Annotated in this window: 89 protein-coding genes, 2 tRNA genes and 3 rRNA genes (2 of these 94 cut by a window edge); 42 read left to right on the forward strand and 52 right to left on the reverse strand. The window is 64.0% G+C overall.

Annotated features, from left to right (window positions below; translation table 11 throughout):
- The 6 genes in view from AC24R4_RS27505 to rfbA are tightly spaced (at most 19 nt apart) and all read left to right on the forward strand, a layout consistent with a single transcriptional unit that may run on beyond the window.
- Positions 1 to 527, forward strand: partial view of a glycosyltransferase family 2 protein gene (locus AC24R4_RS27505; RefSeq protein ID WP_487524040.1) — the 3' portion only. The gene continues 505 nt to the left of window position 1, outside the view; the window shows 527 of its 1,032 coding nt (coding positions 506-1,032); its start codon lies off the left edge, out of view; the stop codon is at positions 525 to 527.
- 11 nt (positions 528 to 538) lie between these two features.
- Positions 539 to 1,648, forward strand: a complete 1,110-nt coding sequence (locus tag AC24R4_RS27510; protein ID WP_487524041.1) for a glycosyltransferase family 4 protein — start codon at positions 539 to 541, stop codon at positions 1,646 to 1,648.
- Positions 1,630 to 2,883, forward strand: a complete 1,254-nt coding sequence (locus AC24R4_RS27515; protein WP_487524042.1) for a glycosyltransferase family 4 protein — start codon at positions 1,630 to 1,632, stop codon at positions 2,881 to 2,883. Before AC24R4_RS27510 ends, AC24R4_RS27515 begins: the two co-directional genes overlap by 19 nt.
- Positions 2,884 to 2,898: 15 nt before the next feature.
- A complete protein-coding gene (locus tag AC24R4_RS27520) occupies positions 2,899 to 4,194 on the forward strand; it encodes an oligosaccharide repeat unit polymerase (protein WP_487524123.1) in 1,296 nt (431 codons plus the stop codon).
- Positions 4,195 to 4,213: 19 nt separating this feature from the next.
- Positions 4,214 to 5,506 carry an oligosaccharide flippase family protein gene (locus tag AC24R4_RS27525; protein ID WP_487524043.1) on the forward strand — a complete coding sequence of 431 codons (1,293 nt, stop codon included), beginning with the start codon at positions 4,214 to 4,216 and terminating at the stop codon, positions 5,504 to 5,506.
- Positions 5,503 to 6,390: a glucose-1-phosphate thymidylyltransferase RfbA gene (gene rfbA / locus AC24R4_RS27530; protein ID WP_487524044.1), complete on the forward strand. Its 888-nt coding sequence runs from the start codon at positions 5,503 to 5,505 to the stop codon at positions 6,388 to 6,390. The genes AC24R4_RS27525 and rfbA overlap by 4 nt, the downstream gene beginning before the upstream one ends.
- Positions 6,391 to 6,454: 64 nt before the next feature.
- On the opposite strand, the gene AC24R4_RS27535 is transcribed toward rfbA, so the two are convergent.
- The 4 genes from AC24R4_RS27535 to AC24R4_RS27550 all read right to left on the reverse strand — a co-directional run bounded on the left by AC24R4_RS27535 (position 6,455) and on the right by AC24R4_RS27550 (position 15,504).
- Positions 6,455 to 7,615, reverse strand: a complete 1,161-nt coding sequence (locus AC24R4_RS27535; protein ID WP_487524045.1) for a right-handed parallel beta-helix repeat-containing protein — start codon at positions 7,613 to 7,615, stop codon at positions 6,455 to 6,457.
- Positions 7,616 to 8,036: 421 nt separating this feature from the next.
- Positions 8,037 to 11,927, reverse strand: a complete 3,891-nt coding sequence (locus AC24R4_RS27540; RefSeq protein ID WP_487524046.1) for a chemotaxis protein CheB — start codon at positions 11,925 to 11,927, stop codon at positions 8,037 to 8,039.
- 323 nt (positions 11,928 to 12,250) lie between these two features.
- Positions 12,251 to 12,622, reverse strand: coding sequence for a single-stranded DNA-binding protein (locus AC24R4_RS27545; RefSeq protein WP_487524047.1), 372 nt, complete (start codon positions 12,620 to 12,622; stop codon positions 12,251 to 12,253).
- 236 nt (positions 12,623 to 12,858) lie between these two features.
- Positions 12,859 to 15,504 carry a bifunctional diguanylate cyclase/phosphodiesterase gene (locus tag AC24R4_RS27550; protein WP_487524048.1) on the reverse strand — a complete coding sequence of 882 codons (2,646 nt, stop codon included), beginning with the start codon at positions 15,502 to 15,504 and terminating at the stop codon, positions 12,859 to 12,861.
- Between the two features lie 435 nt (positions 15,505 to 15,939).
- Between AC24R4_RS27550 and AC24R4_RS27555 the strand changes: the two genes are divergently transcribed.
- Together AC24R4_RS27555 and AC24R4_RS27560 are read left to right on the forward strand one after the other, a co-directional pair.
- On the forward strand, positions 15,940 to 17,184 hold the full coding sequence (locus tag AC24R4_RS27555; RefSeq protein ID WP_487524124.1) for an MFS transporter: 1,245 nt from the start codon (positions 15,940 to 15,942) through the stop codon (positions 17,182 to 17,184).
- 253 nt (positions 17,185 to 17,437) lie between these two features.
- Positions 17,438 to 17,701 carry a hypothetical protein gene (locus AC24R4_RS27560; RefSeq protein ID WP_487524049.1) on the forward strand — a complete coding sequence of 88 codons (264 nt, stop codon included), beginning with the start codon at positions 17,438 to 17,440 and terminating at the stop codon, positions 17,699 to 17,701.
- A gap of 152 nt (positions 17,702 to 17,853) precedes the next feature.
- On the opposite strand, the gene AC24R4_RS27565 is transcribed toward AC24R4_RS27560, so the two are convergent.
- The gene (locus tag AC24R4_RS27565) at positions 17,854 to 18,834 is read right to left on the reverse strand and encodes a Bug family tripartite tricarboxylate transporter substrate binding protein (protein WP_487524050.1); all 981 of its coding nucleotides are present in this window, start codon (positions 18,832 to 18,834) and stop codon (positions 17,854 to 17,856) included.
- Between the two features lie 280 nt (positions 18,835 to 19,114).
- Positions 19,115 to 21,163: an elongation factor G gene (gene fusA / locus AC24R4_RS27570; RefSeq protein ID WP_487524051.1), complete on the reverse strand. Its 2,049-nt coding sequence runs from the start codon at positions 21,161 to 21,163 to the stop codon at positions 19,115 to 19,117.
- Positions 21,164 to 21,769: 606 nt separating this feature from the next.
- On the opposite strand from fusA, the gene AC24R4_RS27575 reads away from it, so the two are divergent.
- The 7 genes from AC24R4_RS27575 to AC24R4_RS27605 all read left to right on the forward strand — a co-directional run bounded on the left by AC24R4_RS27575 (position 21,770) and on the right by AC24R4_RS27605 (position 28,053).
- A 16S ribosomal RNA gene (locus AC24R4_RS27575) occupies positions 21,770 to 23,301 on the forward strand.
- 63 nt (positions 23,302 to 23,364) lie between these two features.
- Positions 23,365 to 23,441 (forward strand) — tRNA-Ile (locus tag AC24R4_RS27580).
- 12 nt (positions 23,442 to 23,453) lie between these two features.
- Positions 23,454 to 23,529: transfer RNA gene (locus AC24R4_RS27585), tRNA-Ala, on the forward strand.
- 311 nt (positions 23,530 to 23,840) lie between these two features.
- Positions 23,841 to 26,721: ribosomal RNA gene (locus AC24R4_RS27590) — 23S ribosomal RNA — on the forward strand.
- A 122-nt stretch (positions 26,722 to 26,843) separates the two neighbouring features.
- A 5S ribosomal RNA gene (gene rrf / locus AC24R4_RS27595) occupies positions 26,844 to 26,957 on the forward strand.
- Together the 16S, 23S and 5S rRNA genes with 2 tRNA genes alongside form the textbook arrangement of a ribosomal RNA operon.
- 173 nt (positions 26,958 to 27,130) lie before the next feature.
- Complete coding sequence (locus AC24R4_RS27600; protein WP_487524052.1) at positions 27,131 to 27,586, forward strand: antitoxin Xre/MbcA/ParS toxin-binding domain-containing protein; 456 nt, start codon at positions 27,131 to 27,133, stop codon at positions 27,584 to 27,586.
- A complete protein-coding gene (locus tag AC24R4_RS27605; protein WP_487524125.1) occupies positions 27,583 to 28,053 on the forward strand; it encodes an RES family NAD+ phosphorylase in 471 nt (156 codons plus the stop codon). The genes AC24R4_RS27600 and AC24R4_RS27605 overlap by 4 nt, the downstream gene beginning before the upstream one ends.
- Before the next feature lie 18 nt (positions 28,054 to 28,071).
- On the opposite strand, the gene AC24R4_RS27610 is transcribed toward AC24R4_RS27605, so the two are convergent.
- Together AC24R4_RS27610 and rpoD are read right to left on the reverse strand one after the other, a co-directional pair.
- Positions 28,072 to 28,476, reverse strand: coding sequence for a hypothetical protein (locus AC24R4_RS27610; RefSeq protein WP_487524053.1), 405 nt, complete (start codon positions 28,474 to 28,476; stop codon positions 28,072 to 28,074).
- 147 nt (positions 28,477 to 28,623) lie between these two features.
- Positions 28,624 to 30,636, reverse strand: a complete 2,013-nt coding sequence (gene rpoD / locus AC24R4_RS27615; RefSeq protein WP_487524054.1) for an RNA polymerase sigma factor RpoD — start codon at positions 30,634 to 30,636, stop codon at positions 28,624 to 28,626.
- Positions 30,637 to 31,079: 443 nt separating this feature from the next.
- Here rpoD and AC24R4_RS27620 point away from each other — a divergent pair, with 443 nt between their 5' ends.
- The 4 genes from AC24R4_RS27620 to AC24R4_RS27635 all read left to right on the forward strand — a co-directional run bounded on the left by AC24R4_RS27620 (position 31,080) and on the right by AC24R4_RS27635 (position 35,095).
- Positions 31,080 to 31,925 carry a TauD/TfdA dioxygenase family protein gene (locus AC24R4_RS27620; protein WP_487524055.1) on the forward strand — a complete coding sequence of 282 codons (846 nt, stop codon included), beginning with the start codon at positions 31,080 to 31,082 and terminating at the stop codon, positions 31,923 to 31,925.
- A gap of 67 nt (positions 31,926 to 31,992) precedes the next feature.
- Positions 31,993 to 33,051, forward strand: coding sequence for a beta-keto acid cleavage family enzyme (locus AC24R4_RS27625; RefSeq protein WP_487524056.1), 1,059 nt, complete (start codon positions 31,993 to 31,995; stop codon positions 33,049 to 33,051).
- Between the two features lie 57 nt (positions 33,052 to 33,108).
- Positions 33,109 to 34,104 carry a tripartite tricarboxylate transporter substrate binding protein gene (locus tag AC24R4_RS27630; protein ID WP_487524057.1) on the forward strand — a complete coding sequence of 332 codons (996 nt, stop codon included), beginning with the start codon at positions 33,109 to 33,111 and terminating at the stop codon, positions 34,102 to 34,104.
- Positions 34,105 to 34,120: 16 nt separating this feature from the next.
- Complete coding sequence (locus AC24R4_RS27635; protein ID WP_487524058.1) at positions 34,121 to 35,095, forward strand: quinone oxidoreductase family protein; 975 nt, start codon at positions 34,121 to 34,123, stop codon at positions 35,093 to 35,095.
- On the opposite strand, the gene AC24R4_RS27640 is transcribed toward AC24R4_RS27635, so the two are convergent.
- From AC24R4_RS27640 to AC24R4_RS27655, 4 genes are all read right to left on the reverse strand, one after another.
- On the reverse strand, positions 35,082 to 36,158 hold the full coding sequence (locus AC24R4_RS27640; RefSeq protein WP_487524059.1) for an AraC family transcriptional regulator: 1,077 nt from the start codon (positions 36,156 to 36,158) through the stop codon (positions 35,082 to 35,084). The genes AC24R4_RS27635 and AC24R4_RS27640 overlap by 14 nt on opposite strands.
- A gap of 135 nt (positions 36,159 to 36,293) precedes the next feature.
- Positions 36,294 to 37,586, reverse strand: coding sequence for a phospholipase D-like domain-containing protein (locus AC24R4_RS27645; RefSeq protein ID WP_487524060.1), 1,293 nt, complete (start codon positions 37,584 to 37,586; stop codon positions 36,294 to 36,296).
- Between the two features lie 341 nt (positions 37,587 to 37,927).
- Positions 37,928 to 38,491, reverse strand: coding sequence for a histone H1 (locus AC24R4_RS27650; RefSeq protein ID WP_487524061.1), 564 nt, complete (start codon positions 38,489 to 38,491; stop codon positions 37,928 to 37,930).
- Positions 38,492 to 38,696: 205 nt separating this feature from the next.
- Positions 38,697 to 40,157 (reverse strand): PQQ-dependent sugar dehydrogenase, encoded by a 1,461-nt coding sequence (locus AC24R4_RS27655; RefSeq protein ID WP_487524062.1) that lies wholly within the window; start codon positions 40,155 to 40,157, stop codon positions 38,697 to 38,699.
- Positions 40,158 to 40,750: 593 nt separating this feature from the next.
- Here AC24R4_RS27655 and AC24R4_RS27660 point away from each other — a divergent pair.
- Complete coding sequence (locus tag AC24R4_RS27660) at positions 40,751 to 41,008, forward strand: hypothetical protein (RefSeq protein WP_487524063.1); 258 nt, start codon at positions 40,751 to 40,753, stop codon at positions 41,006 to 41,008.
- 248 nt (positions 41,009 to 41,256) lie between these two features.
- On the opposite strand, the gene AC24R4_RS27665 is transcribed toward AC24R4_RS27660, so the two are convergent.
- Entirely contained in the window at positions 41,257 to 41,538 is a 282-nt protein-coding gene (locus tag AC24R4_RS27665; protein ID WP_487524064.1) for a hypothetical protein, read from the reverse strand.
- A 553-nt stretch (positions 41,539 to 42,091) separates the two neighbouring features.
- Here AC24R4_RS27665 and AC24R4_RS27670 point away from each other — a divergent pair.
- The 3 genes from AC24R4_RS27670 to AC24R4_RS27680 are packed head-to-tail and all read left to right on the forward strand — an operon-like array spanning position 42,092 to position 42,879.
- Positions 42,092 to 42,355: an isochorismatase gene (locus tag AC24R4_RS27670; protein WP_487524065.1), complete on the forward strand. Its 264-nt coding sequence runs from the start codon at positions 42,092 to 42,094 to the stop codon at positions 42,353 to 42,355.
- Between the two features lie 27 nt (positions 42,356 to 42,382).
- Positions 42,383 to 42,604, forward strand: a complete 222-nt coding sequence (gene infA / locus AC24R4_RS27675) for a translation initiation factor IF-1 (protein ID WP_474226665.1) — start codon at positions 42,383 to 42,385, stop codon at positions 42,602 to 42,604.
- A gap of 20 nt (positions 42,605 to 42,624) precedes the next feature.
- Positions 42,625 to 42,879 (forward strand): translation initiation factor 1, encoded by a 255-nt coding sequence (locus AC24R4_RS27680; RefSeq protein ID WP_487524066.1) that lies wholly within the window; start codon positions 42,625 to 42,627, stop codon positions 42,877 to 42,879.
- A gap of 44 nt (positions 42,880 to 42,923) precedes the next feature.
- On the opposite strand, the gene AC24R4_RS27685 is transcribed toward AC24R4_RS27680, so the two are convergent.
- The 4 genes from AC24R4_RS27685 to AC24R4_RS27700 all read right to left on the reverse strand — a co-directional run bounded on the left by AC24R4_RS27685 (position 42,924) and on the right by AC24R4_RS27700 (position 46,216).
- Positions 42,924 to 43,208, reverse strand: coding sequence for a hypothetical protein (locus tag AC24R4_RS27685; RefSeq protein WP_487524067.1), 285 nt, complete (start codon positions 43,206 to 43,208; stop codon positions 42,924 to 42,926).
- Between the two features lie 191 nt (positions 43,209 to 43,399).
- Positions 43,400 to 44,188, reverse strand: coding sequence for an ABC transporter ATP-binding protein (locus tag AC24R4_RS27690; protein WP_487524068.1), 789 nt, complete (start codon positions 44,186 to 44,188; stop codon positions 43,400 to 43,402).
- Between the two features lies 1 nt (position 44,189).
- On the reverse strand, positions 44,190 to 44,966 hold the full coding sequence (locus AC24R4_RS27695; RefSeq protein WP_487524069.1) for an ABC transporter permease: 777 nt from the start codon (positions 44,964 to 44,966) through the stop codon (positions 44,190 to 44,192).
- Positions 44,967 to 44,968: 2 nt separating this feature from the next.
- A complete protein-coding gene (locus AC24R4_RS27700; RefSeq protein WP_487524070.1) occupies positions 44,969 to 46,216 on the reverse strand; it encodes a taurine ABC transporter substrate-binding protein in 1,248 nt (415 codons plus the stop codon).
- 138 nt (positions 46,217 to 46,354) lie between these two features.
- On the opposite strand from AC24R4_RS27700, the gene AC24R4_RS27705 reads away from it, so the two are divergent.
- The 3 genes from AC24R4_RS27705 (at position 46,355) to AC24R4_RS27715 (ending at position 50,309) form a co-directional block, all read left to right on the forward strand.
- Positions 46,355 to 47,725, forward strand: coding sequence for an LLM class flavin-dependent oxidoreductase (locus tag AC24R4_RS27705; RefSeq protein ID WP_487524071.1), 1,371 nt, complete (start codon positions 46,355 to 46,357; stop codon positions 47,723 to 47,725).
- A 292-nt stretch (positions 47,726 to 48,017) separates the two neighbouring features.
- Positions 48,018 to 49,016 (forward strand): Bug family tripartite tricarboxylate transporter substrate binding protein, encoded by a 999-nt coding sequence (locus tag AC24R4_RS27710; protein ID WP_487524072.1) that lies wholly within the window; start codon positions 48,018 to 48,020, stop codon positions 49,014 to 49,016.
- Positions 49,017 to 49,028: 12 nt separating this feature from the next.
- Entirely contained in the window at positions 49,029 to 50,309 is a 1,281-nt protein-coding gene (locus AC24R4_RS27715) for an LLM class flavin-dependent oxidoreductase (RefSeq protein WP_487524073.1), read from the forward strand.
- Positions 50,310 to 50,490: 181 nt separating this feature from the next.
- Here the strand turns inward: AC24R4_RS27715 and AC24R4_RS27720 are convergent, their stop codons facing one another.
- Positions 50,491 to 52,029: an efflux transporter outer membrane subunit gene (locus AC24R4_RS27720; RefSeq protein WP_487524074.1), complete on the reverse strand. Its 1,539-nt coding sequence runs from the start codon at positions 52,027 to 52,029 to the stop codon at positions 50,491 to 50,493.
- 53 nt (positions 52,030 to 52,082) lie between these two features.
- Here AC24R4_RS27720 and AC24R4_RS27725 point away from each other — a divergent pair, with 53 nt between their 5' ends.
- From AC24R4_RS27725 to AC24R4_RS27735, 3 genes are all read left to right on the forward strand, one after another.
- Positions 52,083 to 52,712, forward strand: a complete 630-nt coding sequence (locus tag AC24R4_RS27725; RefSeq protein WP_153949636.1) for a TetR/AcrR family transcriptional regulator — start codon at positions 52,083 to 52,085, stop codon at positions 52,710 to 52,712.
- 103 nt (positions 52,713 to 52,815) lie between these two features.
- Positions 52,816 to 54,015 (forward strand): efflux RND transporter periplasmic adaptor subunit, encoded by a 1,200-nt coding sequence (locus AC24R4_RS27730; RefSeq protein ID WP_487524126.1) that lies wholly within the window; start codon positions 52,816 to 52,818, stop codon positions 54,013 to 54,015.
- Positions 54,015 to 57,116 (forward strand): efflux RND transporter permease subunit, encoded by a 3,102-nt coding sequence (locus AC24R4_RS27735; RefSeq protein ID WP_487524075.1) that lies wholly within the window; start codon positions 54,015 to 54,017, stop codon positions 57,114 to 57,116. The genes AC24R4_RS27730 and AC24R4_RS27735 overlap by 1 nt, the downstream gene beginning before the upstream one ends.
- Before the next feature lie 141 nt (positions 57,117 to 57,257).
- Here the strand turns inward: AC24R4_RS27735 and AC24R4_RS27740 are convergent, their stop codons facing one another.
- Both AC24R4_RS27740 and AC24R4_RS27745 read right to left on the reverse strand, forming a co-directional pair.
- Positions 57,258 to 57,656 carry a cupin domain-containing protein gene (locus AC24R4_RS27740; RefSeq protein WP_487524076.1) on the reverse strand — a complete coding sequence of 133 codons (399 nt, stop codon included), beginning with the start codon at positions 57,654 to 57,656 and terminating at the stop codon, positions 57,258 to 57,260.
- Between the two features lie 319 nt (positions 57,657 to 57,975).
- On the reverse strand, positions 57,976 to 58,878 hold the full coding sequence (locus AC24R4_RS27745; protein WP_400395665.1) for a LysR family transcriptional regulator: 903 nt from the start codon (positions 58,876 to 58,878) through the stop codon (positions 57,976 to 57,978).
- 246 nt (positions 58,879 to 59,124) lie between these two features.
- Between AC24R4_RS27745 and AC24R4_RS27750 the strand changes: the two genes are divergently transcribed.
- The 4 genes from AC24R4_RS27750 to AC24R4_RS27765 are packed head-to-tail and all read left to right on the forward strand — an operon-like array spanning position 59,125 to position 63,126.
- Entirely contained in the window at positions 59,125 to 60,267 is a 1,143-nt protein-coding gene (locus AC24R4_RS27750) for an alpha-hydroxy acid oxidase (protein ID WP_400395667.1), read from the forward strand.
- 58 nt (positions 60,268 to 60,325) lie between these two features.
- Positions 60,326 to 61,003: an RraA family protein gene (locus tag AC24R4_RS27755; RefSeq protein WP_400395663.1), complete on the forward strand. Its 678-nt coding sequence runs from the start codon at positions 60,326 to 60,328 to the stop codon at positions 61,001 to 61,003.
- Positions 61,000 to 62,058, forward strand: coding sequence for a hydroxyacid dehydrogenase (locus AC24R4_RS27760; RefSeq protein ID WP_487524077.1), 1,059 nt, complete (start codon positions 61,000 to 61,002; stop codon positions 62,056 to 62,058). Before AC24R4_RS27755 ends, AC24R4_RS27760 begins: the two co-directional genes overlap by 4 nt.
- Positions 62,059 to 62,118: 60 nt before the next feature.
- Positions 62,119 to 63,126 carry a tripartite tricarboxylate transporter substrate binding protein gene (locus AC24R4_RS27765; RefSeq protein ID WP_400396212.1) on the forward strand — a complete coding sequence of 336 codons (1,008 nt, stop codon included), beginning with the start codon at positions 62,119 to 62,121 and terminating at the stop codon, positions 63,124 to 63,126.
- A gap of 59 nt (positions 63,127 to 63,185) precedes the next feature.
- Here the strand turns inward: AC24R4_RS27765 and pcp are convergent, their stop codons facing one another.
- On the reverse strand, positions 63,186 to 63,833 hold the full coding sequence (pcp, locus tag AC24R4_RS27770) for a pyroglutamyl-peptidase I (protein WP_400396213.1): 648 nt from the start codon (positions 63,831 to 63,833) through the stop codon (positions 63,186 to 63,188).
- A gap of 104 nt (positions 63,834 to 63,937) precedes the next feature.
- Here pcp and AC24R4_RS27775 point away from each other — a divergent pair, with 104 nt between their 5' ends.
- Complete coding sequence (locus AC24R4_RS27775) at positions 63,938 to 64,873, forward strand: LysR family transcriptional regulator (RefSeq protein WP_400396215.1); 936 nt, start codon at positions 63,938 to 63,940, stop codon at positions 64,871 to 64,873.
- Between the two features lie 40 nt (positions 64,874 to 64,913).
- Here the strand turns inward: AC24R4_RS27775 and AC24R4_RS27780 are convergent, their stop codons facing one another.
- The 7 genes from AC24R4_RS27780 to AC24R4_RS27810 form a co-directional block, all read right to left on the reverse strand.
- Positions 64,914 to 65,861 (reverse strand): ABC transporter ATP-binding protein, encoded by a 948-nt coding sequence (locus tag AC24R4_RS27780; protein WP_487524078.1) that lies wholly within the window; start codon positions 65,859 to 65,861, stop codon positions 64,914 to 64,916.
- Positions 65,858 to 66,862, reverse strand: a complete 1,005-nt coding sequence (locus AC24R4_RS27785; RefSeq protein WP_487524079.1) for an ABC transporter ATP-binding protein — start codon at positions 66,860 to 66,862, stop codon at positions 65,858 to 65,860. Before AC24R4_RS27785 ends, AC24R4_RS27780 begins: the two co-directional genes overlap by 4 nt.
- A gap of 3 nt (positions 66,863 to 66,865) precedes the next feature.
- The gene (locus tag AC24R4_RS27790) at positions 66,866 to 67,756 is read right to left on the reverse strand and encodes an ABC transporter permease (RefSeq protein ID WP_487524080.1); all 891 of its coding nucleotides are present in this window, start codon (positions 67,754 to 67,756) and stop codon (positions 66,866 to 66,868) included.
- The gene (locus tag AC24R4_RS27795) at positions 67,753 to 68,754 is read right to left on the reverse strand and encodes an ABC transporter permease (RefSeq protein ID WP_487524081.1); all 1,002 of its coding nucleotides are present in this window, start codon (positions 68,752 to 68,754) and stop codon (positions 67,753 to 67,755) included. Before AC24R4_RS27795 ends, AC24R4_RS27790 begins: the two co-directional genes overlap by 4 nt.
- Positions 68,755 to 68,757: 3 nt before the next feature.
- On the reverse strand, positions 68,758 to 70,374 hold the full coding sequence (locus tag AC24R4_RS27800; protein WP_487524082.1) for an ABC transporter substrate-binding protein: 1,617 nt from the start codon (positions 70,372 to 70,374) through the stop codon (positions 68,758 to 68,760).
- A gap of 139 nt (positions 70,375 to 70,513) precedes the next feature.
- Positions 70,514 to 72,547 carry a lactonase family protein gene (locus AC24R4_RS27805; protein WP_487524083.1) on the reverse strand — a complete coding sequence of 678 codons (2,034 nt, stop codon included), beginning with the start codon at positions 72,545 to 72,547 and terminating at the stop codon, positions 70,514 to 70,516.
- A gap of 323 nt (positions 72,548 to 72,870) precedes the next feature.
- Entirely contained in the window at positions 72,871 to 73,791 is a 921-nt protein-coding gene (locus AC24R4_RS27810) for a LysR family transcriptional regulator (protein WP_487524084.1), read from the reverse strand.
- 136 nt (positions 73,792 to 73,927) lie between these two features.
- Between AC24R4_RS27810 and gtdA the strand changes: the two genes are divergently transcribed.
- The 5 genes from gtdA (at position 73,928) to AC24R4_RS27835 (ending at position 79,112) form a co-directional block, all read left to right on the forward strand.
- The gene (gtdA, locus tag AC24R4_RS27815) at positions 73,928 to 74,974 is read left to right on the forward strand and encodes a gentisate 1,2-dioxygenase (RefSeq protein WP_487524085.1); all 1,047 of its coding nucleotides are present in this window, start codon (positions 73,928 to 73,930) and stop codon (positions 74,972 to 74,974) included.
- Positions 74,975 to 75,060: 86 nt separating this feature from the next.
- Entirely contained in the window at positions 75,061 to 75,759 is a 699-nt protein-coding gene (locus tag AC24R4_RS27820; protein WP_487524086.1) for a fumarylacetoacetate hydrolase family protein, read from the forward strand.
- A 17-nt stretch (positions 75,760 to 75,776) separates the two neighbouring features.
- On the forward strand, positions 75,777 to 76,418 hold the full coding sequence (maiA, locus tag AC24R4_RS27825) for a maleylacetoacetate isomerase (protein ID WP_487524087.1): 642 nt from the start codon (positions 75,777 to 75,779) through the stop codon (positions 76,416 to 76,418).
- A gap of 32 nt (positions 76,419 to 76,450) precedes the next feature.
- The gene (locus tag AC24R4_RS27830; RefSeq protein WP_487524088.1) at positions 76,451 to 77,677 is read left to right on the forward strand and encodes a 3-hydroxybenzoate 6-monooxygenase; all 1,227 of its coding nucleotides are present in this window, start codon (positions 76,451 to 76,453) and stop codon (positions 77,675 to 77,677) included.
- Between the two features lie 88 nt (positions 77,678 to 77,765).
- Positions 77,766 to 79,112 carry an aromatic acid/H+ symport family MFS transporter gene (locus AC24R4_RS27835; RefSeq protein WP_487524089.1) on the forward strand — a complete coding sequence of 449 codons (1,347 nt, stop codon included), beginning with the start codon at positions 77,766 to 77,768 and terminating at the stop codon, positions 79,110 to 79,112.
- A 1,323-nt stretch (positions 79,113 to 80,435) separates the two neighbouring features.
- Here the strand turns inward: AC24R4_RS27835 and AC24R4_RS27840 are convergent.
- Complete coding sequence (locus AC24R4_RS27840; protein ID WP_487524090.1) at positions 80,436 to 80,675, reverse strand: type II toxin-antitoxin system RelE/ParE family toxin; 240 nt, start codon at positions 80,673 to 80,675, stop codon at positions 80,436 to 80,438.
- A 3-nt stretch (positions 80,676 to 80,678) separates the two neighbouring features.
- The gene (locus AC24R4_RS27845; protein ID WP_487524091.1) at positions 80,679 to 80,879 is read right to left on the reverse strand and encodes a hypothetical protein; all 201 of its coding nucleotides are present in this window, start codon (positions 80,877 to 80,879) and stop codon (positions 80,679 to 80,681) included.
- Positions 80,880 to 81,401: 522 nt separating this feature from the next.
- Between AC24R4_RS27845 and AC24R4_RS27850 the strand changes: the two genes are divergently transcribed.
- Positions 81,402 to 81,650, forward strand: coding sequence for a hypothetical protein (locus AC24R4_RS27850; RefSeq protein ID WP_487524092.1), 249 nt, complete (start codon positions 81,402 to 81,404; stop codon positions 81,648 to 81,650).
- A 74-nt stretch (positions 81,651 to 81,724) separates the two neighbouring features.
- Here AC24R4_RS27850 and AC24R4_RS27855 read toward each other — a convergent pair whose 3' ends face one another.
- From AC24R4_RS27855 to AC24R4_RS27880, 6 genes are all read right to left on the reverse strand, one after another.
- Positions 81,725 to 82,057 (reverse strand): DUF6572 domain-containing protein, encoded by a 333-nt coding sequence (locus tag AC24R4_RS27855; RefSeq protein WP_487524093.1) that lies wholly within the window; start codon positions 82,055 to 82,057, stop codon positions 81,725 to 81,727.
- Between the two features lie 2 nt (positions 82,058 to 82,059).
- On the reverse strand, positions 82,060 to 96,867 hold the full coding sequence (locus tag AC24R4_RS27860; protein ID WP_487524094.1) for a LysM peptidoglycan-binding domain-containing protein: 14,808 nt from the start codon (positions 96,865 to 96,867) through the stop codon (positions 82,060 to 82,062).
- Positions 96,868 to 97,209: 342 nt separating this feature from the next.
- Entirely contained in the window at positions 97,210 to 97,797 is a 588-nt protein-coding gene (locus AC24R4_RS27865; protein ID WP_487524095.1) for a 2OG-Fe(II) oxygenase, read from the reverse strand.
- A 72-nt stretch (positions 97,798 to 97,869) separates the two neighbouring features.
- Positions 97,870 to 98,058 carry a hypothetical protein gene (locus AC24R4_RS27870; protein WP_487524096.1) on the reverse strand — a complete coding sequence of 63 codons (189 nt, stop codon included), beginning with the start codon at positions 98,056 to 98,058 and terminating at the stop codon, positions 97,870 to 97,872.
- A gap of 23 nt (positions 98,059 to 98,081) precedes the next feature.
- Complete coding sequence (locus AC24R4_RS27875) at positions 98,082 to 100,400, reverse strand: YcaO-like family protein (RefSeq protein WP_487524097.1); 2,319 nt, start codon at positions 100,398 to 100,400, stop codon at positions 98,082 to 98,084.
- A complete protein-coding gene (locus AC24R4_RS27880; protein ID WP_487524098.1) occupies positions 100,397 to 101,518 on the reverse strand; it encodes a hypothetical protein in 1,122 nt (373 codons plus the stop codon). Before AC24R4_RS27880 ends, AC24R4_RS27875 begins: the two co-directional genes overlap by 4 nt.
- Before the next feature lie 304 nt (positions 101,519 to 101,822).
- On the opposite strand from AC24R4_RS27880, the gene AC24R4_RS27885 reads away from it, so the two are divergent.
- Complete coding sequence (locus tag AC24R4_RS27885; RefSeq protein WP_487524099.1) at positions 101,823 to 102,428, forward strand: tetratricopeptide repeat protein; 606 nt, start codon at positions 101,823 to 101,825, stop codon at positions 102,426 to 102,428.
- Between the two features lie 55 nt (positions 102,429 to 102,483).
- Positions 102,484 to 102,885 carry a hypothetical protein gene (locus tag AC24R4_RS27890; protein WP_487524100.1) on the forward strand — a complete coding sequence of 134 codons (402 nt, stop codon included), beginning with the start codon at positions 102,484 to 102,486 and terminating at the stop codon, positions 102,883 to 102,885.
- A gap of 45 nt (positions 102,886 to 102,930) precedes the next feature.
- Here AC24R4_RS27890 and AC24R4_RS27895 read toward each other — a convergent pair whose 3' ends face one another.
- The 16 genes in view from AC24R4_RS27895 to flgC are tightly spaced (at most 48 nt apart) and all read right to left on the reverse strand, a layout consistent with a single transcriptional unit that may run on beyond the window.
- Positions 102,931 to 104,118, reverse strand: coding sequence for a tetratricopeptide repeat protein (locus AC24R4_RS27895; protein ID WP_487524101.1), 1,188 nt, complete (start codon positions 104,116 to 104,118; stop codon positions 102,931 to 102,933).
- Positions 104,119 to 104,147: 29 nt separating this feature from the next.
- Complete coding sequence (locus AC24R4_RS27900) at positions 104,148 to 104,963, reverse strand: sigma-70 family RNA polymerase sigma factor (RefSeq protein ID WP_487524102.1); 816 nt, start codon at positions 104,961 to 104,963, stop codon at positions 104,148 to 104,150.
- Between the two features lie 8 nt (positions 104,964 to 104,971).
- On the reverse strand, positions 104,972 to 106,000 hold the full coding sequence (gene fliP / locus AC24R4_RS27905) for a flagellar type III secretion system pore protein FliP (RefSeq protein ID WP_487524103.1): 1,029 nt from the start codon (positions 105,998 to 106,000) through the stop codon (positions 104,972 to 104,974).
- Complete coding sequence (locus AC24R4_RS27910) at positions 105,997 to 106,425, reverse strand: hypothetical protein (RefSeq protein WP_487524104.1); 429 nt, start codon at positions 106,423 to 106,425, stop codon at positions 105,997 to 105,999. The genes fliP and AC24R4_RS27910 overlap by 4 nt, the downstream gene beginning before the upstream one ends.
- A 1-nt stretch (position 106,426) precedes the next feature.
- A complete protein-coding gene (locus tag AC24R4_RS27915) occupies positions 106,427 to 106,792 on the reverse strand; it encodes a FliM/FliN family flagellar motor switch protein (protein WP_487524105.1) in 366 nt (121 codons plus the stop codon).
- Between the two features lie 5 nt (positions 106,793 to 106,797).
- Entirely contained in the window at positions 106,798 to 107,700 is a 903-nt protein-coding gene (locus AC24R4_RS27920; RefSeq protein ID WP_487524106.1) for a FliM/FliN family flagellar motor switch protein, read from the reverse strand.
- Positions 107,697 to 108,890 carry a flagellar hook protein FlgE gene (locus AC24R4_RS27925; protein WP_487524107.1) on the reverse strand — a complete coding sequence of 398 codons (1,194 nt, stop codon included), beginning with the start codon at positions 108,888 to 108,890 and terminating at the stop codon, positions 107,697 to 107,699. Before AC24R4_RS27925 ends, AC24R4_RS27920 begins: the two co-directional genes overlap by 4 nt.
- Before the next feature lie 22 nt (positions 108,891 to 108,912).
- The gene (locus AC24R4_RS27930) at positions 108,913 to 109,308 is read right to left on the reverse strand and encodes a flagellar hook assembly protein FlgD (RefSeq protein WP_487524108.1); all 396 of its coding nucleotides are present in this window, start codon (positions 109,306 to 109,308) and stop codon (positions 108,913 to 108,915) included.
- Positions 109,292 to 110,053: a hypothetical protein gene (locus AC24R4_RS27935; RefSeq protein ID WP_487524109.1), complete on the reverse strand. Its 762-nt coding sequence runs from the start codon at positions 110,051 to 110,053 to the stop codon at positions 109,292 to 109,294. The genes AC24R4_RS27930 and AC24R4_RS27935 overlap by 17 nt, the downstream gene beginning before the upstream one ends.
- A complete protein-coding gene (locus AC24R4_RS27940; RefSeq protein ID WP_487524110.1) occupies positions 110,050 to 110,529 on the reverse strand; it encodes a hypothetical protein in 480 nt (159 codons plus the stop codon). Before AC24R4_RS27940 ends, AC24R4_RS27935 begins: the two co-directional genes overlap by 4 nt.
- Entirely contained in the window at positions 110,522 to 111,862 is a 1,341-nt protein-coding gene (locus AC24R4_RS27945; RefSeq protein WP_487524111.1) for a FliI/YscN family ATPase, read from the reverse strand. Before AC24R4_RS27945 ends, AC24R4_RS27940 begins: the two co-directional genes overlap by 8 nt.
- The gene (locus AC24R4_RS27950; protein ID WP_487524112.1) at positions 111,859 to 112,638 is read right to left on the reverse strand and encodes a FliH/SctL family protein; all 780 of its coding nucleotides are present in this window, start codon (positions 112,636 to 112,638) and stop codon (positions 111,859 to 111,861) included. The genes AC24R4_RS27945 and AC24R4_RS27950 overlap by 4 nt, the downstream gene beginning before the upstream one ends.
- Complete coding sequence (locus AC24R4_RS27955) at positions 112,635 to 113,255, reverse strand: hypothetical protein (protein WP_487524113.1); 621 nt, start codon at positions 113,253 to 113,255, stop codon at positions 112,635 to 112,637. The genes AC24R4_RS27950 and AC24R4_RS27955 overlap by 4 nt, the downstream gene beginning before the upstream one ends.
- Positions 113,245 to 114,702: a flagellar basal-body MS-ring/collar protein FliF gene (gene fliF / locus AC24R4_RS27960; protein WP_487524114.1), complete on the reverse strand. Its 1,458-nt coding sequence runs from the start codon at positions 114,700 to 114,702 to the stop codon at positions 113,245 to 113,247. The genes AC24R4_RS27955 and fliF overlap by 11 nt, the downstream gene beginning before the upstream one ends.
- A 48-nt stretch (positions 114,703 to 114,750) precedes the next feature.
- On the reverse strand, positions 114,751 to 115,086 hold the full coding sequence (gene fliE, locus AC24R4_RS27965; RefSeq protein WP_487524115.1) for a flagellar hook-basal body complex protein FliE: 336 nt from the start codon (positions 115,084 to 115,086) through the stop codon (positions 114,751 to 114,753).
- Positions 115,083 to 115,343 carry the 3' portion of a flagellar basal body rod protein FlgC gene (flgC, locus tag AC24R4_RS27970; protein WP_487524116.1) on the reverse strand. 195 nt of this gene lie beyond the right edge of the window, so the window shows 261 of its 456 coding nt (coding positions 196-456); the start codon falls outside the window, past its right edge; the stop codon is at positions 115,083 to 115,085. The genes fliE and flgC overlap by 4 nt, the downstream gene beginning before the upstream one ends.

The following is a 115,343-nucleotide window of genomic DNA, read 5'->3' on the forward strand; positions in this document are numbered from 1 at the left end:
GTCGCATCTTTCCGGTGCCGGTGGGTGCAGACAATATGCATGGCGCGGATTTCTACGCCATCTACGGCGTGGCGCTGCTTGGCGACGTTGCCGCGGTGGAGGCGGCGCTGGGCGGCTACCGCGTGCATCGCAACACGTGCGGCGACGCCCACGGCAGCGAACTGTCGCTCGCCAACGCCGAGGACGCGATGGCCGGTGCCCGGCAGTCGGCGCGGCGCTGGCAGATCCTGCGCGGCCTTGCCAAGGACCGCCTCGGCATCGATCTGCCGCCGGGCGTGCTCGATTTCTCGCTGGAGAAGGCCCGCTTCGCGCAGCATGTGTATGGCGCGACGCTGGCGCGCCGGTGGCACTGGTTCCAGCATGAATCGGGGCGGTATTTCCACACCATCGCCGCCAATCCGTTCTGGAGCCTGCGCAAGAAGGTGGCGGTGGGATGCCTGACGACGCTTTGCCTGTTGCCGGTGGCGTCGTTCAGCAACCGTGTGGTGCGATACATCGCCAACCCGCTCGCGCGGGCCGGCCACTAGGAGCGCACGCGATGCCAAAGACCATCGCCATCAACGGGCGCTTCCTGGGGCGGCGCGCCACCGGTGTCGACCGCTTTGCGCATGAGGTAGTGCGCGCGATTGACCGATTGGTGGCCGACAACGATCGCACTACGGCCGGCCTGTCGTTCGAACTGCTCGTGCCGCCAGGCGTGGAAGTCGATCCGGGCGAGTTCCCGCACCTGCGGGTGCGTACGGTGGGGCCTGCCATCGGGCGCCGTAGTGGCCAGCTTTGGGAGCAGGTCAGCCTGCCGCTGGCGGCGCGCGGGGCGCTGCTGCTCAATCTGTGCAATGCGGCGCCGTTGCTGTACCGGAACCAGGTGACGGTCATGCACGATGCGGCGCCGGTGCGTGTGCCGCAGGCGTATTCGCGGGCGTTCCGCTCGTGGTATCGGATCATGGCGCCCTGGGTCGGGCGTGTGGCGCGCAGGGTGCTGACCGTATCCGAGTTCTCGCGGCGGGAAATTGCGGACGCCTATCGCATCCCGGGCCGGAAGATCGGCGTGCTGCCGCTCAGTGGCGACCATATGCTGCGCTTGCCGGAGGTGAGCGGCATCCGGCGCAAGTATGGGCTGTCGGATCGGCCGTATGTGCTGGCGGTCAGCAGCGCCAGCTATCACAAGAACTTTCGGCTGGTCGTGGAGGCCGTGAGCATGCTGCACGGGGCCGATTACGACGTGGTGATCGTGGGTGGCTCGGCAAGCGTGTTCCGGCCGCAGAACGACGAGGACGCGGCGCCGGTCACGCGGCTTGGCTATGTTGACGATGCCGACCTGAAGGCACTGTTCCGCGACGCTGCCTGTTTCGTGTTTCCGTCGTTGTATGAAGGCTATGGCCTGCCGCCTGTGGAGGCCATGACGCTGGGCTGCCCGGTGCTGGCGTCGAACCTGCCCTCGGTGCGCGAGGCGTGTGGCACGGCTGCGCTCTATTTCCGGCCGACCAGCCCGGCCGAGTTCGGCGAGCTGCTTACGTACGTGATGCAGGACGGCACGTTGCGTGACGCAATGCGGCAGCGCGGCTACGCGCATGTGCAGCGGTATTCCTGGCGCGACACCGCCGCGCGGCTACTTGGCGAGATATCTCCATGCCTTCCACAACGATGACCCCACGACACGACACCGATGATGCCGCCTTCGGCAAGGTCGCGGTCGTCCACGAATGGCTTGCCACGTATGCCGGCTCAGAACGGGTACTGGAGCAGATCCTGAAGATATGGCCCCAGGCCGACCTGTTCAGCGTGGTGGATTTCTTTCCCGATGCACAGCGTGGGGCGCTGCAGGGCAAGCATGCGACGACGACCTTCATCCAGAAGCTGCCCCGCGCCCGCAAGTCGTTCCGGGCGTACCTGCCGCTGATGCCGCTGGCCGTGGAGCAACTGGACCTGTCCGCCTACGACCTCGTGATCTCGTCGAGCCACGCTGTTGCCAAAGGGGTGATCACCGGGCCGGGGCAGTTGCATGTCAGCTATGTCCATTCCCCGATCCGCTACGCGTGGGACCTTCAGCATCAATACCTGAGCGAGTCAAAGCTGACGCACGGCCTGAAAAGCTGGGTGGCCCGGGCCATCCTGCACTACATGCGGATGTGGGATCATCGCACCGCGCATGGCGTGGATGTATTTGTCGCCAACTCGGCCTATGTGGCGCGGCGTATCCGCAAGGTCTATGGGCGCGATGCGGCGGTGGTCTATCCGCCTGTCGATATCGATCAGTTCAGCCTCTGCGAGCAGCGCGAGGACTTCTTCCTGACCGCATCGCGGCTGGTGCCCTACAAGCGGGTGAGCCTGATCGTCGAGGCGTTCGCGGCGATGCCGGACAAGCAACTGGTGGTGATCGGCGATGGCCCGGACCTGGACCGCATCCGCGAGATGGCGACCCCTAATGTGCGCATTCTAGGATACCAGCCTGCCGACGTGCTGGTGGCGCACATGCAGCGCGCCAAGGCCTTTGTGTTTGCGGCGGAGGAGGATTTCGGGATCGTCGCCGTGGAGGCCCAGGCCTGCGGGACGCCCGTGATTGCGCTGGGGCAGGGCGGAGCGCGCGAGACGGTGATCGACAGCCGCGATCGCGATCTGCGCACCGGCGTGTTCTTTCCGCGCCAGACCGTCGAGGATATCGTTCGCGCGGTTTGCCGGTTCGAGGAAAGCGGACCTTTCCAGCCGGCGGCGTGCCGCCGCAATGCGCTGCAATTCTCGCCCGAGCGGTTTCGGCGGGAATTCCGGGCGCTGGTGCATGCGGCCATGATGCGGGATGCGGTAGCCGCGTCGCCTGCGGTAGCTTCGCCATCTTCGGTACCGGGCCTGCCGGTGGCCGAACCGATGGTGGTGGCGTCGAACTGAATCGCGACGATGACGATGCCTGGCGCCTGGAATGCGTACGACGGCTACTGGTGGGACGATCCTGCACGGCTGCTCCTGTGTTTCATCCTGCCGCTGTATGGGCTTGTGTCGCTGGAACTGCTGGGCGACCAGAAGTCCATCGACCATATCTACTTCAGCGGCACCTATGCGATGGCCGGTGCGCTGTTCCTGCTTGCGGTGGCGGCGGGGGCCCTGGGAGAGCGTGTGCTGGCCCCGCGCGCGGCCGACACGCCGGTGGTGCTGTCCGTGCGGGTGCTCGATGCGCTGTTCTGGCTGGCCTGCATCGGCTACGTGGTGATGATGGGCGGCGTGATCGCCCGGCCGGCGATGCTGCTTTCCTATTTGAATGGGACCGCCAGTACCTACGACGTGCTGGAGCTGAAAGGGCGCGTGGTAGGCATCAGCACGCTGACCCAGGCGTCGGTGGCCTACGTGCCGCTTTACTTCGTCATCTTCCGCACGGCGCCGCGCGGCCTGAACCGTTACCAGGTCTACCTGGGCGTGCTGTTCGTGCTGACGTTATTGCGCAGCTTCATCTTTGCCGAGCGGCTGGCGCTGGTGGAAGTGGTGTTGCCCTGGGCGCTGATGATGGCGCGTTTCCGCCTGCGGCCGCCGCGCGGGTCGCTGCGCGCGGCGCTGCTGGCACTCGGGCCATTTGCCGCCATCCCGCCGCTGATCGGGTTCTTCATCGCAAACGAGTACAACCGGTCGTGGGAGACGTACTACGTCAACATCTACGACAACATCTTCGACTTCGCGCTGGAACGGCTGGGCCTGTACTACTCGACGGCGATCAACAACGGTTCCGGCCTGCTGACGATCATGGGATGGGGCACCGGGGCGCCGACGTTTACGTTCGACTGGCTGATCCGGTTTCCGATCGTCGGCGAGAGCTTCCGCCCGCTGGTCGGCGCGGACGATGGATACAGCCTGTTCCTCAACACCTTCGGCGATCCGGAGTTCAACAACCCCTCGGGCATTTTCGTGCATTTCTACGAGTGGGGCGGATTCGCACTGCTGGAGGCGGTGCTGATGGGATGGCTGCTGGGCCGCAGCTACGCGGGATGGCGTGCCGGCCACGGCTTCTGGTGCTGTGCCCATGCTGTACTGCTGGTGTCGCTGATGGAAATCCTGCGCGTGCCGAACCTGTTCAGCGGCCGCAACTTCGTGCCGCTGGCGCTGCTGTGGCTGGTGTTCCGGTGCCTGGGGAAGCCGGCCGCCAGCGCACCGTCTGCGGGCGTGCGCTCGCTCTACGGCCGCCCGAACCTGCCGGCCGCCGGTCCGCGCTGAACTCTGAGGCCCGCGCCCGATGCCGCCATCCATACGCTCCACCGCCACCTATCTGCTGCTGATCCAGGGCAGCAACTACCTGTTCCCGCTGGTGCTGTTGCCTTTCCTCGGTCACAAGCTCGGCGTGCGCGAGTTCGGCGTGCTGGCCTACTGCCAGGCGCTGGCGCAGTATCTGATCCTGCTGACGGACTACGGCCACAATCTGTCGGCGACACGGCTGGTATCGCTCAGGCGCGATGATCCGGCCGCGGTCGCGGCGGTGTTCTCGGCCACGATGGCGGCCAAGCTGCTGCTCACGCTGGGCGCGGCGTTGCTGCTGGCCGGCGCGTTGTGGTGGGCGCCGGACCTGCGCGAACATCGGGCCATCCTGGCCGCGGCCTTCGTGGGCGTGGTGGCCAATGCCGTGACGCCGATCTGGCTCTACCAGGGCCTGGAACGGATGAAGGTGCTGGTACTGCCGAACTTCGCGTCCAAGGCCATCAGCCTGGCATGCGTGGTGGCATGGGTGAGATCACCCGGCGACGCTGCGCTGGCCGCGCTGGGCATCAGCGTCGGCACGCTGATCCTGGCCGTCACGGCGCTGTGGGGCGTATGGCGCAGGCGACTGGCGACGCTGGTCAGGGTGCCGGCGGCAGCGGCGATGGCGTCGTTGCGCGAAGGCTTCCCGATGTTCCTGTCGCTGGTGCTGGTCAGCTTCTATGTCAACTTCAACGCGATCCTGCTGAACCATTTCCACGGTCCCGTAGCGGTGGGACAGTTTTCGATGGCCGACAAGATCCGCATTGCCGGGCAGACGATCTTTACGGTGATCGGCACGGCGTTCTATCCGCGCATCAGCCAGTACAACGTCACGGACCCGCCGGCCGCGCGTGCGCTGTTGCGTCGCGCGATGATGGTGGTCTTTGGCTGTTCGGGCGCGATGTTCGTTGCCGTGGAGCTGTTTGCCGGCGTCGGCATCCGCCTATGGCTGGGCGATCCGTTCCACGACACCATTCTGCTGCTGCGGCTGGAGGGCGTGCTGCTGCCGCTGACCAGCGTGGCATTCATCTTCGGCAATCTCGGCCTGATGGCGTCGGGGCGGCACCGCGCCGTGCGAAACATCTATGCTGCCGTGACAGTCATGCACCTGATCTACGCGGTGCCCTTCGTGATGCACATGGGCGCCCGGGGCACGGTGATATCGGTGCTGATCACCGAGGCCGCCGGCGCCATCGCCTTCTATCTCTGCTACCGGCGCGCGTCCACTTCCGGCGCGCCGGGGCCCTCGCTGGTCGCACAGGAATCCCCCACTGCCAAGGAGATGCAGGCATGACGCGCAAAGGCATCATTCTCGCCGGAGGCTCCGGCACGCGGCTCTATCCCGTCACGCACTGCGTCTCCAAGCAGCTGCTGCCGGTCTATGACAAGCCGATGATCTACTATCCGCTCTCCACGCTGATGGTGGCCGGCATCCGTGACGTGCTGGTCATCTCCACGCCGCAGGACACTTCGCGCTTTGCAGCCTTGCTCGGCGACGGCCGGCAGTGGGGGCTGAACCTGCAGTATGCGGAGCAGCCGTCGCCAGACGGCCTGGCGCAGGCGTTCCTCATCGGCCGCGACTTTGTTGGGCGCGATCCCTCGGCGCTGATCCTGGGCGACAACATCTACTATGGGCATGACCTGGCGCGCATGCTGGTCCGCTCCAGCCGTCGCGAGGACGGCGCCACCGTGTTCGCGTATCACGTGCACGACCCCGAACGCTATGGCGTGGTGGAATTCGACGAAGACTTTCGTGCGCTGTCCATCGAGGAAAAGCCGGCGCAGCCGCGATCGAACTATGCGGTGACGGGGCTTTATTTCTATGACAACCGTGTTTGCGATATTGCCGCCGACATCCGACCGTCGGCCCGTGGCGAACTGGAAATCACCGAAGTCAACGCCCGTTACCTGGAGGCCGGCAAGCTGGCCGTCGACATCATGGGGCGCGGTTTCGCGTGGTTCGATACCGGCACGCACGATTCACTGATCGATGCCGCGCAGATGGTGGCGACCCTGCAGAAGCGCCAGGGCTTGATGGTGGCGTGCCCCGAGGAAATTGCCTACCGGCGTCGCTGGATCGACGCGGAGCAGGTCGCGCGGCTGGCCGCGCCGTTGGGCAAGAGCCACTACGGCAAGTATCTGCAGCGGCTGCTCGCGGAATCGCCGCGCGTCAGGTAAGCCGGCATGGGCAGCCTGTGTCGAAACGGGGTGCGCTGCCAGGCCCGCAGGGGCCTGGCAGGAATTACCGTGCGCGCCGCAGATACGTGCGCACCTGAGGGAGGCGGTTCGCGTCCGCGCCGGCGGCCTGGATCGATACCGCGCCGGAGCATCCTGACGGTGGGGGCAGCGGTGCGCCATCGAGCGTATTGGTGCCGCAGGTGAACTGATCCGCCGTGCAATTGCGATACTGCAGCGCGATGGCCGCGCCGCCGATGGCCGCGAAGCGGTTGTTGGTGATGTCGGCCTGGCAGATATTGCCCTGCGCGCGATAGCCGTCAAAGCGCGTGCGCGTGACCTGGTTGCCCGTCACCTGCACGCGCGTCACGCTACCGCTGCCGGTATTGATGTCGATGGCGGCATGCCCCGTTGCCATGCGGTTGTTGCCGGGCGCCGTGGCGTTCTGGTCATCGGCTATCGTGTTGCTGGCGATCAGCACATTGCTGACGTCTGCGGTGCGATAGCCGTCTTCCTGTGCGACCATCACGGCAGCCGCCTTCTGCACGCCTTCGATCCAGTTGCCGGCAACGGTGACATCGGCACCCCCAACGACAGCCACACCGCGCCCCCAGGCATTGCCGGCCAGGTAGTTGCTGGTGACGTAGATGTTCCGGGTCTGCGTGTTGTCGCGCTGGTAGCTGACGATGCCCACCATGTCGTCGCCGGTGGCCGTGACGGACGAATCCTGCACGAGCACGTCCTGCGAGCCGCCGGTGATGTGGATGCCATCGGCCAGCGTGCCACTGACCTTGTCGCCAACGAGGGCGATACCCATACCGCGCGACACGAAGATGCCGGCACTGGCGCCGCCTTCGATGGTCACGTCCAGCACCTGTATGCCCGTGCCATCGACAATTACCTTGGCCGACGTGGCGGATTCGAGCCGCTGCGAGCCTGTGCCCTTGAGCGTCACGCCCACCAGCGTCGAGTTCGCGCCGGTGATCTGGATGGCCTGCTGGTCCGGATTGGACGCAACCAGCGTGGCGTCGTAGCCCGATACCGCGACCTGTTCGCGGCGTACCGCCAGCACGCGGCCCACCAGATAGCTGCCGGGGGCGAGCACCAGCCGTTGTCCCGGCTGGAGGTTGTCGAGCGCGGCCTGCAGGACATCGGCCTGGTCGACGCCGCTGGCGCCTGGCTGCACGAACACGTCGGCTGGCGCGCCAGTCGCAGGGGATACCGGCATCGACATTTGGGGCCATTGCGCCAGGAGCGCGATCCCGCCGGCGACTCCGGCAACGATTGCGGCCGCAATGCCGAGCCGGCGGCGCCTGGGGCGGCTGCCGGGCTTCATCCGCGGCCACCTGGCGTGGCCGCTACCGCATGGGTGACCGCTTCGCAATGATGTTTCATCGTTGCTACCTTTTGCGTGCCCCGGGGCGTTGTGCTGCCGGAGTTCAGCGCAGCATACCGGCCTGCCGCGGCGCGCAGGTGGTGCGACAGGCGCCCGAAGGCATGTTGTCGGAAAAGGGCGATAGGTTGGCGGAAACGCAAGGCGGCACCTGACGCGTCAGAGACGATCGCCCCTTCAGCGGATAGGGTTCGGGGGCGGGTCGATCAACGGAGCGGTGATCTGCCAGCAAATCGTCGCGGAGAAGGTGAACACATTATTCTGCGGCCGCGCCTTGCAATCGCGTGATAGCGGTGTCGCGCTCGCGTAGCTCTTCCATTGCCTGTTGTCGCTCGATCAGGTCGGCGGCTTGTCGCGCAAGGAGGTCAAGGTATCGCAGTTCGCGATCTCCGGGGCGATAGTGACGTCGCCAGTGCGTGGAGAACATGCCGATCGGACGTCCGCGTCGAGTGACCAATGGCGTGGATTGCGCGGAGAGCAACCCGCCCCGCAGGTGAATGCCGTTGGAATCGTGGATATCCGGTCCATCAGGATTATCGAAATCAAGGAAGACCCGCTTGCCCCGCGCCAACGCTATGCCGCAGGGGGTGCTGGACCCGGCCGGCACGCGCATGAAGTGGTGCGCCACCGTTTCCAGATTGCGCTGCGCGAGGATCACGAGTTCGCCTGTGCTTTCGTCCAGTATCTGGACCGTACCCGCGTCTGCCTGCATCAAGGCGATGGCCGTGTCGAGGATGTCCAGGTAAAGCGAGTGCATCTCGCTTTCGCCATCGGGTCGGCTGCTCACGCGATGCAGCAGCAGGGTATCGCGCAGGTCGGCGGCCAGGGCGGCCTCGCTGGCGGCGAGCGCAGCAGTCCGTTCGGCTACGCGACGTTCCAGCTCTTCGTTCATGGTCTGAAGTGCGCGTTCGGCGCGCTTGCGGTCAGTGACGTCGAGAAACGCGCTCACGGCTCCCATCAGCCGCCCATCGGCGTCGTGCAGTGGGCGGATGTTGACAAGGATGTCGCGTCGGCCGCTCCCATCTGGTCGGACGATAACCAGCTCCTCATCCATCACAACTTTGCCGCTTTGCAGCACTCTGGCCATCGGCGCGGCCTCTGGCTCGACAATGCTCCCGTCCGGATGCAGAACATGAGGTCCGCCGCGCAGCGCCCAATCGCGGTCCTGGATCGGGGGCTCGGCACCCCATAACTCGATAGCCCTCCGGTTGACCACCTCGAAGCGGCCGTCCTGGTCGCACGCATAGACTGCCACCGGCATCAGCGTCAGCAGTTCTCGCACGCGCTCCTCGCCATGACGACGGATGCGTGCCAACTCCAGTTGGGCGCCGACGCGTGCGACAAGCTCGCGGGATGCGAATGGCTTGGCAATATAGTCGTCGGCGCCGGCCAGCAGGCCTTCGATCGCTGCTTCTTCATGGGCGCGCGCCGTGACCAGGATCACCGGCGTGGCTTTGAGCTCGTTGTCCGCGCGCAGCAGTCGCAGCAGCCCGAAACCGTCCAGACCCGGCATCATGACGTCGGTGAGCACCAGATCCGGCCGATGACGTCGTGCAAGCGCCAATGCGGCGTCTCCGTCGTTCGTCGCCAGCACTTTCCAATGCATGCCGAGCATGCGGGTCAGGTAATCACGCATGTCGGCATTGTCATCGACCACCAGGACGCAGGAATCGGGTGCGCGTCCCGGCTGGCTGGGGCGCGCAGGTCCCAGGACGCCCTCGACGACATCTGTCGGCGCCGGCGTTATCGTCGGACCGCCTTGCGTCCACTGGTCCGCCTCGGCGGCGAGCTGTTTCGCGATACTCCGCGCGAGCGATCGGGTTCCAGACGCTTGGGGCGACTCCGGCCGATAGTGCCGATGAATCCAGAGGGTGAATGTGCTGCCTTGCCCCGGGGCGCTGCGCGCCCGTACCCGGCCATGGTGCAGGCGAACCAACTCGTAGACCATTGCCAGGCCGATGCCAGCGCCTTCGTCGGTTCTGGAGCGTACGTCACGCACCCGATGAAATCTCAGGAAGATATTGGACAGCTCTTCTTCGGGGATGCCGACCCCGGTGTCTGACACGGTGAGCTCCACGTGCTGATCGATGGCGGCCAGGCGCACCGTGATGCTGCCTTCGAAGGTATGCTTCAAGGCGTTGGACAGCAGGTTTGAAACAATCTGCTCCCACATCTGGCGATCGACAGAAACGAACGCGGGCAAGGGCGGGCAATCGACGTGAAGCGAGAGCCCTACACGTTCTGCCGCGCTGCGGAACAGGCTGGCCACATCACGGGTCAATGCCGCCAGATCGAGGAGTTCGAACTGTGCGCGTAGCCGCCCCGCTTCGATTTTCGAAAAATCGAGCAGCGTGTCCACCAGGTTCAACAGCCGCTTTGCGTTGCGCGCAGCGACTTCGAGCTCGCCTTGCAGGTCGGCTTCAACGTTCGAACGCAACTGCATGTCTTCGAGCGGGGCAAGAATCAGCGTCAGCGGCGTTCGAAACTCGTGGCTCACGTTGGAGAAGAACTCGGTTTTGGTCCGATCGAGTTCGGCAAGCTGCTCCAGCCGATCCCGTGCTGACTCCCGCAGTCGCGCATCGGTCAAGCTGGCACCCAGCTGTTGCGCCAATTGCTCTGTGAATTCCTGGTATAGGCGATCGAATTCGAGTCGTGGACTCAGACCCAATACCAGAACGGCGCCTACGGGGTCGTTTTCCAGACGTACCGGAAGCAGAAGGGCGCTTGTCGGCGGCTCGGGCCACGGGCCAGCATGGAAGGCGCGCAGGCGGGAAGCGAGATCGATCACGCTGAGGGCTTCGCAATGTCTGGCCACGTGCCCGAGTGGCCAGACTGTGGACGCCGAATGCAGCTCGACCGAGTATGGCGCAGCAGGAGATCCGGCGAGAACGCCCGCGGCAGCACAAAGACTGCATCGCTGTCGTGCTTCATCTACGCGGTAGATCAGCACGAACGGCAAGTCCTTCGCCTGTTCCGCGAGTGCCTGTTCGGCGAGCCGGCAGGCATCGGTCACGGTCGCGGCGCCCGACGTTGCCGAGGTCAATGCCCGCAACGCAACGAGTCTGCGCTCCAGCAGCACCCGCTCCGTCGTCTCGGCCGCGATGGTCATCACGCCGCGCACGATCCCGGCTTCGTCCGTGAGAGGACTACACGACCACGTGAAGTAGGCTTCCTCGGGATGGCCGTTGCGCGCCAGTTCGAGCTGCCTGTCCTGGGTAAAGCTCGTGTGAGACGTCTCGCACACCTCCCGATAGACGCTTGCCAGGCCGGGCCAGTGTTCCTGCCAGGTGACGTGCGACGGCGCCCCGGCTGCGTCCGGGTGCTTGGTGCCCAGCACGCCGATCCAGGCGTCGTTGTAGAACTGGGTAAATGATGGACCCCAGGCAATGCAGGTCGCGAACCCGCTGCCGAGCATGCTGGACAGGGCCGCCTTCAGCGCAGTGGGCCAGGCCATCACGCGCCCCATCACGCTTTCGTCCCAGTTGATACTCCGCAGGACCGCGCGCGCAGGCCCGGGTCCGGCAAAGAGAACGTCGCGCGCCTCCTGCTCATTGCGAGGGTGCGGAAACCGCCCGCCGGCCACGATGCGGGCGATTGTCGGGCCGATGTCGTACAGCGGCAGCACAAGATCCACTGCCCCGGCCTGGACGGCCGCGCGCGGCATGTCAGGATGGTCTGCGGTGTCTTCACTCTGTGCGATCACGGCGCCACCTGCGGCCCGCACTGCCGCGGCGCCGGCGGCACCGTCGTTGCCCATGCCGGTCAAGACCACTGCCATGCCCCGTTCGCCAAAACTCTCCGCAAGCGAATGCAGGAGCGCGTCTAGCGCGTGATCGAGTGGAGAGACGTTGGTGCGGCGCAGCGCACAGGTCCGATCGGGATTCACCTCGAGGGCCGTTCTTGGCGGCGCGACGTGGATACGCCCAGGCTGAAGCAGCATGCCGTCGGTCGCCCAGACCACCTGCAATGCCGTGCGCCTTGACAGGATTCGGGCGAGGTCGCTTGCACTTCCCAGATGCTGCCCCACCACAACGGCAACCGGAAAGTCGGGTGCGAGGTCGCCGACGACGGTAGAAATTGCGGGAAGGCCGCCGGCCGATGCCACGAGGCAAAGGACATCGAAGGTCGATGGGTGCTCGGCGTTCATGGGCGGTGGCTCCCTGTGACGTGACCATCTGAAATGGTGCGCCTACGCAAGCGCCGTGTCCAGATTTGCCTCTCACCAATCCGAGAAACCGGGCAATCTTCGGAGGGGACGGCGCAGCCGTGGAAGCCAGTCGGCGCGATACGGCTGAACGGCCGCGGATGCGTCCGGATCGATCAGAGCACTTCCCACGCAAAGGAATGGGGATGGCACCAGACACGAAGGACACGAGACCAGTGCTGTGCCTTACTGGGCGCTGGAAATGTGTGGTGCGATGAACGCCCTACAGCGGAAAGGCGCGGCAAGCGCGTGCCCTGAATCCTGCGCTATACAGGCCCGTCCTCCAGGCCCTCCGCGTCATTCGGTGTTGACGCCGGCTGGACAGCTTGCCGCTTTCGGTTGATGTGATAGGGCGTCAGCACTGCATGGGCCACCATGTCGAGGGCGGGGCGCGTATCGCCGTTCTTGTCGGTCCATACCTTCGGTGTCAGTGTGCCAGACAGGGCAACCGAATCGCCGTCATCCAGCGCCAGCAGTGCCGCCCGCGCATTGTCGCTAAACGCGATGACGTTGACGAACAGCGATTCGCCGTCGCCAGCGGGGGCGAGCACCTTCGTTGTGACATAGGCCTTGCCGCCATGCCCTTGGCGCTCCGCGGACTTTCCGTAGATCCTGCCGCCGATCAGACCATCAATCATTCTTCACCTCTCTATCCGGGGCGACTGCCACCCAGGCTTCCATTGAACCTTTACCACTCCCGCCAGGGCATGCGGCAGTTGTCGTCCGCCCCGCCTACCCCTGGGGGTCCTGCACCTGAATGCCGCGGCAGACTACCACGCCCAAACGATGTGGGGTCAAGCGCCATCCCGTGCAGGTCAGGCTCGCCTTCGCTCTGGAATTTCGCGGCCGGCCGGCGTTAGACGCGGTGGCCGCCTCAAGTTACGGCGCTTACGAAGGCTTCGAACGCGCTGGGGTCCACCGGCGGACAAAAATAGTAGCCTTGCCCGTAGTCACAGCCGGCAGCCAGCAGGATGTCGCGCTGCAACTCGGTCTCGACACCCTCTGCAATGACACTGATGCGCAGGGCATGCGCCATGCTGATGATGGCGCGGCACAGGGCGACGTCGTCGGGGCCCCGCGTCAGCGAGCGGATAAAGGACCGGTCGATCTTGATGTAGTCAATGTCCAGGCGCCGCAGGTACGACAAGGAGGAGTAACCAGTCCCGAAGTCATCGAGCGCGATTTCGATGCCCGCCGCCTGGAAGCGGAACAGCTGGTCTATGACGCCGGCGCTCTGTTCCATCACCGAGCCTTCGGTGATCTCGATGACCAGGCTGCCAACCGGCACGTTCATGCGTTCGATCATGCCGGACCAGGATTCCGGCCCGCTCGCGGGCGCGCAAAACTCCATGGGGGATTTGTTCACCGAAATCTGGAAACCCTTGCCCATTAGCGCCTGCCAGCGTACAAGCTGCTCCAGCGCTTCCGCGAGAACCCAGCGACCAATGTCGATGATGAGGCCGGACTCCTCCGCAACGGCAATGAAATCGGCCGGATGGATCGGTCCGCGTACCGGATGGTTCCAGCGAATCAGGGCCTCGGCCTTGCAAACCTTGCCCGTGCGCAGATCGACAATGGGCTGGTAGTGCAGCGCAAATTGCCCGGCCGCCAGCGCCGTGCGCAAGTCCTGCGTGATGCGCAAGCGCTCTCTCTCCGCTTGTAGCAGCGCCTTGGTAAAGACCTTCGAGCGATTGCGGCCCTCCTTCTTGGCGGCAAACATCGCCTGGTCGGCGCACACCAGCAGCGCCTCGGCGTTGTCCGCGTCCTTGGGGTAAATGGCCACGCCGATGCTGGCCGATACCGCCACCAGTTCCCCTGCCAGCGTGTAAGGGGCGGCAATCCGCTCCAGGATCGCCTCGGCAATGCCCGCGGCGACGCCGGTATCGCCCACCGCAGGAAGGATCACCGTGAATTCGTCGCCGGCCAGCCGTGCCACGGTATCCGAAGCGCGCACCGATGCCGCGATGCGACGCACGACCTCCAGCAGCAATAGGTCGCCCTGATCGTGGCCTAGGGTATCGTTGACCTCCTTGAATCGATCCAGATCGATGAATAACAGCGCCAGCTCATCCTGTGTGCCGCCTGCGTGCTCGATCTCCTGTCCCAGCCGGTCGAAGAAAAGCCGGCGGTTGGGCAGATCCGTGAGCGCGTCGAAATTCGCCTGGTGCCGGATGACTTCCTCCGCCTGCCGCTTCTCTGTCATGTCATGGATCAGCGCGACGCGCCGGCGCTCGCCATGCGCGTGGGCAAGGTAGGTATCCACCGTGAGGTAGGCGGGAAACTCGCTGCCGTCCTTGCGACGGATGGAGACTTCTCCGCTCCATTTGCCCGTGGCTTCCACGCTGAGCCGCAAGCGTTCGGCTACCAGCCCGGCCGTATGGTCTGTCCCACCGATGCTATAGCCGGAGCGGCCCTTGATCTCCGCGATGGTATAGCCGGTGGCGGCGGAAAAAGCCGGATTCACATCGATGATGGTGCCGTCGAGAGACGTCACCACCATCGCCTCGCTGCTGGACGAATACACCAGCGAGGCCAGCCGCATTTCTTCGATATGACGCCGTCGCTCCGCCATGGAGCGGCGCAGGCTGTAGTACAGCAAGCCCAGCAGCAGCGTGGAAGCGATGGCACTCGCCAAGGCAACGCGGCGATAACGCTGGTAGGGCACCAGCACCAGATCAACCGATTCGCCCACCACGAAGTTCAGCCCAAACTCCGGCATTCGGGAGTAGCCGAAGATCCGCTCGACGCCTTCGGAGCCCGACACCGCTCGAAAGCTGCCAGCCAGCGGCGCGTTGCCGGCGAGGTAGGGTCTGTTGGCGACGGCCCTTGCCAGCGAGCCTTCCAGCGATGGCACGCGCGCCAGGAGCTGGCCGGAATTCTTGATGACCGATGCCACTTCGCCATCGACAGACGTAAAGGTCTGCGCAAAGCTGGCGAACTGCTCCGGGCTGACCGAGACCACGATGACGCCATCGAAGTTGCCTGCGCGGAGGATAGGGCGGGTGAACTGGATTGACCATTTACCCGAGACCTTGCCCTTTACGGGATCGCTGATGAACAGCATGTCGCGACCGCCGGCGTTCTGATGGACCTGAAAATGCTCGCGCTTGCTCAGATCGACCTTCTCGCCGGCCTGGGGCGAACCGATGGACGAGTAGACGAGCAACCCATGCTTGTCGATCACCGCCACCTGGAACGACAGGTCTACCACCAGGTTCTCGCGCTCGCGTACCAGCTCGTTGAATCCCGACTGGCCGACCAGCCAGCTGGCGCGCAGGTCGAGAAGAAATTCAGACAGCCGCAGGATGCTGGATTTGGAGTACGCACCGAACGCGCGGGCCTCCGCCTGGGTGCGCTGCGCGGCGTCATGGAGCAGCCGGTCCCGCTCGGTCACGAGCTGAAACGTTGCGAACGACCATGTTGCGACCAGCCATGCTGCCGCCCCCAAGTTCAATGGGGAAAGAACTTGGCGCAAGTGCTGCAGCGCCTTGCCATATCGAATGGTCGAGCGTTCTGGCATCAAAAGAATATCGCTGCGCAGCGAGGAATCGGCATCGATAGCAGGCTAGTCGAGGTCAGCGAACCCCACAAGCAGCACGCTCCTGGGGCCTGTACTTGCCTTCGGGATTTGACGATTGATGCGCCCAATGCATCACGTTTTATTTGTCGTACGCGCTGCGCCTGGGTCAGATGCGGAATCGCGTTGCCCACAATATCGGCAATTGTGGCGGCGACTGAAGCGACCCGGGCGGGGTCGCCGAATCGGCCGTTCGCTGCGGAATGTTGGGATGACGAGAAGCGCATCGCGGGGATAGCCGACCGTCAATGCGGACAACCGGGGGGTCAGAAATCAAGCGGATGCCACTCAAAAGGCAGGCCCTGTCCGACATTCAGGTATTCTCCGCGGTGCATTTTGTTGCTTTGTGAGGAAGTTGTGTCGCGCAGCGGTTGGACGGTGGCGGTTGGGCCACTTTTAGGGTTGTTCATTGTTAGCTTGGGAAGCGGCTTCATGGCTTCCCTGACGTCTCTCCGGCTCGATGCCGCCAGTGTTTCCGCAACGATGATCGGCGCCATTTCGTCGGCGTATTTCGTTGGGCTGACGCTGGGCGCGGTGACCAGTGACCGCCTGATTTCGCGGATCGGCCACATTCGCTCGTACAGCAGCTTCGCCTCTCTGGTCGCGATTACGTATTTGCTACAGGGCTTGATTGTCGACCCCTGGTTTTGGCTCGTTCTGCGGCTGGTGAACGGCTGGGCCATGGTGGGCATCTACCTCGTCGTGGAGAGCTGGCTGTTGCTAGTGGGGGATACGAAGTCCAGGGGGCGGCTGCTGGCGATCTACATGATCGCCCTCTACGGATCGATCATGCTCGCGCAGATGAGTCTGGGCGCCCTTGGATCGGTGGCGGAGAGCGTGCCGTTCATGGTGGCCGGCGTACTGGGCTCGATGGCGGTGCTGCCCATGGCCGTGCTACCGAAGACTGCGCCAGACGTGGCGCATGCCGAACCCCTGATGCCGCAGGATCTCGTTCGCATGACGCCCGCCGGCGCGATCGGCAGCTTTGGATCTGGCGTGGGCATTGCGGCGGTCTACACGTTATTGCCAATTTATCTGCAACGAGAGGGCATGAGCGTTGCCCAGGTCGGTCAACTGATGGCCAGTGCCATTTGCGGCGCCATGGCACTGCAGTACCCGGTAGGCCGGTGGTCCGACAGGCAGGACAGGCAGACCGTACTGCTTGCGCTCAGTGCGGGATGCGCGGCCGTCTCGCTGGCCGTCCTGATCCTGCCGAGTTATCCACCGCTGCTCATGGTGCTGATGTTCCTCATCGGCGGCGGAATTTTCGCGATCTATCCGGTGGCGGTGAGTCACTCGGCCGATCGTGCAGAGGCGAGCGAACTCGTACGCGTCATCCAGGGCATGCTCCTGATCAACTCGGTAGGCGCCGCCATCAGTCCTCTGATTATCTCGCCGCTCATGAATTCGCTAGGCGCCAGCGGGCTCTTCTGGGCGTTTCTCGTCTTGCACGCGGGCCTGGCCTCCTTCTTCCTCTGGCGACGCAATCGCCATCCTTCACCGACATCGGCGGCACCATTCGCGGCGACGGCGCAGATGACCCCCATTGGGGCGGAAATCCGTGTCACCGAAGAGCTGGCGCAAGCCATCTCGGAGGCGGGAGCGGCGGAGGCGGTCTCGTGAACCTTCCGTCGGCGGCTAGTCCGCCAGGAACCTTCCGAGCCGGACGAACTCTCAGGCAACGTCACCGTTACCCCAGCCACCCGCGCCGCCTGGATTGCGGCGGGCGCGACCGGTGTCGTCCGCCTTTGATTGGGAAATATATGACCGAGTTAATGCTCACGGCCTCGGCTGCGGCCAAGGAAGTCCGAGCGTTCCACTGCCAAATGCCGAGCAACGTCACCGGGCGGTGGCAATTGACCAAGCGGTTTCCGATATGAACAGCAAGCAGCGCCGCAAGGCATACCGAAATAGCCCCTTTCAGATCGAGACGACGTGGACGTTTCGGGGGGCACCGGTGACCATCACACGCATTGCCAGCCCCACCGCCGTCATTGTCGAATTCGAAGGGGCCGGGGCGCGTACCCATGTTCCCACGCGGGCGTTGGAACCGCGGAGCTACCGCAGTGCCGCCGGTGGGTCAGCGGGCGTGTCGGTGGGCAACGTGCAATCCATCGCTGTCGAAGAGCATGCAAGCTAGCTGAGGCGACCGCCTTCGCAGGCGTGCGAGTCGCGCCGCTCTCACGCGTTGACCGCTGGAATGCGGCTTGGACTGGTTCAGCAACCAGTCCAACCCGTTTGCTCCTGCGTCCGACTGCAAGCCGCCCTCCCGATGCGACAAGCCGCGCGCGCTTACTCGAGCTTGGCGCCCGACCGCTCCACGATGGGTTTCCACGCCTTGTATTCTGACGTCACGAGATCGGAGAACTGCTGGGCGGTCATTAGCTTGGGCTCGGCGCCTTGCTCGTGGATGGCACGGATGACGTCGGGCTTGGCGAGCACCTTGTTGACCTCCGTCCCAATGCGCTCGACGACATCGGCCGGCGTTTTGGCCGGGGCAAAGATGCCGTACCAGGTGCTGACGTCCACGTTCTTGTAGCCGCTTTCCGCAACAGTCGGAACATTGGGCAGCGATGTGCTGCGGGTGGCCGACGTTACCGCCAACGCGCGCAGCTTTCCAGCCTTGACCTGGGCCAGCGCGGAGGGCACGGAGGCCACCATCAGGTCGACATTGCCTGCCATGGCGTCCATCATTGCCGCGTTGGACCCCTTGTAGGGAACATGCAGCAACTTGATGCCGGCCGCCTGGCTGAAGATCTCGGCAGCCAGATGGATGGTTGTCCCGTTGCCGGGCGATCCATACTTGATGGATTCCGGATGCGCCTTCGCTGCCGCTACCACGTCGGCCAGGGTCTTGAAGCGCGAGTTGGCCGACGTGACGATGGCGATGGGCGTGTAGGCGACGTGGCTGATCGCAATCAGGTCGCGACCCGGCACATAGGACACCGACTTGTAGAGCCACGGCGCGACCACCAGGTTGTCCTTCTGACCCATGACGAGTTCGTAGCCGGTCGGCGCGGCACGGACGATTTCGGCGATGCCCAGCGTGCCGCCAGCCCCCGGCTTGTTATCGGGGACAAAGGTCCATTTCGTATCCTGCGACACCTGGTTGGCCACCAGGCGGGCGAGGATATCGGTACCGCCGCCCGGCGGGAACGGAATCACCAGGCGGATGGGCTTGGTGGGCCATTGGGCCTGGGCGGATTGGGCGTGTACGGGCGTGGTGGTGAGACCACAGGCCACCAGCATGGCGGCCAGCATTGCCTTCAGCATTGCAAGGATCCTTGTGAAGCGAATCCTGAGCCGAACGTTCGCCGTCTTTTGGCGCGGGCTGGTGGGGGGTAGGTGATGACGCCGCTGCTCACGCGTTCATTTCGCGCTGCGGGTGGCACAGGCGCGAAGGTTCGAGACATCACTTCAGACAACAGGAATTCGGATAAATAGATGCGGCCGGAATTATACCGGCGGCGCGGCACCGGCCCCCCCCGAACGCGCAGCGGGGGGAAGGGCCGGCGGCCGAGGTGCCCGCCTGTTTGGCCTGAAATGTGTTCAATCACGGGCTGTTGTCCTCCCGTGACTGATGCTGGGCTTCCATCTGTTCCTGCTGGGCGGGCGGCACGGGCTCGTAGTGGCTGAATTGCATCGCGTAGTGGCCGTGACCGCCCGTAATGCTGTTCACACGCGACTGGTATTCGTTCAGTTCGGATAGCGGCACCTGTCCCATAACGGTGACGTTGTTGCCAGCCGCGCTTCGCGTGCCGCGAACCTGTCCGCGTTTGGTCGACAGGTCACTGATGATGTCGCCCATTGCCGCTTCTGGTGTGGTCACTTCGATATCCACGATCGGTTCGAGTACGCTGGGCCTTGCCTTGAGCACGGCGTCGATGAAGGCCTTGCGTCCCGCCACCGCAAAGGCCACTTCCTTCGAGTCGACGGAATGGCTTTTGCCGTCGAACACGGTGACGCGTACGTCCTGCATGGGAAAGCCTGCGAGCGGGCCGCTGTCGAGAACCTGGCGAATGCCTTTTTCGACCGCGGGAATGAACTGGCCCGGAATGGCGCCGCCCTTGACCGCATCGACGAATTCGAACCCCTTGCCTCGCGCCAGCGGCTCGACGCGCAGAAACACCTCGCCGAACTGCCCGGCGCCACCGGTTTGTTTCTTGTGGCGATGATGGCCCTCAGCCTTGCCGTCGATGGTTTCGCGATAGGCGATCTTCGGCGGTCGCGTCACGACATCGAGCTTGTAATGATCGGTCAGGCGCTCCAGCGCACAGCGCAGCTGGAATTCGCCCAAGCCAAGCATGACCGTTTCATTGGTGCCGGCTGGATGCTCGATGCGCAGGCACGGGTCGGCCGCCGTGAGCTTCTGCAACAGTTCCGACAGGCGCTGCTCGTTGCCCCGCCGCGCAGGCTCAATCGCCAAGCCATAGATCGGCGTCGGAAAATCAAGCGGAAGCAGATGGATGTTGCCGTCCTCGGTGGCATCATGCAGCACGGCATCGAAAGCGATCTCGTCGATCTTCGCCACGGCGCAGATGTCACCGGGCCCCGCGTGTGGCACTTCCACGCGCTCCTTGCCCTGCAGCATCAACAGATGTGCCACCTTGAACGGCTGCCGCCCATCCCCGATATAAAGCTGACTGTCGCGCGTGACCGTGCCCTGGTGGATGCGAAACACCGCCATTTTTCCGAGGTACGGGTCTATCGTGATCTTGAAGACATGCGCCAGCACGTGCTTGTGGGGCACGGGCTCGGCCTGGACCGTTACCTTGTGCTCTCCCTCCTCACGGAAAAACAGCGGGGGGTTCCCTTCGGTCGGATTGGGCAGCAACCGCAAAAACACCTCCAGCAATTCGGCGATGCCGATACCGTTGGTGGCCGAGGTGAAGCAGATCGGTACCAGGTGGCCCTCGCGGAGTGCCCGCTCGAATGGCGCGTGCAACTGCTCCGGAGCGATCTGCTGGCCTTGCTCCAGATACAGTTCCATCAGTTCCGGGTCCATCTCGACGACCTGATCGACGAGTGCCTCATGAGCCGATGCCACTGACAGGAAATCGGCGTCGCCCGCCGGGTTGAAGAAGCAATCGACGACCTGGGTGGCTCGCCCGGCCGGGAGATTGATGGGCAGGCATTCCTTGCCGAACGCTTCCTGAATGTCGATCACTAGCGCGGGAAGATCGACTTTTTCCTTATCGATGCCGTTGACAATGATCATCCGGCAAAGGTTGCGCGACTGGGCCCACGCCATCATGCGACGCGTCGTCATATCGATGCCGGTCTGCGCGTTGACGACGATGGCGGCAGTCTCGACCGCCGCCATGCCACTCATCGACAAGCCAGAGAAATCGGGATAACCGGGCGTGTCGACAAGATAGATGCGGGTGTCGCGATAATCGAGGTGGGCGATCGCGCTGGTAAGCGAATGCCGGTATTTGTGTTCGAGCGGATCGAAGTCGCAGACGGTCGTGCCGCGCTCGATGCTGCCGGGGTTGTGCAGCGCGCCGCCCTTGTGAAGCAGCGATTCGATTAGCGAGGTTTTGCCGCCTCCCGCGTGCCCCAACAGGGCGATCGTACGAATAGCGTCGGGACCATATAGCATGGGCGCCCCCGTGTGGCCGTCGGTGTTCCCCCATTATTGGCGAGATGGGTCGCAAACACCATGTGCGGCTCGACTTGCGCAATCCCTCTTCGCCGGCTGACGTTCGACTGCAGGTGGACTGTCAGGCACAGTTTCTCGTCCGCCGAGTGTCCCATGCGCATCTTTTCAAAATTGCTTGCAAGCGCGGCGTGGAGGCATTAATATTCGCTCCCCGCTGCTGGTGCAGGTGAAAGCCTGATGGCGGCGGGGGAGAATATCTGCAGGTTTTCTGCCAAGTAACAACCGGCGGCAGCAAAAAAGAAATTCTCCGAAACGCTTGACGAATTAGGGGAAACCCTTAATAATCTCGTTTCTCCGCTGCGACGAAAGACGCGGCGACAGCGAACGGCAAAGCCGGTCGCTCGGGTTCTTTAACAAACAAACAACCGATAAGTGTGGGCGCTTGATGGCGAACGCCACGGAGCTTCGGCTTCGTGATGCTTCAAAAGTTATCAGTGCTCGCACAGTAAAACATGTTGGTTTGCGTCGCGAGACGTGAACCAGTCAGTTTTCTGAGAGTGAGCGACCGCTCGAAAGAGCGAGGTGCTTCGGCACCACACAGAGATTGAACTGAAGAGTTTGATCCTGGCTCAGATTGAACGCTGGCGGCATGCCTTACACATGCAAGTCGAACGGCAGCGCGGACTTCGGTCTGGCGGCGAGTGGCGAACGGGTGAGTAATACATCGGAACGTACCCTGTTGTGGGGGATAACTAGTCGAAAGATTAGCTAATACCGCATACGACCTGAGGGTGAAAGCGGGGGACCGCAAGGCCTCGCGCAGCAGGAGCGGCCGATGTCTGATTAGCTAGTTGGTGGGGTAAAGGCCCACCAAGGCGACGATCAGTAGCTGGTCTGAGAGGACGATCAGCCACACTGGGACTGAGACACGGCCCAGACTCCTACGGGAGGCAGCAGTGGGGAATTTTGGACAATGGGGGCAACCCTGATCCAGCAATGCCGCGTGTGTGAAGAAGGCCTTCGGGTTGTAAAGCACTTTTGTCCGGAAAGAAAACGCTCTGGTTAATACCTGGGGCGGATGACGGTACCGGAAGAATAAGCACCGGCTAACTACGTGCCAGCAGCCGCGGTAATACGTAGGGTGCGAGCGTTAATCGGAATTACTGGGCGTAAAGCGTGCGCAGGCGGTTTTGTAAGACAGGCGTGAAATCCCCGAGCTCAACTTGGGAATTGCGCTTGTGACTGCAAGGCTAGAGTATGTCAGAGGGGGGTAGAATTCCACGTGTAGCAGTGAAATGCGTAGAGATGTGGAGGAATACCGATGGCGAAGGCAGCCCCCTGGGACGTCACTGACGCTCATGCACGAAAGCGTGGGGAGCAAACAGGATTAGATACCCTGGTAGTCCACGCCCTAAACGATGTCAACTAGTTGTTGGGGATTCATTTCTTCAGTAACGTAGCTAACGCGTGAAGTTGACCGCCTGGGGAGTACGGTCGCAAGATTAAAACTCAAAGGAATTGACGGGGACCCGCACAAGCGGTGGATGATGTGGATTAATTCGATGCAACGCGAAAAACCTTACCTACCCTTGACATGCCACTAACGAAGCAGAGATGCATCAGGTGCCCGAAAGGGAAAGTGGACACAGGTGCTGCATGGCTGTCGTCAGCTCGTGTCGTGAGATGTTGGGTTAAGTCCCGCAACGAGCGCAACCCTTATCTTTAGTTGCTACGCAAGGGCACTCTAGAGAGACTGCCGGTGACAAACCGGAGGAAGGTGGGGATGACGTCAAGTCCTCATGGCCCTTATGGGTAGGGCTTCACACGTCATACAATGGTGCGTACAGAGGGTTGCCAACCCGCGAGGGGGAGCTAATCCCAGAAAACGCATCGTAGTCCGGATCGTAGTCTGCAACTCGACTACGTGAAGCTGGAATCGCTAGTAATCGCGGATCAGCATGCCGCGGTGAATACGTTCCCGGGTCTTGTACACACCGCCCGTCACACCATGGGAGTGGGTTTTGCCAGAAGTAGTTAGCCTAACCGCAAGGAGGGCGATTACCACGGCAGGGTTCATGACTGGGGTGAAGTCGTAACAAGGTAGCCGTATCGGAAGGTGCGGCTGGATCACCTCCTTTCCAGAGGCTTGTGTTCACAAGTCAAGCGTTCACACTTATCGGTTTGTTTGCTGTTACAGCCAAGGGTCTGTAGCTCAGGTGGTTAGAGCACCGTCTTGATAAGGCGGGGGTCGTAGGTTCAAGTCCTACCAGACCCACCAAGTTATCTACGCGGGGGATTAGCTCAGCTGGGAGAGCACCTGCTTTGCAAGCAGGGGGTCGTCGGTTCGATCCCGTCATCCTCCACCACTTACCTTGATCGAGGATCGGGGTAACGAGACGACCTGGTTGGTAGTCAAATGAAAGCATTCAGTGCCGAGTGCTTTCATTTGGCATTGCCAAGCGACGATAAGTCGGCTGTTCTTTAACAATATGGGATGTAGTAAAGGTGTCGCGAAGCGTTGATGAGACGCTGCAGTACAAACGCGATACCGGGTTGTGATTGTATCAACCAAAATGTATTTAAGTGATCGAAAGATGACTTGGAATACGGCACAAACGCGAGAACTCAGACCTGTAGCCAGCGTGGATAGCGGAGACGTTAGACACACTCGTTATAGGGTCAAGCGAACAAGTGCATGTGGTGGATGCCTTGGCGATCACAGGCGATGAAGGACGCGGTAGCCTGCGAAAAGCTTCGGGGAGCTGGCAAACAAGCTTTGATCCGGAGATGTCCGAATGGGGAAACCCGGCCCGAATGGGTCATCCCTTGCTGAATACATAGGCAAGGGAAGCGAACGCGGCGAACTGAAACATCTAAGTAGCTGCAGGAACAGAAATCAACCGAGATTCCCAGAGTAGTGGCGAACGAAATGGGAAGAGCCTTGCACTCTTTAGCAGAACTGTTAGCAAAACGGGATGGAAAGCCCGGCCATAGCAGGTGATAGCCCTGTATGCGAAAACAGATTTGTGGAACTAGGTGTGCGACAAGTAGGGCGGGACACGTGAAATCCTGTCTGAAGATGGGGGGACCATCCTCCAAGGCTAAATACTCGTGATCGACCGATAGTGAACCAGTACCGTGAGGGAAAGGCGAAAAGAACCCCGGGAGGGGAGTGAAATAGATCCTGAAACCGCATGCATACAAACAGTCGGAGCCTGGCAACGGGTGACGGCGTACCTTTTGTATAATGGGTCAGCGACTTACATTCAGTGGCAAGCTTAACCGATTAGGGAAGGCGTAGCGAAAGCGAGTCCGAACAGGGCGTTGAGTCGCTGGGTGTAGACCCGAAACCAGATGATCTATCCATGGCCAGGTTGAAGGTGCGGTAACACGTACTGGAGGACCGAACCCACTAACGTTGAAAAGTTAGGGGATGAGCTGTGGATAGGGGTGAAAGGCTAAACAAATCTGGAAATAGCTGGTTCTCTCCGAAAACTATTTAGGTAGTGCCTCGTGTCTCACCTTCGGGGGTAGAGCACTGTCATGGTTGGGGGGTCTATTGCTGATTACCCCGCCATAGCAAACTCCGAATACCGAAGAGTGCAATCACGGGAGACAGACATCGGGTGCTAACGTCCGGTGTCAAGAGGGAAACAACCCAGACCGCCAGCTAAGGTCCCCAAATATAGCTAAGTGGGAAACGAAGTGGGAAGGCTAAAACAGTCAGGAGGTTGGCTTAGAAGCAGCCACCCTTTAAAGAAAGCGTAATAGCTCACTGATCGAGTCGTCCTGCGCGGAAGATGTAACGGGGCTAAGCTATATACCGAAGCTGCGGACGCACAGCAATGTGCGTGGTAGGAGAGCGTTCTGTAAGCCTGTGAAGGTGTCTTGTAAAGGATGCTGGAGGTATCAGAAGTGCGAATGCTGACATGAGTAGCGATAAAGGGGGTGAAAGGCCCCCTCGCCGTAAGCCCAAGGTTTCCTACGCAACGTTCATCGGCGTAGGGTGAGTCGGCCCCTAAGGCGAGGCAGAGATGCGTAGCTGATGGGAAGCAGGTTAATATTCCTGCACCGTCGTATGATGCGATGGGGGGACGGATCGCGGAAGGTTGTCCGGGTGTTGGAAGTCCCGGTCCCTGCATTGGAGAAGGCGCTTAGGCAAATCCGGGCGCGGAATTCAAGGATGTGGGGCGAGCGGCCTAGTGCTGCGAAGCAATCGGAAGTGGTTCCAAGAAAAGCCTCTAAGCTTCAGTCATACGAGACCGTACCGCAAACCGACACAGGTGGGCGAGATGAGTATTCTAAGGCGCTTGAGAGAACTCGGGAGAAGGAACTCGGCAAATTGGTACCGTAACTTCGGGATAAGGTACGCCCTGGTAGCTTGACTGGCCTGCGCCAGAAGGGTGAAGGGGTTGCAATAAAATGGTGGCTGCGACTGTTTAATAAAAACACAGCACTCTGCAAACACGAAAGTGGACGTATAGGGTGTGACGCCTGCCCGGTGCCGGAAGATTAAATGATGGGGTGCAAGCTCTTGATTGAAGTCCCGGTAAACGGCGGCCGTAACTATAACGGTCCTAAGGTAGCGAAATTCCTTGTCGGGTAAGTTCCGACCTGCACGAATGGCGTAACGATGGCCACACTGTCTCCTCCCGAGACTCAGCGAAGTTGAAGTGTTTGTGATGATGCAATCTCCCCGCGGCTAGACGGAAAGACCCCATGAACCTTTACTGTAGCTTTGCATTGGACTTTGAGCCGATCTGTGTAGGATAGGTGGGAGGCTTTGAAGCGTGGACGCCAGTTCACGTGGAGCCGTCCTTGAAATACCACCCTGGTTTGTTTGAGGTTCTAACCTTGGCCCGTGAATCCGGGTCGGGGACAGTGCATGGTAGGCAGTTTGACTGGGGCGGTCTCCTCCCAAAGTGTAACGGAGGAGTTCGAAGGTACGCTTGGTACGGTCGGACATCGTACCTAAAGTGCAATGGCAAAAGCGTGCTTAACTGCGAGACCGACAAGTCGAGCAGGTGCGAAAGCAGGACATAGTGATCCGGTGGTTCTGAATGGAAGGGCCATCGCTCAACGGATAAAAGGTACTCTGGGGATAACAGGCTGATACCGCCCAAGAGTTCATATCGACGGCGGTGTTTGGCACCTCGATGTCGGCTCATCTCATCCTGGGGCTGTAGCCGGTCCCAAGGGTATGGCTGTTCGCCATTTAAAGAGGTACGTGAGCTGGGTTTAAAACGTCGTGAGACAGTTTGGTCCCTATCTGCCGTGGGCGTTGGAATCTTGACGGGGGCTGCTCCTAGTACGAGAGGACCGGAGTGGACGTACCGCTGGTGTACCTGTTGTCTCGCCAGAGGCATCGCAGGGTAGCTATGTACGGAAGAGATAACCGCTGAAAGCATCTAAGCGGGAAACTCGCCTGAAGATGAGGATTCCCTGGAGGCTTGACCTCCTTGAAGGGTCGTTCGAGACCAGGACGTTGATAGGCTGGGTGTGGAAGCGCAGTAATGCGTTAAGCTAACCAGTACTAATTGCCCGTAAGGCTTGATCCTATAACCAGTGTGTTTGACCTGGTTGGACCAGAGTCCGCGTGTGCCACAGGCATACAACACAACCCCCTTACTACACCCCAGATTCGCTGCGCTGATGCATGTCAGCGCGGCAACCCCTCATGCCTGGTGACCATAGCGAGTTGGAACCACCCCTTCCCATCCCGAACAGGACCGTGAAACGACTTTGCGCCGATGATAGTGCGGACTACCCGTGTGAAAGTAGGTCATCGCCAGGCTCTTATACCCAGAACCCCCAAGCCCTAAAAGCTTGGGGGTTTTGCTTTTGCGCGGGCGAAACGCTAAGCGGTCCCGGAATTGCGTCGCCCGTAGATATCGCGGTCCACCCTTGCCAGGCGATTGTCCCCTTGGCAATTTGCCACTATCATGGAGGCAAATGCCGGAGCCCGCCATGCAGACCATCGCCTTCCGCCCTACGGGCGCGCAAGCGCCTTACGAGCGTTATCTCGATCGATTAAGTGTTTTTCTGAGCACAAAAGTGCGCACGGGGGCGGACCTTGCCACCTTGGCCAACGATCGGCTCCCGGTCGATATCCTGGAGCGTCTGCTGGAGGCCGGGCTGTCGTGGGAAGAGATCACGTTCATCATTCCCCGCCGGACGCTCAGTCATCGCCGTGAAAAAGGCCAATCCCTTACCGTCGAAGAATCGGACAAGGCCATTCGCCTTGCACGGATCCTGGCTCAGGCTGCCAACACCTTTGGCGACATGGAGCGCGGTCTGCGTTGGCTGCGGTCCAGGCAGCAGCGGCTCGGCGGCGTTGCGCCGTTGTCGTTGGCCGGAACCGAGCAGGGCGCCCATCTTGTCGAGGAGCAATTGGTGCAGATCGACGAGGGGTACTTTGCCTGATGATCCTTTGGCGAATCAGTAACTATGCCGATCTCAAAGGTGTTGGCGGCTTGCGGGCGGGAGGGCGCTGGCATTTCCCAGGCCAGCCCGTCGTGTACCTGGCCGAGCATCCGGCACTAGCGTTCCTCGAGGTGCTGGTTCACCACGAAGTGTCTCGGATCGAGGACCTTCCCACGAACTATCAACTCTTGAAAGTCGAGATTGATGACGCAGTGGCGGTGGCGAACATACCGGACCTGCCACAAAACTGGAAGGAAGACGCGAGTTGGTCGAAAAACGCCGGGACCGAATGGCTCTCCGTCCGATCCAGTCTGCTCCTGAAGGTACCGAGTGTCCTGGTGCCCTACGCGTCGAACTATCTCTTCAATCCGGCTCACCCGGACGTGATGAAGGCGCGGATCGTTGAAGCACAGCGGGTCGAGCATGATCCGCGCATTCTCTCGTTACTGTCGGAACCGCGGTCTTGAAGGCGGTATCGGTCCGGCTCAGTGCTCCCAGACAACCGGTACTTTTGCGGAACATGCGGTGATCTTGCCGAGCCAATTCCGACTGGTGGTCAGCTGTACGCGACTGTCGTCCACGGGCGCGAGCTTCCGGTTCCAACGATCGGCAACGCTCGTCGCCACGTTGCCAGCCGCCGCTTTGCACTCGGCCGCCGCGGTGCTGCTTAGCATCGTGAAGTGCTGGTATCGGTGGTAGACCAGCAATGTGAACCCGTCCGGCGAGTACTCGGTCGCATATTGCGTCGACATATCGTAGGTTGACAGTTGGCGACCCGTATTGGGACCTGGGTGGGACGGCGCTGTGGTCGTGCAGGCTGCCGACAGCAAGCAAGCTGTTGCCGCCGGAATCGTTAGAAATCTCACCGTCCAACCGATTTTCTTGTCCATAGTGCCGCGTGCCCGAGTATGCGTGATGGTTTTGCGGCAGGATAGTATCAAAAAGGCGGGCCCGAAATTCGGGCCCGGCTCCTGGATGCTTGTGCGGGACGTTCCGTGCTCGGGACCTCAACGGCGGAGGCGCACCGCCGCCTTCGCTCAACGGTCGAGAAATGCCCTGAGCTTGTCAGCCCGGCTGGGATGCTTGAGCTTGCGCATGGCCTTGGCTTCAATCTGACGGATGCGCTCGCGGGTCACGTCGAATTGCTTGCCGACTTCTTCCAGCGTGTGCTCCATGCTCGTGTCGAGACCAAACCGCATCCGCAGCACCTTCGCCTCGCGCGGCGACAGCTCATCGAGGGCCGAGTCGATCTGCGCGCGCAGCCCGGCCATGATGGCGGCGTCAGCCGGGGAACTCACCGCATCATCCTCGATCATGTCGCCGAGCGTCGTGTCGCCCTCTTCACCCACCGGGGTCTCAAGGGAAATGGGCTGCCGTGCAATCTTGAGCATCCCGCGTACCTTTTCCTCGGACAACTCCATACGTTCCGCGAGGACCGCCGGGTCGGGTTCCTTCCCGGTCTGCTGCAGGATCTCCCGCGAGATGCGGTTGAGTTTGTTGATGGATTCGATCATGTGGACCGGTACGCGAATCGTACGCGCCTGGTCGGCGAGCGCCCGCGTCACGGCCTGACGGACCCACCAGGTGGCGTACGTTGAGAATTTCCAGCCGCGCCGGTATTCGAACTTGTCCACCGCCTTCATCAGGCCGATGTTGCCCTCCTGAATCAAGTCCAGGAACATCATCCCCCGGTTCACGTACTTCTTGGCGATGGAAATGACGAGCCGCAGGTTGGCTTCGATCATTTCCCGCTTGGCCTGCCGCATTTTCAGCTCGGCGGCGCTCATCTGGCGGTTGATCTGCTTGAGTTGCTGCAGCGGCAGCGCGACCGTGGCTTCGATGTCGATCAATTTCTGCTGGCCAGCCTGAATGGCAGGCAGATGCCGTTCGAGCGCCGGGCCAAACTGTTGCGACGTCGCCGCGGCGCGGTGTGTCCACTCCAGGTCGGTTTCGCTGCCCGGAAAGGACTGAATAAAGGCCTCGCGCGGCATCCCGCAGCGTTCCACGGCAATATCCAGAATGCTGCGCTCGATGGTCCGCACCTCGGCCACCTTGTTGTGCACGCTGGCGCACAGGCTGTCGATCATTTTGGCCGTGAAGCGGATCGGCGCCAGTTCGCGCTGGATGTCCTCGCGCACGCGCGCAATGGCGGCGGTGCGGGCTTCGCCTGTGACGGGGCCCTCGGGGAGCTGTTCGAACAGGGCACGGACGCGTGCAAAAATGGCCAGGCTGTCGGTCGTCAGCTGTTCAAGACGGGCGGCGTTCGCTTTTTCAGAATCGCCGCCACCCGCGTCGTCGTCTTCATCGTCGGACGCCTCATCGGCGTCGTCCGAGGCGTCGGTGTCCGCATCGTCGGCAACGGCCGCGGCGTCATCGGAGATGTCGCCATCGTCCGTGGCGTCGCCCTCCGTGGGTTCGCTGATGCCGTCGACCAGTTCGTCGATGCGCAGTTCGCCGGCGATGATGCGGTCCACATCGGCCAGGATCATGGAAACGACCGACGGACACGCAGCGATGGCCTGGATCATGTCCTGCAGGCCGCTCTCGATGCGTTTGGCAACGGCGATCTCGCCGGCGCGGGTCAGCAGTTCGCTGCCACCCATCTCGCGCATATACAGCCGAACCGGATCCGTGGTGCGACCAAATTCCGAATCGACGGTCGAGAGTGTCGCTTCCGCTTCCTCATCGGCCTGGTCGTCAGGCGTCGTCGTGGCGGCGTCGTTCAACAGGAGCGTCTCGGCATCCGGCGCCTGTTCGTACACGGCTACGCCCATGTCGCTGAACGTGCTAACGATGGTGTCCATCGCCGCCGGCGTCACATTGTCCGGCAGATGGTCGTTGATATCCGCATGCGTGAGATACCCGCGTTCACGGCCGAGCGCGATCAGTGCGCGCATCTGGCCCTGACGCTCTGCGTCCTGTCGGGCGATGGACGCCTTGTCCGACAGCGGGCCCGCAGCCTGGTTCTTGCCTGCGGGCCGGCGGCGGGAGGGCTTTGCACCGGCCGGGTTCAAGCTGGACGGTTCAAGGTCGCGATCCGGATGAGTCAATACGTGCTCCTGGGCAGATGGCCGACGATTGCCGCGGCGATGACACTGGCGTTGGGCCTGCTGACCCATCGTGGAGGGCATTGCAGACCGGCAGCCGGACTGTCGAGACTAGCATGCCTCCCGCAGCCACCAGTGTGCGCAAAAAATTTGAATCGCGCATGATACTGGTCGCGGTGGTGCGGTGCAATATGTGCCGAGGTGTCGTCGCGCCGCCCAAATGCGCACGATGGGCGCTAACCGCGGAGACTTCAACACCACACGATCGGGATAGCGTTATCGCCGACAGCTGCTTTCGGCGCGCAGGAGACGCCGACTCCATGCTGTCCCAAAAAAGCAAATGAATGTCCCACTCAGGCAAGCCGGATCGCCGGGCGCTGCAGATACTGGTTGCACGGAACACGGTGAACCCACCCGCGGATTCGCGGACTGCAGGAGACAGGACAATGAAGATCAGGCAAATCACCCCGGCTATCGGCGCCGAGATTTCTGGCGTACATCTGGGCGACGCCTCGCGCGATCCGGCGCTTTTTGCGGCAATCAAGCGCGCGCTGCTCGCGCACAAGGTGCTGTTCTTTCGCCGCCAGGCGATCACCCGCGCCGAGCATGTGGCGTTCGCCGGACGCTTCGGCCAGCTGGAAGACCACCCTGTGGCGGGCAGCGACCCGCAGCATCCGGGACTCGTGCGCATCTACCGGAGCGACAACCCACACAGCTACGAGAACAATTACCACTGTGATGGCCTGTGGCGTCCCAATCCCGCCATGGGTGCGGTACTGCGCTGCATCGAATGCCCCGAAATTGGCGGCGATACCATCTGGGTCAACATGGTCAAGGCCTACGAGGAACTTTCCGAAGATATCCGGCAAAAGATCATTGGCCTGCGCGCGAGGGCGAGCATCGAGCACAGCTTCGGTGCCGTCATGACCGCCGAGGCGCGGGCGAAGCTGGTCGAAGAACATCCTTCCGTCGAACATCCGGTGGTGCGCACCCATCCCGAAACGGGCGAGAAGATCCTGTTCGTTGGAGCGGGCTTCACCACGCATTTCACCAACTACAGCACGCCGGCCAATGTGCGTCACGGCATCGACAAGGCACCGGGCGCCGCCTTGCTGCTCAACTACCTGATCAGTCGTGCCACCATTCCCGAGTACCAGGTGCGTTGGTCCTGGCAAGAAGGCGATGTCGCCGTCTGGGACAACCGCTGCACGCAGCACTACGCGCTGAACGACTACTGGCCTGCGCCGCGCAAGATGGAACGCGCCGGCATCGTGGGCGACATCCCCTATTGAACCGACGGCGCGCTCAAGTGCCCTGACGCATCCTGGCGTCCCGGATGCCATTACCTGGAGCATCGACATGCATTTTCTCGACGGTCACCTCTTTCCCGAAAACCAGCCGCCTCTGATCATTACGGCCGCACCTTACGCACCAGGCTGGCTGCCTTCGGACTTTCCCGAGGATATTCCGCTCACCATGGACGAACAGATCCAGAAAGCCGTGGATTGCTATCGGGCCGGCGCGACGGTGCTGCACTTGCACGTGCGCGAGCTCGACGGCAAGGGTAGCAAGCGGCTGTCCAAGTTCAACGAACTGATCGCCGGCGTCCGCGAGGCGGTGCCAGAGATGATTATCCAGGTGGGGGGATCCATCTCGTTCGCCCCCGAAGATGAAGGGCAAGCCGCCAAATGGCTGTCCGATGATACCCGTCACATGCTGGCGGACCTTGACCCCCGGCCAGATCAAGTCACAGTGACGGTCAACACGGCGCAGATGAACGTCACCGACCATGCCGAGGATGCCGACTTCCGCGGCACCTCGCGCGAGGACATGGCGCTGTTCAACGCGTACAAGAATATGACCGTCCCTGCCAATCCGGGGTGGGTGGAGGAGCATGTGCGGCGTCTGACGGCCGCCGGCATTCAGAGCCAGTTCCAGTGCTACAACATCAACAGCTTCGAGTCGGTCGAGCGCCTGATGCGACGGGGGTTCTACAAGGGCCCGCTCGTCCTGAATTGGGTTGCCATTGGCGGGGGCATGGACACACCCAGCATCTATAGCCTGGCGAACTTCATGCGCGCCGTGCCGGATGGCGCGGTGGTCACGGTGGAAAGCAACGTGCGGAACGTGCTGCCGGTCAACGTGATGGGTATTGCGATGGGACTGCACGTGCGCTGTGGCACCGAGGACGTCCTCTGGAACCCCCAGCGTACGGCCAAGCAAGGCACTGTCAGTCAGATCGAGCAATTGGTCCGCATTGCGCGCGAGATGGGCCGCGAGATCGCAACCGCGAGGCAGGCGCGCGAGATCTGCCAGATCGGTGTGTTCCACGATTCCGTCGAGGCGTCCCTGCGGGCCAATGGCTTCGCGCCGAACCGCAACGGGGGTAGCCAGGGCTTCCTGCGCAAAACGCAATGACTAGAACGCAATGACCGGACGCAGTTAGAAGACGAAGCCGATGATCAGGAGACCGTCATGCAACACAGAACCATCCGGGCGCGCCGCGCCCTCAGGCGGGCGGCCGCGCTTGGTGCGGCGCTGCTCGCCGCCGCAACTGCCGTCCATGCGGCCGACTGGCCAACGAAGCCGGTGCGGATTCTGGTGGGCGCGCCACCGGGCGGCACGGCAGACATCATCGCGCGCCTGCTCGCACACGCGTTGCAGCGCCCGCTCGGGCAATCGGTGATCGTTGACTACAAGTCGGGCGCCGCCGGCACCATCGCGGTCCAGTCCATGCTGTCGGCGCCGCGCGATGGTTACACCTTCCTGCTGATCCAGAAGGGCATTGCGTCGGAAGTGCCGCTGGCCATCAAGGTGTCCTACGACCCGTTTCGCGACATCGTGCCGCTGGCGCAGCTGACGCGGCAGGGACTGATACTGGTCGGCAACCCGGCGCTGCCTGCGAAAAACCTGGCGGAGCTGGTCCGCCATATCAAGGCCAACCCGGGCAAACTGGACTATGCGAACTTTGGCATCGGCCTGCGTGGCCAGACGATTGGCGTGCAGTTCAATCAACTGGCAGGTCTTGAGACCGGTGCCGTGAGCTACAAGGGGTCGCCCCCCGCGCTGCAGGACGTCATGGGCGGGCAGGTACCGCTGATGTTCGATGGCCCCGCCACGTCATTGCCGTTCATCCAGTCGGGAAAGTTGCGCGCCTACGCGGTCGCCTTTCCGAACCGGATATCGGCGCTGCCCAACGTGCCGACGTTCGCCGAACTTGGCTATCCCGATCTCAATGAGGTGGGCTGGATGGGGCTATGGTCGGCGTCCGGCGTGCCACCGGCCGTCGCCGCGAAGATGCGCGACGCGATTCACACCGCCTTGCAGTCCCCCGAACTGCGACGCAGGATCCAGGAGCTTGGCATGGAGGCTGGCTCGGCGGCCACCCCGGACGAAATGGCCGCGGATGTTCGCGCGTCTTATGAGCGTCAGGGCAAGTTACTTCGCGCCATGCATTTCACGGCGCAATGATGCGGGAGCACAGACAATGAGAGCAGCACGCGTATGGCCAGGCGCCGAGGGCGGCCGGCTGGTCATCCAGGACATCGACGTGCCCACGCCGGGCAGCCAGGAGGTGTTGATTCGCGTTCGCGCATCGGGCATCAATCTGGGCGAGATTAAGTATCTGCGTGAGCATCGGACGGGCGACCCGATGACCGCTGGCGTGGAGTTTGCCGGCGAAGTGGTGGAAGTCGGCGACACCGTCGAGGGGTGGGGGACAGGCGACAGGGTGATGGGGCATGGCCGTGGCTGCCATGCCCAGTACGTGGTGGCATCCCCCTTCGCGCTGATGCCAGTGCCCGACGACGTGTCATGGGTCGAAGCGGCGGCGTTTCCCAACGTGTTCATCACGGCCCACGATGCGCTGGTGAGTAATGGGGAGCTGAAACCGGGCGAAACCGTGTTCATCAACGGCGCGTCGGGCGGCGTCGGCATGGCGGCAACGATGACAGCGAAAGCCTTGGGTGCGGGGCGCGTCATCGTCTCGTCGCGGTCCGCGCACAAGCTGGAGCGCCTGGCGGCATTCGGTGCCGACGTGGGTATCGACGCGTCGCGCGAAGACCAGCACGAGGCCATCATGGCGGTTACGGACGGCCGGGGTGTGGATATCATCATTGACACCATCGGCGGCACGGTTTTCGAAGACAACGTCAGCTGCCTTGCCGTGAAGGGACGGCTGGTGAACCTCGCGCGGCTGGGCGGCGGACAGTTCGGGCGAACCGATATCAACCGGCTTTGGCTGAATCGACTCAAGCTGATGGGTGCCACGTTTCGCACACGCACGGAGTCCGAACGCCTTGCCTGCATCCAGGCGTGCGCGCGCGATCTGCTGTCGCATTTCCGCGCGGGGGGCCTCCGCCTGCCCATCGACAGGACGTTCTCCCTGGACGCCATCGCAGACGCCTATGCATATCTCGCACGCAGCGAGCATATGGGAAAGGTGGTCCTTACGGCCGAGTGAGGGCGGGAGCGGGGCGGCGGCGGCCAGTCGTGGCGATGGGAGATCCTGGGCCCGTGGGCTGCTGCCGCCGCCATTGCGTGACGCTGCAGCCAAACTCCGCCCGGAACCAATGGCTGAAGCTACTTTGATTCGAAAAACCCAGCAGGCTGGCGATTTCACCAATCGGCTGGTCGCTCTCGGCCAGATGCCGGATCACCAGTTCCGAACGGACCTCGTCCAGCAGGCCGGAGAACGTCGTCTGGCCATCGGCGCTCAGATACCGATGCAGCGTACGCCGATCCACGCGCAGATGGCGAGCGACCTGCTGTGCGGTGCATCGCCCGCCGGGCAGCAGCGCCATGATGAGCTCCCGGCAAGATTCGCGCGTCCCTTCGCCACGGTTCCTGAGGGCGGCTTCCAGGTAGTCTCGCGCAAGTTGTGTGGCCCCCGAATGGTCCGGCGTGCGGGGCTTCTGCAGATCGGCGCTTGCGCACACCAGACCATTGAACGGCTGATTGAACATTGGCTTGCGGCCAAAGAACGTCTGGTGCGCAGTCACGCTGGCCGGGGGACGATGGGTAAAGCAGACCTGCAGCGGACGCCACTGCGGGCCAATCAGCTCGCGCAGGATGCGAAACATCATGCCGACGGCCAATTCCATGGCCTGGCGCGTCGCGTAACCGGGACTTGGCAGCAAGTCCTCCCGAATGATCACCGTCTGGCCCACGTCTTCCACATGCGTGACGAGCGACGTGCTCAGGAGCTTCAGGTAACGGCATAGCGTGTCGAGCCCCTGCCGTGGAGAGGGCGCTTCCTTCAACACCAGGCTGATCGGCCCCAGGTTGGAGAACGTGCGGCGGGCGGCCATCTGCAACGCAAAATCTTCCCTGCCGGTGGCGTTGACGGTGGCTTCCAGCAGTTCACGCAGGGCACTGCTTGGAATGAGGGTCTCGGGATTCTTCAGGAGCCGTGCCGACAGCCCAGCCGCGCGCAGCAAGGCCACCGGATCCTGGCCAAGCGACTCCACCAGCTCGATGTAGCCGTTGAGCGTGGCACTGCGGACGAGCCGCCCTACATTGGACATGGCGTGACCTCCACGTGGTCGGACGGAAACGAGTATGCATCAACTCGCCGTCTTGCTCACACGCGCGGTGCAGCGCCATCGACCAGGCGCGGCCGGACGAAGACAAGCCTCTCGGGCCGCCGCCCAGATTCGTCGTCATAGCTGGGATCTCAGCAACGCGGTCAGGCGGTCCGAGAGCTTCTCGCGCCACGGGCGGTTTTTCCATGATTTGAATGAGACCGGACGCGAACGGGCAAGATCGTCTTCGAAAATCCTGGTCTGCTGGGCGGCAAACTCCCGGTCCAGAATATTGAGGGTTGCTTCGTCATTGAGGCGGAACGAGCGATTGTCGAAGTTTGTCGAGCCCACGGACACCAACAAGCCGTCCACGATGAGCACCTTGCAGTGATACATGGTGGGGCCGTATTCGGCGATGGTTGCGCCGGCTGCCAGAAGCGGGCCCCACATACCGCGGGACGCCGACCGGGACGTCTCGGCATCGATGTGCGCGCCCGGGACGATGATTCTCAGTCGGACGCCGCGTTTCAGGGCGGCCAGCAAGGCCTTGCGGGTCAGGTCATCGGGTACGAAATACGCCGCCGAGAGGTCGATGGTGTGGCTGGCCGCAGTGATGGCGAGCAGATACATGAGCGCCATGCTTTCACTGCCGCCAGTAGGCGAACTGCTGAACATCTGGGCGCGACCGTCACCGACCGGGGCCAGGGCCGGAAAATACCGCTCGCCATGCGGCACGTCCCCGGTCACCTTGATCCAGTTGTCCAGGAAAACGGACTGCATTTGCCCGACGACCGGTCCCTCGACGCGGAAATGCGTGTCGCGCCAATGCTGTGGGTCCTCGGCGTGCCCGGTCCACTCCGGGGCAATACCGACGCCGCCAGTAAAACCCACCATGCCATCTACGATCAGGAGCTTGCGATGGGTACGGTTGTTGAGCTTGCCGATCGTATACCAGTGGATCGGGTGATATCGCTCGACCTGGACACCGGCCCGCTTCATCTGGTCGAGGATCGTCGGGTCGATTTTCGAGCTGCCTACCCAGTCGAGCAGAACCTTTACAGCCACGCCTTGTTCAGCCCGTTCGGACAGGGCGCGGGCAAATTCCTCGCCGATCGGGCCAGACCAATAGATATACGACTCGAAGTTAATGGTCTCTTTGGCGCTGCGAATGGCAGCCAGCATCGAAGGGAAGATCTCGTCGCCATTGAGGAGAACGCGGTAACGATTGCCTTCGACAATAGGAGGGCCGAGTAGTACGCCGAGTTCGCGCGCAAAGCGCGGGTCATCGAGGGAATATTCGCGGGTGAGCCGATGCTCGATGCGTTTCTCGCTGCCAACGAAGTTATAGGCCACGACGGCGCCCAGCGCCGTGAGCAGGCAGACGACGACCGCGACCCAGGCGGTGCTACGCCTGATGCGAATGAAGGACATACCACCTCCCGGCCTCTGTTCGTGTTTTGGGAATAGCTTAGAGGGGCATGGCTCGCTCCGGCACCGGATACTGTCTAACACAAGAGGCTAGGGGGGTATCGCGTGATTGGCCCGTCTTGTTACGCCTAAAAATGCAATTAGCCGCCGTGCGAGGTGCTCCACTTCCATGTCGGCGCCCGCGATGGCTCGTTCCGCTTCGGTACGCACAGGGATCGGCCGGGCAAAAGAAAACAGCCCGATCCACATAAGCCGTTCGGGCTGTTTCGGTCAGACTCGCATCTCATCCAAGAAGCTGCAAGGCCTGATATGTTGACCTGCGTAATGCGCAGGCCATCGGACGCTCAAGCCGATGCAGGGGTAGCAACTTGTGCCGGTGCGGGCGCTGCCGACGGCTTCACGCTGGCGGCCTTGGCACGGAGGACCTTCGCAACCGGCTTCGTTGCGGGCTTGCGTGCGGCGGCCTTGGGCGCCTTCACTGCCTTGGCCGGCTTGGCCGGCTTGGCGGGCTTGGCAGCCTTTGCCGTCTTGACCGCCTTCACAGCTTGCGGCTTGGCGGCCTTCTTTGCCGGGGAAGCCTTCACTGCGGGCTTGGCCTTGGCCTTCGCTTTTGCCTTGGCGGCTGCAGCCTTTTCCTTCGTGGCGGCAAGCTTTTCCTTGGCGGCGGCCTTTTCCGCTGCGATCGCGGCGCGGGCCGATTCCTTCAGCTTCTTCAGGTCGGCGGCTGCCTGGACGATGGCCTTCTTGCCAGCCGCAAGTTGCTTGGCCAGATCTGCGCGGAACTTCGCCAGCTGCTTTTCGGCAGCCTTCACTTCGCGGGCGATGACGCTTGCCTTCTTCGCGGGCGTTGCAACAGCTTTCTTGGTTACGCGTTTCACTGCAGTTGCTGCGACTTTCTTGATGGCCATGTTGGCAAACTCCGTAAAATTGGTTTTCGACGGGGGCGGAGTGTATCAGCGAAAAGTTGCGGAGGCCATGCACGCGGCAGATTTACTCGTCAAAAGACAACAACGGTTTTCGCATCAGCAGGCGGATCGGCGAAGACGCGCGAGATGCCCGGAGGCGTGTCACGTGGGAGTCGCGCGAACGCAATTCGAGCTGAACGTCTCGCACTCATTGGCCACGCTGCACGCGCAATACCTGTCCTCCGGTGCTGGTTTCCGCCAGCACATAGAGCTCGCCCGCGGCATCCTTGCCGAACGAGTACACCGTCCCAGGCAGCGGCAAAGACCAGTCGATCGATTCATTCACGGTGCCGTCTCGATACACAAAGCTCTTCAGCCGGCCCGCGCAAAGATCCGTGTAGAAATAGCGGCCATTGATCTCCGGGACGGCATTTCCACGGTAAACAAAGCCGCCCAGGATGGCGCACCGCCCTTCGGCGTGGTCGTACTCGAACGCGGGCGGTGTCAGCCCCGTCGTGTCGCACGTTGAAGCGCCCACGCATACCGACCCTTCCACACGTGCCCAGCCGAAGTTCAGCCCGGGTGTCGTTGCCGGGACGATATTGACTTCTTCCCGAGCATCCTGTCCGACGTCAGCGATATAGATCAATCCGCTCGTGTCAAACGAAAAGCGCCACGGGTTACGCAGACCGCGCGCCCAGATTTCCGGGCGGCCACCCGATCCGGAGGCAAAGGGATTTTCCGGGGGCACGCGATAACCGCTTCCGCTCACGTCGATGCGCAGCATCTTGCCCAACAAGGAGCCCGTGTTCTGGGCATTGGCAGCGGGGTCATTGGCGCCGCCCCCGTCGCCGGCGGCCAGGTACAACATGCCATCGGGTCCGAAGGACAACTGTCCCCCATTGTGATTTGCCTGGCCCGGATGCGGAATGGAGAGGAGTACGGTCCCATTCGTGTCGGCGATATCGGCATCCGTCGTCGACACCTGATAGCGTGCCACCGTGATGGCCCCATCGCTGGCCGTGTAGTAGACGAAAAACCGGCCATTGGATCCGTAGCCGGGGTCGAAAGCCATGGAGAGCAGCCCCCGTTCGCCGTCGGTCGACGTCAGCGACGAGATGTCAAGAAACGGCGTGCCCAAAAGGACGCCGTTGCGAATCACCCGGATCCGGCCGGCACGTTCGACGACAAACAATCGCGCATCGTTTGCCGGTGCTGTCAGATAGATGGGGGCATCGAGGCCGTTCGCTACCGTGGCCAAGGACAAGCGCAGCGTTTCCGGGGCGGTGTATGTCACGTTGATTGACGAGGCCTTGTCTGCGCTGACAGTGACCAGCTGCGTGGACTGTGCAGGCTTGAAAACGGCATTGCCATTCAACACATTGCCTGCCGTGATCGTGTAGGTCCCGGCGGCGAGGTTCGCGAGGGTAGTGGCCCGGCTCACTGTCCGTCTAAAGTCCCCCGGCCCCGTGACTGACACGGCGGCGTCGGTGCCCGCGGGCAACCCCGAGACTGTCAGGGCGAGCGACGCCGTGCCACCGCCTGAACTGGCGCCCGTGCCAGATCCGCCTGGACTGCCGCTGCCCGAGCCGTCGCCGCCGCACGCCGAAAGGGCAACAAGGCACCCGGCCAGAAGAATAGACGCTACCCACTGAAATCGGTCAGCCATGACTCGCTCCCTGGATGCTCGTGGCAGCGCGCTACGCCGGCCACCCTGCCGTCGAAGCTCGCCGCGTTCGCGGCGATGGGATTGAGCAAGGAACCTGCCAGGCGCCAGGCCGGAGAGATAAGGATGGCACCTACGTCAGCCACAGGCTGGATGCCACTGTGGGAATGCTCCGTGGACCCGCGTTGGCTCGCACCGCCACCGGTCTCTGGCGCACGGCACCATCAACATGGCAAGTCGTCCGCTTAATTTAAACGGTAGCCGCTCACGGCGCCGACGATCAGACGGCGAGGCGCGCCGGCTCGGTGACTTTTACAACGGCGATCGCGCCTTCTACCATCCGCCACGTTGGCGCGTCGGGCGACCGGGTCTCATATAGAGAAAGGCGCCTCGACAATCAGCGTAGACAAGCCCCCCTCGTAGGTTGCGCGTATCGACGCCGAGCCAACCGTCTTTGCGAATCAGATTCGGTCGCGCCCAAAATCCGGTGTCGCCAATGATGCACTTTGAAAGTGGTAGTCTGTATCGACAGAACCGGCACAAGCCGTTGGGCGACGCAGCCCTGAAATAGACGAGGGCGACTCAAGGAGATGGACATGCCCAGGAAAACAGACGAACAGGTACACGCCGAGATCGAGGCCCTGAAATCGCTTCAGCCACGGCTTCCGCAGCGCGCGCAGCAGGCAGTCGCCGCGGCGCTAAAGGTCCTCGAAGAAGGGCTGTCACACGACAGCGTCTATGAAATGTTCGAAGAGGGCAGCGAGGAATTCGAAGACGCCTTTGCCGCGCGTATGTGGCGCGACGGCGTTGGGGGCAGCGAATCGCTTTCGGCGCTTTACCGAGAGCTGATCTAGCGCTCGGCTGGCACAGATCGACGACGCCGTTGGCGAGTGGGCACTGCACAGTGCTGACCCTGGCACAAACCGATAGATATGATTTAACATAATCTTTATTCTTACCAAAATTGATGTAGCGGCAAAGTTGTAATGTCCGCATATAGCCAGATTCAAATGTCCGAGTTTGGGCACGGTACGCTGTACGGCCGCAGCCTGCCAGGGAGTCGCCATGAGACCGGACACGATCACCATGACGATGCGTCAACTCAATATGTCGAACGCGAGCGCACCGACCACCCGCTCGCATTGGAGCAAGGCAGTGGCATTTCGCCGGATCGGATCAGCGCAAACAACTCACTCGACGCGGCGCCGATGGTGGTGCCGTTGACGAACTGAGGTGTCCCGCCACTTTCGATCTGGATGCCTCGGACCGCTAGTTCTGCCGGAACTTCGAGGGGGCTGCCGGACGCCGCGCCAATGGCCACGATAGTGCCGCCGTCCCGCACGGCCCGCATGGTCTCGGCTGCGGTGGCATGGGGTTTTTTCATCAAGCTAGGAACCTGATTAGACTGGCTCGATCTTCGTTGCTGCCGGACCCTTCGTACGCGGTCAATTAACGATTCTTGCCACATGTGTCCTTCCGGGTGCCATTGAGAACGGGATGGTGCGTCCAGAATTCCGCTAACGCGCTGAAAAAGGAAGCTCACATCGGAAGGCATCGACCGCCGCCGCAGCGGGTTTCGATCAAAGGTGTTACGATGTCACCGCTATCGACAAAGTTCGATAGCCGCGCGCCGAAGCGACATCATGACTAGAAGAGCGTTATCGGCCACTCCGGTGTACACCGGATTCTATGGGTAGCCTCTTGCCCTAACCTATCCGACCAGCGGCAGAGCCGCACCGCAGCCAGCGTATGTACAGAAAGCGCTGACTTGCGAAAGTACGGTCTCGATTGCGTCTTCGCCCCTCTTTGCTTCCACGAAAACGAAGCTTCGGCGGCGCCATCCGTCTTTTCACTACCAGCACCACGGCACCGGTGGCAGTCAACATGACTCGACACTTTTTAGTACACGTTCGCCGTGTTGCATAACCGAGAACAATTTGAGTTACGAATACAACCCCTTCACCGTTTCCGTCTTCCCGATTCAGCAAGAACCTGGTCTGTGGTTCGCGAACTACATGATTTCCGAGTATCGAGACGGCGCTGAACGCGTCGTCGCAAATGTTTCGATGCGCCATACGACCTATGGCTCGGAGTCAAAGGCCAAGCAGGCGGCTCGCTACGCCGGCAACCGCGCGGTCGCGCATTTGCAGCCGCAATCTTATGGGCTGCGCCGCGCGTACCTCTCTACACCACTCGCGTAAAAAAACGTAGCATTGATCGAGGCGTACATGGCTAAAGAAGAACTGGTGGAATTTGGTGGCAGGGTCTCGGAAGTGCTTCCGGACAACCGCTTTCGCGTCATACTGGAAAACGGCTTCACGGTCTGGGCCTATTCCTCGGGCCGGCTAAAAAAGAACCGCATACGCGTACTGGCAGGAGATCGGGTCACATTGGAAATGTCGCCGTATGACCTGACAAAGGGTCGCATCAACTATCGCCACAAGTCTTGATGATCAAGGGAGACACTAAGATGTCCATCAACGACGAGTGGGAAGAAATGCATCTCACGCCCGCCGGTTGGGCTACAGGCAGCTACCGCCATACGCCCTGGCCTGCCGTCGACGTGCCATTGCCTGATGTTGTCGTGATGACCGTGCGACGACATGTCAGTGCGACGTACGGAGGCCCTTCGCGAGTTGTGGAAGAGCGCAATCCACTCGCGGCGGACATATCGCAAATCGAAGCGCTACTGATCAAGTACGGCGATCCGCATTTCGGGATCTGACCGCGCGCAGCCATCGTATCCGCTTCGGCTAATGTTCGAAGAGGTCAGATACCGGCAAGCGATGCGTCAGGCACGAGGCCCGCGATGATGTCTTCGCCTCGGCGCACGGCAGCGCGCTTGGCGGCCCCCATTTCTGTCCAGTTCTCGTCGGGCACACGGAACACCCTGCTAACGAGGTCAGTCGGCTTCTCCCCTTCTCGACAAATCACTACGGAAGCGCCGTAGGCGCGATCGGGTCGACGCTGATGCCACACGCGAGGGTGCTGCACGTTGTAGACCAAGGGGTAAATGTCGAAGCCCCTACTGCTTGCCGCCGGATTGTTGTCCACTTGCTGCTCCCACGAGTTAGCTTCCCACTCTACGCTTGTTGGACACTCAATAGTCAGTTATTTGCATGCCAGTTCCACATCCCCTTTGGCAGTGGCGCTCTGTGATGCATTTCAGCAGGGAAGCGCTGCCGATTTAGGCCGCTCTGCGACGGTCAGGGTTCTTGGAGCGCCGACGGCCCCTTCTATCCCGGCTACTGGACTGCCAGATGGCGCCGCGCTTCATCCCGTACGAGATGGAGGGCGTGCGCCTTGATGTTGCGACATACCGGGTCTGAAGCCAGTACTTCGGCATCCCGGGGGCCAGCCGCGACGGGGACGTTGATTTGCTCCCGGATACGTCCGGGCCTTGCCGACATGACCACGATTCGAGTACCAAGCAGGATGGCCTCGTCAACATCGTGCGTGACGAAGACGACGGTCGTGCGCAGGCGGCGCCAGGTTTCCAACAGCAGTTCCTGCATCAGCGACCGTGTCTGCGCGTCCAGTGCCCCGAATGGTTCATCCATCAATAACACTTCCGGGCGCATGATCCACGCCCGGGCCAGCGCGACGCGCTGCTTCATGCCGCCAGAAAGTTCCCATGGACTTGCGTCGTGATGGCGCTGCAACCCCATTTGCTGTAGCAGTTCGGTCGCGCGCGGGCGCCAATCCGCTTCCGGCAGCCCATGCATGCGCGGCCCAAACGTTACGTTGTCAAAGACAGAAAGCCACGGGTACAGCAGCGGCTGCTGGAACACCATGCCGCGCGAGGGCGACGGCCCGGTCACGAGCCGATCCTGGCTCAGGATTCGTCCCTGCTGGGGCGTCTCGAAGCCAGCCATCAGGTTCAGAATCGTCGATTTTCCGCAGCCTGACGGACCCAGCAGAACCACGAATTCGCCGCGCTCCACCTGCAGACTCACGTCCTGCAACACCGGGAGCTGCGCCGTTCGAGACGAACCAAAAGCGAACGTCACGCGTTCGAGAGCAATGTCTGCCATGTCAAGTCTTGCCCGTCCAGGGAACGATGGCTCGTTGCAATGCCACCAGCGCCACGTCCAGCGCGTATCCGATAAGTCCGAGTATGACGATGCCGATCATCACGACATCGGTACGCAGGTAGGACCCCGCATTGATGATCATCCAGCCCACGCCGGACGTGGAAGCCACTAGCTCTGCGGCCACCAGTGCCGTCCATCCGATGCCTACCGACAACCGGATCGTCGTGAACAGATCCGCCGCGCAATGCGGAAATACCACGCGCCAGAAAATCTGCCGGCGGCCCAGCCCCAGTGTTTGCGCCACACGCACATAGCCCTGCGGCACCCCTTGGACCGCCGCGGCAGCCCCCACCAGTATGTTCAGAAACGTGGCGATGAAGATCAGGAAGAACTTCGAGGCCTCGTCGATGCCAAGCCAGACGATCGTCAGCGGAATCAGTGCGATCTTGGGCAGCGGGCGCAGGAACTGGACAAACGGATTCAGGGCTGCGTTGAGTCCACTATGCAGCCCCATCGCGAGGCCGAGCGGCACACCAATCATCACAGCCATCACAAACGCCGACATTGCGCGCGCCAGACTGATGCCGATATGGCGCGCCAGCGGAATCTGCCCATACCCGTGTTGCCACAGGTCAGCCAGCGTCCCGAGTAATTCGCTCGGCGGTGGAAGGAACAGCGTATCGACCCAGCCCGATCCACCTGCAATCTGCCAGAGTCCTAGCACGGCAATCACCGCCAGGGCGCTGACCGCACCCTGACGCATACGACGCGACGCCACGACTACTTCGCCGCCTTCAGTTGTTCGGCCAGCTTCAGATAGCGGGGATTGATTGACGCCGAGAAAGACGCCGGAATATCGGTGCGGCGGATCTGGTCGATGCTGCCCAGAAATTCCGCCGTCTTCCGCACGGCACCCGCCAGCACTGTCTGGTCGGTGTTGCTGCCGTCACCCAGCCACTGGGGCTTCAGTTGCTCCTCGATGGATGGATAGTTGTTACCGTTGATCGATTCCTTCACCGCCGCCGGCGTCGCGCCCAGTTCCTTGGCAATGGCTTCGGCCACGGCGTCTGGGTTGCGGCGATAGTTGGCCACCTGCTGCTCCAGCACCAGCAATAGCTTGGCCACCAGTTCCGGGTGCTTTTCGCCAAACGCCTTGCTCACTGAAATGCCGTTGAAGATCAGGTAGCCGTCCTTTTTCAGGTCCTTGGTAAAGAACACCGGCTGACCGCCATTGGCTTCCAGCGTGGAGTTGAACGGCGCCCATACGTAGCCGGCATCAATGTCGCCGCGTCGCCATGCGGCCACCAGCTCATCCGGCTTGAGCGGTACGAACCGGATTTTCGACCGATCGATCTTGTTGAGCTGGATAGCCGTATCCAGCGCATATTGCGCCGTGGAGTTTGGCGGATAGCCCACCGTGTGGCCAGCCAGGTCCTGCAAGGCGTGAATGTTCTTGGCCTTGCGGCCTACCAGGCGCTCATACGTGGCGATATCCGCAGAAATGCCGGCCAGTTCGATCGGCAGCTTGCGGACGATGGCCGAGACGGTTGGACTCGACCCGAAGTTGGCAATGTCGACGCTGTTGCTCGCGAAGAGGTTCAGCACATCGGCACCCGTACCGAATTGCACCCACTTGACCGGCGCGCCCAACGCTTTTTCCAGCGACCCATCGACCTTGGCGTTGACGATAAGCTGCGCGCCACCACTGTAGGCGATGCGCACTTCCTTTGGCAGAGGCTCTGCCGCGTTGCCAATAGACATGACCAGGGCCAGACCCGAGAACAGAAGTATTTGTAGGGATTTGCGCATCGCGGTGGAAGGGTTCCATAGACAGGACGGCCATGTTAGGCGGCAACGCCTCCTGCACAAACGAACGATTACGGATATGGAAAAGCCACCCTGACGCATATGCAATGCAGATCGCCGACCTGTGGTGCGCAATCGCGAGACCGGCCAGTACGACGACTGGCGAAGCCACAACGCATTGCAGTGCGAACCGTCGTCACACACCCGCCACTGCTGTTCCATGCAAGCTCCTGAGCCACCGATTTAGAACCGAATATCCATCAAAGGCTGACAGCGGTATCGACATGCGGTATTCGAGCTTGGTCATGCAACCGAGATTGGTTACGCTGAGAGACTCTTTCGTGCCAACCCTCTCCAGACATGTCGCAACGTACCGGTCAAATGAGCCTGGGAGCCTTCCTGTACCCCTCGGGCCATCACATCGCCGCGTGGCGGCATCCCCAGGCGCAGGCCGATGGCGGCACGGATCTTCGCTTTTATGCAGACCTTGCCCGTGCGGCGGAGGCCGCCAAGTTCGATCTGGTCTTCCTGGCCGACGGCGTCGGCACGCGCGGGGACAACGTCGAATTCCTGAGCCGGGTGGCCCACAACTATCAAGCGCAGTTCGAGCCCATCACGTTGCTGTCGGCGCTGTCGGTCGTGACCGACCGCATCGGCCTGGTAGCCACGGCGTCGACGTCGTTCAACGAGCCGTATCACGTCGCCCGTAAGTTCGCGTCGCTCGACCACTTGTCCGGCGGCCGCGCCGGCTGGAACGTGGTAACAACGGGCAACGATCACGAAGCCCGCAACTTCAACCGTGACGACAACCTGCTGCACGCCGATCGCTACGCGCGCGCTACCGAATTCGTGGACGTCGTGGCAGGGCTATGGGATAGCTGGGAAGACGACGCCTTCGTGCGCGACAAGGCCGCCGGCATCTACTTCGAACGCGACAAGCGCCACGTCCTGCACCACAAGGGCGAGCATTTCCAGGTACGGGGGCCGCTCAATGTTTCGCGGCCGCCACAGGGACACCCTGTCGTCGTCCAGGCTGGATCGTCGGAAGCCGGCAAGGACCTGGCCGCGCGCTGCGGCGAGGTCGTGTTCACCGCCCAGCAGACGCTGGACGAGGCCGTGGCGTTCTATGCCGACCTCAAGTCGCGATTGGCCCGTCACGGCCGAACGCCCGACGATCTGAAGATCATGCCGGGCGTGTTCCCGGTGGTCGCGGATTCGGAAGCCGAAGCACAGGAGAAATTCGAACAACTGCAGGCGCTGATCGATCCCGTGGTGGGATTGACGTTGGTGTCGAACCTGACCGGCGGCTTCGACCTGTCCTCATATCCACTCGACGGCCCGATTCCGGATCTCCCCGAAACCAACGGCACCAAAAGCCGCCAGCGGCTGGTGGTGGACCTCGCGCGCCGCGAAAACCTTACCATCCGCCAGCTATACCAGCGGGTGGCCGGTGCGCGCGGTCACTGGCAGCTGGTGGGCACCGCCACGCAAATCGCCGACCAGCTCGAGGAGCGGTTCCGACGATATGGCGCGGACGGATACAACATCATGGCGCCGTTTCTTCCGGGCGGCCTGTATGACTTCATCCGCCTGGTGCTGCCTGAGCTGCGCCGTCGGGGCCTGTTCCGCACCGAGTACACGGGCACCACGCTGCGCGATCACCTTGGGCTGAAGCGGCCGCCACATCCGGCGACCCTGGCTCCGACGGCGCCCCGGACGGCGGCGATCTGACCCCGTTCTCACCAGAGACGCACGATGCCTGTAGAACTGTATGGGTACCGATGCTGACGAATTCGGCCGTGCGCTGAGTCCGTTACTGCGCGACGGTGCACGGCAGATCGACGCACAGCAGCAGCACCCCGCGGCCTGACATCGTTCAGAGCCACCGGCCGCTTATCACCAGAGCGGCTAACGACATGACAAATCGGCAGTTCCGGCCCAAGGCCTATCCCCCTACGATGATCGGTCTGCTGCACGCATTCCGTCCGGCTTCCAAACCTTCCTGCGTCCCCTCCCGATCGTCATGCGTTTCCCCGCCTTCCCCGCCGCCCTGCGCGTCGCGCTGTCCGTCCTGGCGATACCCGCCGTACTCCATGTCGCCACTGTGACCGCGGCGGCCCAACAACCGTTTCCGTCGAAACCGATCAACTACGTGGTGCCCTATACGCCCGGCGGCACCAATGACAACGTCGCGCGGATCATCGCCAAGCGGCTGGCCGAAAAGGCCGGGCAACCGGTGGTGATCGAATACAAGGCCGGCGCAGGCGGCACGCTCGGTGCGGGTTACGTGGCGTCGTCGCCGGCCGACGGCTATACGCTGCTCAATACGTCCATCGGCAACCTGGCCATCGCGCCGCAGCTGATGACCGTGAAGTTCGATCCGTTCCACGATCTCGTGCCGGTAGCCTATATCGGCAACTCGCTGGCAACGGTGGCGATCAACCCTTCACTGCCGATCCGCACGCTGCCGGAGCTGATTGCCTACGCGCGCGCCAACCCGGGCAAGCTCACGTTTGCCAGCTCGGGGAACGGCACGCCGGGGCACCTGGCCGGGGAATTGCTCAAGCGGCTGGCCAGTATCGACATTCGCCACGTGCCATACAAGGGCAGTGCCCCCGCCGTGGCCGACGTGGTGGCCGGACACGTGGACATGGTCTTCGATCCGCTCAGCACGCAGTTCATCAAGCAGGGCAAGCTGCGGGCGCTGGCATATTTTGGCGGCGCACGCTCGCCGGATCTTTCCAACGTACCGAGCATCCGCGACGCCGGCGTCAAGGGCTGGGAAGACTCGCTGGCCGGGGCTTTCTTCATCACAGCGCCGCGCAACGTGCCACCGGAGGTGCTGGCGAAGCTGCGCCAGTGGATCGGCGAGATCCTGGCCGAGCCTGACACAGTGGCAGCCCTGAGCCGCGTGCAGGTGGACGTGCAGACGCTGACACCCGAGCAGACGGCGCAGCGTATCCGCCAGGTGCACGAGATTGCCGCGCGTGTCGTCAAGGACAGCACCGCACAGGGCAACTGAGCCGAAGTGATCATGAAACTTGGATTGTTCCTGCTCGCAGCGGGCCACCATGCCGCCGGCTGGCGCTACCCGGGCGCCGAATCCGGTACCGAGAACATCGATCTGGTCGTGCGCATGACGCAGGCCGCCGAGCGGGCCAGGTTCGACATGGTGTTCTTCGGCGACCGGCTGCTAACTTCCGCCGACGCTCACCCGTCGATGATTACGCGCCCCGACCCGTTGGCCATGCTTGCCGCGCTGTCGATGGTGACCACCCGCATCGGGCTGGCAGCCACGGCGTCGACCACGTACAGCGAGCCATTCAACCTGGCAAGAACGCTGGCCACGGTCGACAAGCTGTCGCGCGGCCGCGCCGCCTGGAACATCGTCACCACGTTCGCGGATGGTTCGGTGAACTTCAGCCGCAGCCGTCATCCCGATCACGCGGAACGCTATGCCATTGCCGAGGAATTCGTTTCGGTTGTGAAGGGACTCTGGCGATCGTGGGATCCCGACCCGTACATTCAGGACAAGGAACGCGGCATCTACATCGACGTCGGCAAGATGCACGCGCTGAACCATGAGGGCAGGCACTTTTCCGTCGCCGGTCCGCTCAACGTCACGAATAGCGAGCAGGGCCAGCCCGTGCTGATCCAGGCCGGCTCGTCCGGCCCCGGCCAGGCATTGGCCGCGCGCCATGCCGAGGTCGCCTTCACGGCACAGCAGGACATCGCATCCGCAATCGCGTTCGCCACTGGCCTGCGCAGGCAGGTGGTCGCAGCGGGACGCGATCCGCGGCACTGCCTGATCATGCCGGGCCTGATGCCGATCATCGGTCGCACCGAGGCCGAGGCACACGAAAAGCTGGCCCAACTGCAATCGTTCACCGACCAGTCCAATGCACTGGCCATCCTGTCCGAGCAACTGGCGACCGATGTGTCCGGCTTCGCGCTCGATGCGCCGTTGCCGCCCTTGCCCACCGACGTCGTCGTGCATAGTCGCAGTGCACTGCTGATCAGGCTGGCGCACGAGCGCGGGCTGACGCTGCGTCAGCTCTATCACCTTGTGGCCAGCGCGCGCGGGCACCAGATCGTGGTCGGCACGGCCGTCCAGGTGGCCGACCACATGATCGAATGGGTACGGGCCGGCGCTGCCGATGGCTTCAATATCATGCCCGCCTACTTTCCCGGCGGCCTCGATGACTTCACCCGCGAAGTGGTGCCGATCCTGCAAGAGCGCGGCGTGTTCCGGCGCGACTATGAAGGGTACACATTGCGGGATCACCTGGGACTGCCGTCGCCGCAGCGAAGATAACGCGGTTCGGGAGCGTTCTGACCCGCTGGCCAAGGCCCAGCCGGTAGGCGTCCAGCGCCATCGAAACGATCGCCCCTGACGAGGGTGCTGGAAAATCGATTCACCAGGGAACGTCGACCATGCATTGCCTCGCGCTATCGCACGGTACGTTGCGCTGCGGGCATGCCGCCTGGCGCATTGCCTACGATTTCGCGCCTTCCGCCGCGCCGGCCTGCCATCCCCCACCCAGCGCCTTGAAGGCAGCAATGGCGGCGCGGGCTGACTGCGTTTCGGCGCGCGCTTTCGCATCGGAAGTTCTCAGCAGGTTCTCGTCCGCGAGCAGGACCTCGATCAGGCGAACGACGCCCTTCTGGTATGCCGCGAACGACGAATTCCGGGCCTGGCGCAGCGCCAGTTCGCCGCGTTCGAGGGTATTGGTTTGTTCCTCGCGCTTGACCAGCGCCGTGAAGGCGTTCTCCACATCTTCCGATGCGCGCAGCACGGCCAGTCGATAGCCAGCCAGCGCCTCGGCCTCCTGTCCCTTGGCCTGCTGGATTTGCGCGCCGATGCGTCCGAAATCGAACAGCCGCCAGCGCAGTCCGGCCACCCCGCCGGCCTGGTTGGCGCCGGCCGAAAACAGATTGCCGCTGGCCACGGTCGTCGCGCTGCCCAACAGCCCGCTGAGTGTGACCTTCGGATAGTATTCGGCGATGGCGGCGCCGATGCGGGCATTCGATGCCGCCAGCCGGCGCTCCGCCACGATGAGGTCGGGGCGCCGCCGCAGCAAGTCGGCGGGCGTGCCCGTGGCCTCTATCCGTGGAGCGGCCGGGATCGCCTTGATGTCGGCAAGTTCGGCGCGATAGGTTCCGGGCGCACTGCCAAGCAGCACGTCCATCGCATTCAGCGCGGCATCGAGGCCGGATTCCAGTTCGGGAATGGTGGCCTCCACCTGCGCGAGCGCGCCTTCTGCCTGCTGCACTTCGAGCGCGGCGGCAAGTCCCTTGGCGTAGAGAAGCCTGACGGTCGACACAAGTTTCTGCTGTGTCTCCACCTGCTGCCGCGCGATCGACAGCCGGGTCTGAAGGCCGCGGACGGTCACGTAGGTGTCCGCCGCCTGCGCCGCCACTTCTACCCGGGTGGCCGCCAGCCCGGCCTCAGACGCCTGGTACTCCGCCTGCGAAGCCTCGCGCTCGCGCCGCAGGCCTCCGAAGATGTCGATCTCCCAACTTGCGGAAAGGTCGGCCTCGTACAGGCTGCCATGCCGGTCGAAATTCGGCGCCGCGTTCAGCACCCGGCCCAGCGGCGTCTCGACGGATTGGTACTGCTTCGCGGCCTGGGCACTCACTGCGCCCGATGGCAACAGCGCCGCCGTGGCGTAGCGCAGCCCTGCCCCCGCCTGCGTGACGCGCGCGGAGGCTGCCGCGAGATCCAGGTTCTGGTCAAGTGCCAGCCGCACCAATCGTGTCAGTTGCGGATCGCCAAAGCCTTCCCACCAGACTTCGAGATCCGCCCGGGCGGAGGCCTGGCGCTGCTCCACGTCGCGCTGGCCAAGAAAACGTTCAGCGTGGGGCACATCTGGCTTGCGATAATCCGGGCCGACGGCACAGCCGGCGAGTGCCAACAGGGCGATGGTGGTGACAACGGCCCCGTAGGGATGGCTTCGGGGACGCGAACGAAGGGACGGGGAATGCATAGGCGGGCGGAGTGGCATGGGAGGTTGTTGTGCGTGACTTGTGACCATAATACAAACTGGTCACTCTTTGTCAATGCCAATCCAGCGTGTAAGCTCATGCCATGACCGATACCCCCATCGATACCTCCGCCCTTCCCCCCCTGCCCCGTGGTCCTGCGGATCACAGCGTGCGCAACCAGATCGTTGACGCCGCCACGGAGCATTTCAGCCTTTACGGATACGAAAAGACCACGGTGTCCGATCTGGCGAAGGCCATCGGATTCTCGAAGGCCTACGTCTATAAGTTCTTCGATTCCAAGCAGGCTATCGGCGAAGTGATTTGCGGCAACTGCCTGGCCCAGATGCGCCAGGCAGTGGACGAAGCCGTGGCCGGCGCGGATTCCGCCACCGAGCGGCTGCGACGCCTCTTTGCCACGCTGGCCGAGGCCGGCAGCCGACTCTTTTTCCAAGACCGCAAGCTTTATGCGATTGCGGTCGTGGCCTGCGAGGAACAGTGGGGCTCCGCCCGCGCCTATGACGCCCACATGCAGCAGCTGATCCTTCAGATCGTGCGAGAAGGGCGCGAAGCGGGCGAATTCGAGCGCAAGACACCGCTCGACGAAACCGCTCACGCCATCTACCTGGTGATGAAGCCTTACCTCGACCCGCTACAACTCCAGTACAACCTCGACTTCGTCGAAGTGGCGCCGGCGCAGCTCAGCAACCTGATCTTGCGGAGCTTGGCGCCCTGACCCGTTGGATATCGGCAAACGCCCCGCTCAAAAAACGACGCAGTGACCATTGACTATGTTGGTCACTGTTTATACAGTGAAGGCCATTCGTATGGAGGCCTTCATGCTTCAGCGCCGCTTTTTCGTTTCCGCCGTCACCCACGCCGCCAGCCGGGCTTCAGTCTTCGCGGCCATCTGCCTCGTGCCGTTTGTATTGGCGGCATGCGGCGGCAAACCACAGGCCGATCCCCGCGTGCTCGCGCCGCTGGTCAGAGTGGAAAGCGTCCAGGACGCTGCCGCCGTGCGGCGTGCCTTCACTGGGGTCGTCGCAGCCCGGGTACAGAGCGACCTGGGCTTTCGCGTATCGGGCAAGGTGCTGGAGCGCCTGGTCGACACCGGCCAATCCGTGAAGCGTGGCCAGCCACTGATGCGCCTCGATCCCGTCGACCTGAAGCTCGCGGCACGCGCGCGGCAGGAAGCCGTGGCCGCTGCCAAGGCGCGTGCCACGCAACTGGCGGCCGACGAGGAGCGCTACCGCGACCTGGTGGCGGCCGGAGCGGTATCGGCGTCCGCTTATGACCAGATCAAGGCCTCGGCCGACTCGGCGCGCGCACAGCTCAGGGCGGAAGAGGCGCAGGCCGATGTGGCACGAAACGCCTCCGACTATGCCGTGTTGCTGGCCGATGCCGACGGCGTCGTGGTCGAGACCGTCGCGGAACCCGGGCAGGTCGTGAATGCCGGCCAGGTGGTGGTGCGGCTGGCTCGCGCCGGCCAGCGCGAGGCGATCATCCACCTGCCCGAAACCCTGCGTCCGCCGACGGGCTCCTCGGCGCGGGCCACGCTCTACGGCAAAGACGAGGCAGTCACCGCAACCCTGCGGCAGCTTTCCGACGCCGCCGACAGGCAGACCCGCACCTATGAAGCACGTTACGTGCTTGGCGGCGCGCTGACCGATGCACCGCTGGGCGCCACCGTCACGCTGCAGGTGACCGATCCGCATGAAGCATCGCCTTCCGGCCTGCAGGTTCCCATCGGCGCCCTCCACGATCCCGGCAAAGGCGCCGGCGTCTGGGTGCTGGCAGGCAATCCGGCACACGTAACGTGGAGACCAGTAACCGTGCGCGCCATCAGCGACGATACCGCGCGCGTGGAGGGCCCGATCCACCCCGGCGACCGCGTGGTGGCGCTGGGCGCCCATCTGCTCAACGAAGGGCAGCAGGTCAGGTTGGCGTCTGACGTGAAGGTGGCGGCAACCGCGCAAGCTCCCAACACCGCCCTTCCCGGCAGTACGCCCCATACCGGAAACGGCGCAGGGGTACAGTAATGAGTGGCTTCAATCTTTCGGCACTCGCCGTGCGCGAGCGCGCCGTCACGCTCTTCCTGATCATCCTCGTCTCCATCGCAGGTGTCGTCGCCTTCTTCCAGCTAGGCCGGGCCGAGGACCCGCCCTTCACCGTCAAGTCGATGATCTTCATCACGGCCTGGCCCGGCGCGACGGCGCAGGAAATGCAGGACCAGGTCGCGGAGAAGCTGGAAAAGCGCATGCAGGAGCTTCGCTACTACGACCGCACCGAAACCTATACACGTCCCGGACTGGCTTTCACTACCGTCACGCTGCTCGACAGCACGCCGCCCAAGGAGGTTCCTGAGGAGTTCTACCAGGCCCGCAAGAAGCTTGGCGACGAGGCGCGGTCCCTGCCAGCGGGCGTCGTCGGCCCCCTTGTCAACGACGAATACTCCGACGTGACCTTCGGCCTCTTCGCGCTGAAAGCCAGGGGCGAGCCGCAGCGGCTGCTGGTGCGCGAGGCGGAAACCATCCGCCAGCGCCTGCTGCATGTGGCGGGCGTGAAGAAAGTCAACATCATCGGCGAACAGGCCGAGCGCATCTACGTGTCGTTCTCGCACGACCGGCTGGCAACCCTCGGCGTGACCCCGCAGGACATCTTCGCTGCGCTCAACAGCCAGAACGTGCTCACCCCTGCCGGCTCGATCGACACAGACGGGCCGCAGGTTTTCGTGCGGCTTGACGGCGCGTTCGACAAGCTCGAGCGCATTCGCGACACCCCCGTGGTAGCGCACGGCCGCACGCTGAAGCTGTCGGACATCGCCACCGTCGAGCGCGGCTACCAGGACCCGGCCAGCTTCGTGGTGCGCAACAAGGGCGAGCCGGCGCTGCTGCTCGGCATCGTGATGCGCGACGGCTGGAACGGCCTTGACCTCGGCAAGTCGCTCGACGCGGAAGTGGCGAACATCAGCGCCGAACTACCGCTGGGCATGGAACTGAGCAAGGTGACCGACCAGGCCGTCAACATCAGGTCGGCCGTGGACGAGTTCATGGTGAAGTTCTTTGCCGCGCTGGTCGTGGTGCTGGTGGTGAGCTTTGTCAGCATGGGATGGCGGGTGGGCGTGGTGGTCGCCGCGGCGGTGCCGCTGACGCTGGCCGCCGTCTTCGTGGTGATGGCCGCGACCGGCAAGAATTTCGACCGCATTACGTTGGGGTCCCTGATACTCGCCCTGGGCCTTCTGGTGGACGACGCCATCATCGCCATCGAAATGATGGTCGTGAAAATGGAGGAAGGGTATGGGCGCATTGCGGCGTCGGCCTACGCCTGGAGCCATACGGCCGCGCCTATGCTGTCAGGCACGCTCATCACCGCCGTTGGCTTCATGCCGAATGGCTTTGCGAAGTCTTCCGCGGGCGAATACACCGGCAACCAGTTCTGGATCGTCGGGATCGCGCTGATCGCCTCATGGATTGTCGCGGTCGCCTTCACGCCCTATCTCGGCGTGAAGCTGCTGCCCGAGATAAAGCAGGTGGAAGGTGGCCATGGCGCCATCTACGCCACGCCAAACTACCAGCGTTTTCGCGGCGTGCTGGCGCGGGTGATCCGGCGGAAATGGCTGGTAGCGGCAATCGTGATCGGTCTTTTCGCCGCGAGCATCGTCGGCATGGGCGCCGTGCGCAAGCAGTTCTTCCCCACTTCCGACCGACCCGAGGTGCTGGTGGAGGTGCAGATGCCCTACGGCACCTCCATCGAACAGACCAGCGCCGTAACCGCGAAGGTGGAGGCATGGCTGGACAAGCAGCCGGAATCGAAGATCGTGACGGCCTATATCGGCCAGGGGGCACCGCGCTTCTACCTGGCAATGTCGCCGGAACTGCCTGATCCGTCCTTCGCCAAGATCGTGGTGCGAACGGACAGCCAGGAAGAACGCGACGCACTCAAGGGCCGGCTCCGCCAGGCCGTCGCCGAGGGGCTGGCGCCGGGCGGGCGCGTGCGCGTGACGCAATTGGTGTTCGGCCCGTACTCGCCCTTCCCCGTCGCGTTTCGTGTCATGGGCCCGGACCCGGACCAGCTGCGCGCCATCGCGAAGCGGGTGGAAGATGTGATGGGCGCCAGCCCGCTGATGCGCACGGTCAACACCGACTGGGGCCCGCGCGTTCCGGCGCTGCACTTCTCGCTGCAGCAGGACCGGCTGCAGTCCGTTGGGCTGACCTCGCACGATGTGGCGCAGCAGCTCGAATTCCTGCTCGCCGGCGTACCGGTGACCGAGGTGCGCGAGGACATCCGTTCCGTGCAGGTGCTGGCGCGCGCCGGGGGCGACATCCGGCTCGATCCAGAGCGCATCGCCGGTTTCACGCTGGTCGGCGCAAGCGGCGAACGCGTACCGCTCTCGCAGGTCGGCACCGTGGACGTGCGCATGGAGGACCCCATCCTGCGCCGCCGCGACCGCACGCCAACCATCACCGTGCGGGGCGACATCGCCGACGGCCAACAGCCGCCAGACGTATCCCAAGCCATCCTGGCGCAACTGCAGCCGGTCATCCAGAAGCTGCCCTCCGGCTATCGTATCGAGATGGCAGGCTCCATCGAGGAGGCGGGCAAGGCGAACAAGGCGCTGGCACCGCTGTTCCCCATCATGCTGGCAATCACGCTGCTGATCATCATGTTCCAGGTGCGGTCGATGGCTGGCATGGTGATGGTCATCCTGACGAGTCCGCTGGGTCTGATCGGCGTGGTGCCGACGCTCCTGCTGTTCCATCAGCCATTCGGCATCAATGCACTGGTGGGGCTCGTGGCGTTGTCCGGCATCCTGATGCGCAACACGCTGATCCTGATCGGGCAGATCCAGGGCAATCTGAAGGAAGGCCTCTCGCCGTATGACGCGGTGGTGGAAGCCACCGTGCAGCGGGCCAGACCGGTGCTGCTGACGGCGGCGGCAGCCGTCTTCGCCTTCATCCCGCTGACCCACTCGGTGTTCTGGGGCACGCTGGCTTATACGCTGATCGGCGGAACGCTCGCCGGCACGCTGCTGACACTGGCGTTCCTGCCGGCGATGTATGCCATCTGGTTCAGGATCCGTCCGCCGGCGCAGCAGATGGTGCCACAAGCGCGTGCTGACGAGGTGGCACAGGTGTCGTGAAACATCGGGGCGCCGCGGGACGCCGCCTTGGCGCGCACGCCCTCGCCGGCGAGTTCCGTCGAGGGGCCGAACCGCACGCCAACGGCGCCTTCCGGTATGCGGTTCTGCGTAACGGCGTGCGCCGGATCGGCGCAGCACCGACTACTTCGCTGGCGTCACCAGCGGCGCGCCCTTCGTGACGACATAGGTCGCGAGTTCCGACGCCTGCCCGCCGCCGACATTCCGCGCCGAATGCGGCGTGCCCGCGGGGATGAAGAGCGATTCCCCGGTCTTCAGCCGAACCGGCGGCTGGTCGCCAAGTTGATATTCGAGCGTTCCCTGCAACACATGAGCGATCTCTTCGCCCGGATGCGTATGTTTCGGCGCGAAGGCGCCCGGATCGAAATCCACGCGTACCTGGATGCCGTCTTTGCCTTGGACACTGAGGTCATGGCTGACCAGGTCGGTGCGGTGGACGGTGGGGGCCTGTGCGTGGGCGGAAAGCGCTGCGGCAAGGCAGGCGGCGGTCATGGCGGCTGTCACGATGCGGTCGATTCTCATGTCGGATTCCTTTGCTTCCTTGAGTGCGGTGGGACGTGGGTGCGTAGCGCTCCATGCCCTTCCTCTTGCTGCAAGCCTCCCGGTCGAAGCGGCCGGGTGTCTGCTGCCTATGCAGCATTGAAGGTCAGCCATGTATCCCGCCTGTAGCCGGTGAAGGCGGCCAATGTATTGATCCGTATCGGCGGCGCAGGCCGCTACATTGGGATACAAAACATCGCGGCAGTGCGCGGCAGACGTGCGTCAACGCTTCCCAACTTGCGCTGCTTGGGATGGGTCACCAAGGACCCCCGGTTCCCAAAGCGGTGGGCTGTGGCCGCTCTCACACAAAGCAACGCGGCGCCTGGAAGTCGATCACGCCGCGGACGATGTCGCGCATGGCTCGAATCAGCGGTCGCGTGTCATCGCGACGCCATTGCACAGCGTAGTGCAGAGGCTCCAATGCATCGCTATCCGGCAGGATGCGCAGCGCATCCCGTTCCACTAGCGCGTCGGCCCACAGTCGAGGGACGAATCCGAAGCCCAGCCCCTCCACTACCATGCCGACAACGGCCCCCCAGCTGTTGCACATCAGGCGCCGGCTGATCATCAGTTCCCTGCGAGCCAGCCACTGGTCGAGAATCCGCGTCCCGCCGGCACCCACAGGCAGCGTGAGCAACGTCTGTTCGCCCATAAGCACCCGCGGGTCATCGGTACCGGCCATGTCGAGGAAAGACTGGCTGGCCACCCACGCGAAATCCACCTGCCCTATCCGCTCGGCCGCCAGGCTGCTGCGGGTAGAGGGTCCGGCCAGGACACCGATATCGAGCTCCCCATCATGCAGGCGCTGCTCCAGGACCTGCCCGATATCGACATGATGCTCCAGCAGCAGGCCGGGATGGCGTGACGACACCTCGCGCACCAGCTTTGGCAGCCAGGTCAGTCCACTCAGTTCGCCCAGGCCGATACGGCACCGCCCAGTCAAACCATGGCGTTGCCCCGCCGACTGCCGCAGTTCCGCGGCGGCGTGCAACATCGCATGAATCTGGGGCAGCATCTGCTCGCCTTGGGCCGTCAGCTCGGCGCTCCGCCCGCTCCGGTCGAACAGGGCCACGCCCAGCGACGCTTCCAACTCGGCAATCCGCTTGGACAACGACGACACCGACAGGTGAACACGCTCCGCCGCCACGGTGAAGTTGACGCAGGTTGCCGCCCAGTAGAAGGCCTCAAGTTGCTTGAGAGTCATGGCGAATCCAAATCGGTAAATCCCCGATAGTTTCATAAAAGCGAAATTATATCTTCGTTATTTTTCGCTTTTATCGTTGGGTTCGGATTGCTAGATTGGCTCCACATTCTGGCCAACGCACCCATGTCAGCCGCTCCCATCGACGACACCGCTCAGACCGCTGCACTGCAATCCGGTGACAAGAAGACGGAGAACGCGTCCGTTGCGGCAAAAGGCGAGAGGCAGGCGGCCTGGCTAAAACGGCGCGTGCTGTCGCTGAAAGACTTCGAGCCATTGGCACGCAAACGCCTGCCCAAGCCGCTCTACGCCTATGTGAGCGGAGCGGTCGAGGACAACATAACCTTGGCGCAGAACCGACAGTCTTTCGAAGACCTGGCACTGCGGCCCCGCGTGCTGGTTGGCGTGTCGACTCGCGACCTGCGCTTCAGTCTGTTCGGCCGGCAGTACGCTGCGCCATTTGGCCTGGCCCCGATGGGCATCTCGGCCCTGTTCGCCTATCGCGGGGACGTCGTGATGGCACAGGCAGCCAGCCAGGCGTGCGTACCGGCCATCATGAGCGGCTCGTCGCTGATTCGGCTCGAAGACGTCATGGAAGCGGCACCCGGTACCTGGTTTCAGGCCTACCTGCCCGGTGACATGCGGCAAATCGAAGGTCTGCTGGCCCGCGTCGAAGCGGCCAAGGTCGAAACGCTCGTCATCACCGTCGACACGCCCGTCGCGGGGAATCGCGAGAACAACATCCGGGCCGGATTCTCGACGCCGCTGCGCCCGAGTGCTGCCCTCGCCTGGCAAGGCATCACACATCCGCGCTGGCTGCTTGGCACCTTCATTCGCACCGTGGTACGCCACGGCATCCCGCACTTCGAGAACGCGTATGCCCACCGCGGCACGCCTATCGTCTCGCGAAATGTGGAACGCGACTTCTCGGACCGCGCGCATTTCACGTGGGATCACCTGGCCACTATCCGTCGCCGCTGGAAGGGGCAGCTCGTGGTCAAGGGCATCCTGACGGCGGAGGACGCGCGCCTGGCGCAACAGCATGGCGTAGACGGCATCGTCGTCTCGAATCACGGCGGCCGTCAGCTGGATGGCGCTATCGCCTCAATGCGCGCGCTGCCGGAGGTCGTCGAGGCCGTCCCGCAGCTGCCGGTGATGCTCGACAGTGGGGTACGCCGCGGGACCGACGTCCTCAAGGCGCTAGCCCTGGGTGCCCGCTGCGTCTTTATCGGGCGGCCGTTCGCCTACGCGGCGGCAGTGGGCGCCCGCCAGGGTGTTGCGCACGGCATCAATCTGATGCAAGCCGAGATTTCCCGAGACCTGGCCATGCTGGGTATCCCCCGCGCGACGGATGTGGATGCGCGGTGCATCTACCGCCCGCCTCCGCATTGAATCCCAACCTTCACCGCATCCCAACAGAACCCTTACGGTCGATACAGGAGACAAACCAATGACTTCGCCGCACGGCTTTCGCATTCATCCGCGTCCCGCGCACCTTGTCAGTGCGTCGCTGATGGAGCGGTATCGCAATTTCCCGGTCGCCAATGTCAGCGATGCCATGAGCCGTACGACGGGAACCAGTCAGTTGCGCGCATTCCATCGCCGCGACGGCAATCTGGTCGGACGAGCACTGACCGTTCGCACGCGTCCGGGTGACAACCTCATGGTGCACAAGGCCATCGATCTCTCCGGCCCGGGCGATGTCATCGTGGTCGATGCCGGTGGCGTTGGTCCCAATGCCATCATCGGCGAAATCATGTTGGCACTCGCCATTTCGCGCGGCGCGGCAGGCTTTGTCATCGATGGCCTGATTCGCGACAGCGACACGATTGGCAAGGAACCGCTGCCCGTCTATGCCCGTGGCGTTTCGCACCGCGGCCCCTATAAGGATGGCCCTGGAGAACTCCACGTGCCGGTCTCCATCGACGGCATGGTGGTTCGGCCCGGCGACCTGATCATTGGCGATGGTGATGGCCTGCTGGTCGTTCCCGCCGAAGAAGCCGAAGCGATTGCGGTTCGCGTGGAAGACGTCCAGCGCATGGAAGCTGGCGTGCTGGAATCGATTGCGCAAGGCCGTGCTGACCGTACCTGGGTAGACCGCTCGCTGGCTGACAAGGGGGTCCTATGAGCCAGGCCCTTCCGACAAAGCGCCAGGTCGTGCGCTTCGACCATTGGCTGGACCCCGCCTTCGATTGCATAGTGGGCGAAGCGCCAGATGTCGCGCTGCACACGTGCCAGCGCGAAGGGGCGGACGAAGAGGCATGGGCGCGCCTCTCCGAAGCCCACGTGTATCAGATTTCCGCCGCCAAGGACGAGCTGCCCCGACGTTGGTTCGTGACGGCAGAGCTTCTCGCGCGTTGTCCGAACCTTCTGGCCGTGTCATCGAGCGGCTCCGGTTGCGACACCATCGACATCGCCGCCTGCACGGCCGCGGGTGTGGCCGTGATGAACCAGGCCGGCGGGAACGCCGATTCCGTGGCTGAAATGGCGCTCGGGTTGATGCTCTCTGTGATGCGGCGCATCCCGGAGTCGGACCGCCGCATGAAGACGCATACCACCGGCAGCCGCGAAGACCTGATGGGCCACGAACTCCGTGGACGTACGCTGGGTCTGGTCGGTGTCGGACATGCCGGGAGCCGCGCTGCGGCGCTTGGCCGTGCCTTCGGCATGCGCGTGATTGGCTATGACCCGTATCTCGACAGCGCAGAGATGGCCAAGCGCGGTGCCGAGTCCGTCTCGTTCGACGAGTTGCTGCGCACCTCCGATATTGTGTCGCTACACTGCCCGCGCGATGCCAGCACACTCGGGATGATGGACGCTGCAGCCTTCGCGGCCATGCGCCAGGGCAGCATCTTCGTCAGCACGGCCCGGGGCGGCATCCACGATGAGACTGCCCTGTACGAAGCGCTGTCCGGCGGACACCTGGCGGGCGCCGGCCTGGACGTCTGGGATTACGAACCGCCTCCGCCTGGACATCCGCTTCTGACGCTCGACAACGTCGTCGCCACCTTCCACACGGCAGGCGTGACGCATGACGCCCGTCGCAGGAACGCCACATTGGCCGCGACGCAGATCCTGGCACTGCTGGCAACGGGCGATAAGCCCGAACGTTTGGTGAACACCGCCGCATGGCCCAGGGTACGCCAGCGCATGGAGGACGCCTTGCTCGTTGCCGCGCGCTGACCACAAGCCGTCATCACAAAAATACGCCGGCCACATGAGGGTCGGCGAGGAGACAACACCATGCACAGCAATCCCGACTCCCGTCGTCGGCGTCTATCCCTTTCCCTTGCCGCGTCTTCGCTCGTCGGCATGGTCGGCAGTCTGCTGCCGGCATCGGCCCAGGCGCAAGCCGCACCGTGGCCGAATCGCCCCATCGAGATGATTGTGGCGTACGCACCGGGCGGCGGCACCGACCTGGTAGCCCGCCTGCTCGCACGGCATCTGGAGAAGGAGCTGGGTGCAACCATCGTCGTTCAGAACAAGCCGGGGGCCGGCGGCGCCATTGGTTTCGCCGAACTGGCACGCGCCACGCCGGACGGCTACACCATCGGCTTCATCAACACGCCGAACTTGCTGACGATTCCAATCGAGCGCAAGACGACGTTCACCTGGAAGAGCTACGACCTCATCGGCAATCTGGTAGACGACCCGGGCGCATTCACCGTCAATCAGTCCAGCAACATCGATTCGCTGGCGACGCTCGTGAAGTATGCCAAGGCAAATCCGGGCGCTGTCGCCGTCGGCACCACGGGCGTCGGCTCGGACGACCATCTCGCGATGCTGCTGTTCGAAAAGGCGGCGGGCGTCAAGATGACACATGTGGGCTACAAGGGGGCCGGCGAAGTCCGTGGCGCGCTGGCGGGTCAGCAGATTACGATCGGCGCCATCAACGTTGGCGAAGCGCTGGCGTACCAGAAGGGCGGCACGCCGCTTAAGTTCCTGGGACAGATGGGATTGTCGCGCGCGGTACTCGCGCCCAACGTCCCGACGTTCCGCGAGCAGGGCTACAACATCGAGCTCGCCTCCTTGCGCGGCCTCGCCGCCCCGAAGGGCCTGCCTGAGCCGGTCAAGAAGAAGCTTGTCGATGCGATGGCCAAGGTTGCCGTGGACCCGCAGTTCAAGCAGCAAGCGGACGCCATGTTTGCGCCACTGCGCTACCTGGCCCCGGCCGCCTATGCCGCCGAACTCGAACGTGGCGAAGCCGGCTTCCGCCAACTGTGGAAGGAAATGCCATGGCAGGAAAAGTGAAGACATCGCGCAGCGATCCTTGCCGCCGGTAACGCCCGCTTTTGCATGCGCGTATGCGGCTAGTGCGTGGCGCCCCCGCCTTCCTTGAGATCGGCGGATACCTCGAGCGCCGTGGCGACCATGATTTCGATGGCCGCAATCAGCGTGCGGGCTTCCATGCTCGGCGCGCCGGGGTGGGCGGCGGCCATCTGCGGCAAGTACGGTACGTGAATGAAGCCGCCACGCAGGGCTGGACGCTCGGTCGCGATGCAATGCAGCAGCGAATAGAAGATGGCGTTGCAGTTGTAGGTGCCGGCGGTCTGCGAAACCGATGCCGGGATGCCCGATTCGCGCAGACGCCGGACCAGTGCCTTGATCGGCAGCGCGGAAAAGTAGGCGGCAGGGCCGCCGGCGATCACGGGTTCGTCGATGGGCTGCCGGCCGGCGTTGTCCGGGATTCGCGCATCCACCACGTTGATCGCCACCCGTTCGACCGATATGTCGCTGCGACCGCCTGCCTGCCCCAGGCACAGCACGAGAACGGGATCGACCTCGGCAATGGCGCCCAGCAGCGCCTGCCTGACGTCGGCAATCACACACGGAAGCTGGCGCGCCACCACGCGCGCGCCGCCAATCACGCGTTCATCGACGGCGCGGGCCGCTTCCCAGGAGGGGTTCAGGGTTTCGCCGTCGAATGGCTCGATGCCTGTGACAAGTACGGTCTGCATTTGGCGCTGTCCGGAGGATGATCGAAGGAAGAAGGAGACCATCCATCGTACCCACGCAATGACGATTCTTGAAATGGATATCCGATATCCGTTAAATTCACGGCATGAATCTGTCCCGGATCGATCTGAACCTGCTCGTGGCATTCGAGGCGCTGTATCAGACGCGCAGTGTCACCCTGGCCGGCAAGCGCCTGAACCGCGCCCAGCCGTCGGTGAGCAATGCGCTGACGCGGCTGCGGGCACTGTTCGGCGATGACCTGTTTGTGCGAACCCACGCGGGGATGCAGCCGACCGAACTGGCGCACACGCTGATGCCCGGGATTTCCTCCGCGCTCGATCACGTGCGCCAGGCCGTCGGCCAGTCGGTGGCTTTTGATCCGGCCATGCCCGCTGGACGCAGCTTTACCATCGCGGCCACGGACTACGCCGATATCGTCCTGCTGCCCCATTTGATCGGACGCCTCCGGCGGCAAGCGCCGGACATCGACCTGCGTATCATGGCGCTCGAGCGGGCGGCCATTTACGAGCAGCTCGATCAGGGCGTGGTCGACGTTGCCATTGGCGGCCATCTCACCGCGCCGAAACGCATGGTGCGAACCCGGCTGTACGAAGAGGACTTCGTCTGCATTGCCAGCCGCTCGCATCCGCAGTTGGCCGCGCATGGCCAGCGGAAGAGTATCGACCTGGCGACCTATCTGCAGCTGCCCCATGCGCTGTTCGCCCCCGGCGATACCGGATCACGGCGCGGGGTCATCGATGCCCGGCTCGACAAGCTGGGTCTGCAACGGCGTGTCGCGGCGACGTTTTCGCACATCGTGGCATTACCGCTGGCCGTGGCGCACAGCGACCTGGTGGCGACCGTTGCCAGGCGGGTGGCGCACCGGCTCGCCTCCCCCGACGTGCAGATCTGCGAGGTACCCGAAGCGCTTGCCGATACTGCCTTCGACATCGAGCTGATTCACAACCGGCGGACGCAAGCCGATGCAGCGGCCGTGTGGCTCAGGCAGGAGATCCGGGCAGCGGTCGTGGCCATGCGCTGATGCGCGTGCTGCGGCAAGCGGGGTGCCCCCGCAGCACTTGTCAGGCCAGGTGGCAGCGAACCCAGTGATCGGCGCCGCGCAGCCGCAAGGCAGGCTCGGACGCCCGGCACTGGTCGGTGGCGTGGGCACATCGCGTATGGAAGCGGCACCCGGACGGCGGGTCCAGCGGGCTGGGCAGTTGGCCTTCCATGACAACCCTTGGCAGGCGCCGGTTTGCCGGGTGGGCCGAAGGCGCCGCCGACATCAGCGATCGCGTGTACGGATGCAGCGCGCGATGCCAGACTGCATCGCGCGGGCCCTGTTCCACGACCTGTCCCAGGTACATCACGGCGATGCGGTCGGACATGTGCCGTACCACGGCCAGGTCGTGCGAGATGAACAGATAGGCGATGCCGAGCGTTTCGCGCAGGTCCAGCAGCAGGTTCAGTACCTGCGCGCGCACCGAGACATCGAGCGCCGACACCGCTTCGTCGCACACGATCAACGCGGGATTCAGCATCAGTGCACGGGCGATGGCCACACGCTGGCGCTGTCCGCCGGACAGTTCGTGAGGAAAGCGACCGGCCATGTCCGGATGCAGGCCCACGCTCCGAAGCACTTCCGCTACCCTGGCCTGGCGTTCGGCGGTATTGCCGCGCCGATGCACGATCAGCGGCGCCTCAAGCGCCTGGCCGATGGTCGTACGTGGGTTGAGCGATGCGGCGGGGTCCTGAAACACCATTTGCACCCGCGGCCGCACCGCGTGCAGGGCCCGGCCGCGTGCCCTGGCGATGTCTTCGCCGTCCAGCCGGACCTCGCCTTCATCGACATCCGTCAACCGCATGGCGACGCGCGCGACGGTGGATTTTCCGCAGCCGCTTTCCCCCACCAGACCCAGTGTCTCGCCAGGTGCGATGTCCAGAGAGACGCGGTCCAGCGCGCGCACCACGCCGGCCTGCGTTGGATAGTGGCGAGACACGCCCCGGAGTGACAGCAAGGGCGCGCTCATGCCACGGCCTCTTCAAGCGATACGGTTCGTCGGGTCACGGGGACCAGCGGTGCATGGCACGCTACATCGCCACTGCCTGCGTGCCGAAGCGCGGGCGTGGTTGCGCGGCAGTTGTCCTGCACGAAGGCGCAGCGCGGGGCGAAGGCGCAGCCCGGCGGCATGGCCGTCAGCGGGGGCACGGTGCCGGCAATCTCCGGCAGGCGCGCGCCCGGCGGCAGCGTTTCGATGGCCAGCGATGCCAGCAATCCGGCCGTGTACGGATGCGCGGGCCGGGTGAGCAAGGCATCGACCGGGCCCTGTTCGACGATTCGGCCGGCATACATGACCGCCGCACGATCCGCAGTCTCGGCGACCACGCCGAGATCGTGGGTAATGAGCAGCATGGCCATGCCGGTTTCGGCCTGCAGGCGCTTGAGCAGGCTCAGGATCTGGGCCTGCGTCGTGACGTCCAGGGCCGTCGTCGGTTCATCGGCAATCAGCAGGTCGGGCTCGCCGGCCAGCGCAATGGCGATCATCGCGCGTTGCCGCATGCCGCCCGACATCTGGTGAGGATAGTCGTTGGCGCGCTCGCGCGGCGATGGCATGCGTACCTGTTCGAGCAGGGCAATGGCACGCTGTGCGGCATCGGCGCGACTGGTGCGCCGATGCAGGCGGATCGTTTCTGCGATCTGGTCGCCGATCCGCATCACGGGATTCAGGGCCGACATCGGCTCCTGGAAAATCATGGCAATACGGTGGCCACGGATCCCCTGCATGGCGCGGTCGTCCAGCGCAAGCAGCTCGGTGCCGTCGAGGAACACCTGGCCGCTGATCCGCGCCAGGCGGCGCGGCAGCAGCCGCAGCAGGGCGCAGGCGGTGACCGATTTGCCGGAGCCGCTTTCGCCGACCAGCGCAAGGGTCTCGCCACGATCGATGGTCAGCGAGACATCGTGCAGCGCCGTGACCGGGCCGTCCGGCATGGCGAAGCTGGCGCGCAGGGCGCGTACATCGAGCAGCGTCATCGGTCAGCTCCGTCGTTGGCGCAGATGAGGGTTCAGCGCGTCGTTGAGGCCATCGCCGATCAGGTTGAACGCCAGCACTGTCAGGACGATGGCGAAGCCGGGCAGGCCGCAGATGTACCAGGCATCGGCTACCTGTTCGCGGCCGCCGCCGATGATGGTGCCCCAGCTCATCACGTTGGGGTCGCCCAGGCCCAGGAACGCCAGCGATGCTTCGGTCTGGATGGCCGTGGCAACCGTCAGCGTTGCCATGGCGATCACCGGTGGCAACGCGTTGGGCAGGATCTGGGTGACGATGATGCGCAGATGGCTCATGCCAATGGTTTCGGCCGCCAGCACGAATTCGCGCCCGCGCAGCGACAGGAATTCGGCGCGCACCAGGCGGGCGGTGGCCGGCCACGACACCACGCCGATGGCCACGACCACGGTGGTCACCGAGGGCTTGAAGATCGCCACCAGTACCACGGCCAGCACGAACTTCGGGACCGTCTGGAAGACCTCGGTCAGGCGCATCAGCGTCGCATCGACACGCCCGCCGAAATAGCCGCCGAGCGCGCCCACGGTGATGCCCAGCGACGCCGCCAGGGTGGTGCTGACGAGCCCGATCAGCAGCGACACGCGCGCCCCGGCCGCCATGCCGGTGGCCAGGTCGCGTCCCATGAAATCGGTGCCCAGCGGATAGGCAGCATCGTCGCCGGGCCACAGCATCGGCGGACCGGCCATGTCCCACGGGTCGCCAGGAAAGACGAAGGGCCCGACGATGGCGACGAGCGCCACCGCCAGCATCAGCAGGACGCCAAGCGCGATCGAAGGATGCGCAAACGCGGCGCGCCACAGCGCTCGCGGTGCGTTGCGCGTGGGTATCCACCGGCGCGCAAGCACGGCCGGCGCGTTCATGCCCGGCTCCTGCTGCCCGCCACCGAAACCCGGGGATCGATGGCTGCGTAAAGCAGGTCCACAAGGATGTTCACAACAGTCACCAGCAGCGAGCTCAGCAGCAGGATGCCCAGCAGCAGGTTGAAATCGCGCGCCAGTACGGACTCGAAAGCCAGCCTGCCCAGCCCAGGCCAGCTGAAGACGGACTCGACCAGCACCGCGCCGCTGAGCAGCGACGCCACCTGGTAGCCGGCCATCGTGACCAGCGGCAACAGCGCGTTGCGGAGCGCATGGACCACGGTCACGCGAACCTCGCCCGCGCCCTTGGCGCGGGCGGTGCGCACGAACTCCGCGCCATCGAGTTCAAGCATTGCGGTGCGTACCAGCCGCGTATAGACAGCCAGATAGAACGTGGCCAGCGTGCAGGCGGGCAGGATCGCGTGCAGCGCCACGTCGCGCAGCCACGCCAGGCCCGTGTAGCCAGCGCTGACATCGGTCATGCCGCCCGACGGCAGCCAATGCAGCCGGGCCGAGAACAGTACGATGGCCATCAGCCCGAGCCAGAACGTGGGCATGGCATAGGCGGCGAGCGTCAGGCACGACACCAGTCGATCCGGCCAGCGATGGACCCGTACGGCAGACAGTACGCCCAGCGCCAGACCCAGCACCAATGCAATCGCCATGGCCAGTGCCATCAGCAGCAGCGTTGCGGGTAGCCGGCTCATGATCAGGTCGAACACCGGCATGTTCTGGCGGTACGAGAAGCCGAGGTCGAGGGTGGCGATCTGCCCAAGGTAGCGCACGAGTTGCAGCGACAGCGGCTGGTCGAGGCCGAAGCTCGCGCGCAGCTGGGCCATGGTCTCGGGTGTGGCGGCACCGGCTTCGCCTGCCAGCACGTCGACCACATCGCCGGGCGCCAGCTGCAGGATGACGAAATTCATCAAGGCGATGCCCACGACCACCGGCACCACCTGCAGCAGGCGCTGGCGAAGGAAAGCCAGGGCGACACGGCGGCGCATGGCTCAGGCCCGAGGTGTGAGCCATGCATCGGCATACGATGCAAACAGGCCGTCACCCTGCGCCGCCGCCTTGCGGAAGCGCGCCGTGGACACGGTGACCCAGGTCTGTTCCACCAGATCGAGTACCGGCACGTCGTCCTGCACGATCTGCTGCCACTGCTTGATCAGGGCCTTGCGCTTGCCCTCGTCGGCCTCGCGCCCGGCGGCTTCCATGACGCGGTCGAGCTCCGGGTTCGAGTACCCCGAGCCGTTGGTCCATGGCGCGCCCTTGATGATGTTCTTCGTCCAGAACAGCCGCTGCACGCCCAGCGTGGGATCGGGCAGCCGATGCAGGCTGGAGATCATCAGGTCGTAGTCCTGGTCGGTAAATACGCGGCGCAGGTAGGTGGCGGTGTCGCCAGCGCGCAGTTCCACGTCGACGCCGACGCGCGCCAGCGATTGCTTGATGAACTCCGCCGGCCGGCTGGCGGTGACCCCGCCGCCGCCATCGTAGTCCAGCGTAATGCGCAGGCGCTTGCCATCCTTGCCCGGCCTGTAGCCAGCCTCGTCCAGCAGCGCAGCGGCCTTGCTGACGTCAAACGGATACTGGCGCGTATCGGGCGAATAGTAGTTGACGACCGAAGACGGCACGGGCCCCGTGGCAGGCTTGCCGTAGCCCAGGAACACCACCTTCAGCAGCGCGTTGCGGTCAATGGCGTAGGCCAGCGCCTGTCGAACCCGCCGATCGGCGAAGTACGGCTTGCGGACGTTGAACTGCGTCAGGAAGATCGTGGCCAGGTAGCGGCCATCATCGGTGTTGATGCGGTACCGTTGCTTGTCCTGGAAGCGGCCCAGGTTCGACAGCGGAATGCTGGACCCCAGGGCGACGTCGATCTCCCCCGCTTCCAGCGCCACCGTGCGGGCGGCGGCGTCGGGAATGAACTTGAATACGACGCCGTCCAGGTATGGCTGGTCTTTCTGCCAGTAGTTCGGGTTCCGCTCCAGCCGCACATGGCTGCCCTTGACCCACTCCTTGAACACGAACGGGCCGGTGCCCACGGGCGCATTGTTCAACGGGTTGCTCAACACGTCCTTGCCCTCGTAGAGGTGGCGCGGCAGGATCTGCGCGCCGTACGTATTGATGTAGTTGATCAGGTAGGCGGCGGGCGACGACAGGCGAATGATGACCGTGTGCGGATCGGGCGTATCCACGGCCGTGACGTTGGCAAAGGCCGCGCGGCCAAACGGATGGAGCTTCTTCCAGACTTCAAGCAGCGTGTACTGGACATCCGCCGCCGAGAAATCCTTGCCGTCATGCCACTTGACGTTCTTGCGCAACTGGAAAGTCGTGGTCAGGCCGTCGGCCGAGGTCGTCCACGACGTTGCCAGCGCAGGCACGGGACGCAGGTTCAGGTCGTAGGCCACGAGGCCTTCCAGCACCTTGCTGGATACCTGTCCGATGTTCATCGTGGTGATGAACGCGGAGGTCAGCAGCGTCGGCTCTGGCGAGACCGCCACGTTGAGCACGCCCCCGCGGACCGGCGACCCCTGCGCTGCGGCAGCGTCTGCGAGAACGTCCGCCGAGAACGGGACACCGATGGAAAACAGCGTGGAAGCAGCAAGGAAATCGCGACGGTTCATTTCGGGCGGCAGGATGGGCGGATGGTGACAGCCATCGAGTGTAGATATCGCCTGCCGGGCCGGGAACGAATGATTTCCTCTTTGCTATCGCGTTTGGTGCACCGTCGCTCCTAAGGGACGCCTCGCGCGACGCGCATTCTCAAGGCTTCGGCTCGACAATGGCGATTGCCACGTTGCCGTTGCCCGTCGCGAAGGGGCTACCGACTAGCGCCGTCAAGGCTCCAGTCGAACCATTGATCGAGAACGCGTAGAGGGAACCATTGAGTGAGGGGGTATACAAGAAGCGGCCGCTCGACTCGATTCGCAAACGCCGCCCGTTAATTCCCACCGGCACGACATCCGCTGCGGCCGTGGAGGTTCCGGTCGCCGGATCGAGTAGATGTCGCGCGATAGATCCTGCGGTTCCCAGTACATAGGCAACCTGGCCGGATGGCGTCAGCGCGATGTCTGCGGCGCCGACAACCCCGGCATAAAAAACCGTCATTGCCGAGAGTTGACCCGTCGATGGGTCGACGGCGGCCACACCCACCGAATTCGCCAAGCTGTCCGGCACGTAGAAGCGGGACCCATCTGGCGACAACACCGTTGCACTTGGACTGGGGCCACCGGCCGGGATATTGACACGCGAGTACCAATCAAAGCCCAGTCCAGCAACGAAATCAATTTTCCCAATGCCGTTTTGCAAGGTATCGCTGACATACAAGTGCGCACCGTCCGCGGAGATGGCCAATTCGGTGGTAGTGACGCCGCCTGCCAGACCCGAGGCAAAGAGCGGTATGGACTTATGGGTTATGCCGTCGATCTGGTGATTGTCGATGCCGACAACGCTGCCCGCGCGACCAATATGCAGCCATTGCCCCGACGGGTGCACCACAATAGATTGCGGTGTCCCAGGGGCGATCAGCGGTGTAGCGCCGCCCGGAATGAGGGCGAGTGCGCCGGTCGTTGGATCTAGCGTGAAGGCGATGACTGTGAGGGTATCTTCCGTGACGGCGTAGCCAAACAGACCTGACTTCTCAAAGTCCAGGGCAGTCACCTTACCGTTGAAAGCGAACGGAGAGCCAGGGACCGCTATGGGCGCCCCGCTCGAGGGGTCAATGCGGTAGGAAGAGATCGTCCGATCATCACGGTTGGCCACCACCACGAATTGCGCTTGCACGCAGGTGATTGCGATGCTCGCTACGTTGGCCGCGGCCACCGCTCCGGCGCCATTCGCCACCGTGCAGGTCTGCCCCGCCGGCTGCGCGGCCACAGTGACTGCATAGGTGGAGGCAGACTGCCGCGGCGTGGGTAGAGTGAATCCGCCATTGGCGCTGATCACCTGGGTGTCGCCATTGGTGTCCGCGAGCTGCAGGCTCTTGCCGGTGGCGAGGCCCGACACCGTGCCGCCTACCGTATAGGTTGGCGGCAGCGCGGCGTTGCGCGTCAGCGCCGCGCTCGCGCAGAGCCGGCCGCCGGACGGAGCGTCGGCGCAGGCGGTCAGTGTTGCAGCGCCGGCCGCGGTGGCTGAGTTCGGACTCGCCACCTTGGCACTGCGGCCGTCGGCGGCTGGCGTCGCCACGAAGCTCGCGTCATCGCTGGTCCACGACCAGTGGGTGAGATCCGCTACCCCGTCCACGCCGTCCGACCGGCGCACGGCCACCGTCACGGTCTGTGCCGCGCCGCCCGCGGTCACGGTAACGGTGGCAGGGCTCAGCACGAGGGTGTACGACTTGGCCGGCGCCGCCTGGACCACCAGGTGCGTGACGCTGGTGATGCGGCTGCCGTCGGCGAGCGTCGCAGTGGCCGTGATGTCGGCCGTGCCGGCGGCCAGGGTCTGGACGGTGGCGTAGGTGCCGACCGGCGCCGCGGCGGCCGCCATCACCGAGGCCGACACCGCAGCCGGCGCCTTGTCCGAGGCAGACACCACGGTAGCCACGGTTGGGTCGGAGGACGTCCACGCAAAGCTGGCGCCTTTCAGCTCGCTGCCATCGGCCGCCAGCAAGGTCGCCTTCAGGGTCAGCGTGCCGCCGGCCACCGGCGCGGCGCTTCCTGTGTTGACCACCAGGCGCGAGGTCGCCGGCGTGGCGGTCGGCGCCTGGGACGTGTCATCGGAACCGCAGGCAGCGAGCAGCGCCGCGGTGAGCAAGGCGATGCCGGCAGCGCGTGCGCCGGCAAGAGCGTGTGGAAACATGGACCCAACCCGTATCTATATAGAAAGGGCCGCTCTTCCCTTTCCGGGCTCGCGGCCAGTGGCGCCCTCGTCGGAGCGTCTTGCGCGCGACTCTACCAGCGACCGGCGCTCACCCACATCCCCCAGAGGGGGTGAACAGGCAACCCGGCGCCTTATTCGCTTTTATGCCTTTTGGAGCACTTTTTGCCGGTTCTTGATCATCTTCATATCAAGAACCGTGCACGCCAGCCAATAAGCCGTTGCCGGTCATTTGCAAAAGCCAGCGTTGCACGCAATGGTGTTTCTGTTCGAAAGCTCGCCCGATTCGCCGAAATCCCCATGTTCTAAACCACCGACCGGTTCGCTGCATGCCGCAGGCTTTCCAGCATGGCGGCCACGGCGGATCGCTTGAGACCGTCGTCGCGCCAGTACATCGACACCGACCCAAATCCGGCAAGCCGCAGCGGCACGATCCGCAGGGCGCCCAGCTCTTCCAGCCGGCGCGCCGTGCGATGGGACGCCAGCCCGATCATGTCGCTGTTGTTGAGCAGCGTGAGATTGAGCACGGTGGAGTTGCTTTCCACGGCGTCAGGCGGCAGCGGAAAGCCGGCACTCGCAAGCGCGGCCTCCAGCGCATTGCGGATCGGCGTGCCGCGCGGCCACACTACCCAGCGATGCGCCTGCAGGTCGCTCCACGCCACCTGATCGCCCAGCACCAGTGGATGGCGCGGCCGCGCCACGAAGTGGATGGGCTCCATGTACAACGATTCGGTGCGCACCTGCGCATCCTGCAGCTCCGGCGCTGAACGGCCCACCACGATATCGAGTTCGCTGCGGGCCAGCTGGCTCATCAGCCGGTCCATCGTGGTCTCCACCAATCGCACCTGGGCGCGCGGCAGCCGCTGCAGCAGGCCCAGCACGGCCAGCGGCACAGTATCGGCGGCCGACGCTCCTGAGGTCCCCACCACCACCAGCCCACTGCCACCGTCGCGCATGGCCTGCAGGTCGTCACGCGCCACATCCAGTTGCGCCTCGATCCGGCGCGCATGCTCGATCAGTGATTCGCCGTAAGGCGTCGGCCGCAGGCCGCGCGCCTGCCGTTCGAACAGCGGCAGTCCGATGTCGTCCTCGAGATCCTTGAGCCACTTGGAAAGGCCCGGCTGTGTCGTATTGAGCATGGCGGCCGACTGGCTCATATTGCCGGTCTCTGCCAGGCTCAGCAGCATCTGCAGATTGCGCAGCCGAAGGCGCTGGGTCCAGTCCATTCCGTCCACCTATATCTTTGTTGGTATAGATCCAAGCAAAACTTCATTTCAAATCTTATAGGGCGCGGCGTATAACTCCAAGCAACAAGGCAATGCCACAGCAGCCGGCATCGACAACAAGCCAACGGAGACACGCATGTCCGAGCACACCCTGGACCCCGCCCGCGCCGCCTATTACGAGCGCATCGGCCGCAGCCACATGACCCCGCTCTGGGAGTCGCTGCATGCGCTGGTGCCGCGCGAGCCCCGCCCGCAGATCGTTCCCGCCCTATGGAAGTACGAGCAGGTGCGCCCGCTGGTCATGCAGGCCGGCAGTGTGATCAGCGCCGAGGAAGCCGTGCGCCGCGTACTGGTGCTGGAAAATCCCGGCCTGCCGGGCAAGTCGAGCATCACCTCCACGCTGTACGCAGGCCTGCAACTGATCCTGCCCGGCGAAGTGGCGCCCAGCCATCGGCATACCCAATCGGCGCTGCGCTTTATCGTCGAAGGCAAGGGCGCGTGGACGGCCGTCAACGGCGAGCGCACCACGATGCATCCGGGCGATTTCATCATCACGCCGTCGTGGACGTGGCATGACCACGGCAATCCGTCCGCCGACGAAGGCGGCGAGCCCGTGGTCTGGCTCGATGGCCTCGATATCCCGCTGGTGCAGCAGTTCGACGCCGGCTTTGCCGAGAACTACCCGGAAACCCAGCAGCCGGTACTGCGCCCTGAAGGCGACAGCTTTGCGCGCTTCGGCCACAATATGGTGCCGGTGCGCCACCGCGTGACAGACCCGACTTCACCGATCTTCAGCTACCCCTACGCCCGCTCGCGTGAAGCGCTGGACCAGCTCTACCGCCATGGCGAACTCGATGCCTGGGACGGCGTGAAGCTGCGCTACGTGAACCCCGCCACCGGTGGCTGGCCGATGCCCACCATCGCCACGTTCATGCAGTACCTGCCGGCGGGCTTCCAGGGCAAGACCTACCGCAGTACCGACGCCACGGTCTACAGCGTGGTGGAAGGCAGCGGCACCGTGCGCATCGGCGACGCACAGTTCCAGTTCGAGCCGCGCGACGTGTTCGTGGCCCCGTCCTGGGCGCCGGTGCAACTGGCCGCCATCAACGACGCGGTGCTGTTCAGCTACTCCGACCGCCCGGTGTTGTCCGCCCTGAACCTGCTGCGCGAATCGCGCACCTGAACCGCTTTTCACCTCCGTATGCCATCGGCCCGCGCCCCGACGCAGGCTGCGGCCCCGCTCACCCTGCTTTCACTGGATACCAGACCATGAACTTCGTTTTCACGCCCCCCGCGACCGTCGCCGTTCCCGTTGCCGGCACCGACGATGTGTTTGCCGTGCGCCGCGTCTACTGCGTGGGCCGCAACTACGCCGCCCACGCCCGTGAGATGGGTTTCGATCCCGACCGCGAGCCGCCGTTTTTCTTCTGCAAGCCCGCCGACGCCGTGATCCCCGTGCAGGACGGCCAGACGCTGGAGCTGCCCTACCCGTCGCAGACGCAGAACTACCACTACGAGGCCGAGCTGGTGGCCGTGATTGGCAAGGGCGGCTCGGACATCCCCGTGGAAAGCGCGCTGGAACACGTGTACGGCTACGCCGTGGGCCTGGACATGACACGCCGGGACCTGCAGATGAAGATGCGCGAAATGGGCCGCCCGTGGGAGATCGGCAAGGCCTTTGACGCGTCCGCGCCGATCGGCCCGATCCACCGCGCCAGCGAGATCGGCCATCCGCAGCAGGCCGAGATCACACTGACCGTCAACGGCACGACCAAGCAGCGCAGCAACGTCACGCACCTGATCTGGTCGGTGGCCGAGACGGTGGCCTACCTGTCGCAATTCTTCCACCTGGAACCTGGCGATGTGATCTACACGGGCACACCCGAGGGCGTGGGTGCGGTCAAGGCCGGCGACCTGATGGTCACCGCCGTGGAAGGCCTCGGTGAACTGAAGGCGCGCGTGATCTGACGCTTGGGACACCCACCATGCAGCTCTATAGTTTCTTCAACAGTTCCACGTCTTACCGGGTGCGGATCGCGCTGGCCCTGAAGGGCCTGCCGTACGACTACCTGCCCGTGAACATCCGCACCGGCCAGCATCGCGAAGCCGAGTACGTGGATGGCATCAATCCGTCGGCCAGCGTCCCTGCGCTGGTGGACGGCGACTTCCAGCTGAGCCAGTCGCTAGCCATCATGGACTACCTGGACGCCCGCCATCCGGCACCGCGCCTGATCCCGCAAGACCCCGTGCAGCGCGCACGCGTGCTGGAACTGGCCAACCTGATCGGCTGCGACATCCATCCGGTCAACAACATGCGCGTGCTGCGCTATCTGGACGGCGTGCTCAAGGTCACGGCAGCACAGAAGGATGCCTGGTACCGGCACTGGATCGACGACGGCATGGCCTGCGTGGAACGGCTGCTGGCGCGCTACGGCCACGGCCGCTACTGCTTTGGCGATGACCCGACGCTGGCGGACGTGACGCTGGTGCCACAGATGGCCAATGCGCTGCGCATGGGCTGCGACCTGTCCGCATATCCGCGTGCCATGGCCGTCTACGACCACGCGTCGGCACACCCCGCCTTCCAGGCCGCCGCCCCGGCGCGCCAGCCTGACTACATCGCCTGACGCAGCACGCCAGCAGGCCAGGAGACAACATCATGACAACCCTCACGAAGACAACCGCACGCGACGACCGCAAGGTGCTGATCATCGGTGGCGGCATTGGCGGCCTGGCCGCTGCGCTCGCGCTGGCACGCCAGGGCGTGCGCATCGAGCTGCTGGAGCAGGCCGAGAAGATCGGCGAGATCGGCGCGGGCATCCAGCTGGCCGCCAATGCGTTTGCCGCGCTGGACGCGCTGGGCGTGGGCGAGGCGGCGCGCAACCGGGCGGTGTTCACCGACTACATCGAACTGCGCGATGCCATCGACTGCAGCAGCATCGCACGTGTCGACGTGGGCCAGGCCTACCGCGAACGCTTCGGCAATCCGTATGCGGTGATCCATCGCGCCGACATCCACCTGTCGATCCTGGAAGCCGTGCAGCAGCATCCCCTGATCGAGTTCCGCACCGCGACCCGCGTGGAACGGCTGGAACAGGACGAACGCGGCGTGACCGTGATCGACCAGCACGGCGAACGCCACCGTGCCGATGCGGTGGTGGGATGCGACGGCGTGAAATCGGCCGTCCGCCAGGTGCTGATCGGCGACGCGCCGCGCGTGACCGGCCATGTGGTCTACCGTGCCGTGGTGGACTTGGACAACATGCCGAAGGACCTGCAGGTCAACGCGCCCGTGGTCTGGGCCGGCCCGCACTGCCATCTGGTTCACTACCCGCTGCGTGGCGGCCAGCAGTACAACCTCGTGGTGACCTTCCACAGCCGCGAGCCCGAAACCTGGGGCGTGCGCGATGGCAGCAAGGAAGAAGTGCTGTCGTACTTCGAAGGTATCCACGCCTTGCCGCACCAGATGCTGGACCGACCCGATTCCTGGAAGCGCTGGGCCACGGCCGACCGCGACCCGGTGGACCGATGGAGCTTCGGACGCGCCACGCTGCTGGGCGACGCCGCGCACCCGATGACGCAGTACATCGCCCAGGGCGCCTGCCAGGCGCTGGAAGACGCCGTGGCACTGGGTGCCGCCGTGGATGCCGCCGATGGCGATTTCGAGGCCGCGTTCAAGCTGTACGAGCAGGCCCGCATTCCGCGGACGGCTCGCGTGCTGTACGGCGCGCGCGACATGGGCCGCGTCTATCACGCCAGGGGCGTGGACCGCTTCGTGCGCAACACGCTCTGGGTCGGACGCTCGCAAACGCAATTCTATGACGCGCTGCAATGGCTGCACGGCTGGCGCGCAGAGCGGGCACTAAGCCCCACGCCCTGGCTGTAAGCCGATCCGCTTCCTTTCTGCACGAGTAGCGGCCACAAGAGCCGCCTTGTACATCCCACCCCACCCCCGGCTTTCCGGAGGAGACAATATGTCCGCCAAATCCACGTTGAACGTGACCACGTTCATCGATCGCCAGCCGCTGTCCGCATTCCAGGTGACGATCGTCGTGCTGTGTTTTCTGATCGTTGCCATCGACGGCTTCGACACCGCCGCCATCGGCTTTATCGCCCCGGCCATCCGCGCGGAGTGGCAACTGACCCCGGCGCATCTGGCGCCACTGTTTGGCGCGGGCCTGGGCGGCCTGATGGCCGGCGCGTTCCTGTTCGGCCCGCTGGCAGACCGCTTCGGTCGCAAGACGGTGCTGGTGGTGTCGGTGCTGTGCTTCGGCGCGGCCAGCCTGGCATCGGCCTGGTCGCCGGGATTGTGGGAACTGATTGCGCTGCGCTTCGTGACCGGTCTTGGCCTGGGCGGTGCCATGCCCAACGCCATCACGCTGACGTCGGAGTTTTGCCCCGACAAGCGCCGCTCGTTCCTGGTAACCACAATGTTCTGCGGTTTCACGGTCGGCTCGGCACTGGGCGGGCTGGCGTCGGCCGCCCTGATCGAGGCCTTTGGCTGGCGATCGGTGTTGCTGATCGGCGGTGTGCTGCCACTGGTGCTGAGTGTGATGCTGATCCGCATGCTGCCGGAATCGGTGCGCTACCTGGTGGTCAAGGGCCGGGACAATAACCGCGTGCGCGCCACGCTGCGCCGCATCGCACCCGACGCGGACCTGCAGTACACGACCTTTGTGGTGACCGAAAAGGCCGGCACGCAAGTCTCGCCGGTGAGGCACCTGTTCAAGCCGGAACTGCTGCGCGGAACGCTGCTGCTGTGGCTGACGTTCTTCATGAGCCTGCTGGTGATCTACCTGCTGTCGAGCTGGCTGCCGACACTGCTACGCGGCACGGGCATGTCGCTGACCACCGCCGCGCTGGTCACCACAATGTTCCAGGTGGGCGGCACCGTGGGCGCAATCGTGCTGGGCTGGCTGATGGACCGTGTCAATCCGCACTATGTGCTGGCCATCAGCTACGCGCTGGCCGGCGTGTTCGTGGCCGCCATCGGCAGCCTGGCCGGCGCCCCGCTCGCGGCAGGCAGCGCGGTGTTCCTGGCCGGCTTCTGCATCTCCGGATCGCAGGTGGGCGCCAATGCCTTGTCAGCCAGCTACTACCCCACCGATTGCCGCGCCACCGGCGTCAGCTGGGCCAACGGCGTGGGACGCTTCGGCTCGGTAGTGGGATCGGTCGGCGGTGCGACGATGCTGTCGATGGGACTGACGATGCCGTCACTGTTCGTGCTGGTCGGCATCCCTGCCGTCGTAGCTGGCGCGACGATGCTGTCGCTCGGCCTAGTGCGGCGCGGAAGCAGAGCGCAAGAACTGGCGGTCGGCTAACCGGCCATGCTGGCGCCTCGTTAGGCCAGCATGGCGGGCGGCGGTGGACTTTGAGGGAAGCCGACCGCCTGCTTCCCTGAGGTCTCGAGTTCAAAGACGCGTACGGCAAACGTTGACTGTGGCCTGGTTTAGAACTCCGCTCAGTACAGTTTGGAATTCTGTCCCGATGCGTTTCTTGAAGCGTGCATAGGACGGTACTAACTCGTTCCGGACGCCGGGCGCCGGGCGCGGGGTAGATCGCAATTTATGTTAAGTGCGGCTCGTAGGATAGAATCCTATTCCGAAATGACAGAAGCCTATCCTCTTTAGCGGTGGCGCGTCTTGGTATCACCCACCCACCGGCGAAACGTCACCCGCGCAGCCACTGCCTTATCTTCGACCGCGCATCGCATAGCGGCCGTTGATGCGGATTCATGTAAGCAGTCCTTTATGGACGTCCTGCCGAGGTAGTCGATGAGTAGGATCATGGTATCCATCTGCATAAGTGCAGTCTTTGCTCCCGCACTAGCCAACAATGCCGATGCCTTGGCCGCTGCGATTTCAGGAACAGCGAGCGTACCCACAGCGTCCTGCATACTCATAGCTGCTTGGTACTGCAGGCTATTAACGGACGCGTCGCGACGGCCGCCGGTGTCGTCCGTCCCACGGCACCATCTGAGGACCGGTTACTGCCTGCTTCGCCCACTGCGCCTGATTTGCGGCTCGCGCGCGCCTGCATCGCTCCGCTGACAGTCCAATCCTGCCGAATACGCAGTCCGGAAGTCCCGTTTGCGGATTAGTTTGGAGAGTCGGGGCCGGCACAGCGCCGCTCGTGGCCCAGGCCGCGTCGACCCATAGCGAATACCGCTTGCACGTGCCGCAAGACCATTAGTGCGGTTCTGAAGGCGTGGCACCCACAGGGGCTCGCATCGTTTGCGGCTCACGCCACTTGGCGCTGACGAGCAAATGGTATCCACATCGCCCGCTACGCTTGATGGGAGGCGACTTTTCAGTCCGTGATACGGGCCGCAAACGTGATAGTTTTTGAGGGGAAGCCCCCGAAGTTGGCTTTTGGCGTTGCGAGGAGGGCGACCCTTTATCCACCGTGCGCAAGGCCAGTGCATACCGTTTGCACGTGCCGCGCCGGCCATCGATCAGGAGCGGGGGAAGCGCCCGCAATGCACGGGCATCGTTGGCGTTCGCTTGCGGCGTTACGGAGCTCGATTACGTGCAAATGGTATCCGCCAGTGCCCACCGGCGCCGCTCGAACTCAATGCGTAATCAAGCTCGCAATGATGTCGCGGCGCTCGTGCAAGACGCGCACGACGTCCAGCACCTCACCGCTCACGCGTAGAACACCAGGAAGGGGAAGCGATCGAGCGACCAGACGCGCAGCGATGCGTCCAGCAGGAGGTGGGCGTAGCGGCGCGAGCCAATGCTCGGATGTTCGAGCAGGAAGGTCAGCACGCTCAGCAATTCGTCGGTAAAGGCCTCGCCAAGACCTGGCGCGGCATCGTCATACCAGTCCTGGGCCGTATCGGCGTCACCGCGCGCAGCGGGACGTAGCTTCGGGCGCAACGCCACGGCTTAGCGCTTGCGGCTTTGCAGGCGGGCGCGGAACTCGGCCGCGAATTCGTCAACATGCGCGTACTCGGCCCCTTCGCCGCTGTTGAGCCCTTCCAGGATGAGCTCATACAGGCGACGCTCCGCCTCGTTCTGCGGACCAATAGCATCGGCAGCACGCGGCAGCAGGTACTTCTGCGAGTAGGGAGGGGTCGGGCGGGCCATGCCGCATTCTACCAAGGGTGCGGACAGTCTAGTCATCATCTCCCTCGATCAGCGCCTCCAGCGGCACTTTCGGGCCCGCGCTATGGCGTCACGGTCTGCCGGCTGCGCTCGCCGTTCGCGACCGGTGCGTGCCGCATGCACCTACTCCAGCTGGCGGATCTGCTCGTAATACGCAAAGCCTTGATTTCATGCGGGTTTCCGGACTCGTGTATGACGCAAACGCCCACCGGAAACGCATCGATCAACCGCAAAGCTAAGCCTGGCGCGGGTTTTAGGCTCATCGAACGATGTGCGTATGGTGTGCAGAGAGATTAGGACCCAGATTTGCGGCGGAATCGGACCAGGCGGAGGGCCTGTTACACCCCGCCAACGCCGCTAAAGAGCGTATCCCATCAGGGTTGCAGGGCCAGCCACGTCCCACAACAGTCCCATTACTGTTACCTTTAAGTTGCCTTTCAGTTCCCCACGCGCCGTCGGTGTTCCCAACAAGTTGCCGTTTTGTTGTCTTTCTGTTGCCCTGCCATGCTGCCACCCAAACCGATTCACCTGCTGTCGGACGACGAACTGGAAGCACTCTTCGCCGAGATGTTCAACGACGATGGCGAGGCCGCCCGTGAGCACCTCGCCAATGGCAACCCCATCTATGTGTCAACGCCGGATACGCCCAAGGGCACCGTCGAGAAGCGCTTCCCGGATGGCACCCGGCAGTTCGTGCGCTTCGATCTCCAGGGCGAGCACGCCGTCAGCGACATCATGCTGCCCGACGCATAGCCCGGAAACGACAACGCCCGCGCGAAGCGGGCGTTGAAGGAGTTGGTACTCCGGTAGTTTTACGGTCCGTAAGACTAATAACCTTCTGGCAGTGCCCCAAACTTCAGTTCCACCCCCATGTCCAGCAATTGCTGCTGCGCTGAAGTTAAGAAGCGCATGCCAGCCTCGCTGGGGCCATGCTGGTGCACAATCTCGATTCGTATGGAGCGGCCTTTTGAGCCAGGCAAGACTTCCTCCATCTGGCCACTCCCAATGAAGCCGAGATAGGCCCCGATTTTCTGCTCCAGCAGGCTAAAGTGGCTTGCTTCATCGTCCCAGGTGAGATGGTCGGAGATGGTAAGAACGACCTTTCCATCATCCTTCGCAATCCCCATCCCGTCTACGGCATTCGCATTCTCAACGGTCACAACTAGTATCCCTTCTGAAGGTTACTTGGTCTCACAACCTGTACTGTGGTTGGAGGAATCACAGTGCCAGCTGGATAGCTTGGATTCCCCGAATTTCCCACTACTACACCGCCATACTGCTCGATCAAAGGAAAGCCGGCCGTCTGATTACGCGTCAGTCGCGCAGCTTCGCTAGCTTTAGCTTCCATGAGATTGAACTTCGACGTATTCGGATCAGTCCCAACGCCGTCTAATCTTACGCGGAAGTTCGCAACGTCGCCAACTGCATTCGTAAAAGGACGAATAGAAACTTCCTCCAGGAAGTTGTTTAGGGTATTGCTGCCGTAAGCAGCAACTCGAGCTTGGAAGGCAGCCCCATTTTGAGAGTTAATCTGGACTTGTGTAAGTTCTGATGTACCGTTTGGCGCAATCGGCTCGAGTTGCAGTGGCACAGGATTCGAGTAAAGCGTACCCGGCGCATAGGGCGCCAACTTGATGTTCCAATCCCGGACGCCTGCACCGCGCAATGTCGCTGCGGCATCACCAATCAGCTCGCGTGTCGCCGAGATCCCACCCGATGCCCCAAAGGTCACCGCCAACTCACCCAAGGCGGCTTGCTGTTCATTCAGCCCAAATGCTCCGCGCAAGCCTTGGTTCAGGAAGCTCGATGTCGGCTGTCCCGTCACTGCCATCTGAGCGCTCGCGTACATCTGATCCAGAGCCAACGCCGTCGCTTGTGGATTAAGGCTTACTGCAGCTCCTGCAACTCCATACCCCGCTGCCACTGTACCCGCTAGCCCCAAGGCGCGCGGCCCCAGCTTGTACTCGTCGATAGCTCGCGCCGCAGGGTCCGCAATGGCGCGAGCGGGGCCAGCGTATCCAGATGCCACATCAGACGGTAGATCACTCGACAGTACGGAGAATTCCCCCCCCAGAGCAGCCGCAACAATGTTCGCAGCAGAGTTGCTGGGGACAACTGCCGCCGCCTGCAACGTGGCCTGCTGCGCTGCAAACGCCTGATTGTCAGCTTGGAAGCCGCCGAATCGATTGGCCTCCCGGTACGACTCACTAGCGGCGGCCGCCTCGGCTTGTGCCTTTGCGATTTGCTCTGCGATCTTGACCCGGTTAGCCCCCTCAGCAGCGGTCAGCTTGCGCCCAAGTTCGCTGTCACCATCGGCGGCAATGGCGCTATCCAGATACAGCTCCTGCCCGGGCCGTACAATCGGCATGCCCTTGGCATCGAACTTCAACTGCCCTGTGCGGGCAAGCTGACCGTATGCTGCGTATCGATCCGACACCCCGGCTCCATCCAGTGCCGACAGAACGCCTTGTCCCTTGCCGATGGTAATGGCGTTGGGCCCATCGGCCGGCAGCCCAGTCGGGACACCTGGTGGTGTCCATGACCCGTCTGGATTCTGTATCTCCGGAATCGCCGGCCCCATCGCGTCGGCCCCCGTAAAGATCCCACTCACCGGCGTATTGTCTAGATAGCTAATGCTCGGCGCCTTGCTGCCGTACAAGGTGCCATCCCAAGCGGTACTCGATTGGGTGGCCAAGCTCTGACCCAACGCATTGCCAAACGCATCTGTTGCAATGGTCTGGATATCAACTCGTCCGCCGCCCAGTGCTGCTGTCGTTAGCCCTGCGCCCAGCGACTTGACAAACGACCCGCCGAACGACGTTGCAGCGCCTCTCCCAAATTCAGAGTCGATCTTTCCGCCAATGGCGGAACCGACTGCGGCGCCAGCAGCTGAAGCCACCACCGATTTCCAGTTGAACTTGTCCTGGAGTCCAATGGCAACACTGATTCCTTGCGTGACCGCGCTTGTCAGCGCCCCTTGCACGGCGGCGTTCACCATCGTGCTGCTAGTGAGTGAACTCACCTCGGAAAGCGGTCCGGTGATCGCCCCACCCACTGCAGCCATTGCGACCTGCTTCCAGTCGAAGCTGTCTTGCTGACCGATTGCCATTCCGGTCAGCTGACCGGCCACCGACCCGGCGGCGGCACCTATGGCACCCGCGGCCACCATGCTGAAGCCTTCTTGGACCAGATAGTATTGACCGGTGTAGAAGGCCACCACCACGGTGACGATCAGAACGATGATGCCCCCGATCAGACCACACCCATCACCCCCACCCGCACTCGGCATCGGCAGGTTCGGCGTCGTATCCCCGACGATCTTGCTCGGGTCGTACGGCTTGAACACGCCACTGTCGTTGTGGATGCCGGTTGCCTGGTTCGGAATGTTCAGCGTCTGGCCAACGCGCAGGTCGCGGTCGGAGCTCAGGCCGTTGGCCTCGGCGATGCGGAACCACAGGGCCGAATCACCGTAGGCGCTGCGGGCGATGCTTTGCAGCGAGTCGCCGTTCTGCACGGTGTAGCTGCCCGGTGCAGCGTTCGGGTAGTTCGCCACGATCGGCTGGTAGCCGAAGTCGTAGTCAGCGCCGTACGAGAAGTTCGGATTGCCCTGCCCGTTCTTCGGCGTCACCGGGTTGATGCCCACGCCGTGCGTGCCGATCACCTCGCCGTTCACCACCAGTTGGCGGTTGATGTTGCCGCCCTGGTTGACCTGCAGCACATGGCCTGCCGCATCGTTCACGAACGTGCGGTTGTTGGCCGGCAGGGTCGCGTCGTAAACCCCGATCAGGTTGCCGTTGACGTCGTAGCTGCTGGTGGTCGAGCCCGGGTTCATCTTGTCGCTGCGGCCCGAGAGCGTGCCCTGCTTGTAGCCCTCGAAACGCAGCATGCTGTAGTTGTAGACGTTCGTGTAGCCGCCTGCGTAGTCGCGCAGCGTGTACTGCAGCACGTTGCCGGCGGCATCGTAGCTGTCGTAGTTGACGTCAGACTTCAGCGTGCCGTCGCTCTTGAGCGTGCGCTGGTGCAGCAGGCGGCCGTTCGCGTCGTAGATGTTGGCGCGCAGCTCCAGGCCGTTGGTCTGGTCCTGCGGCACCCCTTCGTTGAGCTTGTTGACGTAGTCCTGCGGCAGGTTGCGCGAACCGCTCATCGTCACGCGCCCTGCCCCGTCGTAGAAGCGGTGATCGATCTGCACGCCGTCGCGCACCACGCTGACCAGGCGGTTCTGGTAGTCGTAGCTGTAGTTCTCCGTCACCTGGCCGGCATAGCGCACGAAGGACGTGGGGTTCGTGCCATAGATGGCTTCGCCAGACTCCTCGTAGCCCACGATGATGGTCTCGCCACCGGCCGTGGTCACCTTGTTGCCGTAGTACGTGTCCGAGGTACGGTTGCCGTTCCTGTCGTACGTGATGGCGTGCCCCTGCGTGCCGATGTTGCCGTAGACATCCACGCCATCCACCACGATCTGGCGGTTCATCGAGTCGTAGCGGAAGAAGCGCGTCATGTCCGAGCGGTTGCCGCCATCTACCGAATGCTGGTCGATCATGGTGCGGTTGCCGGCTGCGTCGTACTGGAACGAGATATGTACCTGCCCGTCCGCCACGTCGCGCAGGCGGTTCAGCGCGTCGTAGGCCAGGAAGTTGTCCTGGTAGACGGCGCCGCCCTGCACGGTCTTCTCGCGCACGCGGTTGCCCGCCAGGTCATAGGCGTAGGTCGTGGTCTGACCCAGCGCGTAGTCACTGATCGTGGTCACCTGCCCTGCGGCATCGTAGTCCCAGCCCAGCGACTGGCCGCGCGTGTTGCTCTGGCGGATCAGCTGCCTGGCATTGTCATAGGCGTAGCTGTACACCGCGCCGCCGATGTCGGTGTGGCGCGTAACGCGGCCGAAATAATCGTACGTCCACGTTGCCGCCATGTTGGTCGGATCGACCTCGGCGATCTTGCGGTTCAGCGCGTCGTAGGCCGAGCGCGTGACCTGGCCCATCGGCTGCGTGGTCGAAAGCAGGTTGCCACGCAGATCGTAGGCATAGCGGGTAACGGCACCGGCCCCGTCAATCTGCAGGAGCAGTCGTCCCGCCTGGTCGTAGCGATACTCCTCCGACACGTTTTGCCAGCCGGCACTTTGCAGGTTGTAGTTGCCGTCCACATAGGTCACTTCGGTGCCGGCGTGGATCGTGCTCATCAGGCGGTTCGCCGCGTCGTACGTATAACGCGTGAGCCAGCCCATGGCGTCGAGCATCGACATCTTGTTGCCGAAGGCGTTGTAGCGATAGCTCACCACCCCGCCGTCGGCGTGCAGTTCCGTCACGACATTGCCGGCTGCATCGTAGGTCTTGCCGTTGACGTTACCGTTGGCATCGGTTACAGAAACTTCGCGGCCCAGCGCGTCGTAGGTATGGCGCGTGACCGGGCTCAGATAGGTCTGGTTGCCATCGGCATCGGGGCGGCGTTCCTCGATGATCTGGTTGTTGGTGTTGTAACGGTACGTGGTCTTCCAGTACGGCGAGCGCGGATCGCTGATTTCAAGCACATTGCCCCAGCGGTCCAGCTTCTGCTGGATGCTCGGCCGCGCCCAGAACGCGTCGCCATTGATGCCAGTGGCCTGGCCGACGGCGCCACCGGCCTGGCTGGCGCTGAGGCTGATCGCCGTGCTGGACGTGGTAGATACGCTGGCGCCGTACTGCGCCGGAATCGGGTTCACATAGTAGGCCGGCGTGTACGGCGGCGTGGTCGATTGCGTGGTCGGTGGCGGCGTGGTGCCCTCCACCCATACCTGTTGCTGCTGGGTCTGCCACTGATAGACCGTGTAAGGCACGCCAACCACTACGTTGCCCTGCCATGCGTAGTGCGCGTTCAGGATCTGGTTGCCCGATTCGTCGGTACCGACGACCACCGGGTAGCCGTAGATCGGGCGCGGCGCCACCGTCATGTAGGCATTCGGGTTCGGCGGGTAGATCGTCACCCAGTTGTAGACCGGCACGCTGCGCGAGCGCCATTCCGTCACCCACACGGTCGTGTAGATGATGTTGCCGGCTTCGTCGCGCGCAGGCACGGGGTTGCCGGATTCGTCCGTCGTCATCACCGGCGGCCCCTGCGTGGGCACCTGTACCGTGTACCACTCGGTCGTCCAGCCAGTGAGCTGGTATTCCGAGTACGGCACCGCAACCACAACGCTGCCCTGCCACGCGTAATGCGAGTTCAGGATCTGGTTGCCGGATTCGTCGGTGCCGAGGATGACCGGATACGTGTACTGCGCGGGGGTGTAGCCAGTGATGTACTGGGCGGGATCAGGCGGATACGCCGTGACCGGCACCTGCACCTGCACATTGCGGGTTTCGTAGTGTCCCGGGCCCTGTGCGTAGTAGGTCAGCGTTCCCAGCGCCTGGCCAATGCGGTTACCCGCCCAGTCCGTCACCACGAGCTGGTATTCGTAGTTGCCGGGCGGCAGGCCAGTCACGTTGACGTACTGCGTTGCCGGGTTGCCGGATTCGTCCGCCGCTTCCGAATAGACGGGCAGCTGGGTCCACGTGCCGCTGCCCTGGGCGCGATACATGAACTGCACGATGCCGTTGGGCGTCGGCCAGCGCAGCAGCTTGGCCGGCGTTGCGCCGATGATGTTGCCGGACTCGTCCTTGGCCCACGACGTATTGCCTGCCTCGTCAACCACCGGCTGTGAGCCGACCACGCCATCGGTAAGCGAGACATTGACCGGCGGATAGTTGACCTGCGGCACCCAGTATCCGGGTACCTCCGCCACCTTGACGAAGGTGCCCGTGGCATGGGCATACGGCGATGCGTCGCCGGTCTGAGTCCACAGCAATTCGAATTCGTACGTGCCGGCGCCAAGCTGAGCCGTATCCACGCCGTACAGGCCGTTGCCGCGCGGCGTTGCCGTCATCTGCTGCCAGGCGATGCCGCCCAGCGGGCGGTAGCGAACGATCTGCGTCACGCCATCGCCAGGGCTTTGCCACGACAGCACGCCGGCGCCGGACTGGCCGTAGCCGATCGGTGTGCCGATGGTCTGCAACGCCGGGGCGCTCAGGCTGACATTGCCAGTGGCCGTGATGCGCGTCACGCCGTCGCGGCCCACCGTGATGACCTGGTACTTGTAGTTGCCGGCCGGCAGGCCCGCCGCGTCGTAGCGCAGCGTTTCGCCGAAGCGCGTCAGCGGCAACGCATTGCCCCAGCCGCCGCTGCCATCGGCGGGCGCCAGTTGCAGGTACACCGTCTGCGCCGGATCGGCGGGCGCCTGCACTTCGATGGCGTTGCCACCCACGCCTGCGCCGTTCTGGTCGTGGATCAGGATCCACTCACCCTGCGCATTCTGCTTGAAGACCTGGATATGCGTGATCTTGCCTACGCCACCCACGCCCTGGTAGTTCTGGTCCGTCCACGCGAAGCTGGTGCCATAGGCGCCCTGCTCTGCCGTCAGCAGCGCCGAGCGATGCTGCGCCACGCCCGGCACTGTCACCGTGGTTTGCGATCCGCTTTCGTTGCTGCTTTCTCCGGTGCCGGGCACCGCGTACGTGTACGTCGCGGACGTGTAGTCCACTTCCACACGAACCTGCCCGGCACCCAGGTTCTGCAGGCCGGTCCACGACAGGTTGATCTGGTTGGTGCCAGACCAGGTCACAATGCCAGACTCATCGGCCGCGGCGGTGGCCGACTGGGTAGATGTGGATACCACCATCGGCTGGGCCACCACCCCACCCTGCACCTGCAGGCGTTCGGGGCCCGTTTGCGAAATCTGGCGTCCCAGCACGTCGTACTGGCTGTCGGTACGACGCACGTCGCTCAGTTGGCGGGCGATGTCGGCGCTGCCGATCGCGGCGATATTGACGTTGCCACGCCCCACCCCCGCACTACGGATGTCCGCCGTGGCGTTACCGTAGAGATCGAACAGCGTGATGCGGTCAACCCCGTCGCCATTGTTCGTGCGCCACAGGTGTCCGGCATTGTCGTACTCGTAGTACTCCTGACGCCCACCGTTGACGCCCTTGCGCACGACTTCGCCGAAGGCGTTGTATTCCTGCGCCGTGTCCGTCAGGCCGGCCTGGGCCTGGCTGATCTCGGCAATGCCGGAGCCGTTCGCCTGCCCCGGGCTGCCTTCCCACTTGCTGACCCACTGGCCGCCTTCGAACTGCCACACCCGGATATACGACAGCGACGTCAGGCCGCCATCGTTGGTGCCATTGTCCGACCATGCAATGGTGGCGCCGCTTGCCGCCGAGGCGGCGGAAAAGTCCACCGTGCGGCTGGCGGCATGGGCGGCCACGCCACCGGTACCAAGCGACTGGCCGTTCTCGTCCACGCCCAGCGAATACCGCGTGTCGGCGGTGATGTAGTCGATCTGGATGCGAACCAAATCGCCCTGGGCGTTGATCAGCGAAGACCACGACAGGTTGACCTGGTTGGTCCCCACCACGCCAAGGCGGCCGCTTTCGTCCATCACCTGCACGCCGGCACCGCTGTACGAGACGTTCAGGCCACCCTGCAGCACCGTGGTGGAGGCCGGGTCGATCGTATGCGTGAGCTGGCCGAGCTTGTCGTACTGATAAACCTCGAACTGGGTGTGCGTGACCCCGTCATTGCCGGTCACCGCCTGCCAGGTCTTGGCCACCTGGCCACGCTCGTTGAACGACGTGTAGTGATTGACGCCGGTGCTGTCGGTGCTCTGCGTCGCATGACCGTGGGCGTCGTACTGCGTGAACGTGTAGCGATCCAGTCCGGTTTCGCTGACCGTATAGCCGTTCACGCTTGCCGTCGCCGCGCCGTTCGCGCGGTCGGCCTTCAGCACGACGTTGCCGTAGGCATCGCGCCAGAATTCCGTCAGCGGCGTCAGCGTGCCGCCGCTCTCCGTGCTGGCAATCGACGGCGCGGCAATCGCGCGTATGCGGCCAAGTGCGTCATAGTATGTGTAAGTCTTGCTGCCCAGGGCGTCGGTGACGCTGGTCTGGTTGCCCACGGCGTCATAGGTGTACGACGTGGTCAGGTTGCCGCGCGTGCTGCTGCCGTTCGATGCGGTGCTGTACTCCACGTTGACGCGGGTCTCGCTGGTCTTGCGGTTGGCGCGGTCGAACGCGTACGTCGTGGTCCGGTCGTCGCCGGAGCCTGATACCGCACCGTAGCCAGACACCGACCAGGTGCCGGCGCCCAGTGCCGTGGCGTACTCGGTCTGCGCGACCATGTTGCCCGCGGCATCGAAGCTCTTCTTCGTCAGGTAGCCCAGCGCATCGACCGTGGCGATCTGGTTGCCGCGCAGGTCGAAGTAGTTGGTGGTGGTCGCCCACGAATTGGTGACGGCATTGCGCAGCAGGCTCACCTGCACCGTGTTGCCGAACGCGTCGAACGTGGTGCGCGTGGTCTTGCCAGCGGTAAAGTACTGCGCGCTGCCGGCCGCGCTGGAGTCGTACGTGAACGCCTGCGGCTCCACCAGTTCCACCACACGGCCAAGCTTGTCGTATGTGCTGACGATCTGGCGGTCGAGGCTGTGATCCACGCCCGCCGCATTGATCGCGGCTTCCAGCGTGGCCCGTGTCGGCGCGCCGGCAGCGCCGTTGAATGGCGTGTTCGAGAGGCCCGTACGCGTGGCGTAGCGCACGAGGCGCGTGACCTCGCCGTAGGCATTGCGGGTGTAGCCAGTGACATAGCCTTCGGCATCGAGCTCATACAGCACGTTGCCCAGCGCGTCGTAGACCTTGGCGCTTGTGTTGCCGGCGACGTCCTTGCCGCCAACGGCGTTGCCAAGCGTGTCGTACCAGGTCTCCGACGACAGGACCCGGACCGTTTCCACGCGGCCGGCGCCGCCGTACTGACCGTTTGACGCCACGTTGCCTAGGGACTTGCTGTAGACGGCAACGGGCGGGAAGGTCGTCTTGATCTGGCGGCTCAGTGCGTCGTACTCGTAGCGGGTGGTGCGCTCTTCGGTACGACCTGCAGCCTCGGTACGCGCCACCAGATTGCCCAGCGCGTCGTACTGGTAGCGCGTTACCACCGCGCCGTACGCATTCTGAGACACCACCAGGGTGCCGCCGGCCCCCGTCGCAGACACCCCAGTCAACAGTACTTGCGGCGAAGTTTCCTGGATCAGGCGGCCGCTGGCATCGTAGTCATAGGACCAGACGTTACCAAGCTTGTTGGTGAAGGTGAGCTTCTCGCCCAGACCGTTGTACGTGTAGCGTTCGGTCGCCCCTAACGGATCAGTACTGGCCACCAGGTTGCCAGAGGTGTCGTACACGAACGTGTTGACCTGGTCCATCGCCGCAGCCGCTACGACCGCTGCGCCAATCGCATCGGTCGTGGCCGCCACGCTGGCCGGAATCGCCAGCGCAAACTGCGTGGTCTTCACGATATGGCCGATGCCGTCGTAATCGGTCTTCTTGACGTAGCCCAAAGCATCGACCGAATAGATCAGGCGGTTGCCAGCATCGTAGCCACGACGCTCGATCCGGTCGTGCGCGGTGTCGGACACCAGCTTGCCACGCAGCGTGTCGAGCGTCGATGTGGCCGTCAGGCCGCTGGTATCAATGGCCTTGGCGTAGGTATGCACGGACACGACATTGCCCACCGCGTCGTAGACGTTTTCGGTGGCCACACCCTGCGCATTGATGGCGATGACGGCCCGGTTGGCTGCGTCATAGCCATAGCGTTCGATGCGGTCGGCGCCATTGGCTTGGATCGCGGCACGTATGGCCGCCAGCGTCGGGTTGGCAAGCGCCTGCGTGAGAGCCGTGCCCGTCAGGGCCGTGGCGTAGCGCGTGCTGACCGTGACGTTGCCGTTGGCGTCATAGCTGCGCTCGGTGACGCCGCCCAGCGCGTTCACCTGGAAAATCTGGCGATTGGCCGCGTCATAGGCATATGACGTGACCACATCCGCCGCATTCGCCACCACCGTGCTGAATGCTGCGCCCTGTGCGATCGGGGTCGCGTAGCGCACCGACCGGATCAGGTTGCCGGCCTTGTCGTAGATAAACTGCGTGACGGCGCCCACGCCGTCGACAGTCCAGAGCGGAAGGTTCGCAGCGTTGTACTCGGTGCGGACGTGTGCGTCCTTTGCAGCATTGGCCACCAGCACCACCGCAGCCTGGATTGCCGAAGCCGTCGCGGCAGTGGCAATCGGTACAGGCGTGGCGTAGGTTATCTTTTCGAGGACGTTGCCTACTGCATCCCACTTGGTGGCCGTGACGATTCCACCCGCATCGATCGTGTAGATCGGTCGGTTGATATCGTCATATACCGTGCGTACATGTAGGTCATGTGCTGAATCTGCCACCAGGGCCGGCGTGGCCTTCCCGTCCCAGTTGGCGAGGTTTATCCTGTTCGCGTAGGCAATGCGCTCGATGACATTGCCGTTGGCGTCGTACCTGTACTCCACCGCCGCGCCCGTGCCATCTACCGTGAAGCGCAGGCGACCAGTGGCATCAAACACGCTCGATGCCACGCCATCGGTGGCGGCGGCAGCCGTGATACGAGCCGTGATGTCGGCGATGCCCGGCGTGGCCGGCAGCCCGGTCAGCGCGATCGGCGTGGCATAGCTGACGCTGCGCACCACATGCCCTTCGACGTCGTATACCGACTGCGTGACCGCGCCATTCGCGTCGATCTTGAACACCAGCCGGTCGTTCGCATCGTAGACAAAGCGCGAAACATGCCCCATGGCGTCGATGCTCGACACCATGTTGCCGTTGCTATCGTACGTGTAGCGGGTTGTCAGGTTCAGACCCGCCGGGTCCACCTGCTCAAGGATGCGTCGCCCTGCGCTGTCGTAGCCGTAGGCCGTCACCACGCCGTTGGGCGTGGTGACGGTCAGGACGTGGCCGGCGGCATCGTAGGCGTAGATTGTCTGCAGGTTCAGGCCGCCAGAATCTACGGTCTGCTTCAGTACCTGGCCCTTCTGATCGTACTGGTAGCTCGTGATCGTGCCGCGCGGGTCCTTCACCGTCAGGCGGTTGCCCAACGCATCGTACGTGTAGGTCGTCGTCGCATTAACGCCCGATGGGTCCAGCTGCTGCGTAAGCACGCGGCCGGCGGCATCGTACGTATAGTTGATCGTATTGCCGCTTGCATCGAGCGTCTTGATCAGGCGGCCGGCGCGATCATACGTCTGCTTGGTCTGCGTGACGTTGGTGTCCGTCTGGATCAGGGCACCGTTGGGGTTGTACTTGTAGACCGTGTCGTTGCCGCGTGCGTCGGTGATCTTGACCGTCTGGCCGTGGCGGTTGTGCGTGGTGACGGTTACCACGTTGCCCGGCAGGGTCACCGTGACCGTGCGGTTCTTGTCCGAGTACGCGAACTTGGTGATATTGCCAAGTGCGTCGGTCTGCGTCAGCACGCGGTCGAAAGCGTCGTACGTGCTGCTGCGGACGCTGCCCAGCGGGTCTTTCGTCGATACCGTACGGCCCAGGCGGTCATACGTGACTTCGCTGACGTTGCCGTTGCGGTCGACGGAACGGATCAAGCGGCCAAAGGCGTCGTAGACGGCGCTGCCGACCTGGTTCAGACCGGTGCGGTCCAGCACGGTTTGCAGGGCCAGGCCGCGGTGATCGTAGGCGATCTCCCGGGTTACCGTGCGACCGTCGCCAAGCGCCGTGGTCCGCGAGATCTCCTCACCAAATGCGTCGTAGGTAAGACTGGTCTGGTTGCCGGTGGCGTCGGTCGTGCCCGAGGTCAGCCCGTTGGCCGTGTACGTGTAGGTAACCTTGCTGTCCTGCGACGCGTTGCGAACCGCGTCGATGGCCGCCAGCAGCACGCTATTGGCGATGCCGCCGGCATTGGCGCCAGTGAGGTTGGTTAGGCTGATGCGGGTGGCATAGCGGATCGACGCCGACAGCAGGCCTTGTGCGTTGTACTGCTGCTCCGTGACTTCGCCGAGGGCGTTGACGGTGTGCGTCAGGCGGCTGTCGGCGTCGTAGAAGTACAGCGTGCGCAAGCCGTTGGCATCTGTGCTGCTGGTACGGCGGCCCGCTGCGTCGTAGGTGTACGTGGTGGCGTACTGCGACCAGATCGCATCGATCTGCGCCTGTGTCTGTCCGGCGACCAGCTTCGATGCGCCTTCGGCCGACAGCTCGGCCGTGACACGACCCTGGATGTCGAAGCGCACGTTCAGCGTGCGCACATCCGTAGTGCCGCTAGCTAGTACCGTGGACGTCCGGTTGCCCATCACGTCATACGTGTAGGTTGTGACGGTGCCTTCGGCGTTCGTCTCGGTCAGTACCCGGTTGAACAGGTCGTACGTGCGCTGGCTGGTCTGGTCCGCGGTATTGGTGGCCGGGCGAATCGTCGCCAGGTCCGAACCGGCCGTAACGGTGCCCACTGCCTTGTTGGCATAGCGCACCGTCTTCGTTAGGTTTCCGGCGAGGTCAAATGTGCTCTCGGTCAGATAACCCTCGGCGTTCACGGTGCCGACCAGTTGGCCCTTGCCGTTGTAGAGGTATACGTCACGGGCGTCGGCCGCATTGGTGGCCGGCAACAGTTGCGCCAGCGTGCCTGCGGCACGCTGCGACGCGGCGGTGGCCGTGGCATAGGTGATGCGCTCGGCGAGCTGCGCCGCTGCGTTGTATCGGAGTTCGGACAGGTAGCCTTCGCCGTCCAGCGTGGCGCGCAGCAGACCATCGGCATCGTAGAAGTTGCGCACGACGCGGTCGGCGGCCGTGGTGGCTGGCGCAACGCTGGCGGCGTCGGCGGTCGCGCCGAGGGCCGTGGTATCGACTTTCGTCGCGTAGCGGATCACCGCCACAACGCGCGAGGCGCCGTCGAATTGGGTTTCCGTCACCGCACCGGCTGCGTCAACCGACTTCACTAGGCGGCCAACGCTGTCATAGATGCGCCAGGACCGGTTGTCGAGCGCCGACGCGGCGGGCCGAATACTGGCCAGCGCGGGATTGGTCGGCGCGCCCTGCGCGTCAACCAGTTGCGACGTCTGCACCGCGTTGGCGTAGACGATGGTCTGGGTCAGCTGGCCGGCCTTGTTGTAGACGAATTCTGTCAGCGTGCCGGTGCCGTCGATCTCGGCGCTCCTGCGGCCGGCGTCGTCATACAGCGTCCAGCGGCGCACGCCGGTCGGATCCTGAGTCATCACCAGGCGGCCGTCGGCGTCGTAGCTGTAGCTGGTCTGTCCCAGTTGCTGGGCCGCTGCATTGGCCTGCGACACACTGACCAGGCGCCCTGCCTTGTCATAGACGCTGGTGGTCACCAGCCCATTGGCCGCGAGTACCGACGTCTTGTTGCCGGCGTCGTCGTAATGCGTCGCCGTCAGCTGGTTGGACGGATCGAGCGTGGCAACCAGGCGGCCAAGGCCGTCGTAGCTGTACTGCGTGACTGCGCCCGTGCCCGAGATCGTCTTCAGCAGCCAGCCGTGCTGGTCGTACACGTACTTAACCGTCGATGCGCCTGCCGCCAGCCCGTTGCCCGATGCATCCACCGTCGCATAGGTAATGGTAGACTGCAGCTGGCCGCGGAAGTCATAGGTCATGTCCGTCTGGACGACCTTGCGCTTGTCCTGCGTGGACGCCCATGCGGCGGCCTGGGCCTCGGTTACCACCGACGCCTCCGTCAGCGACGCGACGTTGTAGGTGCCCGCTGCGTACTCGATGCTGCGCACGCGGTTGCCGGCCGCATCGTAGCGGTACTCGGTCACGCGCCCTTCGGGCGAGATCGTGAAGCGCAGCTGCCCCTTGTTGGCAGCGTCGTAGATGTAGCGCGTGGTTTGCGGCGCGCCGGGCTGGCCCGTGCCAGCCCCGTCCGGATCAGCCACCAGGTAGGCGGTCTCGCTGATCAGGCGGTTCTGCGCGTCATAGACACGGCGCACGGTATTGCCGGCGGCGTCGCGCTGCAGCGTCTGGTTGCCGTTGGCGTCGTACTCCATGTCGATCGCCCGGCCCAGGCCGTCTACCACCCGTACCACGTCGCCATTGGCGTTGTAGGCGAACGCCGTGACCTGGCGTACGCCACCGGCGCCCGGTGCGTCCACGCTGGTCAGCTGGCCGCTGGCGTCGTACTCGTAGCGCGTCACGAGTCCGAGCGGATCGGTCACCGTGGTGCGGCGGTTGGCCAGGTCGTAGGTGTAGGCGGTGGTCTTGCCCAGGCCGTCGGTGACCGTGGCAATGCGGTACTGGCCGCCGACCTGCACATACGTGAATGCCAGGCTCGTGCCGTCGCTCTGCGTGACGGTGGCGATGCGGTTGCTCGCGCCGTCGTACGTGTACGTGGTGCGGTAGACATTGCCGTCCGCCACTGACGCGTCATCGGGCGTCAGGTCAACAGTGACGGTGGAAAGCCGGTTGCTGGCATCGTAGCCGTAGCTGACGGCGCTGACCGCCTTGGGGGTGCCGCCGACCAGCACCATGCTGCGTACGCGCGTGACGTTGCCGTTTGCATCGTAGTCGAGCTGGATAGACTCGCCGTCGCTGTTCGCAATGCTGGTGACACCACGGTCGCCCCACGTATAGCTCAGGGAGTGGCCCTGGGCGTCGATGCTGCTGACGATGCGCCCCGACGTTTCATAGATCTCGTTGCGCTGCGTATCGCCATCGATCCAGGCGAAGCGGCCCGAACCGGCGTCGTAGGCGATGGCGTCGTTGGCACCGCCCCCTGCCGCGGTCACGTACAGGTTGCGTGCCGCGTCATACGTGTAGGTGGCCGCCGATCCGTCCCGGTCCGTGCGCACCACGGTGCTGCCCGCAGCGCCGGGCGTGCCGGAGATCTGGAGCTTCGTGTCCAGTCCGTTCCACCAGTTGTCGCCATTGTCGTCGTTCAGCTGCCCCTGGCTGTTGTAGGTGCGCAGGACGCTGGTGGCGCCGCCGATGCCGACGAGCCGGTCGTCGCGGTCCTGGAGCACCAGGTTGCCCGTGGCGATGTTGACGTAGGCCTGCTCGCCGTTTCGGCCCTGGGCCGCGTTGCCGAGCGCGCCGCGCTGTCCGAGCGTGGCGAGAGACGTAAGGTTCAGACCGAGGCTGTTGCCGCTGACGATCGCTACCATGGCGTTGTTCTTGACCTGTATATGGTGGGTTCACGAGCAGTCGGCTCTGGGCAACACCCAGCAACGCGACCGGTCCTCGAACCAGTACATCCGGCACTTTCCGATTCCGTTTAGCGAAAATGGGCGACGACGATCTCGATGGTCGGGAAGACGGGAAGCTGCAAGGAAAGACAAGGCAAGGCGGACGCCTCCAGGCAGGCGACGGCCGCCGCAACCGGGGGTGGTTGGCTGGAGGGGGCGTAACAGGTGGCGGGATACGCGCCTGCATCGCCGCCGGCATGCAAGGCCGGGGCGACGCGCGGCGCGGGGGGCGCGGGGGGGGGTGCGTCGGGATCGGGCGGTTCAGACCGCCCAGTATTTGAAGACCAGCACGCGGCGGTCGGTCGGGCAGATGCGTGAAACGGAGCGGCCCACGTGAGCGGGGTCTCCCTCGATGATCATCACACGGCCGGGTTTAGGCATGACGGCTGCGGCAATTTCCATCTCTTCGTCGAAGACCAGGGTTTCGCCTGCCCAGGCCACTTTCCAGTCCTTGTTGCAGTAGACCAGCGCGGTGCGATGGCGCGGACGTTCGCCGGCCTCGGCGATGTCCTGGTGCAGGCGCCCCTCGGTGCCGAACGTGTTGGCGCCAAGCATGCATTCGTACAGGCGTACTGGATAGTCATGGCTGGCCTTGATCAGGCGCCATGCTTCCAGAATGGGGTGCAGGCTGCTGTCCAGCTCTGCAAGCGTCGGCTCGATGTCGGTCGTGTAAGGCGTCTCGGAAAACGCGACCGGATAGTACCAGTGCATGTCCAGCTCATGGGACTTGAAGCGTTCCCAGCGATTCAGAAAATGCAGCGGCATCCAGGAAATGCACTCGATCAGCGACTCGCGCAACGCTTCGGGAATGAGCGTGTCCGAGACCTGAACGTTGGACCCAACTAACATGGTGTCTCCCAGGTTTGATACAGACGGCGCGAAGCGGCAGCATGACCCGGCATGCCGCTTCGCGATGTGGCATCAGCGTTCGATGCCGTCGCCGCAACCACCCGAGCCCAGCGGCAGGCCCATCTTGTGAGGCGGGCGGGCGCGGTGCCACGAACCCCAACGGCCGCTTGCGGTCTGCTGGTTTTCCTCCAGCTTCTGGTTGCGCTGGACGTTGTCCGGCGCCGGCGCAGACGTGAACTTCGATTTCTGCTGTTCATTCATGATGCGGATTCCTTTTTGGCTGTTTAAGGAAACGGATGCGGGAATTTCGATCCAGAATGGACCCGAGAAACCATTCCCAGGGGTTCTCGTTGGTAGCCGAACGAGATGGGCAGCAGCCCGGGCACGAATGCCTTCACCACATCCAGGCGCGTACGGCCCTGGTCGATGAAACACTCGGTCGGCGTAATGTCGACGATGATGGGGCTCAGACCCTTGCCGGCAAAAATCTTGGTCAGCGCCGCCAGCGTTTGAACCGGCGCCTGTTCGGGCATTGCCGCAAGGCATTCCGGCGCTTTGGGGAACAGGACGCGATCGGCGCGCCGGAAGTACTTCCTGAGGCCGTAGAGTTCGAAGTGATGCTCGGTGGAATTGACCTGCTCTGGCGTGTCGATACCTGGTGCATGGCCATGAAGCCAGGCATAGACGCGAGCCTCCAGCTCTTCGAGCGCGCTTTCCAGCGCCTTGACGAGATCGCTGCTTGCCGCGGTGCCCATGGTGGTGAAATGGCGGCCGGCGTGCTGTGCCGCCACCAGCGCCACGTGGGCAAAGTCGGACGGAAGCTGCTGCAGCGTGATGCTGCAACCGGCGGCCTCCATGGCCGTTACGCGTTGCCGCACATCCGGCGGCAGCAGGCCGGGCGGAATCGTCAGCCCCGGCTTCTGGGCCAGCCAATGGCGCATGAAGGCATCGCGCTCGATCACTTCCATCAGGGCGCGGAAGCTTGCATCGTCTTGCGAAACGCCGGCTGCGCAACCCGATGACGTGACCTGCGTATAGGGACGCACGGTCTCGAAGCCGGCCACTGCCAGGCTGGCGCGGGAAAACACCAGCTCGGCCAGGATATGTACCGGCTTGCCGTCAACCAGCTGCCTGCCCGCTGCCCACGGATACGGCCGGTCTGGCGCAAACGGCAGATACGTGAAGTCCGGCGTGTATTGATGGTCGGCATAGCGAACCACGTCACGCGGATCAACGGCGTCCGGCAGCGATTGCGCGGTAGCCATGACGATATCGCGCGGTTGCCGGAAGCCTTCGCGCTCGATGGCTTCGGCCACCGCCTTGCGCATGGCCAGCCATGGATCGGTGTCGCGGCCCCAAGTGTGCGGGCGGTCGTCGCCGGGGGTCTTCACCTTGGCCCGGGCCAGATGGAAGCCCATCGAGAACGGGCCGTTGGCTTCGTCCACCCACGCAAAATCTATCTCTGGCGCGCGCGCTACCAGTTGCTGCTGCGCCTCGGTCGCCTTCGCGCCGAATACGGCCGAGCCCAGGACCAATGCGTCGTCCGCCGCGCACATGCGCTGGATGATCGTTTCGTAGTAGCCGCCGATCGTGGCGTAGCCCATGTCGAGTGCCGTGGCGCTCAGATTGCCGTTGTGCAGTGCCGCACCGGCTTCCATGAACAGGTATTGCAGCGATCGGCTGCGGTAGCGCATGGCGCCAACAACCGGATCGGCAGTCAGAAAGACCGCGCCGGTGGCGAAATGCAGATCCCAGGGCCGACCGAACGCGCGCGGCAGCAGGCCATGGGCATCCGTCGCCCTTGTCAGCGTCAGTTGGCGCTCGCACGGATACGTCACGCGGTACACGCCGGGAGCGTGCTGCCCGACCTGATGCTGCAGCGCCACCCACACCTGCACCAGGTGCATGCCACCCGCCGATGCAATGGTGCGCTGAGGCGTGACGTATCCCACGCGCGGATGGCGGACCCGCACTACGCCGGCCAGGCTCCACAGCAGCGCATGCAACTGGTCGGCCGACACGGCCTTGTCGTCATAGGTGTAGGAAGACATCCGGCCGTCGAAGAACCGGTCTAGCGGCACCTGCCCCACCTCGATGACGTCGTCCGGCGGCATGATGGCGCCCTCTTCCTTGTTCCACAGGAAGCGGCGGCAGATCTGGTTGGAGATGGCGGAACTGGCCGCCAGACCGAACGGGCTGCCTTGCAGCGCGTAGCGGTTGGCATGCACGGCAGCCAGATTGGCATCGATCAGCGCCCCTTCCTGCAGCAGGAAGGCGATGAAGTCGTCAAAATCCTCGTGCGTTGCGATGGCGGGCAGTGCCAGGATCTCGTTGATCGTGCGCGTTCCGTCGCAACACTGGAAGACCAGCTTCAGCAGCGCAGCGGGCGCATCGATTTCGATATCCTCGAAGGCCGCACGTACCGTCAGATGATTGCCCTGGATCATCGATGCACCAGCGAGCATCGGCGACAGGCGCGCCGGATCGGCAATACTGGCGCGAACCGCGGCCGGCACGGCTTCCTGCAGCAAGCGGTTCGGCAGTGCAGTATTGGCTGCGGCGGCGTCCGGGCCGGCCGGCACGGTGTTCACAACGGCATTCATGCTGCGAGGACCTGCAGGTTAACAGACGGATCGACCTGTGCCGGTACCAAAGCTGCACCGGTGGGCGCAAGCGCGGATGTGGCAACCTCCGCCACAGCCGCAGGCATTGGCGGCGTTGCCACGGCATCATCGGGTGCCGTGCCAAACAGCGTGCCCAGCAGATGCGGATATCCGGTTGGCGGGAATGTCGGATTGGAATTCATTTCAAGCCACCAGACTTTGCCAGCGTCGTCAACGACGCCATCAAGCGAATACAGCACGGGCCCCGGAAATTCCTGGCGCAAGCGTGCCGCCACCACCTGACCGGCCGCCCTGAGCTGGGCTACCAGCGTGGTATCCATGGCCGGCAACCCGTTGTCCATGCGGTTGAAGCGGTCTTCGTTGGCGAACAGCCGGCCGTAGCGGAAATCAATGAAGACCCGTCGGTCAGCCTGCAGCACCGTTTCGCGGTCCACCTGCTGATAGGCCAGCGCCGCGTCCACGGCGGCCATCTCGGGCCAGGTATCCACCGACAGGCCGACGCTGGCAAAGCGGTCGGCAAGCAATGCCGCCACGGTTCGCGTGCCGTCGCCGCTGATCTCGGGATAGTCGTGCAGGTGGGCGTGGAACGGCGTATCGCCCCAGAACCATGCCTTGAGGTTCTTGCCCGTCACGAACGCCTCACGGAACGCTTGCCCGTTCGGCTGCCCCGGCAGGACGGAGGGCTGGTCATGGTTTGCGCGGTACGGTCCACTCAGCTCATAGCCGAATGACCCTCGCGAGGACTTCAGCACGTAATCGGCGGAAGCTGGCGCCGAGGCGTCCCAGGTGGCTGGCGTGGCAATGCCCTGGTCGCGCATGCATTGCTTGAACAGCAGCTTGTCGGTGGAGATCGCCCAGCGCAGCGGCCGGTATGGCAGCCAGCCGATGAATCCGGTCACATCGTCCGTCACGGTGGGCACATAGCAGACACGACCGCTGATCACGGCCAGGAACTGCGGGTACAGGTTGAAATACCGGTTGCGCGCCTTGATCTCGAGTTCGAACGTCTGGACGTTTACGGTCGCCGTTCCACCATGCCGGTCGAGCCACGCCTTGACAGCGCGGAGGTGATTCATGGTGACGGTGATGTAGCTCATGAAATGTCCGGTTGTGTATTGGGTTGGAGGTCCTTTCTCCGATTCGACAAATGCCATTCGCCGGCCATCGGGCCATGACAAGCCCTGACCCGCGCCTTGAAGTGCCTGTCTGAACCAACATATCCATGCGTTTTCGGGATTGTTTAGCCCGGAATTGCCACCATCGATTGCCTGGCAGCGTCGCTGGCGCTAAACCAGCCCCGGAATGCGCGGATATACTCGTCAGGGTCCGGTTCCGAACCCGCGAGATGGCTGTGGCCGCGGGGTTGTGGTGCGCGGGCCCCACAGAACCCGCGAGGAAAACATGCAGACCACCGATCCCGACGCGCTGTTGCGCGAAGCCATTGCCGCCAGCCAGCGCGGCGACAGCCAGGCAGCCCTGGCGCTGCTGGCGCGCGTGACCGAGATGGCACCCCAGGCGGCGATTCCCCACCTGCTGACCGCCGGCGAGCTCGCCTCGGGCGGCCGCTATGCAGAAGCCGAAATGGCTTTCGCGCGTGCCCTGCTGGCCGATCCCGACCTGCATATCGCCCGTTTCCAGCTTGGTCTGCTGCAATTCACTTCAGGCAATGTCGCCGTGGCGCTGCTCAGCTGGCAGCCGCTGCTGGCGCTGGGCGACAGCCACGCTCTGGCGCTGTTCGTACAGGGTTTCACGCAACTGGCCCAGGACAACATGTCCGAGGCGGCGCGACTGTTTCATGCCGGCATGGACGCCAATACGGACAATGCGCCGCTGAACGCCGATATTCGCATGGTGCTGCAACGGATGGCGGATACCATAGGCGGCGGCCAGCCGGCCGATGCAGCGCCGGTCTCCCCGCCGCCAGCACCACCCGGGCAAGCACTGCCGCAGGCTGCCTCGGAGACCGAAACCCACGTGCTGCTGTCGAATTACGGATCGCTCAATTGAAGACAGGCAGCATTTCGGCCCCGCCGCCCCAAAGTGACTTCCGGGCAGGCCGCTCATGACCCAGATCGACAGCGCGAGCCGGCTGGCTGCCCTGATCCGGGCCCAGGTGGCCTCGCTGGGCAGTCGCCGTACTGGCGCGGCTACGGCACGCAAGGAATCGGCGCGGCAGGAATCGGCGGGCGGTGCGGGCAATGAGGCTGACCTGGCAAGCGTCATTGCGCGTCGCGTGGCGGCGATAGATCCCGAAGATCCCGAGCGTCGGCGCAAGGCCTTCCGGGTGTTTCTGGAATCCGTGTTGCTGGCTGAATTTGGCGAATCGCTCATGAACGATGCGCGCTTCTACCAGCTTGTGGAAGACGTTCACAAGCAGATGGAGTCGGAGCCCGAGGTGGCGGCGGCCATCGAAGAGGCGTCGCGGCTGCTGATCCAGGGACCGGCGCCCGCCACGCCTGCCTGAGCCGGGCCTGCATCCGGCATCCGGCATCGGGCGCAGTCCAGCGATCTATTGGCCGCCGGAATTTTCCCCGGCACTGTCGACGGTGGCCGCCACGGCAGGCTGCAGCCAGTCTGCCATCGTGCCGCCGGCCGGCGCATCGCGGCGCGCCAGCAACCGCATGGCCAGGCGCTTGATGGTCTGCCCATCGTGCGCGTCGCCATTGAGAATGGCCTGCGCATAGTGGGTGGCCAGGTTTCCCTTGTCCAGACCGTTAGCCCGTGCCATGGCCTGCTCGGCGTCTTCTCGCTTGCCCTGCAGCGCGTACGCGACGGCCAGCCCGCCATGGCTTTCGCCAAAATTCCGATCCAGTTCCACGGCACGCGCAAACGCATGCTCGGCGGCACCGATGTCACGACGAACGATGTTGGTCCAGCCCAGGCCGTTCCACGTCCCAACGTGGCTTGGCATGAACTGCACAGCGCGGTGGAAGTCCAGCAGCGCCTCGTCGAGGCGCATGTCGAGCAGGTGTACGAAGCCAAGCGCGGACCATGCCCTGCCATCTTCGCCATGAACGTCCAGCGCCTGACGCAGCAGGTCTTCAGCCTGTGCCGGCTGGCGTTCCGCCAGCGCGACGGTGCCTAGCGTCACCAGCGGTTCCAGCCGCTGGTTGTCTTCGCGCAGCGCCGCAGTCGCCCAGGACCTGGCCAGATCCAGCTGCCCCATGTCCAGCGCGGCCAGGCTGGCCACGCCGGCCGCTTCGGGCGCCAGCGCCTGCGCGGCCATGCGTTCGCGGGCCCAGGCATTGGCGCCTTCGAGGTCGCCGGCGTGATGCAGCACGCGCAGCCACAGCACCTGGAATGCCGACGGCGCCATCGGCACGGCCACTCGGGCTGCCAGCAGACTACGAGCGTGCGGGAAATCCCCCTGCCGGAATGCCGCGTAGGCCAGGTCATGGGCAATGGCTTCTTCCGCCTCTGCCGACAGGCCGCCCGTTGCCTGGAGCGCCTCCAGACGCATGCGTGCATCGGCCCACCGATGGATGGCCAGATCGATGCGGCTTTCCCGGAACTCCACGGCTGGTCCCTTCACGCCCAGGGCCGCCGCGTGGCGGAGGTGGAACCGGGCGCGCTCCCACTCCCCGGCGGCGCAAGCCGCCTGGTAGGCATCCTCGAGCAACGGCAGGTTGTTCGGGTCCTCGCGCAGGTACTGCTCGAGCCTGGCCAGGCGGGCATCGGCATTGGGGTCCTTGACCATATGTCTTTTGTCCGGTTATCGACGGGCCTTTACCACGCCACGTCGGAGGATTGGTGCGACTTCAATGATTTCCGCAGTTTGTCGAGTGCCGCACGATGGATCTGTGCAATGCGCCCCTTCGTGAGGCCAAGCGTTCCGGCGATTTCCTCGAAGCGGATTTCCTGCAGGTAATGCAATCGGATCACCGTCTGCTCCTGGGCGGACAGCGTTCCGATGAAATGCCGCAGCCGTTGCTGCAGCTGCCGGTATTCCAGACTGCCATAGTAATGGGGCGTGGGCGCGCTGACGAGCGAGTCGTTCTCCACCAGCCCCGTGCCTTCGAGCAGGAACGTCAGGGCAACCCCGATACCAACTTCGGCAAGGTAGCGGAAAGGCCCATCCCTGGTTGCCGCGCCGTTATCCCCGGCCCCGTCCACCGCCGCGCGTGCGGCGGCCTTGACTTCCTTCATGCGTTCCTGGCGCAGCCGCATTCGCAGCGCAATCTGCTGCTGCTTTTCAGTCAGGCGTTCAAGGCCGTTCAGGATCGCGCCATGCATGCGGCGCGACGCGAACGTCTTGAACTGCGCGCCGCGATCGTCGGCATAGCGGTCCACCGACTCCACCAGCCCTACCGTGGCGAACTGCAGGTATTCCTCGAACTCGATCTCGTCATGGGTGCGACGGCCGTAGTAGGTAGCCGCCACGATCTGCGCATACGGCAGATAGTGATGGATCAACGCATCGCGTTCAGCCTGGGCACCCGTTTCGCGATAGCGGCGCCACAGTGCTGCCTCGGCGGCCTGCCCTGCCCCGGCCTTGGCCGGCGGATCCAGGTCTTCGCCATCGGTGTCGAGTTCTTCAGCCATGGCACGCGTCAATGGAACGACCCCACGAGGGCCTTCAGCAGCACGCTCCAGCCGTCGACCAGAATGAACATCAGGATCTTCAGCGGCAACGCGATGGTCATCGGCGGCATCATCATCATGCCCAGCGCCATCAGGATGCTCGACACGATCAGATCGATCAGCAGGAATGGCAGAAAGACCACGAAGCCGATCTGGAACGCCGCCCGAAGCTCCGACAGCATGTAGGCCGGAATCAGTTGCACGTTGCTGATATCGTCCATCGACTCCGGTTTCTTCGCCTTCGACAGTTCCACCATCAAGGCCAGGTCCTGCTCGCGGGTCTGCCGTATCATGAATTCGCGCATCGGTCCGCTGGCGCGCGTGTAGGCCTGATCCATCGTGATACGCCCCTGCATGAAAGGCTGCAGCGAATCGTTGTTGACGGTCTGGAACACGGGCGCCATCGTGAACAGCGTCAGGAACAGGGCGAGCCCGATCAGCGCCGTGTTGGGCGGCGTCTCCGGCATGCCGATTGCGTGGCGGAGCATCGACAGCACGATGATGATCCGCAGGAATGCCGTCAGGCATACCAGCATGGCCGGCAGTACCGCAAGTGCGGTCAGCCCGATGACCGCGCGCAGGGCGAACGAGGTCTCGCTGGGAGAAATGCGCACGTCCTGCGCGCGCGTCGGCTCGCCCGCACGCGCGGGTGCCGCGCTGATGCGCGACGCCGCGCGCACGGGCTCCGCATTGGCCCTGGGCTGCGAAGTCTGTGCCGGGGCCCGCGCGTCAGGCATGCCGGACACGGCGGGCGTGCTCCGCTCGATGGCGATGCGGCCGCCCGATGGCGCCGGCGCATCGGGCGCACCGGGCGAAGCTGGTGCATCGTCGTCGAGCAGCGTGACCACCGTCTGTGGCTGGGCATCAGACGCGGGCGAGCCCGGTGGTGGGCTTGACGACTGCGCCATCGACAACCCGGTCAGCGTGAGGCTTGCCGCCGCCACGACCAGTCCGGCGATCCATCGCCGCAGGCCCATGCGCAAGTAAACGGCGCTCATTGTCCGTTGTCTCCGTCGGCAGGCCCTTCGCCGGGCTGCGCCTGTAGCACGGTCACCTGCCCTGCGGCGTTGACGGCGGCAAGCACGCGTCCGCCTTCCCAGCGGATGACGTGCAGCCTCACGCCGGCATTCAGTTGCGTCTGCGCGGTGAGCACGATTGCAGCATCCGGCGCGCCGGCTGGCAGTCGGGGGCCAAGCATGCGCATCAGCCAGGGGTGTCGCGAGCGGGTACGGGCGGCGAACCAGAGCACGACGACCGCGGCAATCAGCAACAGCAGGATCGACATGCCAGCCGGACCGGAAAGGACATCCTCGTCCTGGCGAAACGGCAGCGGCGCGGCCGCGGCCGATGCGGCGGCTGTGGCCGCTGCGTCGCTGGCTGCGCTGGCGCCCGCGTAAGCCGAGGAGCTGTGGGGTTGCGCCATGTCAGGGAGCGAGGGGTACCGGCAGTTCGGTCAGGCGCACGGCAAAGCTGTCACCGACGGCCACCAGCATGCCACGCGCGACAACCTTGCCGTCGAGTCGCAAGTCGACCGACTGGTCCACATTGCGGTTCAGCTTCAGGACGTGGCCGTCGCGTGCCGCCAGCAGTTCACCCACGGTGACCTGGGTTTCTCCGACGCAGACCTCAAGTCGTGTCTTCACGGCCAGCAGCGGGCTGATGGATGCCATGACGGCGCCGCCATGGCCGGAGGGCGTCTCGTGCAGCGGCTCATAGGCCAGCGGTTGGGCCAGCGGCGAGGTCGGCTGGCCATCTGCGGAAACAGATTCGGAAGGGGTATGGGTCAACATGTTGCTCAGGATTGGGAATTGCCGGTGTGCGCCACAGCGTGCGGCAGCAGCTGGATGGCCTTGCGTTCGTTCATTGCGCCAAGATGGCCGGCGGCGAGCGCCCCGGCATTGCCGCCGGCCTCTTGCAGGTAAAGTGGGACGGGATGGTCGAGTGCATGGCCGATCGTAATCACATCGCCCGGCTCCAGGGCCAGTAGCGCGCCAAGGTCCAGTTCGATGTCCGTCAGCCGAACCGTCAACGCGACCGGCTGGCGATGCATGGCCTCCAGCACCGGTGTCAGTACCGCGCGCGATGCGCCACCCGTCGATGCGCGGGGGCGCGCCGCCATCCATGCCTGCGCGCGGTTGGGATCCAGTTGCCAGCCAAGGCTTACCGCAGCCAGGCCTTCAATGGTGATTTGCGCCCGGACCGCACCGGACCATGGCAGTTGCTGCCGGGCCGGCAGTCCACCCAGTGGTGGCGAAGCATCCGTGTCCGCCGCATCGCCATGCGTACCGTGGGCATCGGTGCCCGCCAGCGCCGCCGCCAATCCTTGCCACGCCTGCCCCGCCACGGTGCTGGCTATCGACGTGTCGTTGTCGTATGCACCACGCAACGCCTGGCCGCGCGACTCGCCAAACAGCGCTCGCTCCATCAATGCCGATGGTTCGGCAGTACCCGCCACCCACATCCCGCGTGCCGCCGGGCAAGCCGGTTCGAGACTGGTCCACGCGTCGGACAGTTGCATGGCTGGCAGCGACACAGCGTCGCAGGCGTTCTGCAGCGCCGAGATCGTGACGGTCATACCCCAGTCCCGGCCGAACTGCGTGAGTCGTTCGTCGATGCGTGCGCGCAGCGCACCAAGCTCCGATTCGCGCCACCAGATCAGCGGGCGCGAGGCGCCGCCCTGTGTACGGGCTTCGGTCATGCCTTGCCCTTCATCGTGAACAGCTCCTGGATCATGTCATTAGCGGTGGAAATCACTTGCGAGGACGCCTGGTAGCCGCGCTGCATGATGACCAAGTCGCTGAATTCCTGCGACAGGTTCACGTTCGAGATTTCGACCGAGGTAGTCTGGATGCTGCCCAATGCGTCGGTGCCCGCCACGCCGAAGTGCCACAGGTTGTCGTTCGTGGAGCGGAACAAATTGTCGCCCACCGACGCGATCGCATCGCTGGAATCGAACCGGCCGAGCAACAGCTGATCTCCCCGGCTCACCTGCCCGTTGGAATAGGTGAGCGTCACGAAACCCTTCTCGTCGAACGCAACGCCGGACAGCGTGCCCGCCGCCAGGCCGTCCTGCTTCGTGGCGGCCAGCGTCGAGAGGTTGCCCGACGCAAATGACGTCACGTCCTTGCTGAAGTCCAGCGTGACGTCCATCGGCGACTGTCCGGCCGGCGCGTAGGTGAAGGTCAGAAGCGCAGTTGCCGGGTCGGGGCTGCCGTCCTTGAATCGAAGGGTCCCCTTTCCTACCTCGACCGTGCCTTCGAGAATCGAAACGGTCCAGCTGCCGGGCGTGGTGGCGCTGCCGTTGGTGAACTTTGCCGACAGCGTGTGCTGCACGCCCGCAGAATCGTAGACGTTGATGGGGCTGACCGTCTGCTCGGTGGCGGTGCTCGACAGGTTGCCGGTCATGCTGACCAAGGTCGTTGGCTTGGCCGGCGACGAGCGGTAGCCGTCCAGCGAGACAATGCCGGTCGTACCGTTCTTGTCGATACCCAGCACCTTGAGGCCACCGGTACGGGTGACCAGCAGGCCCGCATCGTTGAATTCGAATTGGCCGGACCGCGTGTACCGGATGTTTCCGTTGGCATCCTGGATCACGAACAGCCCGAGGCCGTCCACCGCGACATCCATCGCGTTGCCGGTCTGCCTCAGCTCGCCGCCGTTGAAGTTCAGCGTCGTGCCGTAGGTGGCAAGTCCGAAGCCGTAACCCGTCTGCCCGCCATACAGGCCGGTCTGCACGCCGTCGGCGTTGGCATAGACGAGATCGCCGAACTGCAGTGTCGAGCTCTTGAAGCCCGGCGTGTTCATGTTCGCCGTATTGTTGGCGATGACCTTGAGCCCCTGGGAATATCCCATCAGGCCGGTCATGCCCAGGTAGATTGAATCGAGCATTGCGGACTCCCGTACGTGCGATTCAGCGGATGGTTTTGATCTGCGACAGGCTGATGCCGGACAACGGTGCCCCTGCCGTTGTGGTGATCGTCAGTTGCGGGGTACCGCTGGCGAGCGACAGCGACGAAACGGTGCCCACCGCCGTGCCCGACTGCGTGGACACCTCAACGGTCTTGCCGATCAATCCCACCGACTGGAGCGACGACTGGCTCGAAAGCATCGTGTCGAGCTTGGTGTTGATCTGCTGCGCCTGCTCCAGCGAGGTGAACTGCGCGATCTGCGCCATGAATTCCTGGTTGTCCATGGGCTTGAGTGGGTCCTGGTAGGTCAACTGGGTCAGCAGGATCTTCATGAAGTCCTGCAGGCCGATGGAACCAGATTGAAGACTGGCGCTGCCAACGCTATCGATCGATGCCATGGATGATTCCCTCCTCTGAGTATGGGGCCGGCTGCGCCATCTCTGCGCGGCCGGAAAGAGTCTGCTGCCAGGGCTTGCCGTTGCAGGTCACGCCCGTCAATGCAATACCGCGCTCCGCCAGGCGCCGGCGGATTTCCGACACCGCCTGTTCGACCTGTTCGTTCGTGGAAACCGCCGTGCCAATCCACAGCCGTGCGCCGGATTCGCTCACCTCCACGTGCAGGCGCATCGGCATCTCGTCACGCCCGGAGTCCGGCTCGCGCCCCGCTGCGACGATAGAGGCCTGGCGCGCGGCGCCCTCCTGGCCCGTGACGGTGGGCAGCACGGCGTCGGAAGCGGTCGGAAGCGCCTGTCCGATGCCCACGCCCGGCCCGAGTTGCGGCTGGAGTTGCGGCTCGATCTGTGGCTCGATAGCGGACATCAACGGCCCCTCCACGCCGAGCCCTAGCCGGATCGACTGGATCGCCACGCGTTGCGCGGCAGCAGACATCGCGCTCGCGGGCGATGCGCCGCCAGTCACCGGTTCGCCTTGCAGGCTCGCGGCTGGCGTCGTGGCCGAGGACGGGGTCGTTGCGCGTTGCTGCCGGTATGCCACCGCTCCCTGAAACCAGTCCTGGGTCTGAGCCCGCTCCATTTCGCGCTGCCATGCGTGGGCATCGACGCCTCCGGTGCTGCGCGTCGTGGCGCCAGTCAGGCCACCGGAAGCAATATCGTTCAGGGTTGACGTATCCAATGGCATGCTCATGCCTCCTCTGCGGGCGTGTCGGTGCTCGCTTGCTGCCAGGCGCGCCGCGCCGTCCAGTCGTCGTCGGCATTCATCGCCGCCTGGCGCGCCACTTCGGTGGCATGGTCGCGCCGGCTATCGGCCTTGTGCTGCACCAGCAGTTCCAGCGCGCGATGCGCCTCTGCCAGCGCGCGCTGCGCAGATTCCCGTGCCCCCGCCCGTGACTGCAGTTCCTGAGCGCTGTCATCGAGCCGCACGCGCGCTTGCCCCAGAAAGCGGAGGGCCTGCGAGCGCCTGACGGTATCGATCGGTGCGCCTTCGGGGCTATCCAGCGCGCCAGCCACCTCGGCAAGCTCCTGTTCCAGTGCCACATGCCGATCACGCTGCTGCATCCAGGCCGACGTGGCGGCCGCCAGCGCGCGCGTGGCCTCGCTGACGCGCCAGTCAGACCGCTTGAGCACCGGATCGAGCGCGTATCGGAATCGGGCTTCAGCCACGTGCCGGCTCCATCTGAGCCCGCGCCGCCACCAACTCGCGCAAGGTATCAAGGGCGCCCGCACGATCCGCCCCGCCGTCCGATTGCGTCAGGAAGTCTCGCAGCGCCCCGGCGCGCGTCAGGGCGGCATCGAGTTCAGGATTGCTGCCAGCCTCATACGCGCCGATATCCACCAGTTGGCGGTTGCGTTCTAGCACGGCCAGGTTGCGCACGGCTTCAGTGGCCAGGTTTCGGGTGGGGCGGTCCACCAGGTCCGACATCAACCGGCTGGCGCTCTGCAGTACGTCGATGGCCGGGTACTGTCCCTGATGGGCCAGTGCGCGTGACAGCACGATATGGCCATCGAGGGTGGCCCGCAGCGTATCGGCAATGGGCTCGTTCATGTCGTCGCCCTCCACCAGCACCGTCATCAGCGCTGTAATGCTGCCGCCGCCTGGCGCGGTGCCACAGCGCTCGCACAGTTGCGGAAGTTCGGCGAACACCGACGGCGTATAGCCCCGGGAAGTTGGCGGTTCTCCGGCGGAAAGCCCGATCTCGCGCCTCGCCATGGCCAGGCGGGTCACGGAGTCCATCGTCAGCAGCACCTGCTTGCCGGCGTCGCGGAACGATTCGGCGATGGCGACGGCGGCGTATGCGGCTTGCACACGGGCCAGTGCGGGTTGGTCCGACGTGGCGACTACCACCACCGATCGACGCATGCCTTCGGGGCCGAGCTGGTTATCAATGAACTCGCGTACCTCGCGGCCACGTTCGCCGATCAGGGCGATCACATTGATATCGGCCTTGACGTGGCGTGCAATCATCCCAAGCAAGGTGCTCTTGCCCACACCGCTGCCAGCGAAGATTCCCACTCGCTGACCTTTGCCAAGGGTGAGCAGCGTATCGATGCTGCGCACGCCGGTTTCCAGCACATGCTCGATGCGCGGCCGTTGCATCGGGTTCAAGGGCCGGGCATGCAACGGCAGGCGTCGGGTGCAGGCCGGCGCGGCGCCGCCGTCCAGCGGTTCGCCGAATCCGTCTATCACGCGGCCCAGCAGTGCATCCCCCACCGCGACGCTGGCCATCCGGCCGGTCGCCACCACGCGGCTGCCTACGCCAAGGCCGTGGACAGCCGCGTACGGCATCAGCGTGACGGCGCCGGGCCGCACCCCGACGATCTCGGCCATCACCGGCGCATCGGCATGTCGCGTCGAGATGGCGCACACTTCCCCGATTACCGCGTCTGGTCCCTCCGATTCGATAGCGAGACCCGACAGCCGGCGTACCGTGCCGGTCCGCTCGGTAAGGACGGTTGTGGCGGTGGCCGCGCGGACGGCGTTCAGCAGGGCTGTCATGCGGTACGCGCCTGCGTGACGACAGTGCGCCAGGCCTGGCCCAGCGCGCGCAACTGCACTTCCAGCCGGGCGTCCAGCGTGCCCGCTGCGCTGTCAACCAGGCATCCGCCCATCGACACACTGTCGTCCGCCGTCCAGCTCAAGGCCGGAAAACCCTGCAACAGTGCCTGAGCGTCGGGACTAGCCTGCAGCGTAGCGAGGTCGCGCGGATGCAGCCGCACGCGCAATGCCGGCTTGCCCCCCAGCTCTGCCAGCGCAGTGGCGACGATTGCCTGGATGGCACTTGCCTGCGGGGCGGCGTCGCCCACGATACGGCACACCGCTTCATAGGCAATGGCCACCGCGTGCTCCTCAATCTGTCGCATGGCACTGTTGATGTGCTGCTGCACCTGTTCCAGCACCTGGCGTGTCAGGTTCCCGTGCTCGGACAGTGCGGCATCGATACGCTGTCGCTCGGCATCCCGGGCGGCGCGGAGGTCGGCTTGCGCGTTGTCCACCGCCTCGCGGGTCGCCTGTTCGACGCGCTGGGCGGCGTCGGCCAATCCTTCGCGCAGCCCGCGCTCATAGCCTTCCGCGTAGCCGATGGCTTCGGCCTCTGAAGCCCGCGGCTGCGATTCCGCGACGGCCACCGGTGTGGCAACCGGCGCCGGGGCTGCGTTGCCGCCCTGCACGATGCCGGCCGCCGGCACAGGCGTGGCGCGGCGGCGCCCGACCGTACGGGCAATGCCGTCGAGACCGACCGTTTTAAGTACGCGCGACGACGTCGGATGGCTCATGCGGCGGCCTTTCTGGAGAACAACGCAACCAGGCCCGCCACGTGCTGACGGGCACGTCCCGCAACTTGCGCCCCACGCGCCTGACTGGCCGGCGCCTGCGCGTGCGGCGCGGCTGCCACGCGGTCCAGTACAGCGCGCATCAGCGCGGCGTCGCGTGCGGGCGCCAGCGGCGCCGACTGGCTGGCATGCGTGGTCATCGTCGCTTCCGCAACGCGGCGGGCATGGCTCGCGCCGAGCATGGCGATGGCCGACTGGCGCCACGGCCAATCGCTGATACCCAGCAATGCGACGGCCAGCGCCACGGGTTCGTGTCGGAGAACGTCGGCTGCCTGCTCCGGCGAGAGCGCCGCGACGCTGGCGATCATTGCTTCCCGGCTGTTTGCGGGTTGGGAGCGCGCAGGCAACGCCGCCCGTGCGGCGGCGAGCAGCGACGGATCGCGTGGGACGCCGAGCGATTCGAGTTCGTCGAGCCACTCGCGCAACTGGCCGCGCGCCGATGCCGGCAGACGCTCGAGCATCCAGCCGCGATCGGCAGGTGCCATCGCATGCAACGCCAGCCCGACGCGCCGGTCATCCGTCGGCATCGCGCCGGTAGCGAGTGTCTGGTCAACGTTCACGCGAGCCTCCGTCGTGGCCACGGCCGTCGTTGCGCGGCCGATCCGCGCCATCGAGCCAGGTTTGCAGCTGGCTCAGCATCGCCTGGCGCTCGGCGTCACTCATCTGCGCTTGCGTAGCGGATGCCGGCCTGCGGGTACGTCCTAGCCACCAGCCAAGACCAAGGCAGACCACAAGCGCGAGCAATGCCGCCGTGGCCTGCGGGATGCCGATGCTCGATGCCGTCGTTCCGGGCGAAGCCGTGGACGTCACGGGCGTGGCGCTGGTGTCGCGATTCGCGTCGACGCCGGGCGTGGCGGTGCCAGCGCCGTAGGTGCCCATGGTCTGCACCAGCACCACGTCGCCGCGCTCGGCGACGATGCCGGTAGCGGTGGCAAGCAGCGCCTTGGCCTGTTCGGTCTGCTCGGGCGACAGCGGTCGCTTGACGATCGCCAGCACCTGCATGCGCTTGACCGAGCCGGGCTGGCTGATCACCTGCTCCACGCGCTTGCCGACCTGGTATTCGATTTCCCGCTGCGTGCTGCCGCCTGCCGCGTCGCGCACGCCCAGCGGCAGCCCGCCGTCGTGGCTGCTTTCCCGCTCGCGGACCACTACGCCGGTCAGCGCCTGGTTGCCCCGGCCCGGCGTGCCCACGACATCCTCGGTCGTGATGCGCACCGCGTCCATGTTCAGCGTCACATCGACGCTGGCCATGGCTTGCCCGGCACCGAAGGTGCGCTCCAGCACGTCGGTGGCCTTGCGGGCCAGCGCGGCTTCGGTATCGCGCTTCAGATCCAGGCGTGCGCCACCGTCGCCGCCGGCCTCTGACTGGCGGGCACGTGTAAGCGCCACGCCCTGTTCGTTCAGGATCGTCACATCCTCGCTGACCAGGCCGGGAATCGATGCCGCGACCAGGCGCTGGATGCCAATGGTCTGATCCGGCGCCAGTGACTTGCCATCCTTCATCCCGATGGTCACCGAGGCCTTCGCCTTGTTGTCGGCACGCTTGAACAGGCCGTCCTCAGGCAGTGCAACGTGCACGCGCGCCGATTTCACGTCGGCGATGGACAGGATGGTCCGCGTCAGCTCGCCTTGCAGCGCGCGCTGGTAGTTGACCTTCTGCGCGAATTCCGTCATGCCGAAGTCGCCGGCATTGAACAGTTCGAAGCCCACGCCACCATGGAGCGGCAGTTCCTTGCCCATCAGCTTGAGGCGCGTCTTGTGTACGAGGTCCGCATCGGTCAGGATGACGGTGCCTTCGTCGGCCAGGCTGTACGGCACCTTCATGCGGTCCAGTTCGGCCGTCATCACCGCGGCGTCCTGGGGCGACAAGCCAGAAAACAGCACCTGCTGGTCGGCGCGCAGCAGCCAGACGCCGGCGAGCAGCGTCGCGCCAACGATCACGCCGGCGCCAATCACAAGGCTGATCCGGCGCGCACCGGACAGGCCATTCCAGAAGTCCTTCAGCACATCATCCCCTGCATGTCGATTGTCATTTGTCCACGGTCCCCATGCGGCTTACACCTGCATGCGCATGACGTCCTGGTATGACTCCAGCAGCCGGTTGCGTACCTGCAGCATCAACTGGAACGCGATCTTGCTTTCCTCCAGGCGGATCATCACGTGGTGCAGGCTCTGGACATTGCCGACTGCAAGGTTCTGCATGTCCTGCTGGCTTGCCAGCAGCGACTGGTTCACCTGCTCCATGCCCGTGCTGACCATGCCCGCGAACGATGCCGGGCCGGTACGCACGGTGGAGCTTCCGGCCGCATCCACCGGCGCGGCCGCGGAAACTGTCGGCGAAACGATGGAGGCCGCCGCTGCGGCGACTTCGGCCAAGGCGGGGATGGTCATACGTTGCCTCCAATCTCCAGGGCCTTCAGCGCCATCGAGCGCGCCATGGTCAGCGCCGCCACGTTGGCCTCGTAGGCCCGCGTGGCCGCCATCATCGTCATCATCTCGGTCGCCGTGTCGACGCCGGGGTAGGCGACAAAGCCCTGGGCGTCGGCGTACGGATGCCCCGGCTCATATGCCCTGCGGGCCGGCATGGTGGTCGGTTCGATCCAGGCGGCGGGGGCGGACAACGCGCGGTCGACCATCGCGTTGAAGGC

The organism is Cupriavidus sp. CER-90, from assembly GCF_057652055.1.

Coding starts and splice junctions, on each gene's coding strand:
- AC24R4_RS27785 (WP_487524079.1), bottom strand. CDS start 66,862: ATGACGCTGCTCGATGTACGCGCCCTGCGCGCCAGCTTCGCCATGCCG.
- AC24R4_RS27635 (WP_487524058.1), top strand. CDS start 34,121: ATGAGAGCAGCACGCGTATGGCCAGGCGCCGAGGGCGGCCGGCTGGTC.
- AC24R4_RS27865 (WP_487524095.1), bottom strand. CDS start 97,797: ATGTTAGTTGGGTCCAACGTTCAGGTCTCGGACACGCTCATTCCCGAA.
- AC24R4_RS27565 (WP_487524050.1), bottom strand. CDS start 18,834: ATGCTGAAGGCAATGCTGGCCGCCATGCTGGTGGCCTGTGGTCTCACC.
- gtdA (WP_487524085.1), top strand. CDS start 73,928: ATGTCCGAGCACACCCTGGACCCCGCCCGCGCCGCCTATTACGAGCGC.
- AC24R4_RS27935 (WP_487524109.1), bottom strand. CDS start 110,053: ATGAGCATGCCATTGGATACGTCAACCCTGAACGATATTGCTTCCGGT.
- AC24R4_RS27945 (WP_487524111.1), bottom strand. CDS start 111,862: ATGACAGCCCTGCTGAACGCCGTCCGCGCGGCCACCGCCACAACCGTC.
- AC24R4_RS27880 (WP_487524098.1), bottom strand. CDS start 101,518: ATGAGCTACATCACCGTCACCATGAATCACCTCCGCGCTGTCAAGGCG.
- AC24R4_RS27715 (WP_487524073.1), top strand. CDS start 49,029: ATGAAACTTGGATTGTTCCTGCTCGCAGCGGGCCACCATGCCGCCGGC.
- AC24R4_RS27950 (WP_487524112.1), bottom strand. CDS start 112,638: ATGAGCCATCCGACGTCGTCGCGCGTACTTAAAACGGTCGGTCTCGAC.
- AC24R4_RS27820 (WP_487524086.1), top strand. CDS start 75,061: ATGAACTTCGTTTTCACGCCCCCCGCGACCGTCGCCGTTCCCGTTGCC.
- AC24R4_RS27900 (WP_487524102.1), bottom strand. CDS start 104,963: ATGGCTGAAGAACTCGACACCGATGGCGAAGACCTGGATCCGCCGGCC.
- fusA (WP_487524051.1), bottom strand. CDS start 21,163: ATGCTATATGGTCCCGACGCTATTCGTACGATCGCCCTGTTGGGGCAC.
- fliE (WP_487524115.1), bottom strand. CDS start 115,086: ATGACCATCCCCGCCTTGGCCGAAGTCGCCGCAGCGGCGGCCTCCATC.
- AC24R4_RS27680 (WP_487524066.1), top strand. CDS start 42,625: ATGTCCATCAACGACGAGTGGGAAGAAATGCATCTCACGCCCGCCGGT.
- AC24R4_RS27835 (WP_487524089.1), top strand. CDS start 77,766: ATGTCCGCCAAATCCACGTTGAACGTGACCACGTTCATCGATCGCCAG.
- AC24R4_RS27875 (WP_487524097.1), bottom strand. CDS start 100,400: ATGAATGCCGTTGTGAACACCGTGCCGGCCGGCCCGGACGCCGCCGCA.
- AC24R4_RS27765 (WP_400396212.1), top strand. CDS start 62,119: ATGCACAGCAATCCCGACTCCCGTCGTCGGCGTCTATCCCTTTCCCTT.
- AC24R4_RS27535 (WP_487524045.1), bottom strand. CDS start 7,615: ATGCCGGTATCCCCTGCGACTGGCGCGCCAGCCGACGTGTTCGTGCAG.
- fliP (WP_487524103.1), bottom strand. CDS start 106,000: ATGAGCGCCGTTTACTTGCGCATGGGCCTGCGGCGATGGATCGCCGGA.
- AC24R4_RS27755 (WP_400395663.1), top strand. CDS start 60,326: ATGACTTCGCCGCACGGCTTTCGCATTCATCCGCGTCCCGCGCACCTT.
- AC24R4_RS27725 (WP_153949636.1), top strand. CDS start 52,083: ATGACCGATACCCCCATCGATACCTCCGCCCTTCCCCCCCTGCCCCGT.
- AC24R4_RS27850 (WP_487524092.1), top strand. CDS start 81,402: ATGCTGCCACCCAAACCGATTCACCTGCTGTCGGACGACGAACTGGAA.
- AC24R4_RS27780 (WP_487524078.1), bottom strand. CDS start 65,861: ATGAGCGCGCCCTTGCTGTCACTCCGGGGCGTGTCTCGCCACTATCCA.
- AC24R4_RS27655 (WP_487524062.1), bottom strand. CDS start 40,157: ATGGCTGACCGATTTCAGTGGGTAGCGTCTATTCTTCTGGCCGGGTGC.
- AC24R4_RS27800 (WP_487524082.1), bottom strand. CDS start 70,374: ATGAACCGTCGCGATTTCCTTGCTGCTTCCACGCTGTTTTCCATCGGT.
- AC24R4_RS27525 (WP_487524043.1), top strand. CDS start 4,214: ATGCCGCCATCCATACGCTCCACCGCCACCTATCTGCTGCTGATCCAG.
- AC24R4_RS27745 (WP_400395665.1), bottom strand. CDS start 58,878: ATGACTCTCAAGCAACTTGAGGCCTTCTACTGGGCGGCAACCTGCGTC.
- AC24R4_RS27930 (WP_487524108.1), bottom strand. CDS start 109,308: ATGGCATCGATCGATAGCGTTGGCAGCGCCAGTCTTCAATCTGGTTCC.
- AC24R4_RS27515 (WP_487524042.1), top strand. CDS start 1,630: ATGCCTTCCACAACGATGACCCCACGACACGACACCGATGATGCCGCC.
- AC24R4_RS27830 (WP_487524088.1), top strand. CDS start 76,451: ATGACAACCCTCACGAAGACAACCGCACGCGACGACCGCAAGGTGCTG.
- AC24R4_RS27645 (WP_487524060.1), bottom strand. CDS start 37,586: ATGTCCTTCATTCGCATCAGGCGTAGCACCGCCTGGGTCGCGGTCGTC.
- rfbA (WP_487524044.1), top strand. CDS start 5,503: ATGACGCGCAAAGGCATCATTCTCGCCGGAGGCTCCGGCACGCGGCTC.
- AC24R4_RS27730 (WP_487524126.1), top strand. CDS start 52,816: ATGCTTCAGCGCCGCTTTTTCGTTTCCGCCGTCACCCACGCCGCCAGC.
- AC24R4_RS27810 (WP_487524084.1), bottom strand. CDS start 73,791: ATGGACTGGACCCAGCGCCTTCGGCTGCGCAATCTGCAGATGCTGCTG.
- AC24R4_RS27550 (WP_487524048.1), bottom strand. CDS start 15,504: ATGCCAGAACGCTCGACCATTCGATATGGCAAGGCGCTGCAGCACTTG.
- AC24R4_RS27520 (WP_487524123.1), top strand. CDS start 2,899: ATGCCTGGCGCCTGGAATGCGTACGACGGCTACTGGTGGGACGATCCT.
- AC24R4_RS27610 (WP_487524053.1), bottom strand. CDS start 28,476: ATGGACAAGAAAATCGGTTGGACGGTGAGATTTCTAACGATTCCGGCG.
- AC24R4_RS27795 (WP_487524081.1), bottom strand. CDS start 68,754: ATGCGCCGCCGTGTCGCCCTGGCTTTCCTTCGCCAGCGCCTGCTGCAG.
- AC24R4_RS27920 (WP_487524106.1), bottom strand. CDS start 107,700: ATGACCGAAGCCCGTACACAGGGCGGCGCCTCGCGCCCGCTGATCTGG.
- AC24R4_RS27845 (WP_487524091.1), bottom strand. CDS start 80,879: ATGGCCCGCCCGACCCCTCCCTACTCGCAGAAGTACCTGCTGCCGCGT.
- AC24R4_RS27705 (WP_487524071.1), top strand. CDS start 46,355: ATGTCGCAACGTACCGGTCAAATGAGCCTGGGAGCCTTCCTGTACCCC.
- AC24R4_RS27735 (WP_487524075.1), top strand. CDS start 54,015: ATGAGTGGCTTCAATCTTTCGGCACTCGCCGTGCGCGAGCGCGCCGTC.
- AC24R4_RS27560 (WP_487524049.1), top strand. CDS start 17,438: ATGAACAGCAAGCAGCGCCGCAAGGCATACCGAAATAGCCCCTTTCAG.
- AC24R4_RS27890 (WP_487524100.1), top strand. CDS start 102,484: ATGACCCAGATCGACAGCGCGAGCCGGCTGGCTGCCCTGATCCGGGCC.
- AC24R4_RS27720 (WP_487524074.1), bottom strand. CDS start 52,029: ATGGTCACAAGTCACGCACAACAACCTCCCATGCCACTCCGCCCGCCT.
- AC24R4_RS27925 (WP_487524107.1), bottom strand. CDS start 108,890: ATGCTCGATTCAATCTACCTGGGCATGACCGGCCTGATGGGATATTCC.
- pcp (WP_400396213.1), bottom strand. CDS start 63,833: ATGCAGACCGTACTTGTCACAGGCATCGAGCCATTCGACGGCGAAACC.
- AC24R4_RS27625 (WP_487524056.1), top strand. CDS start 31,993: ATGCATTTTCTCGACGGTCACCTCTTTCCCGAAAACCAGCCGCCTCTG.
- AC24R4_RS27660 (WP_487524063.1), top strand. CDS start 40,751: ATGCCCAGGAAAACAGACGAACAGGTACACGCCGAGATCGAGGCCCTG.
- AC24R4_RS27885 (WP_487524099.1), top strand. CDS start 101,823: ATGCAGACCACCGATCCCGACGCGCTGTTGCGCGAAGCCATTGCCGCC.
- infA (WP_474226665.1), top strand. CDS start 42,383: ATGGCTAAAGAAGAACTGGTGGAATTTGGTGGCAGGGTCTCGGAAGTG.
- AC24R4_RS27700 (WP_487524070.1), bottom strand. CDS start 46,216: ATGGAACAGCAGTGGCGGGTGTGTGACGACGGTTCGCACTGCAATGCG.
- AC24R4_RS27790 (WP_487524080.1), bottom strand. CDS start 67,756: ATGAACGCGCCGGCCGTGCTTGCGCGCCGGTGGATACCCACGCGCAAC.
- AC24R4_RS27690 (WP_487524068.1), bottom strand. CDS start 44,188: ATGGCAGACATTGCTCTCGAACGCGTGACGTTCGCTTTTGGTTCGTCT.
- AC24R4_RS27870 (WP_487524096.1), bottom strand. CDS start 98,058: ATGAATGAACAGCAGAAATCGAAGTTCACGTCTGCGCCGGCGCCGGAC.
- AC24R4_RS27760 (WP_487524077.1), top strand. CDS start 61,000: ATGAGCCAGGCCCTTCCGACAAAGCGCCAGGTCGTGCGCTTCGACCAT.
- maiA (WP_487524087.1), top strand. CDS start 75,777: ATGCAGCTCTATAGTTTCTTCAACAGTTCCACGTCTTACCGGGTGCGG.
- AC24R4_RS27545 (WP_487524047.1), bottom strand. CDS start 12,622: ATGATTGATGGTCTGATCGGCGGCAGGATCTACGGAAAGTCCGCGGAG.
- AC24R4_RS27775 (WP_400396215.1), top strand. CDS start 63,938: ATGAATCTGTCCCGGATCGATCTGAACCTGCTCGTGGCATTCGAGGCG.
- AC24R4_RS27510 (WP_487524041.1), top strand. CDS start 539: ATGCCAAAGACCATCGCCATCAACGGGCGCTTCCTGGGGCGGCGCGCC.
- AC24R4_RS27650 (WP_487524061.1), bottom strand. CDS start 38,491: ATGGCCATCAAGAAAGTCGCAGCAACTGCAGTGAAACGCGTAACCAAG.
- AC24R4_RS27910 (WP_487524104.1), bottom strand. CDS start 106,425: ATGGCGCAACCCCACAGCTCCTCGGCTTACGCGGGCGCCAGCGCAGCC.
- AC24R4_RS27895 (WP_487524101.1), bottom strand. CDS start 104,118: ATGGTCAAGGACCCCAATGCCGATGCCCGCCTGGCCAGGCTCGAGCAG.
- AC24R4_RS27620 (WP_487524055.1), top strand. CDS start 31,080: ATGAAGATCAGGCAAATCACCCCGGCTATCGGCGCCGAGATTTCTGGC.
- AC24R4_RS27600 (WP_487524052.1), top strand. CDS start 27,131: ATGCAGACCATCGCCTTCCGCCCTACGGGCGCGCAAGCGCCTTACGAG.
- AC24R4_RS27915 (WP_487524105.1), bottom strand. CDS start 106,792: ATGTTGACCCATACCCCTTCCGAATCTGTTTCCGCAGATGGCCAGCCG.
- AC24R4_RS27630 (WP_487524057.1), top strand. CDS start 33,109: ATGCAACACAGAACCATCCGGGCGCGCCGCGCCCTCAGGCGGGCGGCC.
- AC24R4_RS27665 (WP_487524064.1), bottom strand. CDS start 41,538: ATGAAAAAACCCCATGCCACCGCAGCCGAGACCATGCGGGCCGTGCGG.
- AC24R4_RS27860 (WP_487524094.1), bottom strand. CDS start 96,867: ATGGTAGCGATCGTCAGCGGCAACAGCCTCGGTCTGAACCTTACGTCT.
- AC24R4_RS27640 (WP_487524059.1), bottom strand. CDS start 36,158: ATGTCCAATGTAGGGCGGCTCGTCCGCAGTGCCACGCTCAACGGCTAC.
- AC24R4_RS27710 (WP_487524072.1), top strand. CDS start 48,018: ATGCGTTTCCCCGCCTTCCCCGCCGCCCTGCGCGTCGCGCTGTCCGTC.
- AC24R4_RS27805 (WP_487524083.1), bottom strand. CDS start 72,547: ATGTTTCCACACGCTCTTGCCGGCGCACGCGCTGCCGGCATCGCCTTG.
- AC24R4_RS27740 (WP_487524076.1), bottom strand. CDS start 57,656: ATGAGAATCGACCGCATCGTGACAGCCGCCATGACCGCCGCCTGCCTT.
- AC24R4_RS27540 (WP_487524046.1), bottom strand. CDS start 11,927: ATGAACGCCGAGCACCCATCGACCTTCGATGTCCTTTGCCTCGTGGCA.